The organism is Streptomyces sp. NPDC001514 (genome assembly GCF_053597075.1).
In genome coordinates this window covers 1-115343 of record NZ_JBSFHO010000024.1, presented here as the reverse complement: position 1 = coordinate 115343, position 115343 = coordinate 1, and the positions used below count along the sequence as shown (strand labels likewise).

Below are 115343 nucleotides of genomic sequence, written 5' to 3'. Positions count from 1 at the left end.
GGAGGCGTGGGCGTCCCCCCAGAACTCGTCGATCACGACGTCGTCCGGCAGCACGGACGGCGAGGGGACGACGCGCTCGTACGGGTCGTCCTCCTCGTCCGCGTAGTCGGAGTCCGACGGGTCGTCGCTGAGGCTGTCCCAGTCGTCCCGGTCGTCCGCGTAGCCGTCGCTGTCGAAGTCGTCCGAGGAATCGCCCGGGGCGGCCGGGACGGTGCCGTCGGCGGCGGGGTTCCGGGGGGCGCCGATCCGCCTCTCGGCGTGCGGGGCGTCGGCCCCCAGCGCCGTGTCCAGCGCGCTCCCGGACTCCGGAGCACGGACCGCTCCCTCACCCGGCGCGCCCGCTTCCTCGTCCGCCTTCTGGGTCACGAACGCCGAGCGCCCGCCCGGGGTGGTGAAGGTGACCCCTGCCGCACCACCCGCCGCCGACGGGGCGGGGGCGGGGACGCCGGGGGTGGCGGTCTGCGGGCCGGGATCGCGAGCCGGCGGGGGCGTGGCCTTGGACCACAGGGCGGACACCGAGGTGACGGCCGGCGTGGCTGGGGTGGCCGGAGTGGCTGGGGTGGCCGGGGTGATGACGGCCGGGGTGAAACCGAGGGGCAGCGGAACATGGACGTCCAGCCGCTCAGGGTCCGTCGCGGACAGCTTCAGCGTGACACCGGTCACCGGGGTGAACACGATCCGGCCCAGCCCACGGCTCAGCACCGCGCCCAGCGACGCGTCGGAGGTGTCGGTCCCCGCGCCTGGGACCGCCGCGACGATCGCGGACCCCAGCTGCCCTATGCCACCCCACGCGGAGTCGAAGGCGATGACGATCATCACCTCGTCGAAGCCGGCCGTCACCGTACGGGCCAGCGCCATCTCCAACGTCTGCGGAACCTTGCCCAGACGCCCCCGCAGCAGATGCGTCGACCCCGGGTCGTGCAGCGCGGCTGCCTTCCCCGAGCCCTGAAGGCCGGTGTAGGCGATGCCGTCCATGGCGACACTACGCCCCTGATGGTCCTCACCCGTGAAGTCACGCCCGGTCACATTGCCGTCCGGGCCGACCAGCGCCGTCCGCCGGCTAAGAGCTCCGAGGAGTTTCAGGTGGTACCCGCGCAGCACCGCGTGATTCCGGTTCGCCGGCCCGTCCAGGAAGATCGGCCAGCCGTCCGCGGCAGCCATCATCACCACGCTGACGAGCAGGCTCACATCAGCGTCCTGCGCGGGACCGTCCAGATGAAGCACCACTTGCGCGATGGCCTTCATCTCGTCGTGGGAACGTCCGCCGGTCCACTCCAGCATTTCGACCGCTGCCCGCAGAACGCGGACCGCCTCCGTGCCCGTGACCGGCATCGTGGGAGCGAGCCGCAGAATGCCCCGGATGAACACGTGCATCGGGTCGGGCACAGGCTGCCCCGCCTCCTGCGTGACGGGTATCTGACTCGCCCCTTCGCTCATGAGCGCCAGCGCCTCGTCCACGAGCGGCAGCGGGGCCAGGTCGTTGAGGGTGGCAGGGGCGGGGGTCTTGCCCGCGGAGAACAGCGCGTCCACTTCCTCGGCGCGCTCGAGCACCTTGCGGTAGTGGCCCGGGGTGAGCGGGTCCGTCGCCTTCAGACCCGGACCCGCCAGCGCCCGCGCCAGCCAGTCGAACATCGGACTGGGCAACGGACCGAAGCCCTTGAACCGCGGATCCTCGTCCCACAGCCGGGACAACGCACCAGCCTGCTCCACGAGCCTGCCGTACTCGTCTTTCGGGCGACGACGCGGATTTGGGTCGATCCCGTGCTGCAACGCCCGGTACAACCGCTTGGCCAGCTCCCGGTGCCAGGGCGTGACCCGCTCCCCGCCCCGCACCAGCCCCGCCCGCCAGGCGAGCTCGCCCAGCTGCCCGCGCACCGGAGCCGGATCCCACTCGGACCACTGGGTCGGCGGCCCCTGCAAACGGATGCCGAGCAACCTCTTGTAGGAGGCGGGCGCCCCAGGAGCAGCCGGTGGTTCGTACCTCATGCCCACGACGGCGTTGGCCGCCTGGATGGTCCGCCCCGCCTTGGTGGCCCAGACCTGCGGCGGCAGGTCCCTGTCGAAGACATCCGCGCGGAACGGCTCCGGCCCCCCTGCCCACCGCCGGAGCCACCCCTCGTGGGTCATCGGCAGTTCCACCCCCGCGGAACAGCTCTGCATCCAGATCGGTCCAGACCGCAGCCGCATAGCGCTCATGACCGCCGCGGCCCACTTCGCCCCCGTACGCGCCCGGGCGTACACCAAGCCCCCTTGCATAAACGGCTGTATCACTCCGGGGTGCCCATGGAGACTGAACGTCGCGGCCGGTACGGGAAGGGGCAGCGGCCACGGTCCGCCGACCAGCCGGCCGTCCATCGGGTTGTAGGCGTAGTACATATCTGCCGTGTCGACGAACCGCGCCTGGTCGTACGCCCGGGTTTCGGCCACTTCCGCCTCGGGGTACGACATGACGGCCCGGTCGGTGCCGTCGTCTCCGGGCACGATGATGACCTCAAGACCGTCCGGCACCCCCTGGGGCAGAACCAGCGGTGGAGGCGGGGTATCGGGCCGCAACGTATGCCAAGCAGTGGCACGCTGCTTCTTGTACACGAACGCGCGCACGCCCAGTCGCAGCTTGCCCGCCGGAGCGCCTGGGACACCGACCACGGGGCCGTCCGTCGCGTGCACGACATGCCCCGTCGTGGCCAGCCAACCCGGCAGCAGACGACGCCCCTCGGACGCCCGATCGATATCCAGGACCAGCTCGTGGCCGGCCCGATCCCGTAGATCCTTGTTGCCCCCCATGACCAGGGCGAACACGTCGAACCGAGGCGCGTACCGCCTCTTGTCGGCCGCGCGCACCAGCGGATGACCCTGCTCGTCGAGCTCCGCCCTGATCATGAGAGTCTTCTCGCCCCACGGAGGGTCGAACCGCTCGAACCGCTCGGGCGAGTTCCCCCGCCGGGGCGTGTACTTGAAGGTTTCCTCGGCCAGGAGCCCGGTCAGCTCGGGTGCCTTGGTGGTCGAGCCGCCCCAGTCCCAGCCGAGGAACCGGCCATTCGCCGCCGTCACCCGGCTATGCGCGCCGAAGATCCTCTTCTGGACCGTCAGATAGCGTGCGGCGAGGCTGGTGAAGTCGGTGACACCGCTCGTACCGGGGAGCATCAGCACACGGAACAGCTCCTTCCGGTCCGCCGGGGAGACATCCGAGGCGCCCGAGGCGTCCGGCAGGGACGGAATGGACAGGACGAGCCTGGCCGCCGCGTCCAGATCCAGCGGCGCCCGCCGCAGCACCGGATCCTTCAACCGCATCGATTCCAGCCTGTCGACGACTGCCCTGAGCTGGTCGTCCGACCAGGGGATCTTCTCGTCCTTGAACACGTCGCGCTTGTGGCGCACGATCCCATCGCGGTCCAACGGCCCGGCGGCGACGTCACGGTCACCGTCCTGACCCGTGTCGGACTCGTAGTCACTGTCCGAGTCCTGGTCGAAGAACGGAGGGCTGTCGTGCAGATCGTCCGCGAAATCACGCGGATCGAACCGCACAGTCGGCCCCGCCCCACCAACGACCGGGGCGGACGGTCCCGCCGTCGGCCGGCCGGAGGCCGGGAAGACGACGGACGTCCCGACAGACCCGAAACCGTCCCCGAAGAAGGCAGGACCCTCGGCCGCGGGACCCGCACCGAGGTGCTCAAGCTCGGCATCCCAGCCAGCGTCCCCATCAGCGCCGCTCAGGTCGCCGAGATCGGCCGCGTAACCGTCCTCGTAGTCCTCCTCGCTGTAACCCTCCTCGTCAGCGGCCACGCCGCTCTCCAGCACAGCCTCCAGCGCACTGCCCGACACCGGCGTGCGGGGCGAGGCGGTGTCGTCCGGCTCGGTGTCGGATTCCTCGCCCGCGGGCAGTCCGAACCTGACCGCCGTGCTCGTGACGCGGCTTGCCGCGACGGGCTGCCCGTCCTGCAGGAGTACGGGCGGCTCTGTCTTCGTCCAGAGGTCGCTCAGGGAGTCGGTGCCCTCGGTGAAGCCGGCCGGTACTTCCATGCGCACGGACAGGTACTCGTCCGGCTCCCCCTGCACCTGTATGGCGGGCGCGAGCGTAGATGGTGCCAGCGTGGCGCCCAGTTGCGGGGTGTACGCGGTCATGTGCAGCTCGCGGGTGAGCGCCGCGTTCAGCGACGTGGCAGAGGTGTCGTTGCCGGCGCCCGGGACCACGGCCAGGATGTGGTTAATCCCGTTCATCGCCTCGTTCGTCGCCTCGTCGTGGGCGGCGAGTATGGCCAGCTCTTCGTACAGGGCCTCTACGTTCCCGCCTGGGAGTTTGAGCTTCGCCCTCTCCACGGACGTGAGGGAGGCGGCGGTCAGAGGGCCGGTCCACAGCACGTACGACTTCTCAGCCCAGGGCATATCCTCCGAGTGCGGCAGCTCCCGAGGGGACCCGCCGGGACCGAAGGTGTAGAACAGGGTCTTCCGGTAGACGGGGAGCGTCTGCCGGCGCCTGGTGGCGAAGTTGCGCCCGATCCTCACGCCCTTCGCGTCCAACAACGCCGTACGGTCGCTGAGGGCCCCGAGGAGCTGCAGGTGATAGGCGCCCAGCGCGGTGAAGCGGCCCTGGTCGTCCGTCCGGTAGATCTCACGCTCATCGTCGGCGGCCATCGCCACCACGCGCATCAGCTCCGCCACCTGCTCGTCGCCCGCCTCGCCGTCGAGGTGCAGCACCTGCGCCGCGATCCTCCTCAGCTCGGTGTCGGAGCGCCCGTCCGCCCACTCGACGGCCTCGACGGTCGCCTGGAACAGCCGGAACAGCTCCTCCTTGCCGACCGGGGCGTCGGGGGTGAGGCGCAGAATCCTGCGGGCATGCGCCTCAAGACCGCCGTCCCGGCGCTCGATGTCGTCCAGCTCCGACAGAGCCCATCCCACGGCCGGGATGGCGGCGACGTCCCAGAGGGTGCCGGCTGGGAGGTCGACCATGTCCTCGAAGTACGGCTCCGCGGTCGACGGGTCGATCTGCGCAGCCGTGGCCAGCACCGCGCGGTAGTGCTCCGGCGACGGCTTCTCCGTCGCCTGGAGCCCTGCCCGGCTCCGGGCCAGCCAGGTGAACATGACCATCGGGAAAGGACCGAACCTGGCGAGCGACCGCTCCATACCCCACAGCCGGGACAACGCCCCGATCTGCTGGGCGAGACGCTTGTAGTCCTCGGGCGGGAGCCGTCGCAGGTCGCGGTCGTCGAGCGCGATCCCCAACGCGCGGTACAGGTGCATCGCCTGCCTGAGCACCTCGATGGTGGCCGTCTCGTCCTGCCCCAGCAGGCCCGCCCACCGGGCGAACCGCTTCAGCTCCGCGGCCTTGGGAGGCGGCGGGAAGGCGGTCCAACGACTCTCCGGCCCGCGCGGGCGCAGTTGGAGCGTCCTGACGATTTTATCGGGGTCGGTGGGGTGATTTTCACTTCCGGTCGTGTTATCGCCCGCCTGTATCTCGCGCCGCAGCTTGCCGGCGTACACGGTCGCGACCGGATCATGGGCGAGTGGATCCCTGCCCGGTGCCTGGAGGCCTCCCCGCCACGTCTGCTTCAGTTTCCGGCGTTCGATGGTGCCCGCGTCGCAGGAGTTCAGGAGGAGGTCCCCGGGAGGCAGGTTCATGCTGCCGACGACCGCCGCCAGCAGCTTCGCGGAGCGCCGCGGCCCCGCGTGCCATAGGGTGCCATTCAAGGTCGCCAGGGCCGACCTACCCGGGGCTCCGTGCCAGCCGACCTCCCCGGCCGGCATGGACAGCTCCCACGGGAGCACCTCGCCCTTCTGGCCGCTCGGAAAGTCGATGTACTGGTACATCAGCGAGCCGCGTATGTTCCGAACGCTCTTGACCCACTCGCTCTCGAACGCGGTCAGTTCCTTGTCGGCGAACGACAGGACGCCGCGGTCGGTCCCGTCCGGTCCGGGCACGATCATGATCTTGACGTCGTCGGGTACACCGGCGGGAGGGACCAACGGCGGCGGGGGGACCTCGGGTACGGAGACGTGCCAGAAGCCCGGAGCCTTACCCGGGGAAGGCAGACCCAGGATCAGCAAAGCGGGCGGAGCCGTCGGGTCGCTCCCCACATCGGTGTTGGTCGAGATCACCCGGCGCTTCAGCACCGGCGCCAGATGGCCCGGGACCTTTCGCCACTGGGCGGCCGCCCGGTTGGCCAAGACGACCACGTCCGCGCCGTTCCACTCCGGCTTCCGCAGTTCGGTGTCCTCGGCCATGACCAGGGCGAACACGTCAGCGCGAGGCTCGCGAAGAATCTTGTCGGGCGCAAGCTCCAAGTCGCCGATCTTGGAGGGCCCGAAGACCTTGGGCCTCTCGCCCTTCTCGTCGAGCGATATCCTGATCACCCATGACTTCCCGGTACGGGAGCCCCCGGCGACCGACCACAGAGCGTCGCCGGCGTCCGAGATCCGCGGCGGGGCGGCGGGGTCGTTCCCATGGACGAGGGTGACGGTCCACGGGGCCAGGGGCGCGGTCAGGCCGGGGGCCGGGTCGCCCTCGTGACCCCAGTCCCGGCCGATGACCTGGCCGTTCCAGTACCGCAGGCTGTCGGAGCTGAGGACCAGCCTGATCTGGGTCAGGTAGCGCTCGGCGAGTCGGGCCAGAGTGGTGACGTCCGCGAGCGCGCTGTTCCTCAGCATCACGAAGAGTTCGACCAGGTCCTGCTCTTCGATGTCCTGGTCCGCCGGCACGGACAGGACCAGCCGGGCGGCCTCCATCAGATCCAGCGGGGACCGTCCAAGGACCGGGTCCCGCCCGCACATCTCGTCCAGCCTGCGGACCATGCTCCTCAGGACAGGAGTCGGCCATTGCTCGGGCGGCCACTCCTGGGTCGGAAACGCGGCGGCCAGGATCAGGTCGATGTCCTCGTCCCGCAGTGGCGCCACAGTGTCCACGCCCCGCGCGCCGCCATCCTCGTCGTCACTGTCCACGTAGTCGCTGTCGGAGTCGTCGTCGGAGACAGTCTCGCCGCCGGCGTTGGCGTCCAGCTTGTCCGCGTATCCATCTGAGTCGATCCCGAGGTCCGAGCCGTCGGTGGCGGAGGAGGTATCGGAGTCGAGGTCGGAGTCGAGGCCGGAGTCGCTCCCGTCGGAACTGTCCCCGGTCATGGAGACATCCGCGTCGGAGACGGAGCCGCCGGGCGAGCTGAAACGCATCGCGGCGGTCAGGGCACTGCCGGACTCCGGTACCCGGAGCACCTCCTCGCCCGGGGCGGTGGCCTGGGTGGTCGCCGGGTCGACGGCCGGGTCGGTAAGCGGCGTGGTGTGCCGGGGCGGCCGGGTGGTGCGCCAGGACGCGGCCAGGGGCGTGGTGTCGGACGTCGAGGCCACGGAGATCAGCAGATCGCCCTGGTCCACGGTCAGGTCCGTGTCCTTCAGCCCGATGTACGCCGTCCGGCCCAGGTCGCGGGAGAGCGCCTTGTCCAGCGTCTCGCCGGGGCCGTCCGCGAGGGCGGCGGGGCCGATGACCGCGACGCCGGCGAAGGCGTCGGTGGCGGCTTCGGAGTTGTCGTCGTCGATATCCTCCAGTGCGCGGTCGAGGTCGAGGAGCTCGGTCACCACCTCGTGCGAAACCGGATAGGTCCGGCCGCGCAGCTCGAGGGTGACCTCGCCGGGGGCGGCCCCCTTCCCGAGCCTGAGGAGGAAGGGCGCCGGATCGTGTCGGCGCCCGGCCGACTCGCCGCTCTTGGCCTGTGTCCGAGCCCAGGGCGTGGGCTTCCCCTTGTCGAGGTCGCCCTGGCGGAAGAGAAGGCCTCGTACGGCGGAGAGACGGGAGAGGAGGGAAGGGCGGAAGGTGCCGCTGTAGTCGCGTCCGACGGTCCTGCCGTTCTCGACGATGGCGGTGCGGCTGGAGTGGGCGCCCTTCTCCACGAGCCACAGGGCGGGCAGCGTGGCCCTGCGGTAGGGGTCGCGTCCCTTGGCGAACGCCTTCGTCACCAGGTCCTGGAGGCGGCTCAGATCGTCGTCGTTCGGCTCCCGCTTCAGATGCATGACGGACCGGGCGAGCTCGCGGCGTTCCTGCTCCGGGGTGTTCGCCAGCCATTCGGCGGTCTTGGTCGCGGCAGACAGCAGCCTGGCGAGCTCCTTGGGGCCGACCTCCTGGTCCTTGCCGACGGCCAGGACGTCACGGGCCTGCATCTCCCGGCGCAGGTCCGCGTCCGGGCCGCCGTCGGCCCCGGCCAGCAGCGCCGCCCCCGACACCAGGGCGGGCAGGCGGACCAGGTCCTCAAGGGTGGCCTCGCCGTTATGGGCATCCAGTTGCCAGGCCTGCGTCAGCGCCTTGCGGTACTCCTCCGAAGTGGGCCGCTGATCCGGCCCCAGGCCCGACAACTCACGGGTGATCCGCTCGAACACGTCCATCGTGAACGCGGCGCCCAAGGCCCTGAACCGCTGGTCGCGTTCCCACAGGCTGACCAGGGCGCCGATCTGGTCCGCCCGGGTGCCGAGATCGGCCAGCAGGGGCGTCTGGGGGCCGAGCGCGACCCGCAGCCCCCGGTACAGCCGCATGGCCTGCTCCAGCTCCGCGGGGCCGGCCGGACCCGGGCCGGTGTGCAGCCTCATCCGGCGGGCCAGTTCCGTCAGGGCCTCGCCCTGGGGGGCGGGCAGGTAGAGGTCGAACGCGCCGCCCTCGGCCCCGCGGAGCGGCGCCTGCAGCGCCATGACCAGGACGTTGTCGTACTCGCCCAGCAGGAAGTAGCCGTTGGCGGACCAAACCGGGTGGTCCGACTTGGTGGCGAGCGTCTGGGCCATCGGCTCGTGGTCGAGGGGGTCGGCGACCCGCCTTCCCCTGGCCGCCTTGCGGTCGTTCAGGTGGCACTGGCCCACCAGCAGCGGCATGCCCTTCGGCAGGTTCCGGTCCGCGACGAGATCGGCGAACCAGTCCCCGAAACGCTCCTGGTCCATCGGGCGGGCCCGGCCGGAGCGGGTCGCGGGCAGTGCCTTCCCGCGCTTGCCGTGGCCGAAGTAGCGCCACATCGGCTGGTCCGCCGGGAAGGGCAGCTCCCGGGGCTCGGCCACAACCTGGTAGGTCTTCGGGTCGACCAGGACGTAGGACCGCAGCGCGGAGCCCGCCGACATGCCCTTGGCGCGTACGGGGTCGCGCAGTTGGGCGTCGGGGAGTGACGCCACACCCAGTTCGGCGCCGTCCTGCCCGTCCGTCAGGAGGTGGACGCTGAGCGCGTTGTCCACGTCGTCGCCGAGGACCATCCGGGGCCGGGTGGCGTCGGGCTCGACGGTGTACCAGCGCGGCGCGTCGTCTCCCGCGACGCGCAGCACGCTCGCGGCGGTGGGCTCGTACGGGCCCCGGCCGGACTCGCGGACCAGCCGGCGGTCCGTCCCGTGGGCCCGGCTGCCCGAGTCGTGGGCCAGCAGTCTGAGCAGGAGCCGGCGTCCGCCGCCCGCCCCGTCGACGAACGCGACGATGTCGGTGCCGGGGGGACGCAGGGGGTCGCGCTTGACGATCGCGGAGAACACGTCGAAGTCGACGGTGTACACGAACCCGTCGTGGGCGCGCATCAGCACGGCGGCTCCGGAGGGAGTGGCCGTGGCTGCCACCACGGTGGCGTCGTCCGGCCAGGGGGCTTTGCGCTTGCCCGTGACCCGTGGCGGGTCCGATTCCCAGCGCTCCGAGACCGTGCGCAGGTCCAGCTGGGAGGAGAGCATGGGCGCCTGCGTGCCGAGGACCTGCCAGTCGCGGCCGAGGAACGTCTTGCCACCCTTGGCGTACACGGCGGTCGCGCTGCCCAGCATGATCCGCTTCTTGATCATGTAGTGCGCGGCGAGGTCCACGATCGTGTCGGGCCGGTCGCCGGCCGGCTTCCGGTCGACAACCAGGCTGATCAAGTCCTGGAGCAGCTTGCGGCGCTCACTGTCCTCGAGCTCGTCGGACCGCCCCATGACACGGCGCATGACCCGGTCGATGTCGAACGGGCCACCGGCCAGCATCTCGTCCCGCCGCCGCATGCCGTCGAGGGCGCGGACGGCGTCGAACAGCGCCCCATAGTCGGCACGGAGGGCGACACCGTACCCGTACACCTCGAGCACCAGGTCCTGGTAGGAGACCTCCTTCGTGTCGCCCCGCGGGCCGCTCCGGTCGCCGGTCGCGGCGGAGCTGCCGAAGGCCGCGCGCCCGAAGCCCCTCAGCGTGGCCTGCCCCTCACCGGGCACCGCCGGCGTGCCGAACTCGGAGCCCGCGGTGGCGGGTTGGCCCGAAGCGGGCGCGTCCAGGAGGTTCCCCTGCCCGGGAACCGGACGGGCCGCGGCGGCGGGGTCGAGAAGAGGCAGGACGGCCTCGGCCGCCGCGGCGAGGCGAAGCGCGTTGTCACGGGCCGTGCCGGTCAGCGCGAACCGATGCAGCGGGCCCACCTTCGCGGAGGACGTGAATACCTCCACCAGACGCTGCACATTCTCATAGTCCTGCGGTTTCAGCGGGGTACCCTGCGCGACGCCGGCCAGCGCCTCGGCGACCTGCTGAGCCTCATGCGGCCTCATCAGCGGCTTGCGGCCACCGCCCTTGGTCGGCATTGGCTCGCGGATGGCCCAGTGCAGCAACGGCGCGAAGGCCTGCACCACGGGGTGGTCGACGATGCGGTGAACGGCTTCCCGCAAGGCCTCGTCCGTCAGCGGCTCCCGCCACTGCACAGCCCGCCCGTAGGCCGCTCGCGCCAGCGCCGTGAGCTCCTTGAAGGTGCGCCGGATCTCGTCTTCGGTCGCGAGATCCGCGCCGGTGAGCTGTTGCCGGAACTCCAACAGCACCAGGGAGAGCAGGAGCTGCCCCTGGCCGTTGTCCGGCTCGACGTGGTCGTACCCCATCCCGGTGGCCGACACGTGGACGGCGTCCGCCAGGAACGGGTCGTCGGGCAGCCCGGGCACCCTGTTCAGCCCGCGCAGGGCGGCCGTGAGGTGTTCGCCGACGCTCAGCAGGGGACCGTAACCGCGGACGTCCAGGAATCCCCGCCAGTCCGTGGGAATCCTGCCCATCGATCTCTGGGCGGTCTCGAGTTGCGACCTCATGAACAAGTCGAAGGTGTTCCTGATGGTGTCGTGCCGGGTATCGAGAAACTCGCGGGTCCGCGGCCGCAACAACTCCAGCACACCCGGACGGCCCTCCCGGCCGGGCTCTCCCGTCAGGAACGTCCGCGACGCGGCCGGCATCATGTTCTTGGTGAGCGCGCCTTTGTAGACCGTGGCCAGCGGCCCCGCGCCGAGATACATGAACAGCAGCCAGGAGTACCCAAACACCTCGTCGACGTCCGCCAGCACCGACAGGAACGGGACATGGCTGGCAACCACTCCGGGGTGACCCGTCGCGTGCTGAACGAAGCCGGCGGTCACCGTCTGGCCGAAGAACCGTCCGGTGAACTCGGCGCTGCGGAGCGTGGGATGAGCGAGGTTCTTGAACACCCGGTCCTGGGCCGCCCGCAGACCCACCGTCGCCGTGCCTACCGTGGCCTGGGTATAGGCCAGATCCGCGTGCCCTGTGGTGTGGGGGGGAAGCATGAAGGTCGCCGCGGCCTGCTCCGTCTCCCAGCCGATGGCTCCGAAGATGTCCGCCAGCGTCCAGGGGTGATCCTGCTCGTGGGCCTGGGCCAGGGCCGCACGCCCCTGCGCCAGCCGGGCCAGCAGAACCTCCGGGGAGGTCCGCCGTTCCCCGGGCAGCACTCCCATCGGATCGAGCACGAACTCCACGACGTCCCGTTTGACCATCCACGGGCCCAGCCCCACCGGGGGGGTCGGCACGCGGTTGAGGTCCGGGTACCACAGGCCGTCGGCCCCCTGAAAGAACGGGGCTGCATCGATGACCGCCTCGATACCGGGCGCGCTGGCCACGACCGTCTTGACCGGGAGCTGGGGCTGTCCGGGAACATTCAGGAGAACGTGGCGGTCCTCCACCTCCAGACCGATCGCACCATAACCCTTCCCCAGGTCCACACGACGGTCCACCGCACTGTGCGCGTCCGAGCCGGACTGCGCGAACGACGGCTCCGGATCGGCCACCACCCGCGCCGACCCGTCGATCACCACCATCCGCGCACCATCCGCCGACATGCCCGGCGGCGTCGTCGTCACCCACTTCCCCTCCGCCGCCTGAAGATCCACCCACTTCGGCTCCGCAGCCCGCTCTCCCTTTGCGGGACGCGGCTGATACGCCGCCCACGCATGCCCCAACTGCCCACCCGGACGCCGCCCCAGGACCAGCGCCGCCGCACCAGGCCCCTGCCGCCGAACAGCCTCCAGCACCCGACCCCACCACCCGACCGGCTGCCAGCCCTCCCCCGGCACCAGACCCGACTCCGCCACATCCTGCACAAGCACCGAGTCATCCAGACTCCGAACCGGCAGCACCCCACCCGGGAACCACAGGTCCCGCAACGAACGCAACAACGGCAGACAATCCTGCGCGTCCGGTCTCCCACCCTCCGCGCCACCAGCCAACTCGCGCACCACACCCGACAACTCAGCCACATCCAACGCACGCGGGCGGGCCAGACCCGACACCCCGCCCGCCCCCACCAGCCGGTCACGCAAAGCACTACCTGGCACAGCCGGGACCAGGCCCGCGGCAGCGGGTCGGCCACCCGGCATCGCGGACATCGTCGGCGGTCGCCCGGTCCGCCCGGCCAGGTCCGAGCCCTCGGACCGCACCGCCGTGGAGGCGGTGAGCGTGCGCCAGAGGGCCTCACCGGACCTGGCGCCGGACGCGTTCCCGAGGGTCGGCTGCACGGCCATGACCCGGCCGTCCGCCCCGTGGACGGGGGTCAGAGACGTCCCGGCAGGCAGCAGGTGCACGGCGTTCCCCGTCCGCCGCACCACCACGGCGGCCGGATGCAGCCGGCCCGTGCCCGTGGGGACGGTGGACGCGGTCGGGCTGAGGATCACCTCGGGGCGCGTGCTCCCCGCCCGGGGCGGGGCGCCGAGCGTGGCGACGCGGCGGAACAGCAGCCCCAGTTCGTCGTGCGACACCAGGATGCCGGGACGGTCCGGGAGCGAGATGACGATCCCGCTCTCGCTCTCGGCACCGGTCTCGACGAGGAATCCGTCCGTCCACGGCACCTCGTGAACGCGCCGCGGCTGCCCAGCCTCGGGGTCAGCCCCCTGGAGCGCGGACAGGTCCAGGGGCGTGGCGGACGCCCTTCCCGTGCCCGTCCGTAGGTCAAGGCCCGCGGGACGGCCCTGCTTGTCGCGGTACAGCGTTCGCTCGGAGCGGGCGAGCAGCTCCTCCAGATGGGCCACCCTCAGCTCGGTCTCGTCCCGCGGGTCCACGCCGCGGCGCGCGACGGCGCCCGCCACCAGGCGGCGCGCCGCGGCGATGCGCGCCCGGTCCCGGCCGGACAGCCGCCGGGTGCCGAGGAACCTGGACGCGAGGGCCGAGACGCCCCCCGTCCCCGCCGCGCCCAGGTGGAGGATCCGCCGGGCGGTCGCGGGCAGGTCCCGCGTGGTGTTGCTCCACTGGACCGCCGCCACGACGGCCCAGAGCACCCGGTGGCGCTCCTCGGGCCCCAGCGGCGCGCCCTCGGGCAGCCCCAGCAGGGTGCGCGCCAGACGGTCGGCGGGCCGATCACCGCCGGTGTCCCGGGCCCATTCGTCCAGCCAGGAACGGGCTGTGTCGATGTCGGGCAGCGCGACCAGGGAGTGCAGCGCGGCCGTGGGGGTCCCGTCCTCCCGTGTCACCGCGCCGCGCAGCAGGTTCCGGTACGCGTCAGGGGACACCGGCTGTGTGGGCGTCAGCCCGTTGTACGCGCGCGCCATGTGCTCGAAGAAGGCCATGGTGAACGGCGTGCCGGCGAAACGGGAGTCGCGCGACCGCATCCGGTTGAGCGCTCCGATGGCGCGTACCAGGTCGTGGTAGTGCTCGCCCTGCGTGGTGACGTCGCCTTCCGGCCGGAACGCGAGGCTGAGGGCCAGCAGCAGCCGCGCGGCCTCGGCTGTAGCGTCCTCCCCGGGCAGAACCGGACCCGTGTACCCGATCCGCTCGGCCAGGGCGGCGAACTCCTGCCCCTCGGGCTCGGGGTAGAACGCCTCGGCGACCACGGCCCCGGCTGCCGCCTCGGACTCCTGGGCGTCGAGCCGGAACCGGTTGCCTCCGTTGCCGGTCGGCTCCATGCGGGCGCGCATCGGGAAGCGGAGCACATTGCGGCGGAACTTGTTGGCCCGCCACTGCGCCGGAGCCCTCCGCAGGAGGGGGTCGAGGGCGGCGGTCGCGTCGGCGTCGGCCGCGGTCTCCTGGGACGGGTCGATCCAGATCCATGCCTCGGGCGGGAGCACGGGCCCGCGCGAAGGCGCGGCGGCGGCCTCCGGGCCCGACGTGCCGACAGCGCTCGACGCGGGGGCGGCAGCCGGGGCGGTGGCGGCGTCCGCCGCACCCGCCTGGGTGGCCGGGTCGGTCTGAGCGGGGCCGGTCCGCTGGAGCGGCCCGCTCTGCGAGAGGGCGGAGGCGGGGAACCAGTACGCGGCTTCCGCCGCGTGCGGCAGCAGCTGCTCCTCGGTCCGCCCCTGCCCCGTGTCCGGGTCGGCGTAGAAGTAGGTGGTGACCTTGTCACGGCGGCCCGCGGAACCGACCGGGAGCCGGAACGATCCCCGCGTCCCGTACCGCAGAAGGGAACCGTCGGCGGTACGCCGACCGGGGCCGGCCTCGCTGGTCCGTTTCTCGGAGCCTCCGTCACTCCCGTCGTCGGACGTCTCCCCGTCCGACGACGCCTCGGGAAGGTCCATGGTGAGCCATCTGCCGCCGGTCGTGTCGTCGGCCGGCGGCTCCAGCAGGAGATGGCTCCGCCCCGTACGGACCTGCCGCATCCACACGGGCCGACGAGCCGTGATCCAGATCTGGCGGGCCGGGTCCGGTCCGGTGGCGTTGCGCTCGGCTTCGGGGAACGCGGCCAGCATGAGCAGGCCGCCCTTGTGGGACAGCTCGCGCAGCTCCTGGTCGAGAGGCAGCAGCGCGGTGAGCACGTCCTCCCTGAGGTGGCGGCTGATCCCGTCCGTCCCGCGTGCCTGGATCCACTCGGTGTTCTGGGCGCTCTCCGTCACCAGGGTGAACGCGCCGCGCTTCGCCCGCCGAGCGATGCCGAGCCGGTCGGCGACGGCATCGGTGAGCCCGCCGGGCAGGGCGTCCGACGCGTGGCCGCTCCAGTTCCGTCCCCGTACCGTGCCGTCCGCGTCGCGCAGGAGCGTCCCGGTGCCGAACACGTCGGCGACGTCCGCGAGATACAAGGCGGCGAACCAGGCCAGGCCGGCGTTGTCCGGGGCGCTGTCGAAGGCGCCGGACCAGTCGACGTGGGCGAGGAACTGCCGGATGTGCTCGGCGGTGATGTCCACCGTCGCGGGCAGCGACAGCACGCGTCGGGTGAGCTCATGGAGGTCGAGCGGCCCGCCGCCCAGGACCGGGTCCATGGCGCGCATCCGGTCGAAACGCCTGAGGTTCTCGACGAGTCGCTCAAGCTCGAGAGCGCCGAGGATGTCCGGGCCCAGGGCCCGCTCGTCGGTCAGGGCACCGACGTACGCGTCGCGGGTCGGGTCGGTCGTCGCATCGGCCGGAGTGGGCCCGGCGGAGGGCCGGTCGGCCGGGGTGGCGGCGGACGGAGACGGGTCGGCCGTGCCGGATGCCTCGGCCGGGACGGCCTGGGACGGACCGGCCGGTGCGCCGGCGGCCTGGCCAGCGCCGACGGTCTGGTCGGCATTCCCGGACCCGTCGGCCGAGGGCGCCGGGCTCACCGGAGCGGACGAGGTCACATCGTCCGCGACGCCCTCCCATCCCAGCTTCGTCAGCCCGGCCTCGAAGTCCGCGAGGAGGCTGCCCCTGCCGAACTCCGGCAGGGAGGGGAAGCCGTTCGACGCGGGAGGCAGGTCGACCGGGGTGGGGGCTGACGCCTCGGACGACGCGTCCGAGGTCCGGGCGGCCGGGACCGGACCGGCCGGGGACGCGCTGCCCCCGGTCGCACCCTCCGCGACGTCGACCTCCTTGTCGTCGCCCTGTCCGGCGGCATCCGGACCGCCGGTGAGGAGGAGGGTGAGGGCGCTGCCCGCGCCGGGCGGTGCGGCCGGCCGGACCTTCGGGACATACCGCAGGCGGGCCAGCTCGTTCAGGACGGCGACGAGGACGGTACGGGGGCCGAGCCGGCCTGTCGTCACCTCCGCGCCGTCGCGATAGCCCTGCCATCCGTGGGCCGTCGTACGGCGGACACGGTCGAAGGCACGCCGCACCCACGGGGCCGGTGCGTCGGGGTCGCCGTGGATGCCGACGACGTCGACCGTGTGCGGGGCGAGCCGCTCGCTGAGTTCCCGCGCGAGTGGGGCGCTCCGCTTCCCCCACAGGGCCAGTCGACGGGCCGGGGTCTCTCCGTCGGCGGTGAGCAGGCGGGCGATCTCCTGGGCCAGTTCCCCACGCCTGAGAACCTTGCCGCGCACCATGTAGGTGCCGTCGGGGCGGGCGTCCGGGACACGGATGATGGTCGCGTTCCGGTGCGCGGTCAGCCGCTGGGCGTCCGCCTCCTGGAGGTGGTTGTCCACCACGGCGTAGCCGGCGGGGATCGTGCGCCAGGCGGCCTGGACGGCCTCGGCCGCCGTGCCTTTGGCGAGCAGGGAGTCGGCCACGGGCCTGTCCTGCGTCGCGAGGCCGTCGGCGGGAAGGTCGCCGTCCGCGGAGGTGTCCCCGGCCTCCGGGACCCCTGAGAAGTCGCCCGCGGGGGCGGCACGGCGCACCATGGCGCGGCCGCCGCGCAGGGCCCGTTCCTGGGACGCCCGCTCGGCCTGCCGCGCACGTTCCCCGGCCGCGGTGATCTCCGCCAGTGCCTCGACGGCCCGTTGGTGGTCCTCGCGGGCCTGCTCCACCAGGAACCGGGCGTCCTCGGCCCGGTCGATGGCCCGCTCGGCCTCCGCCCGCTCCTGGCGCAGATCGACGGCCCGCGCCCGCGCACCGTCGACAGCGGCGCCGTCGGCAACGGCAGGAGCCTCAGCAGCGGCAACCTCGGAGCCGTCGGCGGCCGCAGCCGCTTCGAGGTCCCGCAAAGCCTCTTCGGCGTTCCGCAAAGCCTCTTCGACGTCCGCGAGCCGCCGCTCCGCCCCCATGCCCGCCCGCAGCACGCGCCGCATCCGCTGCTCCAGCCGGTCCCGGGACGTCGCCGCGGCCTGCACGGCCTGCTCCCGCGCCGACCGCTCGCCGTTCAGCCGGAGGTGGTCGGCCCGGGCACCGTCGACCTCCTGGTGGACGGCGTCCGCGGGATCGAACAGCGTGTGCTCGATCCGGTCGGCCCGGGTGCCCGCGTAATGAACCAGGGCCAGGTCCACGGGCTCCTTCGTGACCAGCGCCAGCGCCCGGGCCGCGTCTTCGAAGGCGGCCCGGTCCGCGTCCTCGGTCAGGTCGGCCACCAGGCGGACCGGCTTGCCGCCCAGTCCCTCGGCGGCGGCGGTACGGGCGACCGCCTCGCCCAGGCCCCGCATCAGCTCGGCGCGCTCGGCGGGATCGGCGGGGACGGTCACCGCGTACGGGTGGACCACCTGGTCCGGGAACCGCTCGGCGGCTTCCGCCGCCCAGGCCTCGTTGAGCACCCCGTCGAACGTGCCGCCCGTTTCGAGGGTGAGGGCGAAGCGCTTGCCGAGGATCACATAGGTGAATTCGCCCTGGTACGCGTACGCGTTGCCCTTGAACTCGCGGTTGCGGTCATTGGACAGGGCTCCGCCGGACTGCTCCTCGTCCCTCCTCTCCCAGCTCGGCCCGGCGAGCTGGGGGTCGACGGAGCCGCCCGCGACGCCGCCGCCCACGCCGAAGGCGGCCTTCCAGGCGCTGCCCTTCTCGCTCTTGAGCACGGGGTCCGTGGCAGCCCGCTGGGCGAACCTGCCGGAGGCGCCGAACGGAGGGGAGACAGGACGCAGCACGCCCGCCAGTACGCCCAGGGCGGGCCCGGTCGGATCGGCGGTGAGCGTCATCCGGTGCGTGAACAACGCGTGGGATCTGTCCCGTGCGCGCCCCTGCTGCAGGGCGCCCAGCAGCTCCGTTCCGGCGTCGGTGGTCGGGCCGAACGCCGCCGGATACGGCACGGTCGGGCCGCCCCGGCCCTGGACATGATGACGGGCGACCGGCCGGGACAGGGTCACCGCGGGTGCCCAGAGCGCGACCAGGTCGAGCCCGGGGAACTGGATGGACTGCAGCTTCTCCGCGAGCATGGCCTCCAGCGGCCGGGGGCGGACGTCGCCGAGGTCCGTGATCGCCAGGCGGGGCTCCGGCCGGGGGCCCTCGACCTGAATCGGCGGCGGTCCAGAGCGGGTCAGGGACCGGAGGACGACGCCGCGCAGCGACGCGTGGGCGGTCCCCGGCCCGGCCTCGGGGCCGAACGCGGCTGAATCGGTGCCGGCACCGGCCGGGGCCGCATCGTCCGTAGCGTCGCCGACGTCACCCGTACCGGTGTCGGCGGTGGCCGGACCGGTTTCGGCGCCGCCCGTCGCGGGGCCCTCGTCCGCCGGGGTGGGGGTGGCATCGGTGGACCGGAGGACGACCACCGGCTTTGTCGCCTCGGACCTCACACGGGGGTCCGGTATCAGCACGAGGGGCGGCACCACGTCGCTGTCCGCGTAGATCGACACCTTGATCTGGAGCGAGTTGACGAACTCCTCGCCCCCCGCGTCGAACGGATCGGCCGTGGGCGGGTAGGACAGCCCGGTGTCGGGCAGCGCCTTACCCGGCTTGCCCAGCCTCGCCTTCATCCGGCGCTTGCCGCGCTCGGTCGCGGTGCTGCCCGACTCTCTCGCGGTCGAACGCTCGTAGGACATGCTTGCGTCGGCACCGGCGTTGAAGACGTTGTCCTTCGTGACCCGCAGGGAGGCACTGGAGCTGAACCCCTGCTTCGACCCGCTGATCACCGACTGGCCCAACTCATTCAGTGCCTGGCTGCCGAAGGCGACCCCGCCTCGCTCCCGGGGCCGCAGGTGCTGGAACCCGGTCTCCCTGCCCTGGACCACGACCGTCACGCGCTGGGTGCGCCCGAGGCTGGCCGGGACGGTCTGCCGGCGAGTGGCCTTGACCTCCGCCATCGGGATGTCGATGCGGTGGGAGATACCCACCCCCCGGAGATCGCCCGGATGGGCGCGCAGACTCTCCATGTCGTAGGCGGCCACGAGGCCGCGTCCGACCTCGGAGGCGTGGCCGAGCATCTCCTCGGGCACCAGGCCCGACCGGCGCAGCCCCTCCAGAACCGCGCCGAGCACGCCGCTGCCCGCCGGTACGGTGAACGACTCCGTCGCCTTCTTGCCCAGCGCGCCGAGGCCCGTCGCGTTCACCGTGCCCTGGAAGACGAGCGCGCGGTCGTTGAAGTGGGTGAAGTAGCTGGCTCCGAAGACGGCGCCGGAACGGTCCACATGGCGCGTCTGCGCCTGGGGGGCGGCCGGCTCGAAGTGCTCCGGGTCCTGGCTGTGGGCGAGGTCCTGCCGCAGCAGCGATGTCATCAGCAGCTGAGCCGAGTCCTCCACGAGCAGGCGCAGTGTCCGCACGCTCGTCCGGGAGCCGGCCGCGGGCTCGGCGGGAGCCGCCGGGGCCGCCGTCTTCTCACCGGACAGCGTCTGCAGGACCATGTCGGTCAGCGCCGCCGCCTTGGCGGGTGCCTTCTTGGCCACCTCGACCGCCCGGCCGACGAGGGGCTGGTCCACGCGCTGGCGCAGGCTCACCGCCGAGAGCACGAGGTGGGCACGCCCCATGCCGAAGTCGCCGCCGTCCTCGGTCACCTGCGCGTAGCCCTGGGTGGAGTTGACGTGCTCCAGCTTGCGGCCACGCACGGTACGGCCCAGTTCGGCCGACAGGAACTGGATGCCGGCCTTGTTGGTGGGGATCTTGCGTATGTCGACTCCCGCGGGCGTCGTGCCCCACTTGACGAGGAGGCCGATCGAGGCGTTGAGAGAGGCGTCGAACCGGGAGGAGCGGATCTTGGTCAGCTTCTTCTCGGCCTGGGCGAACTGCTCGAAGGTCGGGTTCACGGCGGTGAACGAGGCATCGTCCGCGGCACGTACGAGATGCCCGTGGAGGGTGAGCGAGTGCTGGATGTTGGCCGACACCGGACCGCGGTGGTACTCCTTGGGCAGCGCCACCGGCACACCGGTGCCGAACAGCAGGCGGGACACGTGGGCGCTCAGGAAGCTCCCCGTCACCGCGCGTTCGACCCGGGCGACGAGCCGCGGATCGGTCAGCACCGACTCGTTGTCGGGATCGTCCGCCACCGCGTGCTCGACCAGCATCCGGGTCACGTTCGTCACGGCATGGGCCAGACCGGCGAAGGTGATGCTCAGGCCGTCGACGCCGGTCAGGGTGAAGTCGAGCAGCCGCGGGTCCCTCAGCAGCCCCTGGAACTGGGCGAGCGTCAGCTCCGTGGTGCGCCCCGTGACGCCCGCCGTCTCCAGGAACGCCGCGCGGAACTCCTGCTTCTCGACATCGTCCTCCGGCGGGTTGAAGCCGGGGTTGAAGCCGGGGTGGGAGACCAGGGTCAGGGCGACTCCGTCGCCCTGGATCACCCTGCTGACGGCTCGGGACTTCCCCGCGCCTGTGCCGTCGGTCTCCCGTACCGTCGCCAGGTAGCGGGTCGGGTACTCGGGCAGCGCGGCCGTGTTCTTCAACGTCCTCGCACGCCGGTAAGAGGGTGTGGCCGTGTTCTCGCCGCGCTTCCGGTCGGCGCTGCGGCTGATGCCGCCCCCGACGTCGCCCAGTGTCAGCCGGACCTGGCCGCCCGGGAGCCTGAGCATGTAGCCGCCGCTGGCGCTCGCCCCCGCCTTGGCCTTGTACGTGACGCTCCGGGAGGTGCCGACGCCCCCCCTGGCTCGCGTGTCCAGCGCGAGGCCGTCCTCCGTCCGGGCTTCGGTGGAAAGGTCCCGGCCGCGGGGGATCTGCTTGACGGTGATCTCGTACGTGCGGCCCGCCACCTGGAAGATCCGGTGCAGACCCCAGTCCATGGGGCGGCTCCGCGCTGCGCGGATCGCCGGCGGGCTGGAGGATATCTGCACCAGACGGGCGAGCCTGAAGCGGTCGGCCGCGGGCAGCTTCTGCGAGCGCGTCACGGCGCCGGCCCGCTCCCCCACGCGGGCGGCCGGGGAGTCCGGTCCCCCGGCCGAGGCATCTCCCGCGGGGCGGCCGTCGATGAGGAGCTCCAGAAGGGAGCGGACCACCCCGTAGACCCGCTCCGCACCGGGTATCCGGTCGAGGGCGGCCATGCCGAGACCGGTGCCGGCGACGAGCTCGGCCGGATCCACCCCGGGGTCCGCCTCCGGCAGCGGTCGGCGCACGTGCCCGGAGAGTCCCGTGCCGTCCTCGTTCCCCGCCACGCTGCGGCTGAGCTCGCCGTCCCCGCGCAGCGCGTACTCCTCCGCGAGCGGGGCCGAGAGGTCCGCGGCGTCCGGGTGGATCTCCCAGGTCCGGACGGGCTGCCCGTCCGCATCCCACTCCCCGCCGAGCAGTCGGCGGGTGTTCCAGTCCGCGCGGACGGTTCCGCTCTCGTCCACGATCCGCACCCCGCGGAAGGACACCAGGATGTCGAGCAGGTCGTTCTCGGTGAGGGTGGCGAGCCCGGCCGTGCTCCGAGCGGCGCGGGTCAGCTCGGTCTGCCGGATGAACCGCTGCGCCGGGGTCATGTCCCGCAGCGCGGTGACCCGGGTGGCGAGGATCCGGGCCGCGGGTGAGTTCGGGGGGACGACCAGCTGGAGGCCGGAGCGGGCCGCGACGCCGATCAGGGCGACGAGCGCCTCGCGGGCGGGCCGGCTCGGGTCGGCGCCCCAGACGGGGACCGAGCCGTCCGGCTGCCAGCCCCACACGACCTGGCCGACCATGTTGACCACCAGGCCGTACCGGGGCAGTGCGGGCGTCGCCAGCACATCGGTGGCTCCGGTGCCGAGGAGCACCGGTTCCAGGCCGACGGCGCCCGTCTGGAGCGCCTCCAGGTCCGCACGTGCCTGAGGCGTCAGCCCGGAGCCGCTGACCACCACGGCCACCCGCAGCGGAGCCCGAGTCCCCGGCCCGGCCTGCCCCTGCGGACCGGTCCCCTGGTCTGCGGGCTGCGTCTGATCGGCGGGCTGCCCCTGGTCTGCGGGCTGCGTCTGATCGGCGGGCTGCCCCTGATCGGCGGGCGGTGCCGTTCGCGCGGCCGGCGTGGCCAGCTCGGCCAGGGTGCGGGCCGGGAACTCCGCCAAGGTGCGCTCGCCGGTCGGCCCGTCCCCGGTCTGGTCCCCCAGTCCGGCCGTCGGCACCGGCACAGCCGTACGAGCGGCGGTGCGGGCCGGGTTGCTCACCACGGTCCGCCCGTTGCGCGACCAGCCGTGGCTCACGCCGTTCTCGTCGAGAACGAACCCGTTCGCCACCTCGCCGCCGAACATCTCCCCCGGCGTCGCCGGGGTCCAGATGGCCTCCACGCGGCCGGGCCGCAGCGATGCCAGCGCCACGCCGTCCGCGCCCTCGGCCGGGGGCGGCGTACGGCGGAACTCCACCCGCCGGACGGAGCCGGCCGACCGGTCCTGCTGGCCCTGCTGCCCCGGCTGATCCTGCTGGTTCCCCGGCTGCCGGCCGGTTCCCTCCGGCCGTATCTCGTAGACACGGATGTCGTGCCGGGCCTTTAGGTCCGCCAGCAGGAGTCTCGTCCCCTCCCGCTCCAGCACACCGCCCGCGGGGACCACCACGGCGACCGGCCCGGCAAGCGTCAGCAGGTGCCGGAAGAACCGGCGCAGGCTCGCGGCGTCGGGGGTGCCCCCGACGCCATCGGCGAAGCCCCCCGCGGGGAACGGGCCACGCCCCGTGTTCCACGGCCGGCGCGCCATCAGACGGCTGAACCGCATGTAGGTACGCGGGTGACGTGCCGACACCATGGCCGCTGGCCGCCTTGCGCCGGGCCCCCAGAAGGCGGCCGCCGCGGCACGGGCCGCTTCCCTGGTCATACGGGGCCGGGCGGTGCCCTCCACGCCGGCTCCGCCGGCCTCGAGCGGCGCGGGCGGCAAAGGCGCGGCCGGCGCCACGCCCAGCCGGGAGATCTCCGCGAGGAACGCGCCGACCTGCGCCTCGGGGATGCCTATCTCGCCCCACAGCTCCGCGCCGAACGGGACGACCGGATCGGTCCGGAGCCTGCCGTCGTCCAGGCTGGGGGCCAGTCGGCGTTCGGCCTGCAGAACACCGGAGACCCGGATCAGGGCCCGGAAGCGCCGCTGCGAGCTCCTCTGGGTGATGGTGGACGTGTTCTGCGCCGAGATCTTGGTGGACGCGTCATAGCCGGACTCGGCCTCGACGTCCAGCGGGTAGAAGCTGGCCGAGCCGCCACCGTCGATCAGAGCCCTCACACCGAACTTGACCTTGGTGCTCCTGGAGTGGCCGGCGCTACTGGAGAGCGTGACCGCCTCCGCGGCTTCGCTGTAGCGCTTCCCCTCCTGGGACATGCCGATCTCCTGGACCCGCAACAGGGTGAACCCGAGCTCCAGGTGCCCGTTGAAACCGGCGGACTCGATGAACCGGGAGACGAGGGTGCCGGTGAGCGCGTACTCCGACCTGCTGCGCGCGAGCGACCCCTCGGCGAGAATCTCCTCGAAGACCTGGTCCGTCACCTTCGCCGCGTGCTTCGGGCTGAGCGCGAGCGGCCCGAGCAGCGCCCGGACGAAGTCGTCCCGCAGCGGGGTCGGGTCCAGGGCTCCGATGGTGCGGGTGAACTTCTCGACGGCCGACGGATTGTGGACGGGAAGGACGGGTCCCGGAGTCTCCAAGTCCTCCACGAAGGTCTTCTGGTGGCTGAGCCGCAGGGTCATGGAGTCCACGACGTACTGGGCCTGCGCCGTGCGCCCGAAGACGTCACGGACCCGGAACTCGATCAGCACACCGTGCCAGGAGTGCGTGAGCGTGTCGCCGACCACCACGGAGCCGGCCTGCAGCTCCTCGTAGAGCGTCTGTCCTTCCTTCTTCTTGGCCCCGAACCCGAGGCGGAACGGGATGAGGAAGGCCACAACCTTCCCGGCGCCGTCGAGCAGCGGACCGGAGGCCAGCGCGCGGTCCCCGCCACGGCTCCGGTTGGCCGCCTCGTGGTAGGCCGTGCCGGCGCTCTGCTGCGCCGTCTCGGAGAGGACGGAGTCGCCGCGCGGCGGATCGGCGGGACGGCCGCCGTGGGGCCGGAACAGGATCTGCACCAGCGAGTGCTGGTCGGCCACGGTGAGCCCGTTCTTCACATACGCGTTCCACTGCGCCAGGTCCTGCGTGTCGAGGGCGTTGAGCACACGCTCCTGCACCTTGAGGGCCAGGGTGTCCGACACCAGGCTCAGCGGCGCCTTCGACAGCTTGTTCGGCTCGTTCGGCTTGGTCTGCCGGGGCCGGGCGGCCGCCGTCTTCAGGCTCTGCACGGCGCGGACCGCGCGGACCGCGGCGTCCGGCGCCCGGGTCGCCGACACGACCTCCGACGCGCCGAGGGCGTACACGCCGTCCTCACCGCGCACGTACCACGGCGCGACCTGGTTCGTCCGGGCCGAGGCGCTCAGCGCGTTCAGCAGCGCACTGCCGGCGCCGGGGGCGGTGTCCGGCCCCATCATCTCCGTCGCCGACCGCTGGGTGTGCTGGTCCCCCAGGTCCCCCGCGAGGATCAGGTGGTCGGCGGGCAGCCCCGACGTCGCCTTGCCGAACCGCTTGAAGCGGTCCCGGTTCCTGGTCAGCCCCTTACCGGGGAGTGCCGTCACGCCCAGGACGAGATGGGTCAACGCAGGGAACCGGGAGGGGATAAAGGTGAGGGGGTCCTTGGAGGCGAGCGCGACGCGGCCGGTCCGGTCGTGGATGCGCTGGGCCAGAGCGGGACGGAACGTGGTGAGAACCGGGACGACCTCGGCGTCCATCGGTCGGGCCACGAGCGCCGGGTCGTAGTGGACCAGCGCCACGAACTCTTCCTGCCCCATCGGGATCGGGTCGAGACCCGGCAGCTTGATCCAGTACCCGTCCGTCCCGAACGTTTCGGCGTACGCGAGATGGGCGTCGGTGAAACCAGCGCCGGTGCGCTCCGCGTAGCCGATCCTTCCGTCGGCCTGGCGGATGTAGGGGTGGATCTTGGCCGTGTCCACGGTCAGCGGCGCGTCGCCGGGGACGGCCCAGTTGCGGCCGGCCCGGCCGCCCTGGTGGTGCAGCATCATCGTGCCCGGGCCGTAGGCTCCGAGCTTCATCACGTGGAACGCGGCGATGTCGTCCGCCAGCCGGATGTTGATGCCCCTCGCCACGGCCTGGCTGACCAGAGCGAGCGCCGCGGCCTCGGGGTCCTGGACCGGCACGACGCTGGTGTGCAGCAGCTTGGCGAACAGTTGCTCGCGCTCCGCCTCGGGCAACGTCTTGACGCCCTGTTCCCAGGCCGCGGCCTGGATCATGGCGGAGAAGAGACGGTTCAGATGGCTCTGTTCCACGGGGGCGTCCGGGGCCAGCCCCAGAGTCTCCCGGGCGAGCGCCGCCAGGTCCGGGGCCGTGTGCAGGCGCAACGCCGCGTCGGTCACGTGCGGTATGGACAGCACGGTGGTCAGCGCGGGCACCTCGGACCGGTGAGGGGGAAGCGAGTCCGCCGCGTGCCGGAGCAGCCTGCGATAGGCGGCGGGATCGACCGGGTCGCCGAGGGCGGGAGAACCCGCGTGGGCCCGGGCCGCCTGCTCCAGCAACCGCATGGACAGCGGGCCGGTGTCGCCCAGGTGGGGGTCGGCGGCGCGCATGCGTTCCAGGGCCGCGGCGCCGTTGAAGAGCCCCCGGAACTCGCCGTCGAGCTGGACGTCGGGGCCGACCATTCGGACCAGTGCCCAGTACAGGCGCCGCGTCACCTTGAGGGTCCGCTCGTCCACGGGACCGTTGTGGGGGGCCAACCCCGAGGCGCGGGCGAGGTCGGCCAGTTCGTGGTCGAGCGGCTCGGGACGGGCGCGCTCCCACCGGCCCAGCTCACCCGCCGCCTCGACGTCGAGATGGGCCGGCTGGCCGTCGACCTTGCTCACGATGAGTGGCCGGTCCGGGCCGCGGACGTTCACCCGCGTGGTCTTGGCGCTGTGCTCAACGTAGGAGAGGTCCTCCAGCGGGTCGCCCACCAGGGGAGGGAACATGCGGTACTCGTACGGGCCCGACGAGACGCCCGGGGTGGCACCGCTGCTGCAGGCGCCGACGGTCAGCCACTCCTCCGCCCCCAGTCGCCGAACGCCAGGCAGAGTGGCGGCGTAGCCGCCGAACGCCGGAGCGTCGACCACGACCGCGTAGCCGTCGACGCTGAGTTCCACGCCGGCGGTGGAACCGTGGCCCCACCAGGTATACGAAGCGGCGTTTGTCTCCCGCGCGCCGATGCCTGCCGGGACACGAATGCGCCTCGCCCGGTCGAACCGCGTGAACTCCTTGTCGGGCCCCACCTTCTTGACCATGCGGACGATGGCGTCCAGCTTCGGGGCGAGCGCCGACACCGAGCCGGTCTCGACGTTGTCGACTCCCGTCACCGGTGTCCGGTCGACCTTGGAGTGCCAGTCGGGGGCCTGTGCGATCGAGGGCAGGACCGCCGACGATCCGGCGGCCCGCCACTGGCCCGGCGTCGGCCCGGCTCCGGGCGCACCGGCTCCCCGCAGGGACAGTACGGGGACCGCTTCGCCCTCGGTCTGGGAGAAGATGGGGAGCCCGTCGGTGTACCAGACCAGCCCGCCCAGGCGCTTCGCCACCGCCAGGGGAAGGAAGGGACCGATCCTGGGCCTCTGGCCGCTGACCACAAAGACCGTGTGGGTGTTCGGCGCGGTCGGCCGGTGGCGGTCGATGTGCAGCAGTTCCGCGAGGACGTCCTCGCCGATGGCGTACTGCTGCTCCTCGCGGTCCGTGACGAGGATCGTGCCGTCACCGCCGTCGGATATGACGCCCCAGGCGGGCCCCCACGGGGCGCGGCGTACGCCGGTGCGCCGTAGTGAGCCGTCGGGCCCTGCCTCGACGACGCCGATGTCGCGCAGGTCCACCTTCCGGGGTCCACCGAGCGCCCAGATACGTCCGCCGGGGCTGCCGTCCGGGTTCTGGTAGAGGAATCGCTCGTCCAGGACGCCCCGGTGCTTGAGCATGACGGCGGTCAGCCGCGCGGCCGTGGGGGCCTCTCCCGCGTCGGGGTCGGCCGCCGCGGCGAGGAACGCGCGCCGCCGCGCGTCGCTGATCTGCGCGCCGTACCTCAGCGGGCTGACGCGCGAGACCAACGCGTCGAGCTTGCCCGCCAGGTCCGTGACGTGGCGCGGCGCTCCCATGGCGTCGAGCCGGCCGAGCACCGCCGCGTGGGCGTCGAGCAGGTCCCGGGATGCGGTGCCGGGCTCGTAGAGGCGGTCCAGCAGAGCCCGGATGTCCGCACCGGGCAACGCCGCGTGAGCCGGCGACGCCGCGGGGACGGCCCGCGGCTGCGGGGGCACCACACGGAAGATGTCACCCGGTGCCCGCGAACCCGCGCCGCCAAACGCACCGGTGACCGGCGGCAGCGGAAGCGCCATCGGCGCGAGGTCCATCCCCTGCCCGGGGTCCGGCAGCTCGCCGACGCCCTCGCCCTCCAGGACGTCCGCGACCGGCGGAAGCGATACCTGCCCCGCACCACCCGGACCGGCCTCCGCCATGTCGACGTCAAAGCCGTCGGCCGCTATGTCGACGTCAAAGCCGTTGGCCGGGAGGCCGACGTCCGGCTCCGAGCCCTCAACGTCAAAGACCGCGTCCAGGTCCATGCCCGCACCGTCGGCCGGGCCGGCGTCCGCCATGTAGTCGTCAAAGCCGTCGGCCGGAAGGCCGACGTCCGGCTCCGAGCCCTCAACGTAAAAGACCTCGTCCAGGTCCATGCCCGCACCGTCGACCGGGCCGGCGTCCGACTCCAGGTCCACACCCGCACCGTCGGCCGGGCCGGCGTCCAGCTCCAAGCTCAAGACGTCGGAGCCCGCGTCCAGGTCCATGCCCGCACTGCCAGCCGGGCCGGCGTCCGACTCCAGGTCCCATTCCGAGCCGTCGGTCACCTCGCCCATGTCCTCGTCCGCCGGCGCCAACTCCGCCTGGACGGTCTGGGCGCCGTCCACCACGGGGAACGAGAGCGGCTGCGTCGAGTGCACGAGGCGCATCCCCGTGTCCGTGGCGAGATCGGCCACCTCGATGGTGTCCGTCGGCGGCGTGGGGAGAAGCAGCGTGAGGTTGGCTCCGGCGAACCGCCAGTCGGCGCGCAGCGGGTCACGCCTGATCAGAGCCGCCCCCACCGCGTAGGCGACGGTGTACGTCCGGCCGCCGAAGGTCAACTGGAGGCGGGCGGGGCGGTCCGGCTGCCGGGGCACGGCCTCCCGCGCGCGGACGACGTAGTGCGGGCCGCCGTCGGGCAGGGCTTCGGACGCGCTGTCGAAGCTCACGGCCTCCCGGAAGCCCGGGTAGTGCAGGGAGACGCTCACGCCCGTCAGGTCGAGGGGTGCCCCGGGCGATCCGCTGTACCAGTCGCGTCCGCGCTTTTGGTTCTCCAGGTCGAGGATCAGCGTGTCTTCCTCGCGGAAGGCGCCGGCGCGATCCAGAGCGTAGGCGGCGAGGTCCACGTCGTCGGTGAGGTCCACATCGCCTGCGAGGGCCGCGTGCAGCACATGCCACTGGAGGGCGGCGCGCTCGTGATCGCTCAGTACCTCGGCCTGGTCCGGGGCTTGGTTCTGGTCCTGGTCGAGGAGGAGGATGGCCCGGCCGCGAGCGGCCGCGGCGGGGTCGGCGAAGAACCTCTGCCGCCACCCGTCGACACGCACCGCCGCCCAGAGCAGCCGCGCGTTGTCGGCGCTTGCCGGGGCCGCGGCGCCCAACTGCGCCCTGTCGTCCGCGCTCAGACCGGTCATGAAGTCGAGGGCCCGGCGCAGGGACCGCACGGGCAGGTAGTCGGTCAGCGGCGGCACGGAGTCCGGGTCCGGGAACGGTTCGGCCGCGATCCAATTCAGCGCCCGCGCGTAGTCGTCCGCGCCGAAGACCGCGCGGCCCTCGGCGAAGTGCTCCTGGACGAGCGCGTCGAGCAGGTCCGCATCGAACGGACCGAACGGGGCGAACTCGAGCGTGGCCTCCCACATCCGCGCCAGGGCGCCGATGCCCGCCCAGAGGACGTCGAAGTCTTCACGCCTCTGGACCCGCGCGCCGAAGAACCGCTTCAAGGCACGCAGCGCCTGAAGCGTGGTGGTGTGGTCGGTGCCCGGCCCGTGCGGGAGCCTGGCCTCGGCGGCCAGGTCGTCGAGTGCGGCGCCCTCAGGCTCGGGTACGAAGTGCACCTCCTTCCCGTCGGCGTCCGTGGGGGCGGCCCCTCCGTGCAGGGTGCGGGCCCAGGCCGGGACGTTCACGTCGCGCCGGGAGAGGTTGGCGGTCCGCTGGGCCGGCGGGAGCTCGCCGGGCGGGTCCGCCGGCCGGCCGCGGCCCGCGAGCCGCGCCGCCGACGGCGCGTACCGTTTCTGGTCGTACCACTGGATGCCGAGCCGGAGGGGCTCTGGGGGCTGCGCGGCCGCCTGCGGGCCGGCCTGTTCACCAGCCTGCTCACCGGCCGCTGCTTGAGTCCGGGTGCTGTGGAAGGGGCCTTCCTTGTCTCCCCGCTTCCTCTCGTAGAAGAAGCGAAGCACTCCGTCGGGCAGGCCGGGGCGACGCTCCACGGTCAGGCGCGTTCTCGTCGTATACAGGGGGTTGTTGTCCAACCCGCCTTGGACCACCGCGCGGAAGGCCGCGTCCAGCGGATCGGTGGAGGCGATGAGCCACGAGCTCCGGTTCACGAGGCCCGACCGCCCGTCTCGGCGAGCGCGCAGTCGCTCCCGGTGCAGGACCATGAGCGCGGCGACCACTTCCGCGGGCGCGCGGTGCATGACGCTCGCGCGGTCGGCCACCATGAGGTGGTCGCCGCCGCCCGCGGCGAACAGGACGTACGCGGTCCCACGCGGCTTCTTGTGGTCACGATGCAATTTGACCGGAATCGGGTCGAAGCGGGCACCGGACAGGTCCGGGTGCCAGTTGCAGCCGGTGACCAGGCCGTCGGCGTCGAGCAGTTCCCGTTCCGGGTCCAGCGCCCCGAGATCCGCGAGGCGTAGCGCGGCCAGCGTCGCCGGGTGGTGGGGGCGGGCGGCCCCATCGCGCAGCAACAGGTCCACCAGCTCCTGGCGATGAGCCGGGGTGACCACGGCGCCGTCTCCCAGCAGCAGGACGTATCGGGCCATCGCGTCAGGGTCCCCCCACGCCCCGATGGCGGGGTCGGGGCCGTTTGGCCCGTACAGCTCCCCCAGCAGCGCGCCGACGGTCTCGGCGGTGGGTTCGGGCTCGCCCGGTCCGGCCTGCTGGGGGCCGTCGTCGGGGGCGAAGGCGAAGGCGTCGCCGAGGGAGGCGTGCAGCGCGCGCTGGGCGTCCTCCCCCGGGTCCGGCACCGCGGTGCCGGAGGCCGCGGTGCCGGCCGTCGTGGGCGGCTGGATCAGGCCGCGGCGGGTGGCGTCGGTGAGCCCCGCGGCGGTGAACCACACGGTCCTGCCGGTGCGTTCCCGGACCGCCCGCGTGGGCGGCGGAGTGTCCGGCGCCTTCGCGAACTCCAGGACGAGGCCGGTGGTGATCGGGCGGCCGATGAGATCGGGGTCGTACGAGAGGAGCAGCCCGAACGCGTCCCAGTCCAGGGTGACCGGGTCGGCCAGGCCGGGGAGCTGGACGACGACGTGGTCGGCGTCGGCTTCCTGGACCTGGTAGACGACGGAGCGGGACTCCGCCGGCAGCGGCTGGGCCGTGGTCGTGTCGGGGGCGGCGGGTGCGGGGGACGCGGTCCCGTCCGTGGCATCGCCACCGCGCGGCGGCATAGGTGCCCAGGCCCGTCCCGCGAAGGCGCCGCTGCCCGGTCCGCCCTTCCGGGTGACCGGGGAGAAGGCCGCCCGCTGCAGCCTGAAGACGAGCAGTTCCGTGTCGTCAAAGACGTCACGCCCGGCGGCGGCCGCGCCGCGCACGAGGCGGTGGAGTTCCGTCCACCGTGCCTCGGTGAGCTCGGCGGAGTCGGACAGGCCCAGGATCCGGCGGGCGCGGGCGGCGCCGTGGCCTGGGTCCGCCGTGAACCGGAGACGCCACTCGGCCAGGTCGACGTGCGCCCAGTAGAACCGGGACACCTCGACGGGGCCGACGGGCGTTCCCGACGGCAGTCCGAGCAGCTTCGCGGCGTGCCGGCGCGGGTCGGGCAGCGCCTGGGCGATCCGCGCCAGGAGGGGCAGCCCGAACACCTCAGTGAGGGGTCCGACGACCGGGTTCGGGCCCTCGCCTAGGGCGGCCAGCACCGCGCGGTGGGCGTCCGGGTCGGTCTGGCCACCGGACCGGTGGGCGATGACCCGGTCCAGGAGGTCCAGGGTGAAGGGTCCGACCGGGGTGAGGGAGAGGTCGGCAGCCCGCGTCCGCTCCAGCCGGCCGATGCCCCGCAGCAGGGTGTCGAAGCCGGGATCGTCCTCGATGCCGCGCCCCAGGCGCAGCCGCAGGGCGCGCACCAGCCGCAGGGTGGTCTGCGCCGTCTCGGCGGGCAACGGTCCCTCGCCGTCGAAGAGTTGCGCGGTACGGGCGTATCGCTCCAGCACCTCGCCCTGGGGATCGGAGTGGGAGGTGACCGTCCACCGCCCGTCACGGCCCGTCGCGTCGGCCCAGGCGATCCGCTGCGGCCGTCCGCCGGGCGGCGGCGTCGTCAGCACCGTCACCCCGGGCGCAGAGCGCACGACCTTGCCGGAGACGTTGCGGACGTGCTGGGCGACGGAGACGGAGCTGTCGGCCAGCGGGTCGGGGACGTACGGCAGGCGGCTCCACCAGGCGGAGGTCCCGGGCTCCGCGCTCCCGGGCACGGGTCCGGCCGGCGCGTCGCCGTTGCACAGGGTCAGGTCGATACGGCCGTCGTCGCCGAGCGCCGCCTCGGTCTCGGTGAGGTAGCCGAGGTAGTCGGCGAACTCCTTGTCGGTGATCCATCCGCCGCCGCCGTCCCGGTACGGGATGAACACGGCGCCCGCGGTGCCGTGCCCGAGGTAGTCGTACGACGGCCGGTTCAGCTCGTCTTCCGGGAACGGCGTGGCGGCCAGCTCGCCCGTCACCGGGTCGGCCACCAGGAACTTGTCCCGCCCGGACCAGGTGGCCAGGGACGCGGTCTGGGCGCTGGTGAGGCTGCCGGCGGGCAGCATGACACGGCCCCGCACCAGGCCGTAGTCGTTGGGCCCGACGGAGGTGACCGCGCGGGTGGCCGCCTTGGCGTACCAGTCCGGCAGTTCGCCCGGGGAGCGCAGCACGGTTCCCGGCCGTACCTTCGCGAACTCGGCTTCCGGGCCGGTCAGCGTGATGTTCAGCGGTGCGCCGTCGGACAGCCGCGCCTCGCCGGCGCCGGTGAGAGCGGCGAAGACCTCACGGCCGTTGACGTTGGCCACGCGGCGCGGCCCGTCGAGGTGTCCGTCGCCGACGGACCGGCCGAGGAAGACGATGGGTGTGTCCTGGGGCCGCTGCGCGAGCAGGTGGTCGAGCTTGAGGAGTTCGGCGGCGACGGCGAGCCGGACCCAGTGCACCCCGCCGGGGGTGCGCACCATCACGTGCTCGTGGTCGCCGTCGGTACGCACCCCGTAGGCGTTCCGCCAGGGGGCGGCTTCCTTGCGGGGCTCCCCCTCGCCGTCCTCGGGCAGGCGCACCACGGTGGTGAGGTCCACCCGTGTGTGCGGGCCGGAGCCGGTCCAGTCGCGTCCCGCGACGCTGCCGTCGGGTCCGCGGAAGACGTACGCGTCGTCGAGCGCTCCCAGGTCCGCCAGGCGGAGCGCCGCCACCTTCGGCAGGGTCATGCCGGGCGTGTCCGCGTGCCGCGCGAGCAGGCTGAAGAGCTCGGCACGCTGGGCCGGGGCGACGGGAGTGGCGGGGCCGAGGCTCAGCACCAGGCGGGTCGCCGCGTCCACGGCCGTGCCCAGGTCCACCCCGCCCCGGTCTAGGCCCTCGGGCCCGATCAGCCGGCGCAACAGGGCGAACCCGCGCAGCAGGCCCAGATAGCGGTCCTGGTCCGCGACATCGTCGCCGTAGACCTCGGCCAGGAGCAGATCGCGCTCCGGGTCGGGGTCTGAGGTGTCGGGGGTGGCGGAAGGGGCGGTGCGCCCGATGCCGGGTGCGGACTCGGAGCCGGACGCCCCGGGCGTGTCGCCGGGGTCCGTCGTCAGCCAGACCGGGGCCCGGCCCTCGTCGTCCGGACCGAGTTCGAGGACCATGTCGTACAGGGGCAGCGGGGCGCCGTCCTCGCCCAGAACCGGACTGAGGAAGAGCGAGCCGTCGGGCGCCAGGCCTCGCCGGCCGTTGGCGTCGCTGAACATCCGTCGCAGGGCGGCGCTCTCACGCCCCGGGGAACGCCCGACGACCGGGAGCACGCTCCTGGTCGGGTCGGCGCCCTTGAGCAGCGGTTCGCGCCTGGCCAGCGCGATCAACTGGGCATGCGGCACCTCTACTTCGGGCCGTGCGGCGCGGGGCAGGGAGAGGAGCACGCTGCCCGGTCCCCCGCTTCTTCCGGCCAGCAGGAGGTGGGGCGGGGTGGCACCGGCGGCCTTCCAGGGCGGGGTCTCCACCCCGGCCGGCCGCACCGTGCCGTCGGCTCCGCGGACGCGGACGCGTATGTCGTCGGTGTCCACCTGGATCTGACCGGCCGTACGCAGGGCCCAGTTGCGGCCCCAGGCCCGCCTGCCCTCAGCGTCCAGGACGAGGGTGGTGTCGTCGAAGGCTCCGAGTGCCAGCTCCAGGTGAAGGGCGCCGAACGCGTCACGGTCACGCGGGTCCACCCCGGCCGCGACGGCACGCACGGCCAGGTCACGTATCTGCCGGACCAGGTCATCGGGCGCGGTCCGGTCGCCCGGCGCGAGGTGCAGGACCTCGGCGGCGAACGCGCGGAAGCCGGCGGAGTCCACCGACCGCTCCGCCCACCACCGTTCCGCCTCGGTCTCGGCCATCAGCAGCCGGCCGGTCTCGGCGGGTCCGACCGGCGTGCCGGCCTCCCGTCGCAGGACGTCGCGGACGTAGGCGGCGTAGGCGTCCTCGCCCGCCGACCGGATCCGGCGGACGGTGTCGGCGGCGGCACTCAGATGGTTCAGGGCGGCGAACGCGGTGAGGGCCGTGCCGGCGTCCTCGCGGAGGGCCGCGCCGGCCCGCAGCAGGGTGTCCCGGTACGCCTCGGCGTCCACGGCACCGGCCGGGGCGGCCGGATCGGCGGAGCCCCGCAGGCGCGCCCGCACGGCCTGGGCGACCACGGTGAGCACGCCGAAGGTGAAGGGTGTGAGACCAGAGAGGGCACTGTCGTTCTGCCGCATGCGTTCCAGGGCGCCGGCGCCGCGCAGCAGTTCCGCGAACGTGGGGTCGGCCGGGTCGGGCGCCAGGCCGGGGAACGCCGCGTTCAGCATCCGCAGCAGGCGCAGCGTCGTCTCCTTCGCCGCCTGCGGCCGGGCCTGGTACCAGGGGCCGAGGTCGGCCACGGCGACCAGGGCGTCGAGCCGCTCCCCGTCCGGGTCGGGCCTCAGTCGCGTCACCTGGCCGGGCGTCCCGCCCTCGCCGCCCCGCCCGGGCCGCCGGCCGGGGAGGGAGGAGTCCCGGCCGGTCGTCACGACGTCGCGGTCGCTGTCGTTGGCCGTCATCTGGGCCGGGGTGTCCGCCAGCGGGTCGGGTCCGGCGGGGCCGGTGACGGGCACGGCCCAGGCGTCGCCGAGGACGATCGGCGTCTTGTCCGCCGCGGCCGGCTGTACCGCGCCGCCGGTGCGCGGCCACGCTCCGAGCGTTCCGGTGGACAGCGGCAGCGGGCCCTCGGGCGTCTCGATGACCGCCGACCAGGGGGATCCGTCGCCGGGGAACCCGGGGAGCCCGGTGTTCGCGCCGAGCGGCGAGTCGACGGCGTAGGGGCTGTAGGGCTCGTTGAGCGCCGGTGCGACCGGACCGGCGGCTTCTGCGACTTCCGTCGCTGTCGTGGCTTGTGCGGTCTCGGGAGTGCTCGCGCCCGACCGGGCCTGCGGGTGCCGCCATTCCACGGGACCGCCCGGCCCGGTCTTGGCCGGCCCGGGCGTGGTCAGCGCGAGCCCGGAGGTGTTGACGGGCGCGCCCGGCATCCGGCCGGTGCCCTTGCCGTAGGCCTCCGGCGTGGCGGCACCGTGCGGCAGCACCTGGCCGGGGAGGTCGGCGGCCCACGCGCCGCCATCGGCCCACGCGCCCACACCGTGCACGCCGGCGCGTCCGGGCTGTTCGAAGACCACGAGGTCCCCGGTCGTGTACCACACGGGACGCGGCCGGCCGTCCGCGCTCCGGGGGGCCGAGGACGCCCCGGGGGTGAGGTCCTCGGACCGGTCCCAGAGCAGGACCAGCGGCGTGTCGGGACGCCCGGCGGGGAGGGGGGCGAGCGTCAGGAGTTCGGTGAAGACGTCCTTGCCGGCCCGGAACAGCCGCGGCTTGCCGTCCTCCTCGTGACGTACGAAAACGTGGCCGTCGTCGCGGTCGGCCAGCAGCCCGAGCGCGTCACGGCCCCACGGTGCCTTCTCGGCACGGGCCTGCGCGAGCGGGTCTCCGTCCACCCGGGGCAGGACGGCGACCTTCGACAGGTCGAGAGTGTCGATGGTGCGGCCGGACCAGTTCCAGGCGACGGGTTCGCCGTCAGTGCCGCGGATGAGGTAGGCCTCGGAGAACGCCCCGAGGTGGGCGAGCCGGCGGGCGGTGAGGTTCGCCAGGCTGTGCGCGTCGTCGGCATAGGGGGCCATGACCGCGTCGAGGAGCCGCTGGCGGTGCTCCGGCGTCGGTACGGTCTCCGGGGACAGGCCCAGGACGAGCCGGGCGATGTCGTCCACCAGCGCGGGCGTCAGCCGGCCCTGGCGCAGGGCAGCCCCGGAACCGGACCGCAGTTCCTCAAGGCGGTGCAGGGCACGCTCGCGCCCCTCCCCGGTCAGCGGGCGAACGGTGCTGCCCAGAACGGGGTCGGCCGCCGCGCCCCGGGCGGTCGCGGCCCGACTGTCCGTGCTGTCCGGTCCGGCCACGACGGGCCCGCTGTCCGCCGCCGTCTCCCAGACGAGAGGGTTCCTCGACGTGAAGCGCCGCTCCGTACCGGCCGGCGCCTCGTCCGGGGCCGGGACCGGAGCCGGGTCGGGGGCGGGGTCCGCCGCGGAATACGGCGTGGGTTTGGGTTCGGCGGGGGCGGCAGCGAGGTCCGGTTCGTCGTGGAGAGTGTGGTCGGTCGCGGTACTGGCGACGCTCGCGGCGTCGGAGAACACGCTGGCGGCGTCGCTGTCGGCGTCGGTGTCGGTGTCGCTGTGGGTTTCGTCGTCGGTGTCGGTGTCGGGGACCTCGTACACACTCGCGGTGTCAAAGTCGGAGACGGTGAACACGCTCGCGGTGTCGGAGAACGTGCTGTCGAGCTCGGAGACCGCGTCGGAGCCGTCGCCGGTCGTGTCGTCGGCGGCCGTGTCCGGGGACCAGGTATCCGTCGTGCTGACCATGGTCTCGCCGGCCCCGGAGGGCAGTTCCGGGACCGCGGTGAACGCGCCCGCCCCACTGCCCTCGTGCCGCGGATCCGTGGTGACATGAGCGATCCCCAACACCCCGTCGGCCCCGTCCCCGCCGTCCGACGGAGCCAGCGCCACATCCTTGCCCGACGCCCACACCCGCACCCGCCGCCCGCCGGCCGGCCCCGCCTTCGCCTCCAGCAACACCGACAGACGCGACACCAGACTCGCCGGAACACGCGGAACCACCAACAGCACATCGCTGCCCACAGGCCGCCCCGGATCCGCCGCCAGCACATGCGCGGCCTCCTCCACCGGCACCCGCACCACACCCGACGGCGTGGCCAGAACGACCAGATCCCCCTCCGCGTCCGCCACCACCACCCACACACCCGCGGCCCCGGCCCCGGTCTCGGCCGGCAGCCACGGCGCCGGCTGCGACCCATGGAACACCAGCCCCCGCGACGCATCCGGCACATACACCCCGACCCGCGCCGCATCCACCTGGCCCAATCCCGCCCCGGTGAAGTCACGGCCCCCCGACACACCCTCCCCCGGCGGCAGAACCGTCGCGTCCGCACCCGGCCCCCCGAACAACTCCCGCCCGAGCTCAAAGGCGGCGACCTCATGCAGACTCCCCGCACGCCCCGCCTCCGCCGCCCCCGCCACCGACTCCAACGCAAGCGCCCGGTCCCCCGCCCCGACCCCCACGCCCTCCGGCACATGCAGAACCTGCCGCACCACCCCGTCCAGCCCAGCCGCCCCCGCCCCCCCACCAGCCGACGACAGCCCACCCAGACCATCCACCACCGCCGCCGCCTGCGCCAGACGCCCCACCGCGTCCCCGGACAGCCCTGCCTCAAGAGCCACCTGCCGCGCCAGATCCCGATGCACCTCACCCACCGGCACATCCCCGAACTCCGACACACCGTCGGACCCCGGCACACCGTCGGACCCCGGCACACCATCGCCCGGAACCAGCCCCTCTACACCTTCCCCACCAACAACACCCGCACCCGCACCAATGCCAGAACCCGTGCCCGTGCCAACGCCTGAACCAACGCCCGTACCCGTGCCAACGCCCACCGTGCCCGTGCCCGTGCCAACGCCCGCCGTGCCCGTGCCCGTGCCAACACTCGACGCCCCCGACAGCGCCCCCGCACCCGCACCCGTGCCGTCCCCGCCCAGCACCGACGACGCCGACGACGCCGACGGAAAGAACGCCGACCCCGCAAGACCCGCCGCACCCTCCAGCAGACCCGGAACAGAAGACCCCGACCCATCCGACACCGCACCCGACGACGCACCCGTGCCCGCATCCGTGGTCGGCACCGCGCCCGGCCTCGGCAGCATCCCCGACGCCGCGCCCGCGCCGGCGCCCGGCACCAGCTGCGGACCCGGCACCGACGAACCCGCCAGACCCGGTAGCCGATACCCCACATTCAACCCGACACCCGCACCCGCACTCGCGCCCGCGGCACCCGCCAAAGCGGCCAGAGCACCCTGGCCACCCAGGCCGGCAACGCCGGCACCCCCATCCGAACCCGAGCCCGAAAGCAACGACGAAGACGAGGCCCCGGACGACCCAGGACCCCGAATCACCTTCCCCGCGAAACCCTTCAACTCCTGAAAACCACGCCCCCCCGCCGACAACATAGTGTCCAGCACCAGAGCCGACGCCGCCGCACCCGCCAACGTCATCGGATTCAGCGCCCACGTCCCGTACAACGCCCCCATCGCCAGCGACTCACCGAAGAACTCGCCCGCACTCTGCGACGTGACCGACTGCCCCTGCTTCAGCCCCGTCCTCAGCCAATCCGGCAGCGGACCCCGCCCATTGACCACCCCCCCACCCAAGGCCCCCGGCTTCTTGTCCCACCCATTCCCCAGAACCGACTTCCCCAAGTCACCCAGGAACTTATCCACCCAATGCACCGAATTGCCCACGATCAGACCGACAACACCGGCCTCCCCCACCTTCCCCCAGTCCACCCCGTCCGGCCGCATCGCACCGGTGTTCCGCAACATCATCAAACGCGTCACCAACGTCGTGAACATCTCCGACAACGCGTCCGACATCGACGGAAAGAACCCCGCGCGCTGCAACGCCTCCGCAGTGATCACCGACACCACATACAACGCGCGGATCTTCAGCAGCGTCTCTTCCATCATCGCTACATACGGAGCCACCCACCCGATCGCATGAGCCATCGCCAACTCAGCGGCTATCGACAGAAACTCATTGATCAGCTCATAGCTGCGCTCCATGATGTCCCGGGCCTCAGCCTCCGTCCCCACCTGAAGCTCCCGCGCCTGAGCAGCCGCCTGCCCAGTCGCCGACACATCCCCATCCCCACCCGCCAACGGCGCCATCGCGCCCTTGTAACTCTCCGCCGCCCGCCTCGGCAACGCCCCGTCCACCAACGACAGAAACGCCGCGACCTTCTGCTCAAACGCCACCAACTTGTCATGGGCATACCCGTACACCGCACCGGCCTGCGCCGCATCCGCGCTGTTACCCGTCGGCGGAAGCTCACCAACCAACGTGAACATGGTCCACGCAGCGGCAGGAGGCCACTCCTCGATATGCCCAAGACCCATGGGTTACGGACGCCCGCCCTTCGGACGCCCACCGTTCTCGACGACGTCCTCACTCGCACCCAGGGCGCTGTCGATCTCGTCGAGACTCTCGCCCTGCGTGCCCTTCATCACGCCCCGCGCCCGGAAATGACCCTCATTGACCAACGACATCGCCTGGCCGATTCTCTCGAGGATCATGAAGAGGTCATCATTGTTCTTCCTGACCTTTGGGCCCATCGCGTCCGCGTAATCATCCGAGGCACCCTCGGTTCCCCACCAGCCGTACACGGCCGCCATCCGGGCCCGGCAGTCCGCCGCCAGCGCGCTCGCCTCGTCAGCGAGCTCCCAGGCCCGCTGGGTGACCCCATCGAGCCGGGCCGAGTCACCCTCAAACACGTCTTCCGACATCGCGTCACCTGCTCTCTTCGTCCCGGGCCGACTCGGGTACGGCCGCCCGCGGCTGTGCCGCCCGGATCTCCGGGTCCTCGACGATCTCGTCACGCAACGCCGGCTTCGCCTTCCGCTTACGGCCGGCGTCGGCCACCTCGACGTCCTCCTCGAACTGGCCGAAGATACGGTCCCAGTTCATCCCCATCGCTTTACCACGCGCACGGGCGAACCCCTGCCCCTGCTCGGTGAGCGGACGGAACGTGTCAAGCATCGCCTGCGCCATCCGGGCGCGGGCCTGCCGGGCGGCCTCCAGCACCGCCGCGCCCAGCTCCTCACCCGGCATCGAACGGTATTTGTCCCCAAGGAACTTCACCTGCGTCAGCTCACCCTGCGCACCCACCGTCACCTCGGCACAACCGTTCCCGGCACGCCCGGTATACGAGGCCGCCCGCATCCGCTGCTCGGCGTCTTCCAGGGCCGACACCGTCTGCTGCAGCTCCTCAACAGCCCGCTGGATGGCGTCACTCGACGGCCCTACCGGGCTGCCGGACCGGGCTGCCGGTCCCCTCTGCTCCGTCATCTCAGTCCCTTCCGATCGACGCCGGCGCGCCGTCCTCGTCGGCGCCCCACACGTCCTCGTCCTCCGTCACCCACGACTCCCGCTCGCGGTCCCCGCTCTGGGTGTCCTGCTGCTGTCCCCCTCCGGGCGGCGTCATGGGCGGCGGCATGAACGGCGTACCGCTGGTCGAAGTGCCGCCCCGCTGGGACGCGCTCACCTCCTCCGATGCCGACGACCGCGGCCGGCGACGCTGGATCACCTGCTGCTGATGGTCGAAGACCTGACGCATGCGCTCTTCCGAACCCGGGCCGCCGGACGTCGTTCCGTTCATGTGAGTACCCATGGGAAGCATCGGCATACCACCACCCATGGAACCCGTCGACGACCGACCACCGTTGAGGTTTGACGAACCACCCAACCCCGACGACCCATCACTACTGGTGAAGTCGCGGTCATCATACAACTCTTCCTCGTACGGGTAGGGCTCCTGGTAGGAAGTTCGATCGTATGGGTTGTCAGGGTGCGGTGAGAAGATCTCGCCCGGATCGAGATGGGTGGACGACCGGCTTCCGTCGGAGAACACCGTCGTCGCCTCGCCCGTGAGCGGGTTGACCGTGCTGGAACTCCCGTCGGGGAAGTCGGTGGTGAGTGTTCCGTCGGGCCGGCGTGTGGTCCAGCTGCCGTCGGGGTTGTGCAGGGACTCGCCTGCCCGCAGCTCACTGAGCTCCCGGGCCCCGTCCGGAAGTGTGACGGTGGACTCGCCTGTCCGCGGGTTGACCGTCGTCGAGCTGCCGTCGGCGAAGTTCGTGGTGACGGAGCCGTCCGGGTTGACGGTGCTGGTGGTGTCGCTCCAGTCCCCGGAACCGGAGAAGTCGGACTGCGACGGCAGATCGCTCGTCGGGTCGAGCGAACCGATCTGCTCCTGGTACCGCTGCTCGGCCGCCGCCTGCTCGGCCTTCTGCTCGGCCCGCAGCTCGTCTGCCTTGGCCTCCTGCTCCTCGCGCAGCTGGTCCTGCTTGGCCTCCTGCCCCGCCTGCTCGGCCTTCTGCTCCGCCCGCAACTCGTCCTGCCGGGCCAGCTCCTCTGCCCGCAACCGATCCTGCTTGGCCTCCTGCTCCTCGCGCAGCTGGTCCTGCTTGGCCTCCTGCTCCTGACGGATCTGCTCCTGCTCCTCCTTCGCCGCTTCCTGCTCGGCCTTCTGCTCGGCCCGCAGCTCCTCCGCCTTGGCCTCGGCCTCCTTCTCCTTGGCCTCCTGCTTGGCCTCCTGCTCCTTCTGCTGCTGCTGCTGAAGCAGGAACTGTGCCTGCTGCTGCGCCGCCTGCTCGGCCTGCAGCTCCTCCTGCTTGGCCTGAGCCTCCTCCTGCTTGGCCTCCTGCTCCGCCCGGATCTGATCCTGCTTGGCCTCCTGCTCCGCCCGGATCTGATCCTGCTTGGCCTCCTGCTCCTGACGGATCTGCTCCTGCTCCTCCTTCGCCGCTTCCTGCTCGGCCTTCTGCTCGGCCCGCAGCTCCTCCTGCTTGGCCTCCTGCTCCTGACGGATCTGATCCTGCTTGGCCTCCTGCTCCTCCTGCTTGGCCTCCTGCTCCGCCCGGATCTGATCCTGCTTGGCCTCCTGCTCCTCCTGCTTGGCCTCCTGCTCCTTCTCCTTCTGCTCCTGTCGTGCCAGATCCTCCTCGCGCTGCTTGTCGGCCTTGTCCTCCATCTCCTTCTGCTTGGCCTCCTGCTCCTCCTTCTCCTTCTCCGCCTTCTCTTCCTGCTCCTTCTCCTTCTCCTCCTGCTTCTTCGCCTGCTCCTCGGCAAAGGCCTTCGTCTCGTCCTGGTAGGCCTTGGCTTCCTCCTTCTCCTTCTCCGCCTGGTCCTGCGCAAAGTCCTGTTCGAGATTTATGGGACGTGATTTGACGGGTCCGAAGGTGTGGTCGTTCCAGGCATTCTGTACGTCGATGATGGACTGCTGCGCCACGTGCACGACCGTCTGCTCAAGGTGCTCCTGCCAGCGCCGGAGAGCTTCCTCGCCGATCTTCTTCCACGTGCCGTAGTCCTCGATGTCGCCCTCGGATATATGCTTGCTGAAGCCGGCTGCCGCGTACCACTTATCTTCGGTTCCTCCCCCCTCCATATCTCGGCGGGTGCCCGCAACTGTTTCATCGGCGTCATACGTGATCATGGTCAGGTTGAACCACCACAGGTGATTGGTGACCTCGAGCAGTACGTCGTGAACCCATTTCAGAGGATTCGACTGTGGAGAATTCGCCCAGATCGCCCATTCAGTTTGGAGGTTCAGCGCCGCGTCCCGGAGGGCATTCTTGAAGCGACGCAGTTCCGCACCGTGCTTGGAATCGGTGAGGCTATTCAAAGGAATCGCTTCGGAATAGGCCTCGTAGTTGCGGTTGAGGCCATGGATCAGATCCCGGAAGACGCCGGCTGCCTGCCCCTTCCAGGATGCCTGCTCGGTCCCAAGGTCGAACTCCCAGTCCGCCAACTCCCGCTGCGAGTAATAGAAGAATTTGGCGGCCCGGTCGAACGCCTGGGCTGCGTCATCGAACGACTTCAGACTCACCGCGTCCGTACGCGGCACATGGATGTCGGCCCAGGAGAAGCCGATGGTCGACTGATCGGGCTCGAAGAGGAGATGCTGCAGGGCCATGCCGCCACCGAAGCTGTACTGCGACAGCGCCAGGTTGTTCCACTTCTGTTCGGCGAGGTCGTCGAACTTCCCCTCTTCGTGGCTGGAGAATTCCTTGCCCTGGAAGACCCCGCCTTGCGGCCCCGTGGGAACACCGGTGCCCCTGGTCCCCAGCAGGGTTACCCGCGCCCGCTTCATCCTGAGCTCGTCGCCGGCGACGACACCATGTCCCAGTCCGTTCTTCGAGCCCCAGAAGGGAACGACGAAATCCGTCTCCTCTATCTGCCAGCCCGAGTTCGCGACCCGCCAGTGCATGTCATCGATGGATTGGCTCAGGATATCGGACGGATTACTTTCGTATTCGTCGAACTCGATCTTCATCAGCGGGATGCCACGGTTCCCGATCAGCTGGCCGAAGATCTCATCTCTAGTAGGCGCCATATACCCGGTGAGGAGCTTCACCGCCGCATGCCAGAAATCATCGGTGGAGTGAATCGGGGGAACAGGATTCGTCGCCGGCGTAGTCACAGCGCCTACCTCTCAGTGGCCGGAGAAGGAGCAGATGGATGGGGGAGCACGGGAGAAGCCGACCGGGGGAACCTCTCGGTTCCCCCGGCAGCCCGGAGAGGCCTTCGGTCCCGACCGGCGGCGCCGGGTGGGCGGATTCAGTCGTCGCCGCTGTCGCCGCCGCTGCTCGGAGCGAGGTCGTCCACCGTGTCCTCGAAGATGTCGAGCAACTCCTGCCCTTCCATGGACTCCAGGTTGCCCCCTTGGACATCGGCCAGCTTGGCGATCGTCGTGCGCAGGTTCTCGACGATGTCCTCGAACAGGGCCCGATGGTCCTTGTAGATGCCGTTGACATCGGACACACACGTCACTACGGCCGCCTGCAGCTCGCTGCCGGCGCCGCCCAGGTTGTCTTCCATCGACATGTAACCCATGGCCAGCGGCTTCCCGGTCTCATATGAGTCGAAGCCCGCCGCCGGAACGTCCTCGCCGCCGAGCAGCGTGGCAAGCGTCGGCCCACTCACCGGGTCGTCGAGGTTGATGTTCTTGACCGACTCCAGGAATGGTATGACACGGTTGTCCAGGAAGGCCTGAAGTCCGGCCTTATCCATGACGAGGGGGCCGCTGCCGGTGTTCGGGTCGGTTGTGTCCTCAGGCGGGTCGCTCTTGTCCTCAGCCATGCTGTGCTCCTTTCACCGGCCGGGCCGGGGCGCGCCGGCCGGTTCAGCGGTCGAGCCGGCTCAGCGGCCGACCCTGACGGACTCCCACATCTGGGTGATGTTGTTCTGGCCCTGCCGGTACCTGCCGGACACGTCGTCCAGCAGTGTGGAGTGATTGCTCAGGAGCTGCTTCATGTTGGCGACCACGCCGTTCCAGGCAGCCTGCCTCTCCCCATAGGCCTGGCGGTCGTCACCGTCCCAGGTGGCCTTCAGCGCCCCGAGCTCCTGGTCCAGGGTGCTCAGGACCTCCTCGATCCAGTTGGTCGCCTCCATCAGATCACCGCAGGCGTTGTTCATGCGCGAGTAGTCGACGTAGATGTATCCGTCGGTCAGGTTGTTCGGGTCGGGCATCATCGCGAGTCTCCGTTTCAGTTCCATCGATGTCCGGTTCTGTGTTCCTGGCTCCGTGTGGGAGCGGGCGGCGAGCGGGTCAGCCCGCGAGGGTGTCGAAGACCTGGTCCGACTGGCCGTGAGCCATCGAAATCGCTTCGCCGCTCTGGGTCTGCGTGATCCCCTTCTGCTGCATCGTCTCCAGGAGGGTGCTCTCGAACCCCTCCAGGTTTTTCATGATCACATCCGCGTGCTCCTGCCACTTCATCAGCAGCTGGCCGTACTTGCCGCCGTCGGCGCCTCCGTAGCCCTGGGAGGCCAGGTTCATCTGGGTGGTGTTGACGCCTTCCTTGATGCGGCCGATGCCGGTGTGCGCCATCGACAACGCCATGCAGCCGGCGTTGAGAGCGCTCGCCTCCGACGCCGACCCCTGCCCTCCGCTGAGGGCGCCCCCGCCGACGAGACCATTCGAGTAGTCCGACATTTCCTTGAACCGCCTTCCGTCTCGGTCCTCCGTGCACCCGCCGAAACGGCAGGAGGACACCTTGGTTTCCCCACCGTCCAACCCAACCCTTGCAAAAACCTTGCACCTGAGGCCGGGGTGGTTGTCACACCAGCGGTGGGCCGCCTCCCGGCCGGGCCGGTCCCGCCGCTCATGGACGTCCCCGCGCCCCACGCCGACCAGGCCGTACGTTTACCGAACTCTCCCTCCCGGCAGGCGCGTAGGTACGGGTAGGCTGCTGTCGCCTCCCCGCACACCTCGTCCCCCGCATCCGAACCGCGGCAAACCACCAGCGGTCGTGCCGTGTACACCACCCGGACACCGACAGGACACACGGCGCTACACCGAAGGAGAGCACTGTTGAGCGTCGAACTGTTTCGCCGCCCCGCACGCCGTCCCGGGCCGGACATGCCCGAGGGCGAGCTGAATCTTCAGGAACCGCCGACGCTCGGCGAGATGACGCCGGACAGTTCGGCCGTCTGGCAGTACCTGCCCATGGCCCTGATGTCGGTCTCGTTCATGCTGATGTACATGCGTCCGGGCAGCAGTTCGGGCGGCGGCTCGTTCATGTACCTGGGTCTCGGCATCATGGCCGTGTCGGTCGTCGCCATGGTCCTGGGCCAGTTCATGAAGCGGGCCGGTGAGCGCAAGCAGAAGCTCAAGGCCGAGCGCCGTGACTACCTGCGCTATCTGTCCCAGATCCGCAGGCGGGTACGGAAGAGCGTGTCCGAGCAGCAGAGCGCGTCCGCCTGGCGTCACCCCGAGCCCGCCCTCCTGTGGTCGCTCGCCGGGACGAGCCGGCTGTGGGAACGCCGGTCCGACGTCGAGGACTTCGCCGAGGTGCGGGTCGCCGTCGGGGACCAGAAGCTCGGGATGAAGCTGGTCCCCACGTCGACCAAGCCGGTCGAGGACCTCGAACCGCTGTGCGCGCACGCGCTGCGCAGCTTCGTTCGCGCCTATGCCACGGTCCCCGACCAGCCGATCGCCGTGTTCCTGCGGGCCTGGTCCCGGGTGCTGTTCCGGGGAGAGGCCGACGAGGTGCGCCCGCTCGTCCGCGCGATGCTGGCCCAGCTCGCCAGCTTCCACTCGCCGGAGGACCTGTGGATCGCGGTGTGCGTGGCGGACGACCGCAGGGACGCGTACGAATGGCTGAAGTGGCTGCCGCACACGCTGCATCCGCACGAGACGGACGCGGCCGGAGCGGTGCGCCGCATCGTGTCGAGCTTCAACGAACTGGAGGAGCTCCTCGGGCCCGAGTTCAGCGAGCGTCCCCCCTACGACCCCGAAGCGGCCCCGGGCATGGAGGAGCCGTACACCGTCATCGTTCTGGACGGTGTGGCGGCTCCGGGCGGACACGTCCTGGACGGTCCCGGGCTGCGCAACGCCGTGGTCATCGACCTGGACTCGTCCCTGACCTGGCGCCCCGGGCGGACCACCCTGCGGCTCGACGTCAGGGACGACACGGTGAGCCTGGTGCGCACCGACCGGGAGCGCCGGGAGCAGTCCACGGCGCTGGGCCGCCCGGACAGCCTGGGCGTGGTGGGAGCGGCCTCGTTGGCGAAGCGGCTGTCGCGGTACCGGCTGGGGCTCGGCGCGGAGGGCTCGGCGGAGCCGTTGAGCACCGACGTCGAACTCACCACGCTGCTGGGCATAGCGGACCTGCACCGCCATGACCCCGACACGCTGTGGAGCAGGCGCAGTGCCGGCGAGCGGCTGAAGGTGCCCATCGCGGTGGCCGCCGACGGCACTCCGGTGGAGCTGGACATCAAGGAGTCCGCGCAGGGCGGCACCGGTCCGCACGGCATGCTGATCGGCGCCACCGGTTCGGGCAAGAGCGAGCTGCTGCGGACCCTCGTGCTGGGCCTCGCCCTGACCAACTCCTCCGAGACGCTGAACTTCGTCCTCGTCGACTTCAAGGGCGGGGCGACCTTCCTCGGTCTGGAGGACCTGCCGCACACCTCGGCCGTGATCACCAACCTCGCGGACGAGGCCGCCCTGGTGTCCCGTATGCAGGACGCGCTGCACGGTGAACTGATGCGCCGGCAGGAACTCCTGCGCGCCGCCGGCAACTACACCTCCGCCCTGGAGTACGAGAAGGCACGGGCCTCGGGGGCCGATCTCACGCCGCTGCCGAGCCTGTTCGTCGTCGTGGACGAGTTCAGCGAGCTGCTCTCCGCCCACCGCGATTTCATGGAGCTTTTCGTCATGATCGGCCGGCTCGGGCGAAGCCTCGGTGTGCACCTGCTGCTCGCCTCGCAGCGCCTGGACGAGGGCCGCATGCACCAGTTGGAGAGCCATCTGTCGTACCGCATCGGTCTGCGCACCTTCTCGGCCATGGAGAGCCGGGGCGTCCTGGGCGTCCCCGACGCCTACGAGCTGCCCTCGCAGCCGGGCGCCGGTTTCATCAAGAGTGGTGTGGAGGCGCTGAAGCGGTTCCGGGCCGCGTACGTCTCCGGGCCGTACCGCATCCGGAGCGGCTCGGTCGATCAGCAGCGGGTGGCCAGCCAGGTCGTGCCGTGGACGGCGGGCTGGATCGTGCCCCGGTCAGCGCCGGCCGCGCAGCTCACGCCCTCCGGCACGGAGGAGGGGGAGGAGGAGCAGGAGCAGGAGTCGGCGGACTCCCTGCTCGCCGTGGCGGTCGGCCGCATGCTCGACGCCGGCCCGGCCGCCCATCAGGTGTGGCTGCCGCCGCTGGGCGAACCGGCCACCCTCGACGAGCTGCTGCCGGGGATCGCCCAGCACCCTGATCTCGGGCTGACGGCCGCGGGGTACCCGTTTCTGGGCTCCCTGCGGGTGCCGGTCGGGATCGTGGACAAGCCCTTCGAGCAGCGCCGTGAGCCGCTGTTCGTCGACCTTTCGGGTGCGGGCGGGCACATCGGCATCGCGGGCGGGCCGCAAAGCGGCAAGAGCACTCTCGTCCGCACCCTCATGACGGCCCTGGCCCTGACCCACACGCCCCGGCAGGTGCAGTTCTACTGTCTGGACTTCGGTGGCGGTTCGCTGGCGGGTCTGGCTCAGCTGCCCCATGTGAGCGGTGTGGCGACCCGGCTCGACGAGGAGCGTGTCGGCCGGGTCCTGTCCGAGGTGACGGCGCTGCTCGCGTACCGGGAGAGGTTCTTCCTCGACAATGAGATCGACTCGATGGCGAGCTACCGGCGCCGCCGGGCGGCTGGTGAGTTCCCCGGGGAGCAGCACGGCGACGTGTTCCTGGTCGTCGACGGGTGGTCCACCCTGCGCCAGGACTTCGACCGGCAGGTGCCGACGCTGAACGCCCTTGCCGCCCGTGGCCTCAACTACGGCATCCACCTCATCATCACCACCGCCCGCTGGGTCGAACTGTCCTCGGCCGTCCGCGACCAGGCGGGGACCCGCCTGGAACTGCGGATGGGTGACGCCATGGACTCCTACATCGACGCCCGCAAGGCGGCGTCCGTGCCGCGTGCCCCGGGCCGGGGTCTGACCCTGGAGGGCAAGCACCACTATCTGGCGGCGCTTCCGCGCATCGACGGCCGGCCGGACGCGACGGATCTCTCGGAGGGGGTGGCGGCGATGGTGGCCGCGGTGCGGGACCACTGGTCGGGTCCGCGTGCGCCGCAGGTGCGGATGCTGCCCGCCGTTCTGTCGTCTGCGGAGCTGCCCCCGGTGGAGAGGAAGCTCCGGCTGCCCATCGGTCTGGAGGAGGAGCGGCTCTCCACGGTGTGGCACGACTTCGGCGAGACACCGCACCTGATCGTGGTCGGTGACACCGAGAGCGGCAAGACGAACATGCTCCGGCTGATCGCCGACACGATCGTACGGACGCACACGCCCGCCGAGGCCCGCATCATGGTCGTCGACTACCGGCGGGAGCTGGTGGAGGCGATCCCCGACGAGTACCGGCTCGGGCACGCCGTGGCCATGGACGCGCTCAAGGAGCTCGTCGACGGTGCCGCCCGAGCGGTGCGGACCCGTATCCCGGGCCCCGACGTCTCGCCCGCCCGGATGCGGCAGTGCGACTGGTGGCAGGGGCCTCGGCTGTTCATCCTCGTGGACGACTACGACATGCTCGGCACGGGTCCGATGACGCAGCCCTTCACTCCGCTGATGGACCAGCTCGCGCTCGGCTACGAGGTGGGTATGCACCTGATCGTCGCCCGGGGCGCCGGGGGCGCGGGACGGGGCCTGGGCGACACGCTGCTGCGCCGGATGCTGGAGGTCAACACACCAGGTCTGCTGCTGTCGTGCCCGCCCTCGGAGGGGTACGTCTTCGGCAACATCAGGGGGCGTCTGCTGAACCCGGGCCGGGGCACGCTGATCTCGCGTCGCAAGAACGTGCAGGTGCAGACCGCGCTGCTGGACCCGGAGGAGCCGGACCGGGGCGGGCCGTCGGCATCGGAGCCGGCATGACGCCCGCCCGGCGGTCAGCTGCCGGCGGCTCGCCAGGAACGCCTGCGGCCCCGTGGCACCACCGCCACGGCGCCGCCGATCAGCAGCACCGACAGCAGGGCCGCGGCCGCGACGATGTACGCCCTGGTCCGTGCGGCGCGCGCGGTGTCACGGGTCTGCTCGATCTTCACGGGTGGGGCGGCGGCGGCCGCGGCGGTGTCGCCCCTGACGGCGGTGAGCGCCGCGTAGGGGTCGAGGCGCGGAACGTCCGCCGGGTAGGCGGTGGACACCAGCCGGGCGGCGGTCTGGGTCGCCGTGAGTTCCGGGTTGCGGGCCCGGACGAGCGCGGCGGCGCCGGCCACGTGGGCGGCGGCGTAGGACGACCCGGATCCGAAGTAGTGGCCCTCGCCCTGCGGGCCCACGCTCACGACGGCGTCCCCGGGCGCGGACAGGTCGGCGGCGAAGGGCTGCGGCGCGTCCTTGGGGCGGCCGAAGTGCTGCCCGTGGTCCACGACCGACAGCACCTGCGGGACGAACGCGGGGAAGTAGGGCCGGGCCTGGGGATCGACCTGGCCGCTGCCGGCGGCGCGGGGCGCGAAGTCGGGGGCGACCGGCGCCACGACGAGGACGTCCTTGCGGGCCGCGTGGGCGACGGCCGACGTCAGCTCGTCGCGCCCGTCGAGGACCGCCTTGCCCACGTAGACGACGCGTGCCCCGAGGTCTGCCGCCTGCCGGATGCCGGCCGCCAGGGTCTTGCCGTCGGTCCGGCCGCGCTCGTCCGTGCAGCGCACGGCGAGGATGCGGGCCCGTGGCGCGGCGCCCGCGACGCCGGAGCCCGGCAGGGGCGCGGCGGCGATCAGGCCCGCGGCGAAACTCCCGTGTCCCACACAGTCCGTGCCGGCCGGCCCGATCGCCGTCACCCGTCCCTGGAGGGCGGGTATTCCGGCGCCGACCCCGGTATCCACGACCGCCACCAGCACCCCTTCCCCCTGGGAGAGCGGCCAGGCGCGGTTCAGGCTCAGGGCCGAGCGCGTCCACGGCTCGGCCTCGGCCTTCTGGCCGGACGCGCCGGCACACTTCTCGTCCGTGCCGAGCACACTGCGCACAGTGGGCAGGGCGACCGGTTCCTCGGCCGCGGCAGCGGTGGTGGGAACGAGGGTCATCACACAACTGGAAACCGCCGCCATGACTGTCCGATGGCGCGGGCAACGAACGCGTCGCATACGGCACATGATAGGCCTCGGACGCCCTCCGACCGGTGGACCCGGAAGAAACCGGCGGCTCGGCGATGGTGTGCACACCATCCCGCTCCGGTCACACCATCTCTGCGCACCCCACACATGAGGAGGAGTTGAACGTGTCACGCCAGATACTCACGGTCGCGGCGGACGGGTCCGGCGGCTACGGGACGATCACCGAGGCACTGGCTGTGGCGCGCTCCGGAGCGGTGGTCCGCATCCGCAGCGGCCGGTACGCCGAGAACCTCATCGTACGAACTCGGGTGACCCTGGTCGCCGCGAGCGACGGAGGTACCGTCGAGATCTGCCCGCGCCGCGGGTCCGCCCTGATCCTCGTCGCTGACGCCGTGATGCTCACCGACCTCGTGGTGCGCGGCGGAGGCGAGGACGTCGCCACCATGGACGCGGCGCGCGGGCAGCTCGCCATGGACGGCTGCACGATCCACGGAACGGGCTGGACCGCGATCCTGGCCCGGCAGACGGGTTCCCTCGCGCTGCGCAACTGCCGCGTCCAGAACCGGGACGGCGCGGGAATCGTCGACACCTCCGCCACCGGCAGCGTGGTGGAGGACTGCGTCCTGGAGAACCTGGGCACGTCCGGTGTGGTCCTGGGCGAGCAGTCGCGCGCGACGGTGCGCAACTGCCGTATCCGCGACGCCCGGGGGAACGGGCTGCTGGCCAACGGCGAGGCGCAGGGCGCGTTCGAGGACTGCGAGATCTCCGGGAGCGTCAAGCCGGGGCTCGCGCTGGAGGGCAACAGCTCGACCTCCGTCAGCCGGGTGCGGGTCCGCGACGTGCCCGTCGGGGTCCTGGTGACCAGCGCGGCACGTCCGCTGCTCGAACACGTGCAGGTCTCGGCCGCGACCGGTCCCGCGTTCGTCCTGTCCTCGGGCGCCGACGCCCTGCTGCGCTACTGCGGGGTGGAGCGGACCAAGGGGATGGGGCTGTTCGTGAACGAGCGCTCCCGCGGCACCATCGAGGAGTGCGATTTCAGCGGCACCCGGCAGGCCGCGATCAAGATCGTCGACAACAGCGTGCCGGTCCTGAGCCGGATCACCGTCAACGACTGCGCGGACTCCGGCGGCGCCGTCCAGCTCGCCGACGGCGCCGCCGCGGAGTTCAGCCACCTGGAGATCAGGAACCCGGCCGGGATCGCCGTGTCGGTGCGCAGTCAGGCCAATCCGCTGCTGCTGCGGGCCCGGATCACCGGCTCCGGCGGAGTGGGCGTGGACGTCACCGACGACGGCCGGGGACGCCTGGAGAACAGCACCGTCGAGCAGACGCAGGGCGCCGGCGTGCGAATCTCCGCCGGCGGTGAGCTGCACGTCAGCGACACCGTGCTGCGTTCCGTGTCGGACGTGGGCCTGGAGGTGGCCGCGGACAGCAGCGCGACCGTCCGGGACTGCGAGATCGACAAGAGCGCCGGCTCGGGTGTGCTGGCCTCGGCCGGCAGCGACGTGGACCTGACCCGGGTGCGTATCGGCGGGGCCGGCGCGCACGGCGTCCTGCTCGGCGAGGGCAGCCGGGCGGACCTGCGGTCCTGCTGGATCGCGCAGAGCGCCGGGGACGGGATCCGGGTCGACACGGCCGAGCGGGCGAGCGTCACCGGGTGCGAGGTGCGGGACAACCGGGGCGCGGGCCTGCGGCAGACCCGGGCCTCGGAGCTGCTCGACGTGGAGGAGCTGACGAGCACCGACAACGGCGCGCCGGACGCCTGGGGCGAGGAGGCCGATCTGGCCGGCGCCCGGCCGGGCGCGGGCGGTCAGGAGCGGGGGCCGCTGGAGGAACTGGAGTCGCTCATCGGCCTCGAAGGGGTCAAGCACCAGGTGCGTACGCTGGTCAACCTCAACCAGCAGGCCCAGCGCAGGGTCCGGCTGGGGATGCCGGTGGCCACCATGAGCCGCCATCTGGTCTTCGCCGGCCCGCCGGGAACCGGCAAGACCACGGTCGCCCGCCTGTACGGCGGCATCCTGGCCGAGCTCGGGGTGCTGCGCTCCGGGCACATCGTGGAGGTCTCCCGCGCGGACCTGGTGGCCCAGTACATCGGCGCGACTGCCATCAAGACCACCGAGGCCTTCAACGAGGCGCTCGGCGGCGTGCTGTTCATCGACGAGGCGTACACCCTGGTGTCGGGGGCCAAGGGGTCCGGCAACGACTTCGGCCAGGAGGCGATCGACACCCTGGTGAAGCTGATGGAGGACCACCGCGACGAGGTCGTGGTCATCGTCGCCGGCTACACCGAGGACATGGAACGTTTCCTGGCCGCCAACGCCGGTCTGGCCTCCCGGTTCCCCCGCGTCATCGAATTCACCAACTACTCGGTCCCCGAACTGGTCACCATCACCGAGAACATCTCGGCCGCCCACCGCTACGTCCTCGGTCCCGGAACCTCCGAGGCCCTGGCCGCGCACTACGAGCGCATGACCCGCGACACCACCTTCGGCAACGGACGGGCGGCACGGTCGGTCTTCGAGGAGATGGTGGACCGCCAGTCGTTCCGGCTGGCGGCCATGACCGAGCCGAGCGAGGAGGACCTCACACTGCTACTGCCTGAGGACGTGGCCGACGCGTCCGCCAAGGGCGGGGACCCAGCCGAGGACCGGCAGCGGCTCCTGGACCAGCTGCACGCCATGACCGGTCTCGGCGCCGTCAAGCGCGAGGTCACCGATCTGGTGAACCTGCTGGCGCTGGCCCGGCAACGGGAGGCGGCCGGCCTGCCGGTGGCACGGCTGAGCCAGCACCTCGTCTTCACCGGGCCCCCCGGCACGGGAAAGACCACGGTGGCACGCCTGTACGCGCGGCTGCTGCACGCGCTCGGCGTCCTGCCCACCGACAAGCTCGTGGAGGTGGCTCGCGCAGATCTGGTGGGACGCTATGTCGGCCACACCGCCCAGCTCGCCAAGGAGGTGTTCCAGAGCGCCATGGGCGGCGTCCTGTTCATCGACGAGGCGTACACCCTCGCGCCGCAGGGCGGCGGCAACGACTTCGGCCAGGAGGCCATCGACACCCTGCTGAAGCTGATGGAGGACCACCGCGACCAGCTGGTGGTCATCGTGGCCGGCTACGCCGACGAGATGGAGCGGTTCATCGCGTCCAACCCCGGTCTGGCCTCGCGCTTCTCCCGCCAGGTGGTGTTCGAGAACTACTCCACCGACGAACTGGTCACCATCGTCGGGAAGCAGGCGGAGAGCGGTGGCTACGTCCTCGGCGAGGAGGCGCTGACGGCAGTCCGTACGCACATCGCCACGCTGCCGCGCGGCCGCTCCTTCGGCAACGCCCGTACCGCACGGCAACTGCTCGAAACCATGATCACCAACCAGGCGCGACGACTCAGCGGTCTGGCCACGCCGTCGATCGACGACCTGTGCGCCCTGCTGCCCGCGGACCTCCCGGAAGCGGCGGGAGCGCCCCTGAAGGGATAGAGACCAGGGCCGTTGCAAAGTCCCTTCTGGTCGGCCGTGACCGGTGTGACGATTCGGCCGTTCGGGATGGTGTTACTACCAGCGCCGGGGCCGCAGCCGGTACCGGACCGGATCTTCCAGTGGTCGCGGACGAGTCGGGCGAGCTGGTACGGGATGGCCTGCTCGGCGGTCAAGCGGGATGTCCTTCCAGGGAAGGGACTTGAGCTGTCTGCGGAGCTTCTTCTGGTTGCCCTTGACCATCACGATGTCGTGCGCCGCCCGACCGAGGAGGTAGTCGGCGTGCTCGCGTTGGGTGTGCATGGCGTCGCTGGTGACCACGACGCCGGCCAGGTCGGCGGCGATCCGGTCGATCGGCAGCAGTGTCCCGTCCAGGATCACGAACGCCTTCTGGGTCGCGGTCTTCATCGCGACGGCCAGGTCTGGGGCGAGCGCGGCCAGGAGCTCGACGGCCTCGGTGACGTACAGGTAAGCGGTGGTGGTGCCGATGCCGAACCCGGCGGCGAGGTGGCCATAGGTGTGGCCGCACCGCATGTGGGCCAGGGTCAGCGGGGCTTGGTGGCCCGCAGTCAGCCGGCGTCGGCGGGTGCCGCGTTGCCGTCGACGAGTGAACTCCATGAGTTTCTGATCAATAGGAACAACGCGGTGCGGCCAGCAAACGGCTGCTCACCGTCGGTGCCGTTGAGTCGGCACGGAGCGCGGTGACAGTGTTGCCGCAGGGTGGGAGCCGAGGCGAAGTCTCCCTTCCGAGAAGTCCCGGCGCACCTGCTCCGTGAGGGCGACATCGTTCATGCCCGGCAGAAGGATGACTGATTCATTGAATCGCGCGTCGCCGGATATCTCGACAGCGTGTACGGTCTCGCCACCCAGACCGATCGCCTGATGAGGGTAGCGCGCGGGAAGGAAGACGAGGTCTCCGGGGCCGGTGACCAGAATCGTTTCCCATCGCGTCCCTTCGGGTGACGCCATCAGCGTTACGGCATGTCCGGAACGGATGAGGACCAATCGGTCTTCGGCGTGACAATGTGGAGTCACGTGGCGTTCGGCGGTGAGCGTCACACGGTAGGCGGAGAGATCGCGTGCTCCACACAGTCCGTCGGTCACTATCGGGGTGAAGAACTGCCCTTGCGCTCCTTGGATCGAACCAGACTCCACGGTGCTCGCGAGGTCTACTAGCCAGCCGCATTCATTTCGCGATATCGCTTCGATATCTCCGTGCTGAATCTGGGGAGTCATGGGCTACCTTTCCACCTGGATCAGACGAATGCATCATGGGGCGCATACAGTCCCACGGGTATTCAGCCACCGTCAACGATTCAACCGGGGCGGCTTGTCGCCCAGGTGCTGGCGGGCCCTGGTCCGACCGCCGCGACCTTCACAAGCGCCGGATCCCCCCGGTGATCTCCCGTCGAGGCGCGAACATCGAGGCCTGGACATGCCGCGCTACGTCGTCGAGCGGTCTTTCGCCCTGCTCCACCAGTTCAAACGCCTCGCCGTCCGCTGGGAACGCCGCTCCGAACTCTTTCCGGTGAAAGAGCACCCATTTCCCTCAGTCGTTCGAACATCCGATGAAAATAGGGGCCGTCCATGAGTGGAAGAGTGACGGCGGAGTCCGGCCCAGCGAGTAGGTCAGTAGTGCGATCGCAGGTGAAACGAGGCAGTCGATGGCGCGGATCGTCGGAGAGTATGTACGCCATGAACAGCGACATCGCCGCGAGCGACCGGGCTGGCGGACGCCCGCGCTCGGCCTGCAAGCGAGCCCACCATGCGGAGTAGGGAACAGTCTCCAGGTCATATCCGTATGCTCGGAGTTGTGAGAACACTTCCGCCCACGACATCGGCCGAGGGTCGATCAGATTGTACGTCTGACCCAGGAGATGGGGTTGGGCCGCGATGGCTGCGATTGACCTGCTGACATAGTCGACGCTGGACACCGGGACCAGCTTTCCGGTGTCCGGAACGGCACCGATCTGCAGACATGCCTGCAGGATGAGCGCGACGCCGTCGATAGGAGAGCAGTCTCCCGCCGCACTGTCGCCGAGTATCAGACCAGGCCTGTGAATCGCCGTGGGAACCCCCCGAAGATGGGCCTCGCGTATCAGGCGTTCAGATACCCACTTACTATGCTCGTATCCAATCTTCGGTACATGCTCCAGTGGCACATCGTGTTCCTCCTGAACTTCGGGGATTCCCCCGTGGGAGTACGCGGCCATCAACACGCCCAGCGTTGACACGAAGTGCACTGGGATCACACGTCCATGGGTGGCGAGCCGAAGCACGTCGATCGTCGAGGTTACGTTCGTCGCCTTTATTCGACTGTAGGACGCCGCCATATTGGTGGAGGCACCGCAGTGATGAATGACCTCTACGTACCGCGCCAGCAGTCCGTAATGTGCCTCACTGATTCCGAGTCCTGGCCGACTGAGGTCACCGGGGATTGCCATGACTCGCTGCAGGTCATCGTCACTCGTCCCGATCTCCCGGAGACGTGAATTCAGTCGCGATCGCGCTTCAGCGGAGGAAGACGCTCGGACCAGGCAATACACCATGGCAGCGGGCTCTTTGAGCAGCTCCCGGCACAGATAGCTCCCCAAGAAACCCGTTGCACCCGTGACGAGGGCAGCTGTCGGTCTTGAGGAGATCCGCACACTGGGACCATTCGGGCGGATGTCAGGAGGGAGAACGGTGTCGTCGGAAGCGTGAGCGATGTGCAGGGGAGGCGGGAGAGGCGGACCGGCCGTGAGCAATTTCGCAAGCTCCTTATACCGAGAAATTCAAGGAAGTCGCAGGACCATCGCGCTGAAGCTCAGGCCGGCTCCGTAGCCACCGACCAGCGCGAGATTGCCACTGACCGCCTTTCCGGAGTCGAGCAGGCTGCGCATGGCAAGCGGTATGGAAGCCGCACTCGTATTGCCCGCTGTCACGACGTCCCGAGCCACGACAGCGTTCTCGGGGAGAGGCAGTGAACTGGCCAGCATGTCCACGATACGCAGATTGGCCTGGTGCGGAATGAAAGCCGAGATTCGGCTCCAGTCCACTTGTGCGGACTCGACCGCGCGGCGCAGAGCCGGAAGTACATCACCACGAACCCAGCGCGCGAGGCTCTTTCCATCCATGCGCAGCACTGGCCGGGACATGCGAGTACTGGAAGCGTATTCCGCCCACGTGGCCGTCATCTCCAGCACCTCGGCCTGAGCACCGCTGGCACCCCAGACAACGGGGCCGATCCCCCACTCGGTGGCCGCCGGCCCCACGACCACCGCCCCGGCACCGTCCCCGAAGAGAAAACCAAGGGAAGGGTCGGCGACATCGACGATGTCGGTCATCCGGTCAGCGGCCACGATCAGGACGTATCTCGCGGTGCCCGACCCGATCAACGAGCGTGCGACCGCCAAAGCGTGCGTGAAACCGGCGCATGCGGCAGCCAGGTCGAACCCTGCGGCGCGGTCGGCGCCGAGTCGGTGAGCCACGGTGGGCGCGAGCTGCGGCATCTGCAAGAGGTTGGTGCTGGTAGCGACGAGCACGCAGTCGATGCTGGAGGCATCGACTGCTGCTTCGGCCAACGCCTTCTCCGCAGCGGCCACGCCCATCATGGTGAGCGTTTCGGTCTCCTCGGCGTACCTTCTCGACTGAATACCGGAACGTGCCCGGACCCAGTGCTCGTCATGACCGACCAGCCGACCCGCTTCAGCGCTGCTCACTTCCCGGCTCGCCCGGCACTCGCCCAACCCCAGCAATTGGGATTCCTGCACCTCACACCTGCTCAGTCGCCTGGAGCCCATTAACGTAGTCAAGTGCGTGTCGAGGTGTCTCCATCCTGTCCAGGACCTCCTCAGGAACGTTAATGCCGAAACTCTCCTCAAGTCTGGCACCGAGTTCGACCAGAGCAAGGGAGTCGAAGTCGAGCTCTACGAAAGACTTGTCCAGGACGCCCTCCTGGGAAAAGTCGGTTGCGGAGTCCTCTCCGACACACGCCCTCATGATTTCGAAGAGAGCATCAGGCGAGATTCGCGACATCCCGCTCCTCCTCATTCTCGTTTTGCCGTCAGGTCTGAAGCGGTAGCGATGAACACGTGGAGTCCCGAACGACGCGACGTCATCGCGTACGAATGCAGTGAGCTGCTGGGCTGGATTGAGGACACGTCAAAGGTCAGCGAAATATCAGAGCTGCATCGCCAACCTGAACGCAGAACGTCAGCGCACTTGAGTGAGGTATGGCACGATGCAAACCCCAGGAGACGAAGCTAGTTTGTCAGTGGACAGAAGATTGACACAGGGTGCGGTCTTCGTCAAGAAGACTTCTCAGCTCAGCGAGTCCTTTTGTGACGGTTTTTCATAATCGCAAGGTTTGACCTCGACTCGTCGGTGGGTTGAGCCGCCAACCTGCCCAGTACTATTGATCAGAAACTCATGGTGTTCTCGTCCAGGACGTAGCGGACGTGCGGGCCGCCGAAGTAACCGCGGACGATGTGCGGACGCTGGCGCCTGCGGAAGAAGCGGCGGGTCTCGGCGGCGAGTTCGGGCTGATCGCGGGCTCGGTGCTGCTTGGGCAGGCTGTGCTTGAGGTCGGCGTTGACCAGCTCGTCGGGGTTCAGCTCGGGCGAGCCTCCTGCGCCGACGGCGACAGATGCCGCGCGTCCCCCACCAGATCGCTCACACCACACCAACGACTCAGCACCCGAGCCGTTTCTGATCAATGGCCCAGCTCTTGCGGGCCGTAAAGGAAGTCCGCGACGGCGATGGTGCGGTCGGTCGAAACGTCATCGATGACGATGCTTGTCTTCTCCCGCGATGGTTCCTCCGGAGAATGAACAGTCCGCAGACGCAAGCGGAGCCTCGCGTCGAGGTCGGCGTTGCCGAGATAGCAGATCCGGGCGTCCCGGAGGGCCCGGCTGAGGAAAGACCGGCGGGACCGGCCCAGGGAGAGCCATCGGTCGAGCTGCGCTCGCTCGGCGATGGCGAAGTAGGAAGCGAAGTACAGCAGGCCCACGCCGTTGACGTCGCTGGTGATGTCGACGGCGCGTTCGACGACATAGTCGGGGCCGGACCGCGGCCAGGCGTCCGTCACCGGGTCGGGAAAGGCGTGCTGCCTGCGGGCCTGATCACACAGGAAGCGAGGTGAGTGGGTGTCGGGAACCGGAGGAAGGACGGCGTGGTCGAACCCGACCGGAGGGGAGCACACGAGGCCCACATTGGAGTGGGCGCTGCCGCGGGAAACCCACAGGTTGAAATTCTCCACGTGTATACAGTCGTCCCGGTGCCGTGTGTAGGCTTCGCTCACTCTAAACGGTTCGACGGCGTCACCGTCCTCACCACCGGCTGTCCGCCGCAGCCGGTGCACGGTCAGCACACCTCGGCGGCCTGCTTGGAAGACCCGGGACTGGACGTCCAAGTGGTCACCGAATGTGAGCTGTTGAGGGTGGAAGCCTCCACTGGACGTGATTCGACAGTAGTAGAAGGAGAGATAGGTGGGCCGTCCTTGTCCGTCTCGGGCGTTGCAGACGTCCAGCGCACAGGCGTCACTCACCGCTTCCCAAGTCCAGTCGCCTACACATGCGACAAGCGCTCGCGTGGAACCGCACATGCCCGGGTTCACGGTCACCAGCCGCCGCAGGGAGGTCGGTCCCATGCGCTGGACCTGGCTGAAGCGGGGGGGGCCGTACTAACGTGATGGGATGCGTCGTCATCTCGGGCTCCCTTCCTCCTGGGCACGGAACGCGGACAGGTCGGGGCTGAGAGCTGGAGCGCGAAGCAGGTCATCCGACAGTGCGAAGCCGTCAGTCAGGAACTCCGCGTCAGCGAGGAGCTGAGCGCACAGCGTCTCCATCAGGCGGGGAATCCGCTTGACCTGAGAAGGAGTCAGCGCGCCCTGGGCCAGGTACCACGCGGCATCCCTGCTGGTGATCCCCAGGGCATAGACCGCCGCGAGCCGGCGCAGAACCCGCTCTGCCCGGGGGGAGCGGGTGCGGGCCACCGCCTCAGAGAAGGCATCCACCGCATGTGCGGCTCCCTGGCGCGTGGCCAGGTCGATCGCGGTATTGACGTGGTCGTTCCAAGCGGTGAAGACGGCGCTTCCTCGGCGTACTTCCCCGGCGCATGGCACGGGCGGTCTCCTGACCCACCACGCCCTGCCGATACCGTAGCAACTCCATGTGGTATTGCAGGTCGGTGAGGCTGCGGCCGTGGGGGGCGGGCCTCGGATGCGCCTCGGGGGTTGCGAGCAGTTCGCTGCCGACCTTCGCGATCAGAGGCACATTGTCGCCTTCGGCCGTGACGACACCCTGCGCGGTGGACACGTAGTCCGCGATGCGGTTGGCGGAGAACAGTCCCTGGGCCCCTATGCGTTCACGGCAGGTGGTGATGACGTCCGTCATGGTCCAACTGGTGACAGCCTTCGCGATGTCGATGAGCTGTTTGGTGTGATCGCTGCCGCTGGAACGCAGGTACTCTCGCTTGACTCGATTGATCAGGAAGGTCATCGCGTAGACATCGGCCAGTGCGCGGAACAGGGCGGTCTGCTGACTGCGGTACGCCAGCAGCGGTACCTCCAGACGGCCTGGGGCGGCGGTGTGCCGGCGCAGGCTGTACCGCACCGCTATGTACGTGCTCGCGCGCCCCGCCGCGACCAGTGCGCTGGACAGGCAGAGTCGGCCGACGTGTACCTGCTCGATCGCGGCGGAGAACCGGCGGCGTCGGCCGCGTATCTCGCTGACGAACTCGCCTTCCCCGGTGATGTCTCCCATGGCTCCCCCCAGAAAGTTGCGGCGGGGCACACGGACGTGGTCGAACCAGGTGAGGCCGTTGTCCAGCGCGAAGCCGGGCTTCTCCGGAAGAGGGACAGCCCGTATCCCGGGACACAAACCATGCTTGTCGCTGATCCGGACGAGGATTCTTCAACGTAGTCGTTGAGATCGTCACGGTTCTGGCCGTGATGGAGAACGGTGGCCAGGCAGAGGTTGTAATGCACGGACAGCAGCGGCAGCGTGGTGGTGTCCATCAGCACCGGCCAGTCGATGACCGCGAACAGCTTTCGCGGGTCGGCCAGGACTTTGTCGGCCGCGTCCGCACGCTGGTGGATCAAGCGCGTGCGCTCATAGGCGAGCCGACCCTGTTCGGGCATCGTCAGACCCTCACGCCGGTGAAAGAGAGGATCTGCCACCGCCTCGCGGATCGGGCGGTGAATGGCCTCGAAGTCACCATCGAGCACCAGGTCGATGAGTTCGTCGCGCTCGGACCCCGAAGCTGATAGCTACTGTGCATACTGACGCGTTCTTGCCATGGGGCATCACCTTCGTCATAGGCATGGAGCGTATTTTCGGGAAGCGGCGAAGTGACCGTCAGGCACCAAACAACAGGCTGACGTTGTGTCCGCCGAACCCGGCGGAGTTACTGAGAGCGTGGTCCAGTGCCACTGCGCGTGGCGCCCGGGACACGATGTCGACCTGGATGCTGGGATCTCGTTGGACGAGGTTCGCCGTGGGCGGGATCGTCTGGCGGGCAATACTCAGTACGGTGTAGGCGGCCTCGACGGCGCCTGCCGCGCCGAGGGTGTGGCCTGTGACGCCTTTGGTGGAGGTGACGGCGACCGACTTCGAGCCGAGGCGGGCGATGGCACTCGCTTCGGTAGCGTCGTTGAGCGGAGTAGACGTCCCGTGAGCGTTCACGTGCTGCACTCGCTCCGGCGGCAACCCGGCGTCCCGGCAGGCGAGTCGCATCGCCTGCTCCATTCCCCGGCCGGTTGGATGCGGAGAGGTGAGGTGACTCGCGTCGCAGGTGGCACCGTAGCCCAGCAGCCGGGCCCAGACGCGGGCACCTCGCGCGTGGGCGTCCGTAAGGCGTTCCAGCACCAGGATTCCCGCGCCCTCCGCGATCACAAAGCCCTTGCGGTCCGCGTCGAAGGGACGGGAGGCTTGTTCGGGCGGCAACGTCCCACTGTACAGGACGCCCATGCGTGCGAAGCCCGAGACGAAGGTGGGAGTCACCGCCGCCTCGGTGCCGCCGGCGAGAACGACGTCGCATGCGCCGGAGAGCAGGAGGTCTCGGGCCACACCGACCGCCGACGCGCCCGAAGCGCACGCCGTCGCCGTCACGAGATTGGGCCCTGTGGCCGCGTACTCGATCGCAAGTCGCCCTGCAACCATGTTGACCAGAGCCATGGGGTGAAAGAGCGCTGAGACACCCTTGCTGCCCTTACTCAGGAATCGTTCATGCTGGGCTTCCAGCGTGGACACACCGCCCGCGGCCATCAGATGGTGCCCGGCTGACCGTATTCGGTGGTGGCCGCGCTGGAGACCGGTCGCACGTCGTGGACGGCGGTACTGGACGCGGTCCGCCTGGAGCCCGGCGCCGATGTCGCCGCGGTGACCACGGTGCAGATCCGCGAGGTCGTCGAACGGCTCGTCGCCGCCGGCCAGTGGCGGCCTGGTGACCCGGAGGTCCTGGTCGTGCTGGGCGCCGGATACGACGCCCCGCGCATCGCCCACCTCCTGGGTGACCTGCCCGTCGAGATCCTCGGCCGCCTCCGTTCGGACCGCTTGATGCGGCGGCCGACACCGCCACGGTCTACGACCCCAAGGGCGGCCGACCGCCCAAGCACAGTGGCGAGTTCGTCTTCGGCGACCCGGCAACCTGGGGCACCGAGCAGGCCGTGACGACCACGGACACCGGCTCTACGGGAGGGCGACCGCGCGAGCGTGGGACCGGCTGCACCCGCGGCTGACCCGCCGGGCCGCATGGCTCGACCACGACGGACCGCTGCCCATCATCGAGGGAACCGTCATCCGCCTGGTCGTGGAGAGGCTGCCCAGCGGCGGGGTCAACAAGCCGGTATGGCTGTGGTGGTCGGGCACCGGCGCCACCGAAGCGGACGCCGACCGCTGCTGGCAGTCCTTCCTCCGCCGCTTCAACATCAAGCACACGTTCCGCCTGTTCAAGCAGACGCTCGGGTGGACCAAGCCCCGACTTCGCAGCTCGGAAGCGGCCGACCGGTGGACCTGGCTGGTGATCGCCCAATGCCGCGAAGTTAAGGGCCCGGAGGCGGTGTCAAGAGGAGCGTGAAATGCTGCGGGGCCTCTGCTATCCAGGGGATCGACCAAGATCTTCCCGAAAGCAGAGGCCCTGTGGTCCAGTCTGTCATGGGCAGCGCCAGCGATGTGTTCGCCCCCGGCCATCTCGGTGAGTTAACGCAGGTCGTGCCCCCGGAGTTGGTTGACGCGGCTCTGGAGGAGACCGGAGCGCAGGAGCGACGGCTGCGATGCCTTCCCTCCCGGGTCGGCGTGTACTTCGTTCTGGCTTTGGGATTGTTCGAGCATCTCGGCGCCCGACTCGTGTGGACCAAACTGGTCGCGGGGCTGACCGCCCGCGTCCCCGAGCCTTCCGAGAAGGCGCTTCGTGACCTGCGCCGGCGGATCGGCCCGGCTCCGGTCAAGCGGCTCTTCGAGGTGTTGGCGGGGCCGCTGGCCCAGCCGTCCACTCCTGGGGTGAGTTACCGACGCTGGCGGACGGTCGCCTTTGACGGGTGCAGCAGCCTGATCGTCCCCGACCATGAACGGAACTGGTCCTGGCTCGGCCGCCCCGCCAGCCGGCTCGGCCAGGCGGGATATCCCAGGCTGATGCTGATGACACTGTGCGAGACCGGAACCCGCGGCCTGATCGCGGCAGCCTTCGGCCCCGTGGCCAGGGGCGAGACGTATTACGCACAGCAGCTGGCTTCGAACTTGACCCCGGACATGTTGCTACTGGCTGACCGTGCCTTCCACACCAATGACCTGCTCGCACAGGCCGCCCGCCGCGGCGCACAGTTCCTGGTGCGTTGCACCAGTCGTCGGCATCCGCCGATCCTGACGCTACTGCCCGACGGCTCCTACCTCACGCGCATCGCTGGCCTCACCCTGCGCGTCATCGAAGCCGAGATCCGCACTCGCACCGCCGACGGCAGCACCTTCGGCGAGACCTACCGGCTGCTGACCACGCTCACCGACCACCGCACCGACCCGGCCCACCAGCTCGTCCGCCTGTACCACGAGCGCTGGGAGATCGAGTGCGCCTACCTGGCACTGCGTCACACACTCCTCAAGGGCCGCGTCCTGCGCTCGAAGGATCCTGCCGGGCTCACCCAGGAAGTATGGGGACTTCTCACCCTCTACCAGGTCTTGCGGTCCGTCATGGTCACGGCCGTGGAGACCCAGCCTGGCACCGACCCGGACCGCGCCGCCTTCATCATCGCCCTGGAGGCCGCCCGCGACACCATCGCCCTCACCGCCCACCCGACAGCGCCCCCCGGACACGACGCCCAGGCGGACCTGGTCGGACACATCGGCACCCGTCTCCTGCACGCCTTGCTCCCCAAACGCCGCCCGCGGACCTCCGCCCGCGTCGCGAAGCGCGGAATCTCGCGTTACCACACCTGGAACCGCGATCAACGCCCCCGCGGCAGCACCCCCATCGCTGCCATCGACATCACGGTCCGGGCACCCACTCTCCCGACCGCACAGGATCCGGCCCGCAAAGCATCCAGCCCCTGGGACCGGCTCTGCCAGATCCTTGCCGCGCACGCCAACCAACCCATGCACGCCCACGACCTCGCCGACCACATGGGGCTTACGGCACCCCAATCCCGCAAGAACCTCGCTTCTCAACTCTGTCTCTGGACCCGCCACAGCCTCCTAACCCGCACCGCGCCGAATACGTACAAGATCACCCTGCCCGACACCTTGACACCGCCTCCGGGCCCTTAACTTCGCGGCATTGGGTGATCGCCGCCTATGCCCAACTCCGGCTCGCCCGCCCGCTGGCCACCGACCTCCGCAGGCCCTGGGAGAAGCCGACCGAGCCGAACAAACCGACACCCGCCCGCGTCCGGAGAGGTTCAGAAACCTGCACGCGAAAGCCGGGTCACCAGCCGGTGCACCGAAACCGTCCCAGCCCGGACCCGGGCGGCCACCGGGATCGAAGAACCGCCGCCCGGCTCCACGCCATGACGTGGGCAGAGTCCTTGCCACTGGTGAGGCGTTCAGTCGTCCCGCCCACCACAAGCTCGCATGCCAGAGGCTGTCTGGTCGGACGCCCGCAGAATCCGGCCACGCAGCCGCTGATCGGCCCCGCCGCACCGGTATTGCATCTAGCGCACCGTTTCAGGGGCCGGTTGCCGTGCTGCGTGGTGATGCCGGGCACTCGCCCAGGTCAGCCCACCCATCCGTCTGCTCGGCGAATTCCTGTCCCCATCGGGGCAACGGCTCATCCGGCACCACCAGATCATGACCGAGTTTCTGTCCCTGGTATGTCTCGAATGCGCCGTCGCCGGTCGTCTGGTGAATCAGCAGCCGTGCGGAGGCTGGGGTGGCGCTGGCGCTGTGCTGGTTGCCAGCCACCGCACGCAAACCGTCGATGTAGTAACCGTGGCTCATCCGGATCGAACCCCGGCTCTTGCCCTTGAGGTCACGGCCCAGCGGCCCCCAGCGCACTTCGTGCATGCTCGCCGAGTCGACTGGATCGTCGCTCTTGTCGCGTGCGGTATACGTGACGGCCATGTCCACGCGGCCGTCGTTGTCGAAATCTCCGAACGCCGCCCGGAATCCCTCCTCGGGCGACGCATGGGCCTTCTTGCGCCCTTTCGCCGTGGTGACGATCGACCACACGGAGTGCCGGACCTGCTTGTTGCCAGGTCCCTCGAACGTGACGACCGTGCGCCCGTCACGGTCCTTGCTATCGCGCACCTCGTCCACCACACCGTCGCCGTCCACGTCTGCATACAGCGTCCGCCCGTCCGACGAGGCGCAGATCGGCTGTTCCTCGCCCGGGTTACGCACGTGGGGATCCGCGCTCGGCTCCTGGCTCGTCGGCCACGCGTACCAGCCCACCCCCACCGCCACGATCACGGCGATTGAACAGCCCACCAACCATCTGCGACGCCGCGCTGCCTCGGCGCTGGGCGCGTCTACGAAGGCGTTCTTGCGCTCGGATATGTCGTCACCACGCATTTGAGAACCCTAGACGCAATACCGGTGACTTTGGTGTTCTCGGGTTGTTTGGTGAGAGGCTTGGGGCTGGGTTGCTGGCAGCGGTACCGACTACTGCTTCCTGGCGAAGTTGCCGGTGTCGGCTTCGGTGAGGATGCCGAGTTTGACCAGGCGTTTCAGCTTGGCCCGGGTGCCTTCGACGTTCTTCGGCAGCACTTCGTGGCCGAGAGCCCGGCAGATGTCCTTCGCCCGCAGAAGGACCGGTCGTCTCGTTGAAGTCAGCGGGGATGCGGGTGTAGTCCCTGTGCTCGGGCAGCTCCGGCGGGGATGTGGGGAGCCGGTCGGCGAGGCCGGTGACGGTCTTGCGGGTGATCGCGAGGTGCTCGAGGCGTGTCTCGGCCTCCCGCAGCTGGGTCTGCAGGTCGTCGATCTGCGTGCGAAGGTCGTTGGCCAGGACTCGGGCGGCGTCCTCCTGTAGGTCCAGTGCCTCCAGGAGGGGGCGAATGTTCATGTGCTCACCGTCTCTTCGCGCCAGGTGGGGGATGTTCGCGCCGGTGAGGCGGCGGATCATGACGTGGGACATCGCCCAGTAGACGCGGGAGGCGGACGAGGAGGGCCGGTGCTCGTAGTCACGGACCAGGCGCCGGTGCAGTACCAGGATCCCGTAGGTCTGCTCGACCCTCCACCGCTTCGGCTGCGGCAGGAATCCCCGGTGCCCGGGGTCGCGTTCGACGATCTCGACGTCGACGCCCAGGCCGTCACCGTGCTTCACGAACTGGTTCTTGAATCCCTGGTCGACCAGGGATTTGCGGACGGTGTCGCCGGTGTGCTCGGCGGCTTGATCCAGCAGGACGATGCCCGCGGTGTTGTCGTGGATGTTCGCGGCGAGGACGACGGCCCCGGTGGAGGATCTCGTTCGCCCGCTTCAGCTCGGCGATCGGGTTCGCTCATGTCCCCGGGGCGGACGAGCCAGCCGTCGTGTTCCAGCGATCCACCTCGTCCGCGTACGGCGGGTCGGCTCCTGGCCGGACGCAGGTGAGGGCGGCGGTCTGGGCGGCCAGGTGGAGGGCCCGGGTGAGGGCGGGGTGCGGGGTCGTGGCGCGGGCCGCCGCACGGAGGCGGGCCGCCGTACCGCCGCCGCCCAGGAGACCCGAGGTCAGCAGGCCGGACAACAGGCCCGCCATGAACGCGTCGCCGGCCCCGATCGTGTCGGCGACCGTGACCCGCACGGGCGGTACGTCCAGGCGGCGGATGCCGCCCCCGTAGGCGCGGGCGCCCTGCCCGCCCCGGGTGAGGACGACGAGGGCGGGGCCCTGCAAGGACCAGAGAGCGGCCACCTTGTCGGGGTCCTCCCTCGGGCAGAGCCAGACCAGGTCCTCCTCGCTGGCCTTCACCACGTCGGCGACGGCCACCACTTCCTCCACGGCGGCGCGTTCCTCGGCCGGCGGGCCCAGCAGGGCGGGGCGCAGGTTCGGGTCGTAGGAGACGGTGCGGTCGCGCGGAGCCGCGGCGAGCAGCGCGCGGACCTGCGCCGCGCCGGGGGCCAGCGTGGTCGCGAGGGAGCCCGTGTGCAGATGGGCGGAGCCGGGCGGCCGCCACCGCTCCGGAAGGGCCCAGAAGAAGTCGAAGTCGTACCGGGCCCCGCCACTCGCGTCGAGGTGCGCCGTGGCCGTGGACGTGGGCGCGTCGGTCTCCGAGCCGGGGGTGACGCGGACGCCGCTGTGCTCCAGGTGGGCCCGGATCATCCGGCCGTGGGGGTCCCGTCCGATCCGGGTGGCCAATTCTACCGTGTGCCCGAGCCGGGCGAGGCCGACCGCGACGTTCGCGGGGCTGCCGCCGGGGTGCGCCCGCCTGGGCCCGTCGGGCGCGCCGGCGATGTCCGTCAGGGCTTCCCCGACGACCAGGACCTCAGGGGTGGGCGTGGTCACGGAACCACCTGGATCTTCCGGCCGAGGCCCGCCCGGAAGCGGTCGATGGCGTGGGCGTAGTCCGTCAGGGGCAGCCGGTCGCTGATGAAGACCTCCGGGTCGAGCACGCCCGTCGCGTACAGCTCCGCCGCCCGTTCGAAGCTGTGCAGCACGGCCATCGATCCGAGGATCGTGATCTCCTGGTTGTAGACGCGGTACGGCTCGAAGGAGACCCGGGCGGCCTGTTCGGCGACGCCGAACTGGAGGAACGTGCCGCCCCGGCCGACCCGGCCGATGCCGTCCTCGATCGCGCGGGCGTTGCCGGTGGCGTCGATCACCACGTCCCAGCCGCGCGGGCGTTCCAGCTCGTCCGCCGACGCGACCGCGTTGCCGCAGCCCAGCCGGCGGGCGGTGGCGAGCCGGTCGGGGTTGACGTCGACGACGTCCACCACGGCCGCGCCCGTCCGTTTGGCGAGTTCCAGCATCATCAGGCCCATGGTGCCCGAGCCGTAGATCAGCACGTGGTCGGCGAGACGGCTGCGCAGCACGTCGTAGCCGCGCACCGCGCAGGACAGCGGCTCTATGAGGCTCGCGTCGGCGGACGGCACATGGTCCGGCAGGACCACGCAGTTGGCGACGGGCGCGGCGACGAACTCGGCGGCCGCGCCCGGCAGGGTGACGCCGAGCGCCGCGTACCGCTCGCAGAGGTTGTTCCGGCCGAGCCGGCACTGGTAGCACTCCGAGCAGTACACGTTGGGGTCGACTGCGACCCGTGCGCCGACGGCGAGTTCGGTGACGGCCGAGCCGACCGCCACGACCTCCCCGGCGAACTCGTGGCCCGGCACGATCGGCAGGGACGGGGCGTGCTCGCCGTGGAGGATGTGCAGATCCGTGCCGCACAGACCGGTGGCCGCGACCGCCACGACCACCTCACGGGGCCCCGGGGCGGGGTCCTCCAGGGTGGCGATCTCGACGACCCCGGGCGCGGTGATGACGGCGGCCTTCACTTGACGGCTCCCAGCGACAGGCCCTGGACCAGGCGGTCCTGGGCGGCGAATCCGGCGATGAGGACGGGAAGGGACACCGCGAAGGCCGCCGCGCAGACCTTGGCGAGGAACAGCCCCTGGCTGGTGACGAAGGAGGTCAGGAACACGGGCGCGGTGGCGGCGCGTACGCCGGTGAGCACCCGGGCGAACAGCATCTCGTTCCAGCTGAAGATGAAGCAGATGAGCGAGGTGGCGGCGATGCCCGGCGCGGAGAGCGGGATGATGATCCGTCGGAAGACGGTGGTCAGCCGGGCGCCGTCGACCTGGGCCGCCTCCAGAACGGCCACCGGGATCTCGGCGAGGAACGAGCGCATCATCCACACCGCGATCGGCAGGTTCATCGAGGTGTACAGCACGACCATCAGCCAGATGTTGTCCAGCAGCCCCAGGTTCTGCGCGACCAGGTAGATCGGCAGCAGGGCGGCGACGACCGGCAGCATCTTGGTGGACAGGAAGAAGAACAGCACGTCGGACCACTTGCGGACCGGCCTGATGGACAGCGCGTACGCCGCCGGGATCGCCAGCAGTAGGACGAGCAGGGTGGAGGCGACGGAAGCGGTGAGCGAGTTCGTCAGCGGCGGCCAGGGGCTGGCGCCGGTCGACGCTCCGAAGAACTCCCGGTAGCCGTCCAGCGTCAGACCGGCGCCCAGGGAGGGCGGGTTGGTCGCCGCGTCGCTCTCGCTGTGCAGCGAGGTGAGCAGCATCCACAGGACCGGGCTGACGAAGAGCGGCCCGACGGTCCAGGCGGCCAGGCCCCCCAGGGAGCCGGCGCGTCGGCGTGTGATGAGCGCCGTGCTCATGAGGTCTCCTCCCGCAGCAGGCCGGACACCAGGCGCAGGGCGAACGTGGCCACGACGATCGTTCCGGCGACCACCACCACCCCGGCGGCTGAGGCGCGGCCGTAGTCCTGCGCCTGGTAGAAGGTCTCGTAGATGGTGTAGGGCAGGTTGGCGGTGCCCAGACCGCCGGAGGTGAGCGTGAACACGGCGTCGAAGTTCTGCACCACGTAGATCGAGCCGAGCAGCGCGGCCAGTTCCAGATACCGCCTCAGATGAGGCAGTGTCAGATAGCGGAAGGTCTGCCAGGGGCCGGCCCCGTCCACCCGGGCCGCCTCCATGGCCTCCGTGGGGCGGGACTGGAGCCCGGCGAGGAGGATCAGCATCATGAACGGCGTCCACTGCCAGATCAGCGACACCGCGACGGCGGCCAGCGGCGTGTCGGTGATCCAGTCGGGCTGCGGCGCCGGTCCGGAGCCGCCGAACAGCTCCCACAGCCAGGTCAGCGTGCCGTTGAAGAGCCCGTACTCGGGGTTGTAGAGCGCGTGCTTCCACAGCAGCGCGGATGCCACCGGGACCAGCAGGAACGGCGCGATCAGCATCGTCCGGACCACGCCCCGGCCGCGGAACGGCCGGTCGAGCAACAGTGCCAGACCGAGCCCGAGGAGCAGGCTCAGCAGCACCACGCCCGCGGTCAGCCACACCGTCGTCAGTACGGAGGCGCGCAGATCGGCGTCGGAGAAGACGGCCGCGTAGTTGCCGAGTCCGGTGAAGCCGCGCTCGTCCGGATAGAGGGCGTTCCAGTCCATGAAGGAGATCACCAGCGTGGCCACGAAGGGCAGCTGGGTGACGATCACCATGAACACGAGCGCCGGCATCAGCGGGGCGCGCCGCGCCCAGGCCGCCGCGGCCGGACCTGGCCGGCGCCGCCCGGCCCGCGGCCGGTCGGCCACTGGCGGGGCGGCGCCTGCGTCGTCCGTCGCCCGGCGGGAGGTGAGGGTGGCCATGGCGGCTCAGCCCTTCCGGTACTTGGCCGCCGTCTGCTCCGCCAGCCCCTGGGCCTTGTCCAGGGCCTCCGCGACGGTGGTGCGGCCGGCGATGGCCGAGGCGATCTCCCGCGACACCTTGGTGCCCAGCTCGGGGAACTCCGGAATGCCGACGAACTGGATGCCGGACGCCGGCCGCGGCTGCACTCCCGGGTTACGCGGGTCAGCGCTCGCGATCGCCTGTCGCGTCGGTTCGGCGAAGGCGGCGGCGGTCTTGACATACTCGGGGTTCTCGTACGTCGAGGCGCGCTTGCCCGCGGGGACCCTGGCCCAGCCGAGCCGCTCGCCGACCAGCTCCTCGTACTCCCGGCTCGACGCCCAGGCGACGAACTTCGCCGCGTCGTCCTGGTTCTTGCTGGCCTTCTGTATGCCCCACGCCCAGGTGTAGAGCCAGCCGGAGCTCTTGGTGTTCACCACCGGCGCCGGTACGTAGCCGATCTTCCCGGCGACCGGGGAGTCCTTGCTCTCCAGGCTTCCGGCGGCCGCGGTGGCGTCGTACCACATGGCGGTCCTGCCCTGCTGGAGGCTGTTGAGGCACTCGGCGTACCCGGACTGCGCGGCGCCCGGCTGGCCGTGCTCGCGGACCAGGTCCACGTAGAAGTTGGTGGCCTCGGTGAACTCGGGGCTGTTCACCTGGGCCTTCCAGTCCTTGGTGAACCAGGTGCCGCCGAAGGTGTTCACCACGGTGGTGAGCGGCGCCATGACCTCGCCCCACCCGGGCAGACCGCGCAGGCAGATGCCCTTCATCCCCGGGTTGGCGAGGCCGTCCGTCTTCGCGGCGAGGTCGGCGACCTGCTGCCAGGTGGGCCGCTCGGGCATGGTGAGGCGCTCGGCCTCGAACACGTCCTTGCGGTACATCAGGAACGACGACTCGCCGTAGAACGGCTCCGCGTACAGCTTGCCGTCCGCGCCGGTCAAGCTCTGCGTGAGCGACGGCAGTACGTCGTCCTGCTCGAACGCGGGGTCGCTGGCGACGGAGTCGTCCAGCGGGGCCAGCCAGCCGTTGCGGCCGTAGATCGGCGCCTCGAAGTTGCTGATGGAGGCTACGTCGTAGCCGCCCGCCTGGCTGGAGAACTCCTGGCTGATCTTGTCCCGGACATCGTTCTCCGGCAGCACCGTGAAGTTGACCTTGATACCGGTCTTCCTGGTGAACTCCGGGGCCAACTTCTGGAGGTCGAGCATCTGCGGGTTGTTGACCATCAGGACGTTGACCGACCGGCCGTCGCCTCCGCTCCCGCCAGGCGCACCCGCACCCGCACCCGCGCAGCCGGTGGCGAGAAGGGCGGTGGAGGCGGCGACGGCGGTCGCGACTACCAGGAGTCGCGGGCGGGCGGGACGGCGGTCGCTGCGGACGGATCCTCTGTGCGAGGTGCGGGTGGTGTACATGGATGCGGCCCTTCGGAGCGAGAACGAGAACGAGGAAGCGGGGGCGAGAACGGGAGCAGGTACGGCGGCTCGCGCACCGGCCCGGGCGGACAGGGGCGTTGGGGTGGGAGGAGACTCAGACGCGGGTGACTGTGGGACCGAGGAGCGAGTACCGGTGAGCCTCCGCGGCGGGCAGGGAGGTGTCCGTGATGATCGCTTCGAAGTCACCGACGTCCGCGAACCGGCAGAAGCTGCTCACCCCGAACTTGGTGTGGATTCCCAGGAACACCCGACGCCGTGACGAGCGGATCGCCTGTGCCTTCACATCGGCGACGACGGAATCGGGGGTGGTGAGCCCGCAGTCCCGCGCGATGCCGTTGGCCCCCATGAACGCCAGGTCGATGACGAGCGAGGACAGCATCCGCGTGGCCCAGGACCCTACGGTGGCGAGCGTCCGGCCGCGGACGCGGCCGCCCAGGAGCAGCACGGTCGTCTCCGGGGAACTGACGACGGCCGCCGCGGTGGGCATGGAGGCGGTCACCACGGTCAGCGGCCGGTTCGTGGGCAGCATGGCGGCGAGGATCTGCTGGGTGTAGCCCTCGTCGATGAAGATGGTCTCCGCTGTGTCGACCAGCTGTACCGCCGCTGCGGCGATCCGCCTCTTGCTCTCGACCCGGTGGGTCTCACGGCGTGCGAGGTCCGTCTCGTACCCCGCGCTCTCCACCGGGCAGGCGCCGCCGTGGGTGCGGCGGACCAGGCCGCGCCGTTCCAGCTCGCTGAGATCCCGGCGGATCGTCTCCGGCGCCACCTGGAAGTCGCTTGCCAGGGCGGACACCTCCGCCTGACCGGCTCGGCGGAGGAGGGCGAGGATCCGCTGCTGCCGTTCCTGGCTCCGCATACCTCGTACCTCCTGTCCCTGACCGTTCGAGGGAGACGTTGACCGTTCGGGTGATGGTTGCCCGTTCCACGCCTGTCCCGACTTTTATAGCCCGGATAGAGGGATGGTCGGGAGCCCGCGACTTGCTGGAATCTGCCCGTTCCTGCCCGTTTCGAAGAGGCATCAGTGCAGTTCAGCGGCCAGGGCGGGGTGACCGGGACATGTGTTTGCGGGAAAATGATTGTTTGATTGAACCTCGGTGGAGAGGCTCGCCGCCCCGGGAAACGGCGTCCGGTGGCCCGTTCGCGACGCGACTGGACCGCCTTGCCTGGCCGGGCACGGCGGTCCACACGATCACTCCGGACCAGGTGACTCGGACTGGCCGGAGGTCTTCCGCCCGCGTACGAGGAAGAACGAGGCGGCGCCGGCGACGACGGCGACGCCCGCGGCCCATGCGAGGGTCGCCATGCCGCTCGAACCGGTCTCGGAGAGCTCCCCGTCCGGCTCCGGCTGGTCGGCGTCCTCGGTCTGGCTGTTCGTGGGCGTCGGCGACGCCGTGGGCGACGCGGTGGGTGACGCGGTCGACGTCTGCGTCGGGGTGGGCGATGCGGTCGACGTCTTCGTGGGGGTAGGGGCCGTCTTCGGCAGGACCGCCGCGAAGGCGCCCGCGATCACCTTGTGGCCCGCGGGGTTCGGGTGCGGGTCCTGCTTCGTGCAGGCCCAGGTCATCTCGCAGATCTTGGCGACGTTGGTGGGCACCTCGCCGTAGCCGGGAAGATCGATCAGCTGGTCGAACTCACCCGAGGAGAAGGCTCCGGCCACATCCGCCGTCTTGAAGCCGCCGGTGGTGTACACCTGCGAGATCGCCGCGTTCGCGGCATCGATCAGAGTCACCGAGCCCTTGGCTGTCTCCTGACCGGGTTCACCGAGGAACCAGGCCGCCAGAAACGGGTTGTAGTACGTCGCGCCCGCGTACTGGGTGCCTTCCTCGCCCGCCTTGCGGAGAGCTCCCGTGATCTGGGCCAGATTGGCGGCGACGGTCCCGGAGGCGGTGTTCAGGCAGGCCGGGTCGATGGACCCGGTGGGGGTGGCACAGGCCCGGATGTCGTTGGCGCCGATGTTCATCGTCACGTAGGCGACCTTGCCGCGGTGCTCGGTCATGGCCTTCACCGCGGCGTCCAGCTGGGACGTGGCGTTCGGGTAGTCGCACTTACCACCCTTGATCAGCGATGCGGTGGTCTCCCCGGTGCAGCCGAGGCGTATGTGCTGAAGCCCGGGCTCACGCTGCTTCAGCTGCTCGTAGAGCTGGTCGGTGTAGGCGATGGGCATGTCCTTGTCGGTGTCCGGCTGATAGCCGGCGGCGAGCGAGTCACCGAGCGAGATGTAGTACGCGGTGTCCTCGGCGCTCGGTGCGTCGGCTGCGGCGGCCATGCCGGGTGCACTCAGCACGACGGCCAGCGCGGCGGCCGACACTCGGGAGGCCGGCGCGCGCGTGGTTCGCGTGGACCGGCCGCGGCTGGTGCGGAGGAACCGCTGAATGACACTCATGTTGGTGTGCTCTCTCTTCCGACGCGAGAAGGGTGCTGACACACAGGTGTGAGCAACATCGTCCATCGGTGTATACGCCTCTGGTTGCCCGCGAGTTCACCCGACGGAAGCCGGCTCCGGCTGGTTGAACCTCCACCCGGCCCGCGCCGTAGTCGCGCCGGGGACACCCATTCCGGTTTCGGTGACACGAGGAGGACTTGCATGGTGCGGGCGACGGTGGACAGGCCGGCGTACTCGGTCGACCTCACGGAAGCGGCGGTGGCCAAGGTCACCGACCTGCTGAGCCGCGAGGAGCCCGGACTGGCGCTCCAGATCTCCGTGCAGCCGGGCGGCTGTTCGGGACTGCGCTACCAGCTGTTCTTCACCGACAAGTACACGAAGGTCCTGTCCAAGACGCTGGCGGAGCGCGACGACGAAGGATTCGTGGAGGACGACGACCCGGCGACCCTGGCCCAGCGCACCGCGCTGGCCGAGGACGGGATGGCGGTGCACTGGTTCGACCGGTTCGCAGTGCTGATCGATCCGAAGAGCGGCCCCTTCCTGGACGGGGCCGGCATCGACTACCAGGACACCCTGCAGAAGTCCGGGTTCACGATCGACAACCCGAACGCGAAGGACTCCTGCGCCTGCGGCGACTCGTTCCAGTGAGCCCGCGAGGCGAGCGGGCCGCCGACGTGCCGATGGCCTGGCTCTGCGCCCAGGAAGCGGCGAGCCGACTGCTCGCCCCGAGCGGCGCGTACCGACCGCAGGCGTCGTTCGAGTACCGCGCCGCACACGATGTCCTGGCCCTGACCCTGCTGTTCAGGGGCCGAGACAGCGTCCCCTCCGAAAGCCCCGCGGGGCGACGCGAGTTGCGGACGCTCGTGGCCGACGACGTGGCGTGGGCCGTCTGGTGCCAGGCGCGTCTCGGTCCCGGCTCCCCGGATCTGTCGTGTGCGGACCGGGACCTGGCCGGCCGAGCGTGGGGCCGGCTCACGGCGAGCCGCCTCCTCGGCGGCTCGCTCGACGACGCACTGGGCGCCTGCGCGAACACGGCGACGTGCCGCGGCGCCGGGGTGAGCGTCGGCCTCGCCGTCGCCCGACAGCTGCTCGACGCTCGCAGCGGCCAGCAGCCGTAGGCCGTCACCCGGCCGAGGGGTCAGACGGCATCCCCATCGCCGTGGCCGAAGACTTTCCGCCAGGAGTCGGCCATCAGTACGGCGAAGCCGGCATACGGCTCAGGATCGTCCCCGTCGCCGGGCCACCATTCGTACGCCGTCCACTCGCCGTCTTCCGCTTCGTCGCCCGCGTGCAGAGCCAACGGCCGCCGCTGTCACCGTCGTCGGAGATCAGGGCCCACCGCTCGAGCACCTTGATGTGCTCGGCGAAGTACTCCTGACCAGGTTCCGACCAGGCGTCGAGCAGGTCGATGGAGTAGGCCGTACGGTCCACACGGGCCCTTGCCGTGCCGGCCGCGGGCGGGAACTTCGAACGGGCAACCATCTGCCGTCGCACGCTTCGTGCCGACGACGTGCGCATCGACATCGCGTACGTGGGCATCTGCCGCCTCGCTGTCGCGATGGGCGCCAAGGTGACGGTGCTCAGCCAGAGTCTGACGAAGCGTGAGGAGGGGCTGCGACTGGGCGCGAAGAGCTTCTCATCGACGTCACACTGCCAGGCGGCGGCCGGTGTCCCGCTTCACCGCCACGCGCACACCGAAGGGCGGGAGGCCGCGGTTGCCACCGGGGCCTCCCGCCCTTCCCGGTTCACACCGCGGGTGCCGTCACGGCGTTTTGCTCGGGGAAGCCGAGCCACTCGGGGTCGCCGTCTCGGCCACCACCGGGGACTGCTCGCCGCACCGGGGTGCGGTACTGACCGCGCGTCCCTGCTCGGCGGCCTCCGGAGACAGGTCGGGGCCGGACGGCAGCATGGACAGCAGCAGTGACGACAGCCCGACCGCGGCGGATTCCCCGTAGCCGAGTGCCTCGGCCGCTTCCAGGCTCGACAGCCGGTGCTTCACTCCGGTGTCGGTGACGAGATACAGCGTCGTTCCCAGGTTCGTTCCCGCCGCGCCGACCGCACGTACCAGCACTCCCCTGCTGGGTGACACCGTGATCCGGCCCACGGGAAGGCACCCCTCGATCAGCCCGTCGCGTGACGGCTGGGCGAGCGGACCGAGGTCGGGCGTGGCGGCGAGACCGATGCTCGTACTGGTTCCCGCCGCGGACGACGCGGCCGGACTCGCCTGGACACAGATCTGTCGCTCCGCCGGAATCGGCACCACATCCGGCGGAGCCGCCGGAAGGCTGCCGAGACCCGCCGTGGGGTCTGCCGGCGCCAGGCGTCCCTTGAGCACATCGGATCCGAGCTCCACGGCCGCGGGCGACTGACCGCCGTAGGCCCGCTCCCGGACGAGCGGGTCGCCCAGGGCCAGCGCCGCCTGCGTGGCGGTCAGATGAGCGAGACCATCGTCGCGCAACTGGTAGATCCCGCTGGCGCCACCGGGGACGGTGACCCGGAAGAGCTGCCCGATCCGGGTCGGCCGCCCACCGACCTCGGGGCCGGGGGAGCCGAGTGAGGCGATGGTCCTCGGAGCCAGGTCCGGCCCGGCCGGAAGAGCGCTGAGCAACGCGCCGGACACTTTGGCGGGCTTGAGCGGTCCGTACCCCAGGGCCTCCTGGGCCCCCCTCTCCGCGTCGAGGCGCAGCCGGCTGCCCTTCCACAGCAGATACCTCTGCCCGTCCGGTCCGCTGACGAAGAGCCCCTGACGGCTGTTCAGGGGCGAGGTCAGGGGCGGGTGGGCGACGGCCAGAGTGGTGACGGGCCCGGTGCCGGAACCCGCGGAGGAGGAGGGTGCCGTGGAGCACAGCTGCCAGGGGTCCCGGCTCAGCTGTCCGCCGGAAGGCAGTCGCTCCGGCGCGCCCGGGATACCGACGGCCGAACCGTGGGGTGTGCCCGCGAGCGAGGACGCCTTGACCGTCTCGATCTTGAGATCCCCGCCCAGCAGGAGCTTCGCCGAAGTGTAATTGCGCAGCGGGCGAAGTCTGCCGTCCAGGTACAGATAGCGGGAGCCGGTCTCCTTCTCGACCACGACGGTGCCGTCCTCGCGCCAGGCCCCCTCGGACGGGCGGGGAATCAGGAGCCCGAGGACGAAGGCGCCGGCCGCGATGACGGCCGCGATGATCATTCCCCAGACGATGCCGCGGTTGGTACGGCCCTGGGGGCTCTCGGGAGCGTCGGGATCCGCGCGCAGCATCCCGGAGGTGAGACGGCCCATCATGAACATGTGGGCGTGCACCTGGTCGCGTTTGTTGTTCACTGCTCGGTCTCCGGCGTCCTCAGCCGCTCAATCCGCGGAGGTATGAGTAGAGGCCCAACACCCACAGGGCCAGGGGGAACAGTGCGATCGCCATCAGCATGTGCAGAATCTCGGCGGCTCGCCCCCAGTAGGGGACCAGGCGACGGCCGGGCACCGTCCAGGCCGTGATGGAGAGCGTCGCCGTGACGCCGAGCAGCCCGGCGGCGAACAGCATGTGTCCCAGGGGTGAGGAGCCGGCCGTCATGGTCAGCCCCAGGGCTCCCACTCCCACAGCCGCGGCGCCGGTCAGGGCGAGCCGCTGCAGGGTGTTTCCCAGTCCCCTGCTGTGGAGCAGGAGCAGCGCCGCCAGATCGGCGATGACGAGTCCTTCGGCCAGTCCGGGTTCGGTGGCGAGACCCACGATGGAGGCCGTGCAGACGACGGCGGCAGCCCCGTAGAGGCCCGTCATCCATCCGTCGGCCACCACGGCCCGGTTCGCGATTGCGGTGGGCGAGTGAGGCTCGATGCCTTCCTGCAGTTGGTCGGCGTTGGACGGCAGCGGGGGCAGCTGGAATCCGGCCAGCCGGAAGGACAGACTGGGAACGAACGCGCCGATGATCACCGCGGTCAGCGCGAGAACGCCGCCCACTTCGGACAGGGGCAGCCCGCTGGCGGAGACCAGCACTCCCGCGCCCGCGGTGCAGAACGCGATCAGGCCGAGCCCGGCGAACAGCGCGGCGAAGGAACCCACGACGGCCACGGCCAGCATCGCCGCACCGGCCGCGGTCGCGCCCGCGGCGAGCAGCCGCGAGCCCAGTACCTCATGGCCCTGAACCGTGTCGGACAGGACGCCCCCGGGCAGCAGCCAGCCCGCCAGCCCGAGACACAGGACCGCCGGTACGCCGAGTGCGGCACCGGCCGCGGCGTCACCCACCGCACGACTCGCCGAACCGGCTCCCGCGAGCAGCAACATGGCCATCGCCGTGAGGGCCAGGGCGTTCGTCAGGTGGGAGGCCCCGGAGCGCGACGCCGCGAACGCGGCGGCCAGCGCCGCGCCCACGGCGAATCCCAGGAACAGCCGCCTCGATGTGGCCGGCGACCAGCCGAACGGCCTGTCCCGCATGGCTGAGGCGATGCCGTCCACCAGGTCGTCGATCCGGATCTCGGGGAGCGCCTCGTTGCGTGGCCGGAGCAGTACCGTGTCGCCGTCTTTCAGCCCCAGCGAGTCGAGGCTGCTCTCCTCGTCGAGCCGTTCACCGCTCAGCCGCTGCAGGACCCAGCCGCCGTGGTCCAGACCGCTCTCGGCGAGGCCGTCGCCCCCGTACTCCACCAGGGTGGGCAGCAGATCGACCACCGGGATGTCCGCGGGCACCGCCAGGTCGATCGCCTTCTGCGGCGCGCGTACGGTGAGTCGGCACAGGTCGGCGGCCACCACACCATCAGTCATGGCTACTCACCGGTCTCCGTCGGCACCTGCTCCGGTCCGGCCACGCCGTCCTCGATCGGCATTCCGAGGCCGTCGAAGGGCAGGCCGAGCCGCTGGGCGAGGTAGCGGTCGAACTCCAGGGATCCCTGGATCCAACTGACCGTGCAGGCCACGAAGTGCTGCGGGTCGACGCCGGTGCCGATCAGGGTCTGGACCTCACCCACCAACCGGATCTGACCGTCGTCGGGCGTGTAGGTGCACACCTTGGGCCACAGGGTGCGCTGGTTCCACTCGTCCACCCATTCGAGCAGCTGGGGCCGGTCCTCGGGCGGGAAGGGCCGGTCGTAGAACGTACGGACCGAGAAGACCTGCTGCTCCTCGCTGCCCCGGAACATGAGGTAGATCCGGAAGTCCGCCCAGGGTGCGAGGAGATCTCCCTCGTCGTCGATGGTGTGCTTCAGCTGGAGCTGGTCCAGCAGCTGCTGGAGGACCGTCTGGTCGGGGATGAGGGAGGTGGTCTGTCCAGGCAGGGTGGGGGTCGCGGCCGGGGCGGCGTCCTCGGCGGCGGCGCCCTCTCGCGCGCCGGCTCCGCTCATGTCGGGCTCGGGCTCCGTGTGCTCGGCGCCTTCGGATATCTCGGTCGTTTCCGCGGTCATGGGCTAAGGCTCCCTCACTCGGGGGTGGCACCGCTGTGTGCCGTAGTGCGACCGTGACCGCTCGGGCAGCGGTCTGAGGACAACTCAACTATGGGTCATGGCACATGGTGTGACCGCACCAGGATACGGCCACGGGTGCCGCCGACGCCGCTCTCTGGTCGACATCAGCGGTGCCTTCCCCTGTCTGTGGCGAGCATATGCTCGTAGCCCGGTCCGGAGCGGTCAGCGCGGTTGACCGCATGGCCATAGTTTTCCAACTATGGGTGCCGGTATGGGTTGGTGTGCTTTCGTCGGGCGTTTGAGGGCGCCCTGAATCCCCCGGTGCGGGCCGGCCGCACGCCGGCGGGCGCCGGCACGGGCCAAGCCCCACCCAGTGCGATCCGCCGGCCTCCCGCCCCGGGATGCACGCGACATGGCGACTCCGCCCTGTCCGCTCAACTCACTTCCGTCCTGCGTACCCAGTGGAGACCCTGCGTCAGGCGTCGGCGGACCAACCAGGTCAGCGTTCGACGAAAGTGACCTCCAGCCTCGTCGGCCACGAGCCGTTCCAGTGCCGGCGGAGGGCCACCGTGCTGTCCCCTTCGGCGATCCGCAGCCCTGCGCAGCGGCCGAGCAGGGAGCCGAGCGCCACCTCGATCTGCATGCGGGCGAGACCGGCGCCGAGACAGTTGTGCAGCCCCTGGCCGAAGGCCAGATGAGGATTGGGGGCGCGGTGGGGACGGAGTTCGGCGGGGGCGTCGAAGACGGCGGGGTCGCGATTGGCCTCGGCCAGGTCCAGGAGGACGAGATCGCCGCTGCAGATGCGCTGTCCCGCGACGGTCACGTCCTGGGTCGCGAACCTCACCACGGTGTCCTCACCCGCCGAGGTGTGCCGCAGGAGTTCGTCGATGACGGCGGCATCCGGCAGCTGTCCCGCCTCGCACCGTTTCGTCACATGCGCGAGCAGTGCCCCGTCGGAGAGGAGCGTCCGCAGAGAGCCGGCGAGCACGGCAGGCACGGTCCGGCAACCGGCGGTGACGAGCAGCAGGGCGGCCGCCTGGATCTCCTCATCGAGAGGCCGGGCGGCGCCGTCGCCTGTCATCGACAGGCGACGCAGCAGATCGACGCCGCTGTCCCCGTGTCCGTCCCGGTCCCGCCGTTTCGAGAGCACCAGTTCGCCGAAGTAGGACCTCAGCCGGTCCATCCCGGCCTGAATCCCCTGGAGCGACACGGGCTCGGTCACCTCGCCAGCGAGCCGGCCGCGGTCCCGGGCGGGAACACCCAACATTTCCATGGTGGTGGCGACGGCGAGCGGCATGACGTACTCACCCACGAGTTCCGCTGCTCCGCGCTGGGCGAACGCGTCGACGAGCTGGTCCGCCGTCTCCTGACAGTGTCGCCGCAGCCGGAGGAGAACGGCGGGGGTGAGGGCCGTGCCGAGCTGCCTGCGCCGTCGGGCGTGCGTCGCGCCGTCGCACTCGGCGATGGATCCGGGCCAGCCCAGCCGACCGCCGACGAACAGGTCCGGGCAGTGCTCCCGCAGCTCCGGCCGGGCGGCGGAACGCGCGGGCGTCAGGCGCGGGTCGGTGAGCAGCGTGCGCGTCTCCCGGTGGCCGGTGACGTACCAGCCCGAGAACCCCGGATGCGCGAAGGGGCGTACCGGGCTCGTGGGATCGCCCTCCGGCCTCGGACCGGGGCAGGCGCTCTCACCGTGAAGCCGTCCCATGTCATGCAACCTCGTCCACCCCTGTGCCTCGATCCTGATCCGTGCGGGCACAGCCGTGCGCGCCGCCGCACGCGTCGTCGTACAGCCCCGCGAGCCGCGCGTACGCCTCCTCCACGATCTCCTCCGCCGCCGCGAGCATCTCCCGCTTGGCGCGGCGTGCGGCGGCATGCGTGTAGGGCGACGGCCACGGAGACAGCGACAGCGGCGGCGACGCGGGACGTCTGCGCCGCCACCAGCTCTCGCACACCGCGTAGATGCCGCTCGCGCAGACCATCAGCGGGATGCACAGGGCCAGCAGGACGTCGCCCACGCCGGGCCTCCTCGGTTGGTCGGATGTCGCGACCCGCGACACGACGGGTGCACGCGCGACGCGTGCACTGTGGACATCGGCTGGGGCTCGTCTCCTCGACATCGCGGGGGGAAAGTACGATGCCGGGGCTCTGACACCCTGGTCTACGGCGTGCGTCCGTCCAGGGTTCAGCCATCGGGCTTCGCGTTTCTGAGCCTCGGCGGCCGGCTCGCGGCCCGGAGCTCGTCGGACGAGACCACCGGACCCGCCTGGACGATCTGCTCGGCGACGCTCACGGGGCTGTGCGGGCGCTTCCGCAGCGCCGATGCGACGGATGCGTGGATCTGCTGGCGCCTTACCGGGGAGAGGGTGGAGAGCACCGCTTCCCGCATGATGCTGTGGAACCGGTAGCAGCCCGCGCCGGCCCGCCCCGCCCGCTCGGCCTCCTCCCGGTCGCCCGCCGGTCCGGCGCCTGACGGGCTCCATACGATCAGTCCGGTGCGGACGGCCCGCTCGGCCGGCTCGATCAGCTCGTCCCGCGCCACGCCCATCAGCACGGCGAGCAGGTCCATGTCCAGTACGTCGCCGCAAGCCGCCGCCTGGGTGACCAACGCGCGTGCCTGCCCGGACAGGACGTCGAGACGGGTGAGCACGGCTCTCCTCACCGCAGGCGGTGTGGGGGGGCTCTCGCTCCTGCGCTCGTCACGGGGGAGCCGCAGCAGCTCGGTGAGGACGAAGGGGTTGCCGTCACTGCGTCGCCGGAGCCGCCCTGCCTCGTCAGACAGCTCCGCAGGCGCGCCGTCGTCCACGTACGGGAGCAGGGCCCGCACGTCCTCGACCGTGAGGGGGGACAGTCGGACGGTCGTGATCCGCCCCTCGGGGACACCGGCCGGCAGCGACGCGGTCCCCGTTCCGTCCCGTTCCCCGGCGGAGCAGAGAATCATCGTCCTCTCGCCGCTCAGCAGGGCCGAGAGGCGCCGGAGCAGCCGTCGGCATGCACGGCAGACGGTGTCCACGTCGTCCATGAGCAGGAGCGCGGGGCCCTCGGCCAGCGCCCGCGTCACGGCCTTGAGCGCGGCCTCCTCCGTCCATCGGGTCGCCCGCGAGACGGGCTCACCGGGCCCGGTGAGCTGCTCGGCCAGCCGGGTGGCGGGACCGAGGGCCGTGGTGCTGCGGCAGTCGTCCCCGCCGCAGCAGCAGGTGAGGCGTGCGATCCTGGCTCCCTCTCGTCTCGCGCGCTGGGCGACCTCTTCCAGCAGTCGGGTCCTGCCCGTCCCCCGTCCGCCGCGGACCACGCCCCAGCGGACTCCGCCGGCCCCTGCCTGCGCCACCGCCTCGGTCAGCACCTCCACTTCACGGTTCCGCCCGGTCAGGGGCAACGGGACGAGGAGTCGGCCGGCAGGGAGACCCGGTCGCGGAGCCGGTGGTGAATCCGCCCGCCCGGCGGCGGGAAGGATCAAGGACGTGTCCTCGTTCAGGATCGCCAGATGCAGGTCGCGCAGCGCGAGGCCGGGATCGACGCCGAGTTCCTCGGCCAGGGCGACACGGAAACGCTCGTACCGCTGCAGGGCTTCCGCGGAACGCCCGGTCGCGTAGAGAGCCTTCATCAGCAGCGCCCAGGACACCTCCCGCCAGGGAGCGGTGTTCGTGAGCTTCTCCGCCAGCGGCACGGCCGCGTCCGCCTGGCCGAGTTCGAGCAGCGTCGCCACGTGCAGCTCCTCCGCCGTGTTGCGGAGCGAGTGGAGGCGGTCGACCTCGGCGACGGCGAAGTCGTGATCGGTCGCGTCGTGCAGTGCGGGCCCGCGCCACAGCCGCAGGGCCTCCTCGAGAGTCATGAGGGCCGCCCGGACCCGCGCCTCACGCCGGTGCTGACGCGCCTTCTCCAACAGGCCCTCGAAGACCGCGCTGTCCAGGGCCTCCCGGGGAGCGCGCAACACGTATCCGCCCGACTCGTTGACGAGCAGCGTCGATCGGGCTCCGGCCGGGCGTCCGGGTTCCAGCACGGTGCGCAGCCGGCTGATGTGGGCATGAACCGTGGCGACCGCCCCGGCGGGTCTGGTGTCGTCGGACCACAGATCCCGGCAGAGCCGCTCAGCCGATACGGGTCTTCCTCTGTCGACGAGCAGACGGGCCAGGAGGACACGCCGTTTGGGCGGCCCGAGATCCACCCGTCCGTCCTCATACCAAGCCTCGACGGGGCCCAGCACTCCGAAGCGTAGTGAGGCGCTCTGCACACTAGGGGAACGCTCGGGGGAGCCATCGGGTTCAGGACAGGGCCTGAGCGTACGAGGCGCGCAGGACCTTCGTGGCCACCTCGAGCTCCGTCTCGTCGCGCGGCGCGTAGCACGTGACGATGTTGTCGGGGAAATCCGCGTTCAGTGTGGCCGGATGGAGCTCCACCCAGCCGAGCCAGATCAGCAGGCCAAGATCGTCCGCGGGGACGGTGAGGTACATGACCCCGGAACGGTGGATGTATCCGAACTCCTCGGCCGAGGGCAGAAAGGCGTTCGTCCATCCGGTTCGCTTGAGCACGCGCAGTCCCAGCGAGGACGTCTCGCACAGCCTGCCGGCTCCGGTGACGACTCCCGGCAGCGCCTTCGCCCGGGCCATGAGTTCGGCAGAGATGTGCGGCGGGGAGTGGGCGTCGAGCTGAACGTGCGGAATGCTCAGACCGGTCGTCACAGGACGTGGGCCACTTCTGGCGAAGAGATCGCTCAGGAACACACTCATGATTCTCCGGGAACGGCGCTGGGGGGAGCGATGGAATCTGGTCCCCGGAGATTCTGGAGGATGTTCCTGAGGTGCAGAAGACGGCACTTCGGCGTTCGCTGCGCACACCGATGTTCCCGACGGGAACCGGCCACCTCGAGCCGGCGGCCCGGCCTCACGCTCAGTCGCGCGCCGTCGCGTCCGCGCATGCCGAACCGGAACTTCGGCAGGTGCTGAACCCGGTGGAACGGGGACTCGTAGTCCGGTGCGCAGCACAGAGGTCCCGCATTCGGGCCGGTCCTCAAACCGAGAAGACAGGAGGCGACAATGCAGGTCGCGATCGAGAAGGCCGGCGGACTGCTCGACCTCTTCGCGAACGGAAAGGGACAGTACTGCCTGTGGCCCTACGCCGTCCCCCCTCCCGACGGCTGGTTTCCGGCTCTGCGGACGACGGAACGCGGGCGGTTCATCAACGCCCTGCAGGCGGAGCTGCCCGGCCTCATGGCCGTGACGCTCGACAAGCAGCCCATGGTGGCTGCGGCGCGGAGGTGAAGGGCCTGGTGCTCTGACTCACCCCGGCCGAGCCCGCTCCCGGCGCTTGACCGCCCCCTCCGGACCTGATGGAAGAAAGTGAACACCATGGCTCGCGTCACGATCATCCCGGACGTCGAAAAGATCGAGTTGCCGGATGCCGGTCAAGCCACTCCGCGCGTCCACGACTATTTGCGTCAGCGCATCCTCGACGGCTCTCTGGAGCCTGGTCTCAAGCTCTCCCGGCCCGCCCTCGCGCGCCGGCTCGGTGTGACACCGACGCCGCTGTGGCAGGCGCTCCGCATGCTCCACGAGGAGGGGCTCGTGGACGTCGAGCCCGATCAGGGCACCCGGGTCACCGCACTCGACCCGCGGGAACTGGACGGTCTCTATGCCAGCCGGATCCTCCTGGCGACCCTCGCGGTGTCCGTGGCCGCGCCGTCCTTCGGGCCCGCGTTCCGCGAGGACGCCTCGCGCCTGCTCAGCCGCCTCCGGGAGGCGGAAGACCGCGGTGACGCGGCGGGCTGGTTCGACGCGCACACCCGGTACCACGCTCTGCTCACGGCGGGCAGCGGCGACGCCATGCGGCGTGAACTGCACTTGCTCTCCGACCGGATCACGCGCTATGTCCGCCCGCACCACTTCGGCGACGCCGTCTGGCGAAGCGCCAGAGACGTCGAACACCAGCAGATCCTCGACGCACTCGCCGACGGAAGGCGGCGCGACGCCCTCGTCGGTCTGGCACACCACCTGGCGAACATCGCCGGGCGCGCCGTCAGCGGCCACGCGCCCGGCCACGAACTCGTGGCCGTCCCGCGTGCGGTCGGTCTGGTGGAGGGACTGCCCCGGTCCTGAGACGCCGCTCCCGGAACACACCGCTCCCAGCCCTTCGAAACGCACGAGGTGGCAGAGGTTTCCCCAGTCCATGCAACCGGTGGAGATGCTGAGATGACCTACGTCGGCCCCAGGCCTGTCGACAGCGCACCGCACAGAGCGCGCATCGACTTTCCGTACAGTGAGGTACCGCCCCGCTGCAGCACGGATCCCGATCTGTTCAACCCTGATCGCGAGTCGGGCCCCAGGGCCGAGACCGAGGCGGTCGTCCGCCGGGCGAAGCAGGAATGCGCCGGCTGCCCCATCGTCAGGGGCTGTCTGAAGTGGGCGCTGGCCAACCCGGACCTGACGCAGACGGGCGTGTACGCGGCCACCACGGCGCGGGAGCGCAAGGCCCTGCGGGAACGTCTGGTGGAGCGTCTTGGGCCGGACTGGGTCGGTGTCGTGGCGGCCGAGGACCGAAGGGTACGGCGACCGCGAGCCCGCTCGGGCCAGGCCCGTCATCGGGGCGTCCGTCTCACGCTGCCGGAGCACCCCTCCGCGACGGCTCCGGCGGCCTGAACCGGGCCGCCCGGAGCGGAAGGACGCTTCCCTCCGTGCTTCCACCGCGCTATGAGCTCGTCGTCATGGGAAACCATCGCTTCTCCGGAAACGTAGGTGAACGGTGAACACAAGTAGAGGTGTATTGCTCGGCGTGCCCGGGCCCCCGTGCAGTGCGCCCCGACGGCGGGCCGCGGCCGAACGCGTCGGCTCTCCTCCTATGCCGGTCCCGCATGGACCGGCATGTCACCTGAAACGAACACGGAGCACCCATGTCCGAGCAGAGCGGCAGGCCCAGCTGGGCCTCCCCTCGGCAGAGCGAAGCCACCACGGCAGCCCTGCCTCTTCCTGATGAGACCGAGACACCGCCGTCGCAGCCGCCGCAGCCGGAGCCGCAGGCACAGCCGCGCACAGCTGCCGAAGAAGGCCGGACAGGCCCGGCCGCCACCACCCCAGGCCCGAGCACGACGACGGCGGCCGCACAGCCGGAGGCCGAGCGGGCAGCCCGCACGGGACGCGGAGCCACGACGCCTGACCGGCAGTCACGGGGCCAGGCCGAGTCACGCACCCAGACCGCGTCAGCCGGCAACGGAGAGCCGCCTGAGCCCAACGGCGTGCTCACCCGGCCGAAGAAGCCGATTCTCGCAGGCGCGGCGATCACAGGCGCGGTACTGCTCGTCCTCCCCCTTCTCATGCTGGGTTCCAGCGACAAGAGCGACAACTCCGCCCCCGCAGGAGTGGTCGTGGACGAGACGGACGGCACGGGGGAGGCCGACACGGTGATGGGCGGCTCCGGCGACGCATCGTCGGGCGGTGGAGCCTTCATGGCGGCCTCCCCCACTCCCACCCCGACCCCGACGCCCACCTCGAGCGCCAAGCCCTCGGCGGCCACCACGACGCAGGCGGCCAAGAGGCGGCTCGCACCGATCGCCCCCCAGCCGGAGACCTCCCACGCGCCGAACACCAAGAGGGCCCTACTGGATCTCACCAACATCCTGATCAAGAACGCCAGCACCGGACTGTGCGCGGACGTTCCCGGAACGGGGAAAGGGAAGAGCGGTGCCTCGGTCCAGCAAGCGCGTTGCACCGAGGGCACAGGTGACAACCAGATGTGGAGCCTGATCAAGGGCAACTCCAAGACCACCGGCCCCGGCGGGACCACTCTCTACGTCGTCAAGAACCTCAAGGACGGCCTGTGTCTCGACGTGCCCGGCTACGGCGCCGTCGGAGCGACCCAGGTCGTCAGCGAGTACTCCTGCAACCTGACGACCGCCGACAACCAGTTGTGGTGGCTCGACAAGCGAGCGAACAACACGTACTGGATCCGCAACTACACGAGCAACGACCTCTGTCTGGACGTGAGCGGCCACTCCTCGAGGGCGGCCGCCCCGCTGACGCTCTGGCACTGCAGCGACAACGACGACCAGAACTGGCGATTCGCCAGTTGACGAACGGCACGGCGGTCCCGCCGCCCCTGTTTTCGCCTGGGCAGGGGCGGCGTCGTGAAGAGCGCGGCGTCAGATGTCCTGAACCCTCGTCCGGTCGATGGCGTCGAGGACGTGCCGAGGGTGCGCCCAGCGAGTACTCCGGGATCCCCCACCATGGAGACTGGCCTGCCCCACCGAGTTGAGCCTCACCGTCGCCGGTATCAGGCGCTGTCCGAGATCCCCATCAGGAACACCGAGTTCGAGCGGTCCGGCGTCCAGGCCGGCCGTTCCCAGCACCGGCACGGAAAGCGGAAACATCCTGATCGCCTCGGCCGCGCAGCCCGCGGGCGGCCGGCCGCCCCGCTCGGCGTGATCGACGAACAGCACGCGCAAGGGGTCGATCACGGGACGGAGGACCTGCCAGCACAGGCCGAACACATGGACCCTTCCGTCCTTGAGGGCCGGCTCGATCCACTCGGCGTGCCGCCGGCGCACCGGGACGGAGAGGATCACGTTCCCGACGGACAGCAGCCTGTCCAGAACACGCCTGCCCTGAGCGGTCAGATCCAGCATCGGACGCAGCTCGGCCCTGATCTCGGCATGGTGAAGCCAGAGGACTGTCGGGAAGCTCAAGGGCCGCCCCAACGCCTGGTTGACGACATGAGCACGGGTCGCAGCGACGACGCTGGCGAGCGGGGCCGGGCTGGGCAGCACCACGGCCCGGCCTCCCTGGAGGTGGCGCAGAGCCTGCCCGACGTCGACGGTACCGTTGTCCACGCTGGCGAAGTCCGCCGGCCCCCTTGTCACTCGCCACTCCCCTGTGCCAGGCGCCGTTCTGCTCAGCCACCTGACAGGTGCGCCGCCCGACGAGGCGGTGAGCCACAACTACTCCACCCATTCACGTTCATCATGTTCACGTCATCATACCAACACAACTCCGCGACCCGGACACTCTCAAACCAACAAACAGGCATGGCCATGTGGGCGAGTTGGAGAGTGCGCAGCCGTCTCCGTTCCTGTTACGGCTCCTCGCCCTTCTGCCAGCGGACTGGCTGACCGATGGTGGTTTGGTCATGCCATGCTGCTGCCACCCACCTCCAATGTCGGTAGCATCATGGGAACCGAGGCTGATGAGAGGTGAGTGTGTTGCCCGAGTCATCACTTGTCCTGGACGCCTACGCGAGCCGTCTCCAGGCAGATGTGGAGGCCAATCTGGTCCAGCAGGAGCAAGTGCGGATCGAGCTTCGCAAGCTGAAACAGGAGCACGCCGCCCTGGCCAAGATGATGATGTCTCTGGAGGCTGTGGCGGAGACCGCCGTACGGGTGCCCGAACAGCCCACCGCGGCCAGGCAGGGCGAGGCCCTGCGGCCGGCGCCCTCGTCGCAGCCGGGCACTCCTCGCACACCCCATGCGCCTCGGGGAGAAGAGTCGTCGCTGATCGAGATCGTCTGTCGGCTGCTCAGGGAACAGAACGAGCCTCGCTCCGTGGCCGAGATCAGGAACGACGTGATCGCCGTACGGCCGACCACCGAACAGACGGTGCGCAACACCCTCGATCGGCTGGTTGCCACCAGCAAGGCGGAGCGAACCAGGCAGGGACGGTCGGTCTTCTACAGCGCGGTACGCCCCGGCACGCGGGCCGGGAGCAGCGAGGAGCGCGAGCAGGCGCCCACGGCGCAGGAACCTTAGGCGTCGGCGGCAGTTCATCAATCGTTCTCGGCCAAGCTCTGAACCTCCTCGGCCTGCGGCACGTATTCCTGGTGCTGGTCCACCCCCCCCCCGAGGCGTCGTGGAGACGTGCCCCGTTCCTGCTGAAGTCCCTTGCAGGAACGGGGCCGTTCTGTCAAGGCGCTTGTGAGCCGAACCCTGCCCGCTTTCCGGCCGTAGCCATGCATGTACGCATTTCGCACCGGTAGACAAGACGTCGACAGGGGTAGAACGTGAACGCCGAACGCGACAGCGGAAAAGACGGAGATGGCCTCCTCATCGGCGACCAGCCGGTAGCGGCGCAGTCGGACACTCTCCGGCTGCTCGGCCTGCTGGAGCATCTGCATCCGGAGACGAGCCACTCGCTGGGTTTCCCGCGGAACCAGGAGCTGGGGGCCGAGCATCTGACACCGATCGTGGCCGCGTTCCTCCGCTGCACCCTCGGCATGGACCCGGGCGACGACCTGCTGGAGCACATCGCCCCCTACGAGCGGGCCGTACGGCAGTTCTTCACCGCACTGGCTCAGGCCCCATGGACCGTCGCCACCCGCGTCACCTCATGTGACAGCGAAGGAATCCTGCTGGGACTGGCGACAGCGCGCAGGCATCTGCCCGGTGCCCCGGTCTACGCGAGTGACCGCGCGCATCACGGCGTCGCCGCGGCAGCAGCGGCGTTGGGCGCCGAACTGGTGACCGTTCCCTCGCGATCCGACGGCGTGATGGACCCCGACGCGCTGCGCCGCAGCGTCCAGAAGCGGACCGCCGAACGCGGCGCGATCGTCCTGGCAACCTGCGGCACCGCCACGACCGGCGCCGTCGACGACGTGGCCGCGCTACGCGAGGCCGCTTCCGCGGCGGGCGCCGTCCACGTGCACACCGACGCCTCCTACGGCGGACTGGTGGCCGCATGCGCACCCTCAGCCCCCAACTGGTCGTTCCCTCACGGCGCGGATTCGGTCTCCTTCTCCGCGCACAGGGTCCTCGGCCTGCCGATGCCGTGGGGAATCTTCCTGTCCCGCCGGGCGATCGAGGTACCCGACGTCACGGTGTGCGACCAGGCGCACGGTGTCTGTCTCGACCCCTCCGGCACCGGCCTGAGCACTCTCCTCGTCTGGGCCGCCCTGCGGCGCCTGGGCCGCACGGGAATCCGCGCGCACATCCTGCGCCGCCTGGAGACCGCCGAGTACGCGGTGCGCCAGCTGGTGAGTACCGGCGTCGGCCCCAGCCGCCCTCCGCATTCGCTGACGGTGACCCTGAGACGGCCGAGCCAGCGACTGGTCGACAAGTGGCATCTCTCATGCGAGGGCGACACCGCCAGAATCGTCTGCCTGGGCCATGTCACCGCCACGGCGATCGACGAGTTGGCGGAGGACCTGGAGGCTGAGCAGCACGCCCTGCAGGCCCTCGCCGTTGGACCCGCCGCCTAAGACCTGATCCGCGGTTCACCAGAGTGGTGCGGCGCCCCCGCGACGCCACCGCCCTGCTGTACGCGGCCGCCACCTGCTGCCAGCCGGCCGACCGCTTCATGGGCGGCGCCTCGCCCACGACGAACTCCCCGTGCAGGAGCGCGATGAACCGGTCCAGAGCCACCCTGCGTAGGAGGGTGCGGCAGTCCAAGTCGCTTTATGGCAAGCCCTATTGGGATGACGAAAGGAACGGTACACACCCATGAGCAAGAAGATCACCCGGAAGCTTTCCGAATGGCGCTGGCGGGGGCGCTCGTCATCGGCGCGACCGCGGCGACCGCCACCCCCGCCTCCGCCACCGAGGGCTGGGAGCGGTGTCCGGAAGGCCTGCTCTGCCTGTTCGGCGACTCGAACTACGAAGGCCTCGTGATCTGCTTCCCCGGCAATCCGATCGGCCATGCTCACCGGAACGACAAGGCGACGTCGTACTGGAACCGGACGAACGAGACCTACTCGCTCTACGAGCACAGCAACGGCGAGGGCATGTGCAGGAACATCGAGCCGGGACACTCGTCGCCCAATGTCGGTTCCGACTGGAACGACAAGGTCAGCTCGGTCGCGCCCGTCGCGTGCCGGTGACATTCACGAAATGGGCTGGACATAGCGATCACTGTGCGGCGCCTGGGGCCGCCGGCCCCCCTTCGGCTGCGTGAGGGCGGCCCAGGCACTGACCGAGCCCTACCAGGAGAGACCGGGGGCAGAGGAAGGACTCAGGACCCACGGACGCCCCCGGGCGTGGATGCGGCGGCACAGGACGGGTCCGGTAGTGTTCATGCTCCTGGGTGGGGCGACCTTCCTCGGGGCCCGCGTACTCATCGTCCTGACGGCATGACGCCTGACGACATGTCGAGAGCCTTCTGACGGCCTGTGGGCCCGGCCCGGTGCCGCAGGCCGCGTCCCGCCCTCATTTCCCGCCCCCTGACCCGGAGTTGTCGACACATGCGCCCTCGGTTCCGCCGCCCTCGCTCCGCCCGGTCCGCCGCGAGTCGCGTGGCCGCGGCGACCGCGCTCGTCGGCCTGCTCCTCGCGACGGCCTGCTCAGGCGGCGAGGACACCGAGGATCAACCGGCCGGAGCGCCGACCGGCGGTCCAACCACGGCGACGCCACGACCGACCGGAACGCCGACCGGCGGTCCAACCACGGCGACGCCACGACCGACCGGAACGCCGACCGGCGGTCCAACCACGGCGACGCCACGACCGGCCGTGACCCCGCCGCCCGCGCACGCCCTCTTCGACTACCAGCTCCACACGCCGTACGCACCGCCCCCCGGGGTGACGGTCGTCGTCCGTGACCACACCTCTCCGCCCGCGCCCGGGATCTACAACATCTGCTACGTCAACGCCTTCCAGGCCCAGCCGGGAGCCGAACAGGAGTGGGACCCGGACCTGCTGCTGCGCGACGCATCGGGCGCGGTGGTCATGGACAAGGAATGGGACGAGGCGATGCTGGACATCCGTACCGGCCCCAAGCGTGAGCGGATCGCCCGGAGGGTGCACACCTGGATCGACGAGTGCGCGGCCAAGGGCTACCAGGCCGTCGAGCCCGACAACTACGACACCTACACCCGCGCCCCCGCCGGTCTGCTGACCGCGGACCACGCGAAGGCGTTCCTGTCCATGCTCGCCCGCCACGCCCACGCGAAGGGCCTGGCCATCGGCCAGAAGAACACGGCGGAACTGGCTCCCGCCCGCGAGGAGGCCGGCGTCGACTTCGCCGTGGTGGAGGAGTGCGGGCAGTACGACGAGTGCGAGGACTACGTGGCCGCGTTCGGCGACCACGTCATCGTGATCGAGTACACCGCCGAGGGCATGGACCGGGCGTGCGAGGGCTGGGGCGACCGGCTGAGCGTCGTGCGGCGCGACCTTGACCTGCTACCGGCCGGTGACCCCGACCACCACCTCGAGCACTGTGCGCAGTGACTCCGGTGCCGGGGATCTTCCTCATCCCTCCCCCGTCCGGTGCTCAGATCGTTAGCCGCGCGTGACAATTCCCGCGTAGCGTCGGGCACATGACCGAGCGGGCAAGGATCGACACGTACGGCGACGGAACCGGAACGGCCGACGACACGCTTCTCGGCGTCCATCGGCTCCGCGGCCTGACAGCAGCCGAGGTCGCCGACCGGGTCGCGCGCGGCGAGGTCAACGACGTCCCCGTGCGCAGGTCCCGCTCCGCCGTCGACATCGTCCGCGGCAACGTCTTCACACTCAACAACGCGATCATCGGCGCGCTCTGGGTGATCATGCTCTTCGTCGCGCCGATCCAGGATGGTTTCTTCGGGTTCCTGGTCGTCGCCAACACCGGCATCGGCATCATCCAGGAACTCCGCGCCAAGAAGACCCTCGACGGTCTCGCCGTCATGGGCGGGACCCGCCCCACCGTGCGCCGCGACGGCGTCTCCACCGAGATCTCCACCTCCGAGATCGTCCTCGGCGACCTCATCGAGCTCGGCCCGGGCGACAAGGTCGTCGTCGACGGCGTCGTCGCCGAGGCCGACAGCCTGGAGGTCGACGAATCCCTCCTCACCGGCGAGGCCGACCCCGTCGTGAAGGAGCCCGGCGACCGGATGATGTCCGGATCGTTCGTGGTCGCCGGCGGCGGCACGTTCACCGCCACCAAAGTCGGACGCGAGGCGTACGCGGCGCAGCTCGCCGAGGAGGCCTCCCGCTTCACCCTCGTCCGCTCCGAACTGCGCTCCGGCATCGACACGATCCTCAAGTACCTGACCTGGGTGATGATCCCGACCGCGACCGGGCTCGTCATCAGCCAGCTCGTCGTCAACCACAGCAACCTCAAGGACGCCATCGCCCGTACCGTCGGCGGCATCGTCCCGATGATCCCCGAGGGCCTCGTCCTGCTCACCTCCGTCACCTTCGCGATCGGCGTGATCCGGCTCGGCCGCAGACACGTCCTGGTGCAGGAACTGCCCGCCATCGAGGGCCTCGCCCGGGTCGACGTCGTCTGCCTCGACAAGACCGGCACCCTCACCGAGGGCGGCATGGACGTCACCCAGCTGCGCACCCTGAACGGCGCCGACGAGACGTACGTACGGAAGGTGCTCGGAGCCCTCGGCGCGTCCGACCCTCGGCCCAACGCCTCCCTGCGGGCCGTCATCGACGCCTTCCCCGGCTCCGAGGAGTGGCGCCGCACCGAGTCGCTGCCCTTCTCCTCCGCCCGCAAGTACGGCGGTGCCGCCTTCGGCGAGGGCGACGGCGCGACCTCCGCCTGGCTGCTCGGCGCCCCCGACGTGCTGCTGCCGAACGGAGACCCGGCGCTCAAGGAGATCGAGGCACTGGACGGACGGGGACTGCGCGTTCTGCTCCTCGCGCGTGCGGTACGCCGACTGGACGACCCCGCGGTCGCCACCGGAGCCGATCCCACCGCGCTGGTCGTCCTGGAGCAACGGCTGCGGCCCGACGCCGCCGGCGCGCTCGCGTACTTCGCCGACCAGAGCGTGGCGGCCAAGGTCATATCCGGCGACAACGCCGTCTCCGTCGGCGCCGTCGCCGGGCAGCTCGGCCTGCCGGGCGCCGAGAACACCGTGGACGCGCGGACCCTGCCGGCCGACCGGGAGGACATGGCGAAGGTCCTGGACGTGGGCGCGGTCTTCGGCCGGGTGACCCCGCAGCAGAAGCGGGACATGGTCGCCGCGCTCCGGTCGCACGGGCACACCGTCGCCATGACGGGCGACGGCGTCAACGACGTCCTCGCGCTCAAGGACGCCGACATCGGCGTCGCCATGGGCTCCGGCTCCGACGCGACCCGGGCCGTCGCCCAGATCGTGCTGCTGAACAACAGCTTCGCCACCCTGCCGTCGGTGGTCGCCGAGGGCCGCCGGGTCATCGGCAACCTCACCCGTGTCGCCACGCTGTTCATGACCAAGACCGTCTACTCGGTGCTGCTCGCGATCCTAGTGGCGGTCTCCCAGGTCGAGTTCCCGTTCCTCCCCCGCCACGCGGCGCTGCTGGCCACCATCACCATGGGAACCCCCGCCTTCTTTCTGGCCCTCGCCCCCAACAACGAGCGCGCCACACCCCACTTCGTCGACCGGGTGATGCGCTATTCGATCCCCGCCGGCGTCATCGCGGCGGCCGCCACCTTCACCACCTACCTCCTGGCCCGCCGCCACTACACCGGGCCGGACGCCCTGGAGGCCGAGACCAGTGCCGCCACCCTCACCCTCTTCCTCATCGCCATGTGGGTCCTCGCCATCATCGCCCGCCCCTACACCTGGGGGCGCATCGCCATGGTCACGGCCATGGCCGCCGTCTTCCTCCTGGTCCTCGTCGTCCCCGCGCTCCAGGACTTCTTCGCCCTGAAGCTGGTGGGCGTGACGATGCCCTGGACGGCCGTCGCGATCGCGGCGGCCGGGGCGGTGGCCCTGGAGTTCGCGTGGCGGCGGGTCGGACGGCACTTCCCGGCGTGACCGCGGCGCGAGCGCCCGGCGCCCGGTCGAGGCGTGCCCTCAGGCGCTGCGCTCGTACGGCCCGTCGCCGGCGAAGTCCTCGAAGTCCTCGAAGTCCATGTTGCCGAGACCGAGATTCGTGCTGATCTCCACGGCCGCGTCGGGCAGCAGGCGGAACCGCGTGGCGACCCGCAGGTCCTCGACGACGCGGTCCCAGGCGTGCTCGTCCGTGAAGTCCGTGCGGATCACGAGCGGGTTCATGCCGTCGTACCCCTCGCCCGCCAGCGAGGACCCGGTCGGTCATCCGACACCGATCGCACGGATCCCCCTCTGCGGCTGCCACACTTGAAGCACCCGACCCACCCGGGTCACTGGGCCGACATCTCACGGACGCTCTCGGCTCGGGCGGCGTCGCCGGCGGCCGGGAGCATGCGGGACCACAGGTTCGAGCGGATCTCGCGGGCCAGCGGCGCGTCCGCGCCGAGGATGGCCACCGCGGTGCCGAGCAGCTCGTTGCCGATCACGAACCGTTCCTCGGTCATGGGCATCGCCCGCCACATGCTGTAGGCGCGCAGTGTGGACTGCTCCACGTCCGGGTGCCGGTGGCCATGGATGGTGAGCCGGGTCCGGGCGCAGTGGAGGTAGTGGCGCACCCCGGTCGCGAAGTCCCCCGCGAGGGCGGCCACGTAACCCCTGACCTCGCGTACCTGCACGGAGTAGATGTGGCCCTCGCTGTACGCGTCCGTCGTGTCGCGGTCCAGCTGCCCGGCGAGCATCGCCGCGTCGTCGATCCGGCCGTCGCGGGCGGCGGAGACGACCTCCTCCAGCCGGAACCGGATGGTGTCCGGCGCCAGTTCCGTACCGGACGTGGGCTCTCCCGCGGGTGTCGCCCAGAACTTGGACGTGACGCGCCCCCACGGCCAGTACCGCGGCGCGCGCTCCTCACCCGTCCTGTCACGTGCCAGTTCGCCGCTCACCAGTCCACCACCCGTCGAATCTCGGTGACCCGCGTCGTCGCGCTGGTCGAGTTGCGCCAGTTGCTGTAAGGGACCACGCGTGTCTGGACACCGGTGCGCGGCGCCTCGATGACGAGGCCGTCCCCGATGTACATCCCCACATGCCCGGGTCGCGCGTCGCTGCCGTCGGAGCCCGCGTTGAACACGAGGTCGCCCGGCTTGGGCTTGTCGATGTCGACCCGGCGGCCGATGTTCACCTGGTCGTAGGTGGTTCTCGGAATGCTGATACCGGCCGCAGCGTACGCCTGTTGCATCAGGGAGGAACAGTCGCACCGGTGGGCCGCCGTATCGCCCAGGGGGTTGGTGCAGCTCCCGCCCCACTGGTACCAGCCGCCTTTCGCCTTCAGCGCCCAGGACACCGCCGTGCGTACCTGCGCAGGGGCTTCGGAGAGCGTGTCGTGGCCGACGTTCACCACGTCGGGCGCCGTGCTCGGGGCCGGTGCGGCGAAGTTCGCGCTGGTCGCCATGATGATCTGTACGTAGTGGTAGGTCTGCCCCTCGGCGAAGGACTTGGGGGGCACGCCCCGGTACTGCTGCACGCGTCCCCAGCCGGCGTTGTATCCCGCCAGCGCGAGTTCCACCGGGCTGCCGGAGTACTCGGGGTGGGCCTTCGCCTTCTTCAGCAGGGCGCACATGAACCTGGCCTGGGCCGGTATGGCGTCTTCCGGATCGTTGACGTCCTTGCGTCCGTCCCCGTTACCGTCGACGCCCCGTGTCTTCCACGTGCCAGGCATGAACTGCGCGATGCCCTGTGCGCCGGCCGGGCTGACTCTCGTGGTGTTGAAACCGTTCTCCTGGTAGAGCTGAGCGGCGAGGATCGCCGGGGACAGACCCTCCGAGCAGGACGCGGCCGCCTTGAGGATGAGGTCCACATACTGCGCGGGAACACCGCCCTCGCCGATGCGCAAGGTCTGGGTCAGCGGCATGGCGCCCCTGGTGGCCGGCCGACCGGCGCCGTCGTCGAGCGTCGGAACGATCAGGACCAGTCCCAAACCAAGGGCCGCGGGGGTGACCACCAAACCGGTGGCCGCCGCGGCCAGTGCGTGCTTGATCCGCATACAGCCCCCTCCGGGCACGACCGTTCGCACTTCCAACCATCTAACGTGCCGCGGATCGAGAGGGTTCACGAACCAATCGGTTGTGCTGTACGTGAGTTGAAGTGAGTCCCTGGTGTGCCGAGGGCCGGCGAACAACCAACCACACGACCGACAGCCGTCATCCGCTCGAGCGAGGGAACGATGAAGAGAGTCCCCCAACCAACGTCTCAGCTGCCCGCACAGGCGCGGTTGATGGTGCCTGTGATGGCGGCGACCGGCGGCAGCGGCCGCTCCACCGTCTCGGGTCTGCTGGCCCACGCGCTGGCCCCGGCCGGCGAGGTCGCCGTGTTCGACTTGGCGCCCCGGCTGACGTCTCCGTGGCCGGGACGCTTCACGGCCGGTTCCGGCGCACAGGGGCTGGCCGCTCTGGATCCCCACACACCGCACTCGCGCGACGACGTGCGCGCCGCCTGCTTCGATGTGGCCTGGGGTGAGCAACACGCGTGGCAGCTACTCACTGATCCGGGCGAGTGGCACGCGGTGCCGCTGGAGCTTCCCGAGCAGCCGTCGGCCTGGCATCAGCTGGCGGCGATCGGCGGCTGGCAGGCGGTCGTCGCCGACACACCTCACCAGGTGGGCCATGACATCGCCGTCGCGCGTTGCGCCAACCGGGCGGGCACGACGCGGGAATGGTACGAACTGCCGCACTCGATCGGGGTGCTGACAGCGACGGCCACGGCGAACGGCGTACAGACGCTGCAGCTGGCCGTGCGGGCGCTGCAGGCCGACGGGCTTCCGCTGGACCGCACGGTCGTCTGCCTTGTGTCCACCGACGACAGGAAGGCGCCTCCGGTCGTCCGTGCGGCCGCCGCCATGTTCGCCGCGCACGTGTCGGCCGTACTCGACCTGCCGTACGACGCCGCTCTTCGCACGCACGGCCTGCAGCCCAAGTCACGGCTGAACGCGAAGACGCTCGCGGCGGCCGAAAGGCTCGCCGCCGCGGTGCTGACCGCGGCACACACGGCCTGGGGCGAGCCCTTGCCCGACGCCCCGCGGCCCGCCCCGCTCTCCCTGTCCGTCGCCGCACTCTGAGGAGTACCGAGAGATGAGCCAGCTCATCGGCCTGTTGCAGTCGCCCGTTCCCGGTGTCACACCCGAACTGCCCAAGGAGGTCGACGGCGCCGTCACCACGATCCTCAACTGGACGGCGGGCCTGGGCCTGGCCGCCGCCGTCCTGGGCGGTCTGCTGGGGTGGGCCGCGGTCGCGCTCGGCCAGAACAGCGAGCGGGCCGCACTCGCCGCCCGCGGCAAGCAGGGCATCCTGTGGTCGCTGCTCGGCGCCGGAGGCATCGGCGCCACCTCCGCGCTGGTCCTGACCTTCTTCAACATGACCAACGGAGCCTGACGTGACGACCCGTGACGAGGTGCGCCGGGCCCGGCTCGTGCTGGTAGGCGTCGGCGTGGTGGCGGCCGTTCTGGTCACCGCCGCGGTGACGGGCGTGTCCGCCCTGATGTCCGGCGGTGACTCCCCCGCCACGGCGCAGTCCGGCGCCCGCGACATCGCGGGCGCCTCCGCCGGCGGGACGGCTTCGCAGCGGACGAGCACGGTATGGCCCACGATGACGCCGGAGAAGGCCGAGAAGGTCACCCTCGTCGCTCCCACGGGCCAGAAGGACGGAGTGTCGACCGGCTTTCCCCGCAGCGCCCTCGGCGCACTCTCGGCCGCGGTGTACTTCTGGGAGGAGTTCGCGTTCCTCGACGACCACAAGGCCCGGCAGCAGCTCACCGCCGTCGTCTCCGCCGATTCCGGGCAGGTCGTCGACGCGCGGATCTCCGAGGTACGCGGGCTGCGGGAGGCGGCCGGCCTGCCCCCGTCCGGGGGTACACCGGCCGGGATCACCTTCTCCACCACCGTCAACGCCGCGCGTCCGTTCGCCCTGGACGACACCGGCTCCACGATGCAGGTGTGGCTCAACTTCGACCGCTACGCGACGAAGGCGGACGGCGGGAACGACCGGAGCCCGTTCAGGAACGAGGACGTCGAACTCGTCCTTAAGTGGGAGTCGGACGCGTGGCGGATCACGGACACCGCACCGTACTCCGACCAGCGCTCCTTCCCCACGGCCTACTTCCCGACGTCGCCGTACGCCTGGCGGGACGGATGGGTGCAGGTGCGTCATGGCGACTGAATCGCGTACACCGCGTGGATCGCGGGCACCGCGCACAGCCCGCGGGATCGCCGCGCTCGTGCTGCTGTTCCTGGTGTGCCTCGCGCTCGGTCTCCGGCCGTCGGCCGCCGAGGCCGCCCCGGCCCCGACGCCGCCCCCGGTGTCGTCGGATCCGGCGGGCACCCACGCCTCGTACGGGCCGGACAGCGGCAGGCTCCCACCCGACGAGTGGTCGGGCGTCCAAGCCGGCGTGGACAGCGCGGGCAACTACTGCCAGCTGTACCGGGCGCAGGACTGCGTGCCGCTGAGGTCGGCGGACCTCTCCCAGGCCGACGGCAGCGACCGTGAGCTCCAGGCTCTGGAGACGCGCAGGCTCGAGGAGTGGCGCGACAAGGCGAACCGCTCCGCCAAGGACTTCGACAAGCTGGACGCCTTCCTGACCACGTGTGTCAAGGGCGGGGACACCTTCCAGGAATGCCTGGCCCGCGGTGCCCGCACCTACCCCGCCGCGGCGGGCGGCTCGCAGGCCTGGGTGGCCGGCAAGATCAGCGATGCGGCGTCCGACGCACTGCAGGAGACAGCCGGTTACATCGCCAACGCCGTGATCTGGCTCCTGGAGGAGTTCGCCGACGTCTTCGGCGTCGCCTCCTCCATCGACCTCGACGGCCGAGGGGTCGGCGACCTGGCCGCCATCGGCACCGCGCTGTCGGCCGTCGTCGCCGTGTTCCTGCTGCTCCTGCAGTTCGGAAAGGTCGCGCTGAGTCAGCGGGGCGGTCCCGCCGCCACCGCCTTCGGCGGGCTCGCGAAGTGGGCGGTCATCTCCAGCGTCTATCTCCTGGCCGTGCAGACGGCCCTGACCTGGACCGACGCCGTGTCGAACTGGATCGTCAACTACACCTTCGGCGAGGGGGGAACGGATGGTCAGGACGCGGCCGACGCCATGCGGACCCAGCTCGGCCGGATGTTCAGCGGACTGATCGCGGGCCGCGCGGGAACCGGCGGCAAGGACGCGCTCGTCGTCGGCGACCGCGTCGACGCCCCCGCCACCGGTGTGATCATCGTGCTCGGCATCGTCTGCATCCTCGCCATCGGCGCCCTGTGGGTGGAGTTGCTGCTGCGCCAGGCGGGCATCCTGATCCTTGTCGCCCTCATGCCCCTGATCCTGGTGGGGCAGATGTCCGACGGCACGCGGTCCTGGTGGCCGCGTGCCCGGGACATGTTGATCACGCTCATTCTGCTGAAGCCGGTCGTCATGATCTGCTTCTCGATCGGCTTCTTCGCCCTCAGCCCCGGCAACGGGGCGCAGAACCTGATCGTCGGCCTGGTCGTCTTCCTCATGGCCTGCGCGTCCTGGCCCGTGCTCGCCAAGTTCGTCACGCCCGCCCGGATCACCGCCGGGCTGAAGCTCGACGGCCTCCTCGGGTCCCGCGGCTCCACGACCGCGGCGCACCCCGCCCACCTCACCGGTGCGGGCGCGGTGGGCGGCGGCGCCGCGTACACCCGCGCCCTGGAGACCGAGACCACGTCGGGCACGGCCCAGATGCCCCGGGCCCAGTCCACCCAGCGGCCCTTCTGGAGCGGCCAGCTCCTGGAGGCCCGCCCCCGTGCGAAGGACCGGACCGCGGGGGGACGTCCGCGCAAGCGGCACACGGCGCCGGCCGCTCCTCCACAGGACGGCCGTACCCCCGTCCCCGTACCCATGCAGCCCGTTCCGCCCTCCCACGCGTCGACCGACGGTGACACGGGCCCGAACAAGGAGGTGTGATCCATGTCCGCCCCCCTCACCTACGGCGGCTGGCAGTCGGAGCGGTCCGGGTTCATGGGCCGGCTCTCGGGTCCCGGCTTCGCACTTCTCGCGGCGGGCTCCGGGCTTCTGCTGCTCCCCGTCAACCTCGGCAGCTGGTCGGCCGCGCTGGTGTGCGTGCCCGTCGCCCTGCTGCTGTTCCTTCTCGCCTTCGGCCGCGTGCACGGACTGAGCGCGGACGAATGGCTCACTCTGGCAGTGAGGTATCAGATCGCCGTGGCCACCAAGCGCAACATCTTCGTCTCCGGGGCGTTCGCGCCCCGTTCCGGGAGCACGGGCCGCCAGCCGATGGATCTCCCCGGCGTACTGACCCGCCTGCGCTTCCTCGAAGCCCCGGACGGCCTCGGCGGCCACCTGGGCATCTCCCACGACCCGGTCGCCGGGACGTACACCGCCGTGGCACGGGTACTGTTCCCTGGGCTCGCGCTCGTCGACACCGACCAGCAGACCTCCCGAGTCAGCGCCTGGGCCGCGTTCCTGCGGACCCACTGCACCGAGAACGCCTCGCTCGTCCGCATCGCGATCCACCAGCGCTGCCTGCCCGACGACGGCGCCGCGCTGCGTTCCTGGACGGATCGCCATCTGTCCGCCGATGCCCCCGAGCAGTCCGTGACGGCCCTCGTCGACCTGATGCAGGACGCCGGACCGTCCACCGCGACCCGGGAGACGTATCTGGCGGTCAGTCTGTCGGCCGGCCGCGCCCGGCATGCCATCAAAGGCGCAGGCGGCGGTCAGGTCGGCGCCGCCGCCGTCCTCGTCCGCGAACTGCACGCGATGCAGGCCTCGCTGAACTCGGCCGGCCTCCAGGTCGTGGAGTGGCTCGCCCCGCGCGGCCTGGCCCATGTCGTCCGGACCGGCTACGACCCCGAGGCGCAGCTGACGCTCGCCCAGCTGCAGAACGACGCGCAGTCCCCCGACTGGAAGGGCGTTCCGCCGGGCGTCGACCCGGACCTCGCCGGGCCCGCGTACGCCGAGTCCTCCTGGGGCGTCTACCGCCACGACGGTGCGTGGACCGTGTCGTACCAGCTGCGCACCTGGCCGCAGTCGGACATGTACGCGACCTTCCTGCAGCCGCTGCTGCGGCCGTGCCAGAACGCCCGGCGTTCGCTGAGCATGGTGTACGAGCCTCTCGGGCCGCGCAAGGCGCGCCAGGAGCTGGCGCGGGAGAAGGTCAAGCGGGACAGCGCCCGCACGCTGCGGGCCAGGACCGGGCAGAACGAGAGCGAGGACGAGCGGCGTGAGGCGATGGTCACCCGCGCCCAGGACATCGCGCGGGCCTCGGGACACGGGGTGGTACGGATGACCGCTCTCGTCGCGGTGACCGTGACCGACCCGGCCGAGCTCGACACCGCGTGCGCCGAGCTCCAGGCGGACGCGGCGGCCGCCGGCTTCGAGGTGCGCAAGATGTGGGGCGCGCAGGACGTCGGCTTCTCCGTCGCGGCCCTGCCGCTGGCCCACGGGCTGCCCGACCGAAGGGTTGGCTTCTGATGCGTTTCGCCCTGGGGCGCCGCCCCGACCCGTCGGACACTCTGCTCGCCGAAGCGGACCTGAGCACAGCTGCCGGATTCGAGCAGCGCCCGCCCGCGCCCGAGCCCGGGCCGAAGCCCCGCGGGCGCCGGGAGCGGCAACGGGCGCAATCCCTGGAGGACCCGGAGACCGTGATGCGCGTGGCACCCCGCAGGGGCTGGGCGCAGCCGTTCGCGGGGCGCGCCGCCGGCGTTCCCCGGACCGAGGTGGTGCGGGCCGACACTGCGAACGCGGCGGGCGCTTATCCCTTCCTCCACGCCGCCTCGCTCCCGCCCGTCGGCGCTTACATCGGCCAGAACACCCTCACCACCGAGGCGTTCAGCGCCCATCCATCGGTGTGGGTGCGGGAAGGGCTGTGCACCAACCCCAACGTGATGATCACCGGCATCCCGGGCTCCGGGAAGAGCGCGCACATCAAGGCGCTCTGCTTCCGGCTCATGGCCTTCGGTCACCGCACACTGATCGCCGGTGACGTGAAGGGCGAGTACGCCCGTCTGTGCCGCCATCTGGGCGCCGAACCGGTGCGTCTGGGCCCGGGGCTGCCCGGCCGCCTCAATCCGCTCGACGCCGGACCGCTGGGTGCTGGGCTCGACCGGCTGACCGACCGTACGGAGCTGCGCGGCCGGCTGAGCGAGATCCACCGCAGGCGCCTCACCCTGCTCAAGGCGCTGCTCGAACTGCAGTTGGGCCGCGCGCTGCTGCCGCAGGAGGAGGAGGCGCTCGACGTCGCGGTCCGCGAGGTCACAGGTGAGCTCCACGGCCAGACCCGGCTGACGACGCCCACCCTGCCCCTCGTCTACGACCGGCTGCGCGATCCCACCGACGCCATGGCGGACGAACTGCGCGTGCGCGACCAGGAGGTGCAGCGTGCCCGCGAGCAGATGGAGTCGCTGCGCTCCGCGCTCGGCTCGATGGTCAAGGGCCATCTCGGCGGCCTGTTCGACCAGGAGACGTCCGTCGGACTCGACTGGGAGGCGCCCATCCAGTCCGTCGACGTCTCCGCACTCGAACAGTACGGCGACGAGACCGTCGCGATGGTGCTGACCTGTGTGTCCTCCTGGGCGCAGGCGGCCATCGACCAGCCCGGCAACCGGCCGTGGATCGTGGTGCGCGACGAGCTCTGGCGGCAGATGCGCTCGGGCGGCGCCTCCCAGGTGAAGAAGATCGACGCGGACCTGCGCCTGTCCCGGGCCACGGGCACCATCCAGCTGCTCGCCACCCACCGCCTGAGCGATTTCGAGTCCGTCGGCGCGGCGGGCAGCGAGGCGGTGAACATCGCGCGGGATCTCATCTCCTCCTGCGAGACCCGGGTGCAGCTCGCGCAGGACACCCGCCCCCTCCAGATCACCCGGGAGGCGATCGGGCTGTCCGACGCCGAATGCGACCTGATCGGATCGTGGGGCGCCGGCCAGCGAGGCCGCGCCCTGTGGAAGGTGGGACGGGCCGGTGGCAGCCACGCCGTGCAGCTCGTGCTGTCACAGACCGAGAAAGAACTGTTCGAGACGGACGAGCGGATGGCTCTGTGACCGGCGGACCACGACCGCAAGACCTGCGGCCGACTGTCCTGTGACCGACCACGGTATCCGCAGACACACAGGGAACGGGGACGGATGTGTCAGACACCGCTATACGCTTCGGAGTACTGGGCCCTATAGAGGCATGGTTCCAGGGCGAGCCGATCGACCTCGGGCCGCTCAAACGGCGGGTTCTGCTGGCCCGCCTGCTGCTTGACAGGGATCGCCCGGTCTCCGTCGAGCGACTGTGCCATGACCTGTGGCCCGACGAGGCCCGGCCTTCCGGCGCGGTCTCGACCGTGCGGGCCCACATCAGCCGACTGCGTGCGGTCCTGGAGCCGCACCGTGCGCCGGGAACCCCCGCCACCGTGCTGGTGCGCGACACGGCCGGGTACACCCTGTGCGCCCCGCGCGCGGCTCTGGACAGCGCGGTCTTCGAGGACCTGCTGACCCGGGCGCGTGCGCTGGTGCGGGCCGGCCGGCCGGCAGAGGCCCTGCCGATGGTCGAGGACGCGCTGCGGCTCTGGCGGGGGCCGACGCTGCACGACGCGGGGGGCGACCACGACTTCGCCGCCGTCGAGGTCAGCCGCCTGCAGTCGCTGCGGCAGACCGCCGAGGAGACCCGCGTGGCCACCCTGCTGAAGCTCGGCCAGGCGGACGCGGCCGTGCCCCTGGCCGAGGCGCTCACCACCACCGCGCCCCTGCGGGAGGTGTCCTGGGCGCTGCTGATGCAGGCGCTGTACGCGTCGGGACGCTCCCCGGAGGCGCTGCGGCAGTACGAGCGCTTCCGCGTCGGGCTCGCCGAGGAACTCGGCGTGGATCCCGGTGCGAACCTGCGCAGGCTTCATCTGGCCATCCTCCACGAGGACTCCGACGCGGTCCTGTGCGCTCCGAGGAGTCCAGCCCCCCGGCCCGGCGCCCCCACCTCCGTCGGCCGTCGAATCGACCGCGCAACCGCGTTGCTTCCCCTGGTCGGACGGAACACCGAAGTGGAGGTCATCACGGCGGCGCTCGACCGGGCCGACGGCTACGGCGTGCGCTGGGCCGTGGTCTCAGGGATGCGCGGCGCCGGCAAGACCCGCCTGCTGGAGGAAGCGGCCGGGCTCGCCGCCCGGAGGGGGTTCCACGTGGCCCGCCTCACGTGCCGCTGCGACACGGGCGGTCACCCCGACGCCGCCGAAGTCCTCGCTCCCGCCATACACGTCCAAGAACAGCTCACCGGCGAGAACGGCGACACCGACGGTCCGGCCTCACGCCCGCCGTGGACGGAGGAAGCCGCGACGGCCGCGCTCGTGCGCAAGCTGGCCGAGCACCGGACACTGCTCCTCGCCGACGACGTGGACACCCTCTGCCCCAGCTGCCGTCTGCTTCTGCGCCGACTCGCGGTCCTGCTGCGCGACGAGGTCTCACTGATCCTCTGCTCGGCCGGCCGGTGCGAAGATCCCGCAACGGCCGCCCTGCTGACGGACCTCCCTCACAGCCGCACGGTGCAGCTCCCGCTGTCCCCCCTGACCGCTGACGACGTGCACAAGCTGCTCCGGCACCTCGACGACACCCCGCACCGCGAGCTCCCGGAGAACAGCCGGGCACTGTACCGGCGCAGCGAGGGAAACGCCTTCGTCCTCACCGAGCTCCTCCGGCTGCCGGCCCGCGAACGGCTCGACGCCCGGCACGTCCCGCCGGCGATCGTCCGCAGCGTGCGCGCCCGGCTCGACCGCCTGCCCGAGGAGGCAGCGGCCATGATCGTCCGGGCCGCGGCACACGGCGAGGTCCTGGACTTCGACGTCCTCACCGAGCTGCTGGCCGTCCCACGGGAGCGCCTGCTCACGCTGGTCGAGATCGCTGTGAACGCGGAGCTGGCCGTATGGCACGGCCCGTCCGCCGGTCACAGGCCGCGTCCCCACCGTCTCGACGCCGGCCATTACCGCCTCCCCGGCGTCCTGCGCGAAGCGGTCCTCCGCACGCTCACACCCTTCGCCCGCAGGCGGCTTCACACCTTAACCGCCGCCATGCCGTCTGGAGCATGTGCATGACGCGGAACCACACGCATCGCACGGAAGACAAGGAACACCACGCCATGGATGCGGACCAGCGCAGACGTGAGATCCTCATCGCCGCACGAACCGACGGTTCCGTCGAAGTAACCCGGCTGGCGTCCGAACTCGGCATCTCCCGTGAGACGGTACGCCGGGATCTGCGGCTGCTCGCCTCGCAGGGTCTGCTCCGCCGGACGCACGGCGGGGCGTATCCCGTGGAGAGCGCGGGATTCGAGGCGAGTCATGCCGCGCGCGCCACGCGCCATCTGAGGGAGAAGGCCCGCATCGCCGAGACCGCCGTGTCGCTGCTGCGGGAAGCGGAGTCGGTGTTCATCGACGAGGGATACACGCCGCAACTGGTCGCCGAGGCGCTTCCGCACAGCCGGCCGTACACCGTCATCACGACCTCCTTGGCCACGGCGGCGGCCTTGTCCTCGCGGCCCAACGTGACGATTCTGCAGCTGGGCGGCCGCGTCCGCGGGTCCACCCTCACGGTGGTCGGGGAAGACGCGATCCAAAAGCTGTCCGACCTGGTCACGGATGTGGCGTTCATCAGCGCGAACGGCGTCTCCCGGGAGTTCGGGCTCACCACACCGGATCCCGCAGTCGCGGCCGTCAAGCACTGCGCCGTCAAGCACGCCAGGCGCCGCATACTCACGGGGATCAGCCCGAAGTTCGGTGCGGTCAGTTTCTCCCGGTTCGCCGAGATAGGGGAGTTCGACACCATCGTCACCGACGCGGGTCTGCCGGTCTCCGAGGCACAGCGCTACGCCCGGCTCGGCCCCCAGGTGCTCCGGGCCTGAGCCGAGCTTGTTGTCTGGAACGAACTGGGCGATGCTTCGCGGATGGCAGAAGAAGGCACCGGCGCCTCGCGGTTCGCGGCGCACATCGATGTCCGCGGCCGGATCGGTCACGACCATCGTGTCTGCCGGCTGCGGGACGTGCTGGACCGGGTGGGCGACCGCTGGAGTGTCCTGGTGATGGCCGTGCTCCGCGGCGGCCCCATGCGGTACTCCGATGTGCGGCGCAGGATCGACGGCATCTCCCAGCGCATGCTCACGCTGACGCTGCGGAGCCTGGAGCGTGACGGTCTCGTCGTCCGTACCGTCACGCCCAGCACTCCGCCCCGGGTGGACTACGCGCTCACCCCGGCCGGGCGGACCCTCACGGAGGCGGTGGCCTCGCTGATCCTGTGGGCCGACCAGAACCGGGAACACATCAGCCAGTCCCGCCGCAGGTTCGACGCCTCGTAGGCCGGGCCGAGGGGCGTGGTCACCTCTCGATCGCCGCTTGGAACGCGGCGGTGTCGAAGATGTCCTCCATGCGTATGGCCTTGCCGTCGCGCAGCGTCCAGGAGTGGACGAACGAGAGCGTCTCGGTGTGCCCCGAGAGCGAGGTGACCTCCCGTACCCCGAAGACCACGACCCGGTCGCCGGACTCGACGAACTCCTTCGGGTGCAGTGTGATCCCGCTCAGAACGGTGCGCACGTGGTCGAGGAACCGGCGGACCCCGGCATGCCCCACCTTCGTTCCCCCGAGTCCGTACTTCTCCATGGAGTCGGGATGGATCCAGTGGACGTCCGCGGCCATGATCGACAGCAGACCTGCCAGGTCACGTTCGTGAAAGGCCCGGTAGGCGGTGCGGATCACGTCCACATGGGTGCTGTGTTCGGTCACGGAAGGTCTCCCTGTCTGGTGATGCAGTCCGGGTACAGGAACTGCAGCGTGCGACGGATGCCCTCGCTCCAGCCGACCCGGCACGGGCCGGTCAGTTCCCGCCGCCGGGTGGGATCGAAGCGATAGGTCTCCCGGGTGATGTCGCTCGGCACCAGCTGTGCCTCGATGCCCGTCAACGCCTCCAGGTAGCGGACCAGGTCGGTCATGCCGAGCGCCTCGTCCCCGCCCCAGTTGGTGAGAGTGGCCGGCACGGAGGCGGCGTCCCACAGCTTTGGCACCTGGTCGACCAGGTCGTCCGTGTACAGCGGTGAACACCAGTTCTGCCCTCGCCGGGGCACCATGATGGGCTCGCCGGCCAGCATCCGACGGAAGTACAGCATCGGCACTCCGCCGTAACCGCTGGGACCGTAGGCGATATTGAGCCGCGCGATGGTGGTCGGTATGCCCAGGGCCTGGGCGAACGCCCGGACAGCGCCCTCGGTGGCGATCTTGACGACCGGGTAGACGGGGAGCCAGGGGGCGATGCCGTCGACGGCGTCGTCCTCGGTGTAGTAGTGGTCCAGGGTCCGACGTGCGTACAGGGCGCCAGTGGACACGTACAGGAAGGCCTCGGCGGTGCAGCAGTGGGCCATCAGACGGCCCGTCGCACCGGCGTTGGCCTCGGTGGCGGTGTTGTAGCTACCGCCCTCGCCCCGGTCCACGGCCGCGTGGAGAACGTGCGTGAAGTCCTCGGGCAGCCCCCTGAGGGCGGTGTCGCGGGTATCGTGCATGTCCCATGGGAAGGTGACGACGCCGTGTTGCCACAGCTCCTCCTCACTGCCAGGTGCGCCGAACCGCCCCAGCGCCCATACGTCGTTCTCGGCGGCGAGCGCCTTCGCCACCGGACCGGCCACGTGTCCGGTGGCACCGGTGATCAGGATCTTCTTGTTTCTCACGTGCGTTCTCCCGAAGGGCTGTGCAGGTCAGGCGCCGTCGCCGAGGGCCCGGTCGAGTTCCCGGCGCAGCACCGACTGGAACGTCGCCACGTGCCGCGGCCCCATCAGCGTGTAGTGCTCGCCCGGCACCTCCAGGTACCGGACGGAGTCCGCGAAGTCCTCCCACCGGCTCAGCTCGTCGGCGAGCCAGTCCTCCTTCGTGCCGCGCAGGGGGTCCGCGTAGAAGACCGCCATGTTCCGCACACGGCCACTGGGCGTGTAGCCGCGGCCCAGATCGGTCAGGCGGTCGGCCAGCCGGGCCCAGGCGGTGAACTTCTCGAGCGTGAGGTCGAGCTCTTCCAGGCGGGCCTCGGGGGCGAGGCCGACGAGGTGCGCGAGCTGTTCCTCGCGGGGCAGTCCGCGCAGCGTGCCGGGGAGGTCCACGGACTGCTTCTTGTCGATGAGCGAGAGGAAGAAGGCGAGGCTGGTGGCGGTCTCCACGAAGTCCAGTTCGTCCATGCGGTACTTGATGTGCGGAGGCAGGTTGAAACTGCCGACGAAACCGACCCGTTCGCCGTCCGCCTCCAGCCTCTTGGCGATCTCGAAGGCGACCGCGCCGCCGTACGAGTACCCGGCGACCGCGTAGGGGCCGTGCGGCTGTCTCGCGCGGATGGCCTCGACGTAGGCAGCGACCATGGCGCCGAAGGTGTCGAACGGCTGCTCCCCGGGGTTGAAGCCGCGGGCGCGCAGCGCGTAGAACGGCCGGTCCCCAGCGAAGTACGTGGCGAGGTTGACGAAGACGAGCACGTCGCCCACGCCGGGGTGGACGCAGAACAGGGGGGTCTTCTCCCCCGCCGTCTGGAGCGGAACGATCGGATCGTACGGGCGCGTGTCCCCGCTCTCTGACAGCCGGGCGGCGAGACTGCGGACGGTCGGCGAGTTGAGCACGGTCACGACCTGCACGTCGCGGTCGAGACGCCGGGCGACCAGGCTGCGCAGTCGCAGGATGTCCAGTGACGTGCCGCCGAGGTCGAAGAAGTTGGCGGTGGCGCTGATGCGCCCCGGGTCGGTGGCGAACAGCTCCGCGTAGACCTCGGTGAGGATCTTCTCCTCCCGGCTCTCAGGCGGCACGTATCCGCCGAGACGGCGGGTCATGAGTGCGTCGGCTTCGGCGACCGCCGCGTCGTAGGCCCCGGACTCCAGCCACGTGCGCATGAGCGAGCGCTGGATCTTGCCCAGGCTGGTCTTTGGGAAGGCCGACGTCGGCAGCGGCAGGATCAGCCAAGGACGGAAGCCCCAGTGCCTGACCACGGTGGCGCGGACCGCGGTCAGCACCCGGTGCAGGGCGAGTTCGTCGCCGCCGTCGGTCTCCGGGTGGAAGGCGACGACCAGGTGCTCGGTGTCGCTCTGCGGGGAGCGGGTGGGGAAGGCCGCGACGTAGGAGGGGGCGACGCCGTCCAGCCGCTCCAGGGCGGACTCGATCTCGTGGCTGAAGTAGTTGACGCCGTTGACGATGACGCTGTCCTTGCTGCGGCCGACCAGGGTGAGTCGGCCGGCGTCGATGCGGCCCAGGTCTCCGCTGCGGAACCAGCCGTCCGCGGTGAACGCGTCCCTGGTGGCCTGTTCGTCGCGGTAGTAGCCAGGCGTGATCATCGCGCCGGTCAGCTGGAGTTCGCCGGTGTGCCCTTCGGCGGCCTCCTGACCGTACGCGTCGGCCACACGGATGCGCAGGCCCTCGATCGGACGGCCCAGGTCGGCGAAGTCCCGCCCGTCGCCGACTCGCGGGAACTCGGTCGAGTAGACACAGCCCGCGCAGGTCTCGGTCATCCCGAAGGCCGGCCACAGGGCGTCGCGGGACAGACCGTACGGCGCGAAGGTGCGCAGGAACCGCTCTCCGGTGGCCTGTACGACGGCCTCGCCCCCGCTGACGATATGGCGCAGCCGGGACAGGTCGACCGGGCCCTCCTCCTCGAGACGGTCGGCGGCCGCGTTCAGCGACCCCAGCAGGAAGTTGGGCGTGAACGTCATCGTCACGCCGTGCCGGGAGATCAGCCGCAGGAACCGCAGCGGCTCGGCCAGCACCACCGCGGGCGGGACGTGCAGCTGGGTGGAGCCCGTGGACAACGGGAGCAGGTGGCATTCCAGGAGGGCCGCGACATGGTCGAAGGAGATCCAGTTGAGGCTGACGTCGTCGGGCCCGAGGCGGTGACGCGCGTTCTTGGCGGTCATCGACGCCAACAGGTTCCGGTGCGTGAGCCGCACCGCCTTGGGATTACCGGTGGATCCCGAGGTGAGCACGAGCAGGCAGGTGTCCTCGGGGTCCGCCCGGTACACCTGGCCGTCGGACTCGGTGCCGTGCAGATCCGCGGGGGTGATCACGGTGACGCCTTCGGCACCGTGCGGTGCACCGGACAGTGCCGCGGCCGACCCGGCGTCGGCGATGACCAGGGGTCGCTCCAGCAGGGCGCTGACGTGGCCGAGCCGCACCGCCCGGAGTGCCACGTCGCCGCCGCCCTGGTCGCCCGGGGCCATGGGGACCGGGACGAACCCGCCGAGAAGGCAGCCCCAGAAGACGGTCAGGAACTCCTCGGGCCGTTCGAGCAGCACGACCACCTTGTCCTGCGGCCGAAGTCCGCGCGCCCGGAGTGCCGAGGTGACCTTGCCGGCCGCCCTCAGCAGTTCCGGGTAGCGCCGCAGACGTGTCTCGTCTCCGAAGGAACCGCCCGAGGCATAGCGGACGCCGGTGTGCGCATGCGTGCCGGCGGCCCGCAGCAGCAGGTCCACGACTGTACGGGGAGAGTGAATCTCCATGACGATGATTTTCCTTCCCACCTGACGGCGCCGAACGGTAGCGCATGAACGAGCGGCGTTCGTGACCGAACACACATCACGCACGCCCGTTTCACCACCTGACCGCGTCACACACCATGCGTGACCGGCGACGCACATGGTGGTGTGAAACCAAGGGGCGCCGCGTTCGTAGTCAACCGGGAAGGCACTACGGGCGGTACGCGGCCGTGGAGCACACACGGGCTTGGCGCGGGAGGCCGGGTTGAAGAGAAGCAGGCGCACGAGGCTCGCCGTCGCGGGGAGCACCGCACTCCTGCTGACCGCGGGTTACGCGGCGACCGTCGTCGTGGATCCTTTCAAGAAGACGGGCCCCCTGACCGCCGACGAGATCCGTACGACGTCACAGCACTTCCTCGATTCCTGGGCCGACGGCGAGGTCGCCGCCGCGGCGGCGCTGACCGACGACGCCCCGGCGGCCTCCGACGCGATGACCCGCTACCGCGACGAGCTCGAACCGGCGATGTCCGTCCAGGTCGCACCCGGTGACACCACGACGGTGCCGTTCTCGGTCACCGCCCGGCTCCGCGACGGACAGGCCGCGGCGGCGTGGACGTACGACTCCTCGCTCCGGGTGGTACGCGACGAGCGGACCGGCGAGCCACGTGTCGCCTGGTCGCCCGGAGTGCTGCACCCTCGGCTGGTGAACGGCGGCACTCTGGAAGCCGTGGAGCCGGACGGGCTCAGGGTCGAGCTCACCGACCGGGACGGCAGGGCACTGACCGTCGAGGAGTTCCCGTCCCTGGCGGCGATCGTCTCCGACCTCGGCAAACGCTACGGCGCGAAGCTCGGCGGATCTGCGGGGGTGGAGGTGCGGATCACCGGGCCCGGCGGTGGCCCGGCGGCACCCCTGCACGTGTCGCGGGGCGAACCGGCCGTCGTACAGACCACGTTGTCGGCGTCTGTCCAGCGGGCCGCGGAGCGGGCGGTGAAGAAGTATCCGCAGTCCTCGGCCGTGGCGGTCGAGCCGAGCAGCGGGGAGATCCTCGCCGTCGCGAACAACCGTGCGGACGGCTTCAACGCGGCCCTCCTGGGCGGACGCGCGCCCGGCTCCACCCTGAAGATCGTCACGGCGGCCGCACTGCTGGAGGAGCGGCTGGTCAGCCCGTCCGAGCCGGCCCCCTGCCCGAAGTACGTCACGTACGAAGGAGCCGCCTTCCACAATCTGAACGAGTTCGAGATCCCCGGCGCCACGTTCTCCGACGCGTTCATCCGGTCCTGCAACACCGCGTTCATCGAGCACGCGGACGACATCGCCGCGGACACCCTGGCCCGGGAGGCTCAGGACGTGTTCGGCCTCGGCCTGGAGTGGAAGAGCGGAGTCGCCACCTTCGACGGCAGTGTGCCCGTGGCGGAAGGGCCCGAGAAGGCGGCGAGCATGATCGGGCAGGGCAAGGTCCAGCTGAACGCGCTGAACCTGGCGTCGATCGCCGCGACCACCGTGACGGGCAGATTCCGCCAACCCGTCCTCCTCTCCCCCGACCTGGACGGCCGGACGCTCGCCCAGGCGCGTCGCCCGCTGCCCGAGGACACCGCCGAGCAGCTGCGCGCTCTGATGCGCCGGACGGCCGCCGAGGGGACGGCGATGAAGGCGATGCGCGGGCTGCCGGGCGATGTGGGGGCGAAGACCGGCTCCGCCGAGGTCGACGGGGCCGAGACCTCCGACAGCTGGTTCACCGGCTTCCGGAACGACACCGCGGCCGCGGCCGTGGTGGAGACCGGCGGCCACGGCGGGGACACGGCGGGACCAGTGGTACGGGAGATCCTGGCGGCAGGTGACTGAGCCTTTTTATGACGTCCATCGCGAGAGCCATCCTCACCCTGGAGAGGCAATGCTGAAAAGGCTCGGTGAAAAACCTCCCCGCTGCAGCACGGATCCGGATCTGTTCAACCCCGAACACGATTCAGCCTCCAGGGCTGAGGCGAGGCGAAGATTCGGCGAGCGAAGCAGGAGTGCGCCCGCTGTCCCATCGTCAGATGGATGGCTGAAGTGGGCCCTGATGAACCCGGACCTCACGTCGATCGGTGTATGGGCGGCCACCACGGCACGAGAGCGCAGGGCCTTGCGGGAGCGTCTGGTGGACCGCCTGGGGCCGGACGGGGTGTGTCGTGGCGGCCGAAGACAAGAGGGCACAGCGAATGGCGCCTCGCTCCGGCCCTGCCCATCACCGGGGCCGCCGTCTCACACTGCCAGAGCACACGTCCACCACGGCTGCCTCAGCGGCCTGAACCGTGTCATCCGCGGCCGTCCGTCGATGCTTCCACCGTGCTATCAGTCTGGCGTCACGGGCAACCAAGCGCTCCCTCATCAACGTAATTATTGGTGTGTTCCCTCATGAGTACCGGCCCCCTTACACGGCGGCCAGGGAGCATGCTCCGGTGATGAGGCCGGAGTCCAGCGGTTCAACAGCTTCATAAGTTCGGCCACGTGTACGGCGCCGCACGCGCGGACCCACGTCCGCCCGACGGGTTGCCGTGCCACACCCTGTTACCCCGGTACCACCACGCAGCGCGACTGGATGGCGGCCAGTGGCCGGACGCGCGGCTCTCCTCATGGGCCAGTCCGAGTGGACCAGTACGACACCCCTGACACGAACACGGGAGCACCCATGTCCGAGCAGCCCGGCAGGCCCAGTTGGGTCTCTCCTCCGCAAAGCGAAGCCGCCACGGCGGCCCGGCCCCTTCCTGAAGAAGCCGAGACCGAGCAGCCGCGGTCACAGTCGGCCACCGCAGCTGAAGAGGGACCGGCACGCACGGCTGCCAGCACGTCGGCTCCGATCACGACGGCAACGGCCGCCCAGCCGGACGTCGAGCGAGCGAGCGGCACCGGACAGGAGGCGACACCTGACCGGCAGTCACGGGGCCGGGCCGAGTCCGTCACCCAGACCATGTCGGCCGGCTACGGAGGGCCGCCGGAGCCCAACGGTGTGCTCACCCGGCCGAGGAAGCCGATTCTCGCCGGTACGGCGATAGCGGGCGCCGTGCTGCTCGCCCTCCCCCTCCTCATGCTGGGTTCCGGTGACAAGCAGGACAAGGCTGCCCCCGCGGGAGCGGCAGTGACCGACACAGGCGACCCAGGGACGGGCGACACGGTCCTGGGCGGCTCCGGCGAGGACTCGTCGGGCGGTGGAGCCTTCGTAGCGGCTTCCCCCACGGCCACAGCTTCCCCCACGCCTCCGCCCAGCCCGTCGTCGAAGTCCCCCCAGAGCAAGAGCACCAGGCCCGCTGCGGCCGCCACGACGCAGGACGCCAAGAAGCCCGCACCGTCCTCCGCTCCCCAGCAGAGGGCCCTGGCGCCGAACAGCAAGGTGTCTTCGCCGGCACTCGATCTCACGAACATCCTGCTCAAGAACGCCAGCACCGGACTCTGCGCGGACATCCCCGGAACAGGAAAGGGGCGGCTTGACCAACCCGTCCAGCAAGCGGCGTGCGTCACGGGGACGGGAGACAACCAGATGTGGAGCCTGACCAAGGGCAACTCCAAGACCACCGGCCCCGGCGGGACCACTCTCTACGTCGTCAAGAACCTCAAGGACGGCCTGTGTCTCGACGTGCCCGGCTACGGCGCCCTCGGAGCGACCCAGGTCGTCAGCGAGTACTCCTGCAACCTGACGACCGCCGACAACCAGTTGTGGTGGCTCGACAAGCGAGCGAACAACACGTAC

At 70.7% G+C, this 115343-nt stretch carries 69 protein-coding genes and 3 pseudogenes (1 of these 72 running past the window's edge); 30 read left to right on the top strand and 42 right to left on the bottom strand.

Annotated features, from left to right (window positions below; all coding sequences use genetic code 11):
* The coding region annotated (locus ACWCXB_RS24310) for a lonely Cys domain-containing protein (RefSeq protein WP_450725589.1) crosses the window boundary (this coding region is incomplete at its 3' end): on the bottom strand, positions 1-37152 show 37152 of its 41094 nt. The annotated region extends 3942 nt beyond the left edge of the window.
* Between ACWCXB_RS24310 and ACWCXB_RS24305 the strand changes: the two genes are divergently transcribed.
* Positions 37135-37467 (top strand): hypothetical protein, encoded by a 333-nt coding sequence (locus ACWCXB_RS24305; protein ID WP_450725588.1) that lies wholly within the window; start codon positions 37135-37137, stop codon positions 37465-37467. The two genes, ACWCXB_RS24310 and ACWCXB_RS24305, sit on opposite strands and share 18 nt — an antisense overlap.
* Positions 37468-38350: 883 nt before the next feature.
* Positions 38351-38617, top strand: a complete 267-nt coding sequence (locus ACWCXB_RS24300; RefSeq protein ID WP_450725587.1) for a hypothetical protein — start codon at positions 38351-38353, stop codon at positions 38615-38617.
* A 398-nt stretch (positions 38618-39015) separates the two neighbouring features.
* Here ACWCXB_RS24300 and ACWCXB_RS24295 read toward each other — a convergent pair whose 3' ends face one another.
* From ACWCXB_RS24295 to ACWCXB_RS24270, 6 genes are all read right to left on the bottom strand, one after another.
* Positions 39016-39399 (bottom strand): hypothetical protein, encoded by a 384-nt coding sequence (locus ACWCXB_RS24295; RefSeq protein ID WP_450725586.1) that lies wholly within the window; start codon positions 39397-39399, stop codon positions 39016-39018.
* 4 nt (positions 39400-39403) lie between these two features.
* A complete protein-coding gene (locus ACWCXB_RS24290) occupies positions 39404-39961 on the bottom strand; it encodes a YbaB/EbfC family nucleoid-associated protein (RefSeq protein ID WP_450725585.1) in 558 nt (185 codons plus the stop codon).
* A gap of 1 nt (position 39962) precedes the next feature.
* Positions 39963-43025: an AAWKG family protein gene (locus tag ACWCXB_RS24285; protein WP_450725584.1), complete on the bottom strand. Its 3063-nt coding sequence runs from the start codon at positions 43023-43025 to the stop codon at positions 39963-39965.
* Between the two features lie 203 nt (positions 43026-43228).
* Positions 43229-43750: a type VII secretion system-associated protein gene (locus ACWCXB_RS24280; protein WP_450725583.1), complete on the bottom strand. Its 522-nt coding sequence runs from the start codon at positions 43748-43750 to the stop codon at positions 43229-43231.
* Positions 43751-43810: 60 nt separating this feature from the next.
* Positions 43811-44143, bottom strand: coding sequence for a WXG100 family type VII secretion target (locus ACWCXB_RS24275; RefSeq protein WP_450725582.1), 333 nt, complete (start codon positions 44141-44143; stop codon positions 43811-43813).
* A 76-nt stretch (positions 44144-44219) separates the two neighbouring features.
* Positions 44220-44603, bottom strand: coding sequence for a hypothetical protein (locus ACWCXB_RS24270; RefSeq protein WP_450725581.1), 384 nt, complete (start codon positions 44601-44603; stop codon positions 44220-44222).
* Positions 44604-44981: 378 nt separating this feature from the next.
* On the opposite strand from ACWCXB_RS24270, the gene eccCa reads away from it, so the two are divergent.
* Positions 44982-49007, top strand: coding sequence for a type VII secretion protein EccCa (eccCa, locus tag ACWCXB_RS24265; RefSeq protein ID WP_450725580.1), 4026 nt, complete (start codon positions 44982-44984; stop codon positions 49005-49007).
* 14 nt (positions 49008-49021) lie between these two features.
* On the opposite strand, the gene ACWCXB_RS24260 is transcribed toward eccCa, so the two are convergent.
* Positions 49022-50149 carry a S8 family serine peptidase gene (locus ACWCXB_RS24260; RefSeq protein ID WP_450725579.1) on the bottom strand — a complete coding sequence of 376 codons (1128 nt, stop codon included), beginning with the start codon at positions 50147-50149 and terminating at the stop codon, positions 49022-49024.
* A 194-nt stretch (positions 50150-50343) separates the two neighbouring features.
* Here ACWCXB_RS24260 and ACWCXB_RS24255 point away from each other — a divergent pair, with 194 nt between their 5' ends.
* Positions 50344-53646, top strand: a complete 3303-nt coding sequence (locus ACWCXB_RS24255; RefSeq protein WP_450725578.1) for a right-handed parallel beta-helix repeat-containing protein — start codon at positions 50344-50346, stop codon at positions 53644-53646.
* Positions 53647-53976: 330 nt separating this feature from the next.
* Here the strand turns inward: ACWCXB_RS24255 and ACWCXB_RS24250 are convergent.
* The 9 genes and pseudogenes from ACWCXB_RS24250 to ACWCXB_RS24210 all read right to left on the bottom strand — a co-directional run.
* A pseudogene (locus ACWCXB_RS24250) lies at positions 53977-54249 on the bottom strand (transposase family protein); the annotation flags it as partial.
* 60 nt (positions 54250-54309) lie between these two features.
* On the bottom strand, positions 54310-54879 hold the full coding sequence (locus ACWCXB_RS24245; RefSeq protein WP_450725577.1) for a hypothetical protein: 570 nt from the start codon (positions 54877-54879) through the stop codon (positions 54310-54312).
* 245 nt (positions 54880-55124) lie between these two features.
* Positions 55125-56291: a thioester reductase domain-containing protein gene (locus tag ACWCXB_RS24240; protein ID WP_450725576.1), complete on the bottom strand. Its 1167-nt coding sequence runs from the start codon at positions 56289-56291 to the stop codon at positions 55125-55127.
* A gap of 126 nt (positions 56292-56417) precedes the next feature.
* Entirely contained in the window at positions 56418-57395 is a 978-nt protein-coding gene (locus ACWCXB_RS24235) for a ketoacyl-ACP synthase III (RefSeq protein WP_450725575.1), read from the bottom strand.
* A gap of 1 nt (position 57396) precedes the next feature.
* Positions 57397-57660 carry an acyl carrier protein gene (locus tag ACWCXB_RS24230; RefSeq protein WP_450725574.1) on the bottom strand — a complete coding sequence of 88 codons (264 nt, stop codon included), beginning with the start codon at positions 57658-57660 and terminating at the stop codon, positions 57397-57399.
* Between the two features lie 383 nt (positions 57661-58043).
* Entirely contained in the window at positions 58044-58310 is a 267-nt protein-coding gene (locus tag ACWCXB_RS24225) for a hypothetical protein (protein WP_450725573.1), read from the bottom strand.
* 26 nt (positions 58311-58336) lie between these two features.
* Complete coding sequence (locus ACWCXB_RS24220; RefSeq protein ID WP_450725572.1) at positions 58337-59272, bottom strand: LnmK family bifunctional acyltransferase/decarboxylase; 936 nt, start codon at positions 59270-59272, stop codon at positions 58337-58339.
* 54 nt (positions 59273-59326) lie between these two features.
* Complete coding sequence (locus tag ACWCXB_RS24215) at positions 59327-59668, bottom strand: acyl-CoA dehydrogenase (RefSeq protein WP_450725591.1); 342 nt, start codon at positions 59666-59668, stop codon at positions 59327-59329.
* A complete protein-coding gene (locus ACWCXB_RS24210) occupies positions 59622-60386 on the bottom strand; it encodes an acyl-CoA dehydrogenase family protein (RefSeq protein WP_450725571.1) in 765 nt (254 codons plus the stop codon). Before ACWCXB_RS24210 ends, ACWCXB_RS24215 begins: the two co-directional genes overlap by 47 nt.
* A gap of 185 nt (positions 60387-60571) precedes the next feature.
* Between ACWCXB_RS24210 and ACWCXB_RS24205 the strand changes: the two genes are divergently transcribed.
* Complete coding sequence (locus ACWCXB_RS24205) at positions 60572-60889, top strand: hypothetical protein (RefSeq protein WP_450725570.1); 318 nt, start codon at positions 60572-60574, stop codon at positions 60887-60889.
* 91 nt (positions 60890-60980) lie between these two features.
* On the opposite strand, the gene ACWCXB_RS24200 is transcribed toward ACWCXB_RS24205, so the two are convergent.
* On the bottom strand, positions 60981-61874 hold the full coding sequence (locus ACWCXB_RS24200) for a beta-ketoacyl-[acyl-carrier-protein] synthase family protein (protein ID WP_450725569.1): 894 nt from the start codon (positions 61872-61874) through the stop codon (positions 60981-60983).
* Positions 61875-61907: 33 nt separating this feature from the next.
* Here ACWCXB_RS24200 and ACWCXB_RS24195 point away from each other — a divergent pair.
* The 3 genes and pseudogenes from ACWCXB_RS24195 to ACWCXB_RS24185 form a co-directional block, all read left to right on the top strand.
* Positions 61908-62652: pseudogene (locus ACWCXB_RS24195) on the top strand (transposase); the annotation flags it as partial.
* A gap of 110 nt (positions 62653-62762) precedes the next feature.
* On the top strand, positions 62763-64379 hold the full coding sequence (locus tag ACWCXB_RS24190) for an IS4 family transposase (protein WP_450725568.1): 1617 nt from the start codon (positions 62763-62765) through the stop codon (positions 64377-64379).
* Between the two features lie 14 nt (positions 64380-64393).
* Positions 64394-64659: pseudogene (locus ACWCXB_RS24185) on the top strand (NF041680 family putative transposase); the annotation flags it as partial.
* 116 nt (positions 64660-64775) lie between these two features.
* Here the strand turns inward: ACWCXB_RS24185 and ACWCXB_RS24180 are convergent.
* The 9 genes from ACWCXB_RS24180 to ACWCXB_RS24140 all read right to left on the bottom strand — a co-directional run bounded on the left by ACWCXB_RS24180 (position 64776) and on the right by ACWCXB_RS24140 (position 74165).
* Complete coding sequence (locus tag ACWCXB_RS24180; protein WP_450725567.1) at positions 64776-65621, bottom strand: FG-GAP repeat domain-containing protein; 846 nt, start codon at positions 65619-65621, stop codon at positions 64776-64778.
* On the bottom strand, positions 65611-66372 hold the full coding sequence (locus tag ACWCXB_RS24175; RefSeq protein WP_450725566.1) for a hypothetical protein: 762 nt from the start codon (positions 66370-66372) through the stop codon (positions 65611-65613). Before ACWCXB_RS24175 ends, ACWCXB_RS24180 begins: the two co-directional genes overlap by 11 nt.
* Positions 66373-66547: 175 nt before the next feature.
* Positions 66548-67528 carry a carbohydrate kinase family protein gene (locus ACWCXB_RS24170; protein WP_450725565.1) on the bottom strand — a complete coding sequence of 327 codons (981 nt, stop codon included), beginning with the start codon at positions 67526-67528 and terminating at the stop codon, positions 66548-66550.
* On the bottom strand, positions 67525-68514 hold the full coding sequence (locus tag ACWCXB_RS24165; protein ID WP_450725564.1) for a zinc-dependent alcohol dehydrogenase family protein: 990 nt from the start codon (positions 68512-68514) through the stop codon (positions 67525-67527). Before ACWCXB_RS24165 ends, ACWCXB_RS24170 begins: the two co-directional genes overlap by 4 nt.
* Positions 68511-69353: a carbohydrate ABC transporter permease gene (locus ACWCXB_RS24160; protein ID WP_450725563.1), complete on the bottom strand. Its 843-nt coding sequence runs from the start codon at positions 69351-69353 to the stop codon at positions 68511-68513. Before ACWCXB_RS24160 ends, ACWCXB_RS24165 begins: the two co-directional genes overlap by 4 nt.
* Positions 69350-70336, bottom strand: coding sequence for a carbohydrate ABC transporter permease (locus ACWCXB_RS24155; RefSeq protein ID WP_450725562.1), 987 nt, complete (start codon positions 70334-70336; stop codon positions 69350-69352). Before ACWCXB_RS24155 ends, ACWCXB_RS24160 begins: the two co-directional genes overlap by 4 nt.
* A gap of 6 nt (positions 70337-70342) precedes the next feature.
* Positions 70343-71761, bottom strand: coding sequence for an ABC transporter substrate-binding protein (locus ACWCXB_RS24150; protein WP_450725561.1), 1419 nt, complete (start codon positions 71759-71761; stop codon positions 70343-70345).
* A gap of 115 nt (positions 71762-71876) precedes the next feature.
* Complete coding sequence (locus ACWCXB_RS24145; protein ID WP_450725560.1) at positions 71877-72638, bottom strand: DeoR/GlpR family DNA-binding transcription regulator; 762 nt, start codon at positions 72636-72638, stop codon at positions 71877-71879.
* A 333-nt stretch (positions 72639-72971) separates the two neighbouring features.
* Entirely contained in the window at positions 72972-74165 is a 1194-nt protein-coding gene (locus ACWCXB_RS24140; protein WP_450725559.1) for a GDSL-type esterase/lipase family protein, read from the bottom strand.
* Between the two features lie 201 nt (positions 74166-74366).
* Here ACWCXB_RS24140 and ACWCXB_RS24135 point away from each other — a divergent pair, with 201 nt between their 5' ends.
* Positions 74367-74813 (top strand): HesB/IscA family protein, encoded by a 447-nt coding sequence (locus tag ACWCXB_RS24135; protein ID WP_450725558.1) that lies wholly within the window; start codon positions 74367-74369, stop codon positions 74811-74813.
* Positions 74810-75283 carry a hypothetical protein gene (locus ACWCXB_RS24130; protein WP_450725557.1) on the top strand — a complete coding sequence of 158 codons (474 nt, stop codon included), beginning with the start codon at positions 74810-74812 and terminating at the stop codon, positions 75281-75283. The genes ACWCXB_RS24135 and ACWCXB_RS24130 overlap by 4 nt, the downstream gene beginning before the upstream one ends.
* A 73-nt stretch (positions 75284-75356) precedes the next feature.
* Here the strand turns inward: ACWCXB_RS24130 and ACWCXB_RS24125 are convergent, their stop codons facing one another.
* From ACWCXB_RS24125 to ACWCXB_RS24090, 8 genes are all read right to left on the bottom strand, one after another.
* Positions 75357-75704: a hypothetical protein gene (locus tag ACWCXB_RS24125; protein ID WP_450725556.1), complete on the bottom strand. Its 348-nt coding sequence runs from the start codon at positions 75702-75704 to the stop codon at positions 75357-75359.
* Positions 75705-75927: 223 nt separating this feature from the next.
* A complete protein-coding gene (gene eccB / locus ACWCXB_RS24120; RefSeq protein WP_450725555.1) occupies positions 75928-77463 on the bottom strand; it encodes a type VII secretion protein EccB in 1536 nt (511 codons plus the stop codon).
* 19 nt (positions 77464-77482) lie between these two features.
* On the bottom strand, positions 77483-78889 hold the full coding sequence (eccD, locus tag ACWCXB_RS24115; protein WP_450725554.1) for a type VII secretion integral membrane protein EccD: 1407 nt from the start codon (positions 78887-78889) through the stop codon (positions 77483-77485).
* 2 nt (positions 78890-78891) lie between these two features.
* Entirely contained in the window at positions 78892-79524 is a 633-nt protein-coding gene (locus ACWCXB_RS24110; RefSeq protein WP_450725553.1) for a YbjN domain-containing protein, read from the bottom strand.
* Between the two features lie 499 nt (positions 79525-80023).
* Entirely contained in the window at positions 80024-81229 is a 1206-nt protein-coding gene (locus ACWCXB_RS24105; protein ID WP_450725552.1) for a cytochrome P450, read from the bottom strand.
* A 1-nt stretch (position 81230) separates the two neighbouring features.
* Positions 81231-81539, bottom strand: coding sequence for a hypothetical protein (locus ACWCXB_RS24100; RefSeq protein WP_450725551.1), 309 nt, complete (start codon positions 81537-81539; stop codon positions 81231-81233).
* 167 nt (positions 81540-81706) lie between these two features.
* Entirely contained in the window at positions 81707-83686 is a 1980-nt protein-coding gene (locus tag ACWCXB_RS24095) for an AfsR/SARP family transcriptional regulator (protein ID WP_450725550.1), read from the bottom strand.
* 97 nt (positions 83687-83783) lie between these two features.
* The gene (locus ACWCXB_RS24090) at positions 83784-84248 is read right to left on the bottom strand and encodes a luciferase domain-containing protein (protein ID WP_450725549.1); all 465 of its coding nucleotides are present in this window, start codon (positions 84246-84248) and stop codon (positions 83784-83786) included.
* Positions 84249-84554: 306 nt separating this feature from the next.
* Here ACWCXB_RS24090 and ACWCXB_RS24085 point away from each other — a divergent pair, with 306 nt between their 5' ends.
* From ACWCXB_RS24085 to ACWCXB_RS24070, 4 genes are all read left to right on the top strand, one after another.
* Positions 84555-84779: a hypothetical protein gene (locus ACWCXB_RS24085; RefSeq protein WP_450725548.1), complete on the top strand. Its 225-nt coding sequence runs from the start codon at positions 84555-84557 to the stop codon at positions 84777-84779.
* A gap of 87 nt (positions 84780-84866) precedes the next feature.
* The gene (locus ACWCXB_RS24080) at positions 84867-85613 is read left to right on the top strand and encodes a GntR family transcriptional regulator (RefSeq protein WP_450725547.1); all 747 of its coding nucleotides are present in this window, start codon (positions 84867-84869) and stop codon (positions 85611-85613) included.
* A 93-nt stretch (positions 85614-85706) separates the two neighbouring features.
* Positions 85707-86153, top strand: a complete 447-nt coding sequence (locus ACWCXB_RS24075; protein WP_450725546.1) for a WhiB family transcriptional regulator — start codon at positions 85707-85709, stop codon at positions 86151-86153.
* Between the two features lie 251 nt (positions 86154-86404).
* Positions 86405-87580, top strand: a complete 1176-nt coding sequence (locus tag ACWCXB_RS24070) for an RICIN domain-containing protein (protein WP_450725545.1) — start codon at positions 86405-86407, stop codon at positions 87578-87580.
* A gap of 69 nt (positions 87581-87649) precedes the next feature.
* Here ACWCXB_RS24070 and ACWCXB_RS24065 read toward each other — a convergent pair whose 3' ends face one another.
* Positions 87650-88366, bottom strand: coding sequence for a hypothetical protein (locus ACWCXB_RS24065; RefSeq protein WP_450725544.1), 717 nt, complete (start codon positions 88364-88366; stop codon positions 87650-87652).
* 339 nt (positions 88367-88705) lie between these two features.
* Between ACWCXB_RS24065 and ACWCXB_RS24060 the strand changes: the two genes are divergently transcribed.
* From ACWCXB_RS24060 to ACWCXB_RS24040, 5 genes are all read left to right on the top strand, one after another.
* Positions 88706-89248 carry a hypothetical protein gene (locus ACWCXB_RS24060; protein ID WP_450725543.1) on the top strand — a complete coding sequence of 181 codons (543 nt, stop codon included), beginning with the start codon at positions 88706-88708 and terminating at the stop codon, positions 89246-89248.
* Positions 89249-89499: 251 nt separating this feature from the next.
* Positions 89500-90693, top strand: a complete 1194-nt coding sequence (locus ACWCXB_RS24055; RefSeq protein ID WP_450725542.1) for an aminotransferase class V-fold PLP-dependent enzyme — start codon at positions 89500-89502, stop codon at positions 90691-90693.
* A gap of 273 nt (positions 90694-90966) precedes the next feature.
* The gene (locus tag ACWCXB_RS24050) at positions 90967-91311 is read left to right on the top strand and encodes a peptidase inhibitor family I36 protein (RefSeq protein WP_450725541.1); all 345 of its coding nucleotides are present in this window, start codon (positions 90967-90969) and stop codon (positions 91309-91311) included.
* 360 nt (positions 91312-91671) lie between these two features.
* A complete protein-coding gene (locus ACWCXB_RS24045) occupies positions 91672-92655 on the top strand; it encodes an endo alpha-1,4 polygalactosaminidase (protein WP_450725540.1) in 984 nt (327 codons plus the stop codon).
* A gap of 89 nt (positions 92656-92744) precedes the next feature.
* Positions 92745-95159: an HAD-IC family P-type ATPase gene (locus tag ACWCXB_RS24040; protein ID WP_450725539.1), complete on the top strand. Its 2415-nt coding sequence runs from the start codon at positions 92745-92747 to the stop codon at positions 95157-95159.
* 39 nt (positions 95160-95198) lie between these two features.
* Here ACWCXB_RS24040 and ACWCXB_RS24035 read toward each other — a convergent pair whose 3' ends face one another.
* The 3 genes from ACWCXB_RS24035 to ACWCXB_RS24025 all read right to left on the bottom strand — a co-directional run bounded on the left by ACWCXB_RS24035 (position 95199) and on the right by ACWCXB_RS24025 (position 97212).
* Positions 95199-95399, bottom strand: coding sequence for a DUF6924 domain-containing protein (locus tag ACWCXB_RS24035; protein ID WP_450725538.1), 201 nt, complete (start codon positions 95397-95399; stop codon positions 95199-95201).
* A gap of 107 nt (positions 95400-95506) precedes the next feature.
* Positions 95507-96115 carry a hypothetical protein gene (locus ACWCXB_RS24030; RefSeq protein ID WP_450725537.1) on the bottom strand — a complete coding sequence of 203 codons (609 nt, stop codon included), beginning with the start codon at positions 96113-96115 and terminating at the stop codon, positions 95507-95509.
* Positions 96112-97212 (bottom strand): C40 family peptidase, encoded by a 1101-nt coding sequence (locus tag ACWCXB_RS24025; RefSeq protein WP_450725536.1) that lies wholly within the window; start codon positions 97210-97212, stop codon positions 96112-96114. Before ACWCXB_RS24025 ends, ACWCXB_RS24030 begins: the two co-directional genes overlap by 4 nt.
* A gap of 243 nt (positions 97213-97455) precedes the next feature.
* On the opposite strand from ACWCXB_RS24025, the gene ACWCXB_RS24020 reads away from it, so the two are divergent.
* From ACWCXB_RS24020 to ACWCXB_RS23980, 9 genes are all read left to right on the top strand, one after another.
* Positions 97456-98283 (top strand): hypothetical protein, encoded by an 828-nt coding sequence (locus ACWCXB_RS24020; protein WP_450725535.1) that lies wholly within the window; start codon positions 97456-97458, stop codon positions 98281-98283.
* A gap of 13 nt (positions 98284-98296) precedes the next feature.
* Complete coding sequence (locus ACWCXB_RS24015) at positions 98297-98596, top strand: hypothetical protein (RefSeq protein ID WP_450725534.1); 300 nt, start codon at positions 98297-98299, stop codon at positions 98594-98596.
* Position 98597: 1 nt separating this feature from the next.
* Positions 98598-99380: a hypothetical protein gene (locus tag ACWCXB_RS24010; RefSeq protein WP_450725533.1), complete on the top strand. Its 783-nt coding sequence runs from the start codon at positions 98598-98600 to the stop codon at positions 99378-99380.
* Positions 99370-101124: a hypothetical protein gene (locus ACWCXB_RS24005; protein WP_450725532.1), complete on the top strand. Its 1755-nt coding sequence runs from the start codon at positions 99370-99372 to the stop codon at positions 101122-101124. The genes ACWCXB_RS24010 and ACWCXB_RS24005 overlap by 11 nt, the downstream gene beginning before the upstream one ends.
* A gap of 3 nt (positions 101125-101127) precedes the next feature.
* On the top strand, positions 101128-102651 hold the full coding sequence (locus tag ACWCXB_RS24000; protein ID WP_450725531.1) for an SCO6880 family protein: 1524 nt from the start codon (positions 101128-101130) through the stop codon (positions 102649-102651).
* Complete coding sequence (locus ACWCXB_RS23995) at positions 102651-104216, top strand: type VI secretion protein (RefSeq protein WP_450725530.1); 1566 nt, start codon at positions 102651-102653, stop codon at positions 104214-104216. Before ACWCXB_RS24000 ends, ACWCXB_RS23995 begins: the two co-directional genes overlap by 1 nt.
* Before the next feature lie 86 nt (positions 104217-104302).
* On the top strand, positions 104303-106237 hold the full coding sequence (locus tag ACWCXB_RS23990; RefSeq protein ID WP_450725529.1) for a BTAD domain-containing putative transcriptional regulator: 1935 nt from the start codon (positions 104303-104305) through the stop codon (positions 106235-106237).
* Positions 106238-106281: 44 nt separating this feature from the next.
* Complete coding sequence (locus ACWCXB_RS23985) at positions 106282-107043, top strand: DeoR/GlpR family DNA-binding transcription regulator (RefSeq protein ID WP_450725590.1); 762 nt, start codon at positions 106282-106284, stop codon at positions 107041-107043.
* A 42-nt stretch (positions 107044-107085) separates the two neighbouring features.
* Positions 107086-107493, top strand: a complete 408-nt coding sequence (locus ACWCXB_RS23980; protein WP_450725528.1) for a winged helix-turn-helix transcriptional regulator — start codon at positions 107086-107088, stop codon at positions 107491-107493.
* Positions 107494-107512: 19 nt separating this feature from the next.
* Here the strand turns inward: ACWCXB_RS23980 and ACWCXB_RS23975 are convergent, their stop codons facing one another.
* Genes ACWCXB_RS23975 through ACWCXB_RS23965 form a run of 3 tightly spaced genes read right to left on the bottom strand, consistent with a single transcriptional unit; the run spans position 107513 to position 111642 of the window.
* A complete protein-coding gene (locus ACWCXB_RS23975; protein ID WP_450725527.1) occupies positions 107513-107917 on the bottom strand; it encodes a nuclear transport factor 2 family protein in 405 nt (134 codons plus the stop codon).
* A complete protein-coding gene (locus ACWCXB_RS23970) occupies positions 107914-108852 on the bottom strand; it encodes an NAD-dependent epimerase/dehydratase family protein (RefSeq protein ID WP_450725526.1) in 939 nt (312 codons plus the stop codon). The genes ACWCXB_RS23975 and ACWCXB_RS23970 overlap by 4 nt, the downstream gene beginning before the upstream one ends.
* Positions 108853-108879: 27 nt before the next feature.
* Positions 108880-111642, bottom strand: a complete 2763-nt coding sequence (locus tag ACWCXB_RS23965; RefSeq protein ID WP_450725525.1) for an alpha/beta fold hydrolase — start codon at positions 111640-111642, stop codon at positions 108880-108882.
* Between the two features lie 241 nt (positions 111643-111883).
* Between ACWCXB_RS23965 and ACWCXB_RS23960 the strand changes: the two genes are divergently transcribed.
* Complete coding sequence (locus ACWCXB_RS23960; protein ID WP_450725524.1) at positions 111884-113461, top strand: penicillin-binding transpeptidase domain-containing protein; 1578 nt, start codon at positions 111884-111886, stop codon at positions 113459-113461.
* Between the two features lie 826 nt (positions 113462-114287).
* The coding region (locus tag ACWCXB_RS23955; protein ID WP_450725523.1) for an RICIN domain-containing protein at positions 114288-115343 on the top strand (1056 nt) is incomplete at its 3' end.

What these genes read in the sequence shown, in the direction of transcription:
- eccD (WP_450725554.1), bottom strand. Translation starts at nt 78,889, where the DNA reads ATGACTGATGGTGTGGTGGCCGCCGACCTGTGCCGACTCACCGTACGC.
- ACWCXB_RS24280 (WP_450725583.1), bottom strand. Translation starts at nt 43,750, where the DNA reads ATGGCTGAGGACAAGAGCGACCCGCCTGAGGACACAACCGACCCGAAC.
- ACWCXB_RS24180 (WP_450725567.1), bottom strand. Translation starts at nt 65,621, where the DNA reads ATGCGTGGTGACGACATATCCGAGCGCAAGAACGCCTTCGTAGACGCG.
- ACWCXB_RS24275 (WP_450725582.1), bottom strand. Translation starts at nt 44,143, where the DNA reads ATGATGCCCGACCCGAACAACCTGACCGACGGATACATCTACGTCGAC.
- ACWCXB_RS24020 (WP_450725535.1), top strand. Translation starts at nt 97,456, where the DNA reads ATGGCGGCGACCGGCGGCAGCGGCCGCTCCACCGTCTCGGGTCTGCTG.
- ACWCXB_RS24015 (WP_450725534.1), top strand. Translation starts at nt 98,297, where the DNA reads ATGAGCCAGCTCATCGGCCTGTTGCAGTCGCCCGTTCCCGGTGTCACA.
- ACWCXB_RS24105 (WP_450725552.1), bottom strand. Translation starts at nt 81,229, where the DNA reads ATGGGACGGCTTCACGGTGAGAGCGCCTGCCCCGGTCCGAGGCCGGAG.
- ACWCXB_RS24035 (WP_450725538.1), bottom strand. Translation starts at nt 95,399, where the DNA reads ATGAACCCGCTCGTGATCCGCACGGACTTCACGGACGAGCACGCCTGG.
- ACWCXB_RS24045 (WP_450725540.1), top strand. Translation starts at nt 91,672, where the DNA reads ATGCGCCCTCGGTTCCGCCGCCCTCGCTCCGCCCGGTCCGCCGCGAGT.
- ACWCXB_RS24260 (WP_450725579.1), bottom strand. Translation starts at nt 50,149, where the DNA reads ATGACCCTCGTTCCCACCACCGCTGCCGCGGCCGAGGAACCGGTCGCC.
- ACWCXB_RS24070 (WP_450725545.1), top strand. Translation starts at nt 86,405, where the DNA reads ATGTCCGAGCAGAGCGGCAGGCCCAGCTGGGCCTCCCCTCGGCAGAGC.
- ACWCXB_RS24085 (WP_450725548.1), top strand. Translation starts at nt 84,555, where the DNA reads ATGCAGGTCGCGATCGAGAAGGCCGGCGGACTGCTCGACCTCTTCGCG.
- ACWCXB_RS24160 (WP_450725563.1), bottom strand. Translation starts at nt 69,353, where the DNA reads ATGAGCACGGCGCTCATCACACGCCGACGCGCCGGCTCCCTGGGGGGC.
- ACWCXB_RS24075 (WP_450725546.1), top strand. Translation starts at nt 85,707, where the DNA reads ATGACCTACGTCGGCCCCAGGCCTGTCGACAGCGCACCGCACAGAGCG.
- ACWCXB_RS23965 (WP_450725525.1), bottom strand. Translation starts at nt 111,642, where the DNA reads ATGGAGATTCACTCTCCCCGTACAGTCGTGGACCTGCTGCTGCGGGCC.
- ACWCXB_RS24220 (WP_450725572.1), bottom strand. Translation starts at nt 59,272, where the DNA reads ATGGGACCGACCTCCCTGCGGCGGCTGGTGACCGTGAACCCGGGCATG.
- ACWCXB_RS24090 (WP_450725549.1), bottom strand. Translation starts at nt 84,248, where the DNA reads ATGAGTGTGTTCCTGAGCGATCTCTTCGCCAGAAGTGGCCCACGTCCT.
- ACWCXB_RS24005 (WP_450725532.1), top strand. Translation starts at nt 99,370, where the DNA reads ATGGCGACTGAATCGCGTACACCGCGTGGATCGCGGGCACCGCGCACA.
- ACWCXB_RS24270 (WP_450725581.1), bottom strand. Translation starts at nt 44,603, where the DNA reads ATGTCGGACTACTCGAATGGTCTCGTCGGCGGGGGCGCCCTCAGCGGA.
- ACWCXB_RS24210 (WP_450725571.1), bottom strand. Translation starts at nt 60,386, where the DNA reads ATGGGAGACATCACCGGGGAAGGCGAGTTCGTCAGCGAGATACGCGGC.
- ACWCXB_RS24125 (WP_450725556.1), bottom strand. Translation starts at nt 75,704, where the DNA reads ATGCCCACGTACGCGATGTCGATGCGCACGTCGTCGGCACGAAGCGTG.
- ACWCXB_RS24305 (WP_450725588.1), top strand. Translation starts at nt 37,135, where the DNA reads ATGCAGAACCTGCCGCACCACCCCGTCCAGCCCAGCCGCCCCCGCCCC.
- ACWCXB_RS24150 (WP_450725561.1), bottom strand. Translation starts at nt 71,761, where the DNA reads ATGTACACCACCCGCACCTCGCACAGAGGATCCGTCCGCAGCGACCGC.
- ACWCXB_RS24080 (WP_450725547.1), top strand. Translation starts at nt 84,867, where the DNA reads ATGGCTCGCGTCACGATCATCCCGGACGTCGAAAAGATCGAGTTGCCG.
- ACWCXB_RS23985 (WP_450725590.1), top strand. Translation starts at nt 106,282, where the DNA reads ATGGATGCGGACCAGCGCAGACGTGAGATCCTCATCGCCGCACGAACC.
- ACWCXB_RS24295 (WP_450725586.1), bottom strand. Translation starts at nt 39,399, where the DNA reads ATGTCGGAAGACGTGTTTGAGGGTGACTCGGCCCGGCTCGATGGGGTC.
- ACWCXB_RS24290 (WP_450725585.1), bottom strand. Translation starts at nt 39,961, where the DNA reads ATGACGGAGCAGAGGGGACCGGCAGCCCGGTCCGGCAGCCCGGTAGGG.
- ACWCXB_RS24230 (WP_450725574.1), bottom strand. Translation starts at nt 57,660, where the DNA reads ATGTCGCGAATCTCGCCTGATGCTCTCTTCGAAATCATGAGGGCGTGT.
- ACWCXB_RS24155 (WP_450725562.1), bottom strand. Translation starts at nt 70,336, where the DNA reads ATGGCCACCCTCACCTCCCGCCGGGCGACGGACGACGCAGGCGCCGCC.
- ACWCXB_RS24040 (WP_450725539.1), top strand. Translation starts at nt 92,745, where the DNA reads ATGACCGAGCGGGCAAGGATCGACACGTACGGCGACGGAACCGGAACG.
- ACWCXB_RS24245 (WP_450725577.1), bottom strand. Translation starts at nt 54,879, where the DNA reads ATGACTCCCCAGATTCAGCACGGAGATATCGAAGCGATATCGCGAAAT.
- ACWCXB_RS24050 (WP_450725541.1), top strand. Translation starts at nt 90,967, where the DNA reads ATGGCGCTGGCGGGGGCGCTCGTCATCGGCGCGACCGCGGCGACCGCC.
- ACWCXB_RS24025 (WP_450725536.1), bottom strand. Translation starts at nt 97,212, where the DNA reads ATGCGGATCAAGCACGCACTGGCCGCGGCGGCCACCGGTTTGGTGGTC.
- ACWCXB_RS24145 (WP_450725560.1), bottom strand. Translation starts at nt 72,638, where the DNA reads ATGCGGAGCCAGGAACGGCAGCAGCGGATCCTCGCCCTCCTCCGCCGA.
- ACWCXB_RS23980 (WP_450725528.1), top strand. Translation starts at nt 107,086, where the DNA reads ATGGCAGAAGAAGGCACCGGCGCCTCGCGGTTCGCGGCGCACATCGAT.
- ACWCXB_RS23995 (WP_450725530.1), top strand. Translation starts at nt 102,651, where the DNA reads ATGCGTTTCGCCCTGGGGCGCCGCCCCGACCCGTCGGACACTCTGCTC.
- ACWCXB_RS24110 (WP_450725553.1), bottom strand. Translation starts at nt 79,524, where the DNA reads ATGACCGCGGAAACGACCGAGATATCCGAAGGCGCCGAGCACACGGAG.
- ACWCXB_RS24140 (WP_450725559.1), bottom strand. Translation starts at nt 74,165, where the DNA reads ATGAGTGTCATTCAGCGGTTCCTCCGCACCAGCCGCGGCCGGTCCACG.
- ACWCXB_RS24000 (WP_450725531.1), top strand. Translation starts at nt 101,128, where the DNA reads ATGTCCGCCCCCCTCACCTACGGCGGCTGGCAGTCGGAGCGGTCCGGG.
- ACWCXB_RS24135 (WP_450725558.1), top strand. Translation starts at nt 74,367, where the DNA reads ATGGTGCGGGCGACGGTGGACAGGCCGGCGTACTCGGTCGACCTCACG.